This is a genomic window from Metabacillus litoralis (assembly GCF_003667825.1).
Taxonomy (GTDB): Bacteria; Bacillota; Bacilli; order Bacillales; family Bacillaceae; genus Metabacillus; species Metabacillus litoralis_B.
In genome coordinates this window covers 2,970,001-3,085,343 of the sequence record NZ_CP033043.1, presented here as the reverse complement: position 1 = coordinate 3,085,343, position 115,343 = coordinate 2,970,001, and the positions used below count along the sequence as shown (strand labels likewise).

Annotated in this window: 109 protein-coding genes, 1 tRNA gene and 2 riboswitches (2 of these 112 only partly in view); of the genes, 69 read left to right on the top strand and 41 right to left on the bottom strand. The window is 35.1% G+C overall.

Annotated features, from left to right (window positions below; genetic code table 11):
• The 5 genes from D9842_RS15375 to yugI form a co-directional block, all read left to right on the top strand.
• Positions 1-449 carry the 3' portion of an Lrp/AsnC family transcriptional regulator gene (locus D9842_RS15375; protein ID WP_121663263.1) on the top strand. 52 nt of this gene lie to the left of the window's left edge, so the window shows 449 of its 501 coding nt (coding positions 53-501); its start codon lies off the left edge, out of view; its stop codon occupies positions 447-449.
• Positions 446-1,618: an aminotransferase gene (locus D9842_RS15370; protein WP_121663262.1), complete on the top strand. Its 1,173-nt coding sequence runs from the start codon at positions 446-448 to the stop codon at positions 1,616-1,618. The genes D9842_RS15375 and D9842_RS15370 overlap by 4 nt, the downstream gene beginning before the upstream one ends.
• A 232-nt stretch (positions 1,619-1,850) precedes the next feature.
• The gene (locus D9842_RS15365; RefSeq protein ID WP_121663261.1) at positions 1,851-2,411 is read left to right on the top strand and encodes an RNA polymerase sigma factor; all 561 of its coding nucleotides are present in this window, start codon (positions 1,851-1,853) and stop codon (positions 2,409-2,411) included.
• Entirely contained in the window at positions 2,404-4,062 is a 1,659-nt protein-coding gene (locus D9842_RS15360; protein WP_121663260.1) for a hypothetical protein, read from the top strand. Before D9842_RS15365 ends, D9842_RS15360 begins: the two co-directional genes overlap by 8 nt.
• Before the next feature lie 150 nt (positions 4,063-4,212).
• Positions 4,213-4,611, top strand: coding sequence for a S1 domain-containing post-transcriptional regulator GSP13 (yugI, locus tag D9842_RS15355; RefSeq protein ID WP_121663259.1), 399 nt, complete (start codon positions 4,213-4,215; stop codon positions 4,609-4,611).
• A 101-nt stretch (positions 4,612-4,712) separates the two neighbouring features.
• Here the strand turns inward: yugI and D9842_RS15350 are convergent, their stop codons facing one another.
• Positions 4,713-4,943, bottom strand: a complete 231-nt coding sequence (locus tag D9842_RS15350; RefSeq protein WP_121663258.1) for a DUF378 domain-containing protein — start codon at positions 4,941-4,943, stop codon at positions 4,713-4,715.
• Between the two features lie 144 nt (positions 4,944-5,087).
• On the opposite strand from D9842_RS15350, the gene D9842_RS15345 reads away from it, so the two are divergent.
• The 3 genes from D9842_RS15345 (at position 5,088) to D9842_RS15335 (ending at position 8,382) form a co-directional block, all read left to right on the top strand.
• Positions 5,088-6,251, top strand: coding sequence for an iron-containing alcohol dehydrogenase (locus D9842_RS15345; RefSeq protein ID WP_121663257.1), 1,164 nt, complete (start codon positions 5,088-5,090; stop codon positions 6,249-6,251).
• Positions 6,252-6,428: 177 nt separating this feature from the next.
• Positions 6,429-7,781 (top strand): glucose-6-phosphate isomerase, encoded by a 1,353-nt coding sequence (locus D9842_RS15340; protein ID WP_121663256.1) that lies wholly within the window; start codon positions 6,429-6,431, stop codon positions 7,779-7,781.
• A 196-nt stretch (positions 7,782-7,977) separates the two neighbouring features.
• Complete coding sequence (locus tag D9842_RS15335) at positions 7,978-8,382, top strand: YugN-like family protein (protein WP_121663255.1); 405 nt, start codon at positions 7,978-7,980, stop codon at positions 8,380-8,382.
• On the opposite strand, the gene D9842_RS15330 is transcribed toward D9842_RS15335, so the two are convergent.
• Both D9842_RS15330 and D9842_RS15325 read right to left on the bottom strand, forming a co-directional pair.
• The gene (locus tag D9842_RS15330) at positions 8,379-9,374 is read right to left on the bottom strand and encodes a potassium channel family protein (RefSeq protein WP_121663254.1); all 996 of its coding nucleotides are present in this window, start codon (positions 9,372-9,374) and stop codon (positions 8,379-8,381) included. The genes D9842_RS15335 and D9842_RS15330 overlap by 4 nt on opposite strands.
• A gap of 9 nt (positions 9,375-9,383) precedes the next feature.
• Positions 9,384-9,629 (bottom strand): atypical membrane-integrating protein (Mistic protein), encoded by a 246-nt coding sequence (locus D9842_RS15325; protein WP_121663253.1) that lies wholly within the window; start codon positions 9,627-9,629, stop codon positions 9,384-9,386.
• A 218-nt stretch (positions 9,630-9,847) separates the two neighbouring features.
• Between D9842_RS15325 and D9842_RS15320 the strand changes: the two genes are divergently transcribed.
• The 9 genes from D9842_RS15320 (at position 9,848) to D9842_RS15280 (ending at position 22,855) form a co-directional block, all read left to right on the top strand.
• Positions 9,848-10,531, top strand: a complete 684-nt coding sequence (locus tag D9842_RS15320; RefSeq protein ID WP_121663252.1) for a zinc metallopeptidase — start codon at positions 9,848-9,850, stop codon at positions 10,529-10,531.
• Between the two features lie 118 nt (positions 10,532-10,649).
• Entirely contained in the window at positions 10,650-12,263 is a 1,614-nt protein-coding gene (locus D9842_RS15315) for a diguanylate cyclase (protein WP_121663251.1), read from the top strand.
• Between the two features lies 1 nt (position 12,264).
• The gene (locus D9842_RS15310; RefSeq protein ID WP_121663250.1) at positions 12,265-13,311 is read left to right on the top strand and encodes a HEAT repeat domain-containing protein; all 1,047 of its coding nucleotides are present in this window, start codon (positions 12,265-12,267) and stop codon (positions 13,309-13,311) included.
• A 46-nt stretch (positions 13,312-13,357) separates the two neighbouring features.
• The gene (locus tag D9842_RS15305) at positions 13,358-14,710 is read left to right on the top strand and encodes a glycosyltransferase family 2 protein (RefSeq protein WP_251402936.1); all 1,353 of its coding nucleotides are present in this window, start codon (positions 13,358-13,360) and stop codon (positions 14,708-14,710) included.
• A complete protein-coding gene (locus tag D9842_RS15300; RefSeq protein ID WP_121663249.1) occupies positions 14,703-17,963 on the top strand; it encodes a hypothetical protein in 3,261 nt (1,086 codons plus the stop codon). Before D9842_RS15305 ends, D9842_RS15300 begins: the two co-directional genes overlap by 8 nt.
• Positions 17,964-18,044: 81 nt before the next feature.
• Positions 18,045-18,410 (top strand): response regulator transcription factor, encoded by a 366-nt coding sequence (locus D9842_RS15295; RefSeq protein ID WP_121663248.1) that lies wholly within the window; start codon positions 18,045-18,047, stop codon positions 18,408-18,410.
• Complete coding sequence (locus tag D9842_RS15290; RefSeq protein ID WP_121663247.1) at positions 18,397-21,288, top strand: ATP-binding protein; 2,892 nt, start codon at positions 18,397-18,399, stop codon at positions 21,286-21,288. Before D9842_RS15295 ends, D9842_RS15290 begins: the two co-directional genes overlap by 14 nt.
• An 800-nt stretch (positions 21,289-22,088) precedes the next feature.
• On the top strand, positions 22,089-22,487 hold the full coding sequence (locus D9842_RS15285) for a secondary thiamine-phosphate synthase enzyme YjbQ (RefSeq protein WP_121663246.1): 399 nt from the start codon (positions 22,089-22,091) through the stop codon (positions 22,485-22,487).
• Between the two features lie 122 nt (positions 22,488-22,609).
• A complete protein-coding gene (locus D9842_RS15280; protein ID WP_121663245.1) occupies positions 22,610-22,855 on the top strand; it encodes a DUF2651 family protein in 246 nt (81 codons plus the stop codon).
• A 49-nt stretch (positions 22,856-22,904) separates the two neighbouring features.
• On the opposite strand, the gene D9842_RS15275 is transcribed toward D9842_RS15280, so the two are convergent.
• Together D9842_RS15275 and D9842_RS15270 are read right to left on the bottom strand one after the other, a co-directional pair.
• The gene (locus tag D9842_RS15275) at positions 22,905-23,720 is read right to left on the bottom strand and encodes a protein-glutamine gamma-glutamyltransferase (RefSeq protein ID WP_121663244.1); all 816 of its coding nucleotides are present in this window, start codon (positions 23,718-23,720) and stop codon (positions 22,905-22,907) included.
• 137 nt (positions 23,721-23,857) lie between these two features.
• Positions 23,858-24,655, bottom strand: a complete 798-nt coding sequence (locus D9842_RS15270) for an MBL fold metallo-hydrolase (protein WP_121665082.1) — start codon at positions 24,653-24,655, stop codon at positions 23,858-23,860.
• A gap of 182 nt (positions 24,656-24,837) precedes the next feature.
• Between D9842_RS15270 and D9842_RS15265 the strand changes: the two genes are divergently transcribed.
• Both D9842_RS15265 and D9842_RS15260 read left to right on the top strand, forming a co-directional pair.
• Positions 24,838-25,143, top strand: a complete 306-nt coding sequence (locus tag D9842_RS15265; RefSeq protein WP_121663243.1) for an antibiotic biosynthesis monooxygenase family protein — start codon at positions 24,838-24,840, stop codon at positions 25,141-25,143.
• Positions 25,140-25,508 carry a hypothetical protein gene (locus tag D9842_RS15260; RefSeq protein ID WP_121663242.1) on the top strand — a complete coding sequence of 123 codons (369 nt, stop codon included), beginning with the start codon at positions 25,140-25,142 and terminating at the stop codon, positions 25,506-25,508. The genes D9842_RS15265 and D9842_RS15260 overlap by 4 nt, the downstream gene beginning before the upstream one ends.
• Positions 25,509-25,531: 23 nt before the next feature.
• On the opposite strand, the gene D9842_RS15255 is transcribed toward D9842_RS15260, so the two are convergent.
• Complete coding sequence (locus D9842_RS15255) at positions 25,532-25,768, bottom strand: hypothetical protein (RefSeq protein ID WP_121663241.1); 237 nt, start codon at positions 25,766-25,768, stop codon at positions 25,532-25,534.
• Positions 25,769-25,964: 196 nt separating this feature from the next.
• On the opposite strand from D9842_RS15255, the gene D9842_RS15250 reads away from it, so the two are divergent.
• The 3 genes from D9842_RS15250 to D9842_RS15240 all read left to right on the top strand — a co-directional run bounded on the left by D9842_RS15250 (position 25,965) and on the right by D9842_RS15240 (position 31,353).
• Positions 25,965-26,426, top strand: a complete 462-nt coding sequence (locus D9842_RS15250) for a MarR family winged helix-turn-helix transcriptional regulator (protein WP_121663240.1) — start codon at positions 25,965-25,967, stop codon at positions 26,424-26,426.
• A gap of 2 nt (positions 26,427-26,428) precedes the next feature.
• The gene (locus D9842_RS15245; protein ID WP_121663239.1) at positions 26,429-29,551 is read left to right on the top strand and encodes an MMPL family transporter; all 3,123 of its coding nucleotides are present in this window, start codon (positions 26,429-26,431) and stop codon (positions 29,549-29,551) included.
• Positions 29,552-29,712: 161 nt separating this feature from the next.
• The gene (locus tag D9842_RS15240) at positions 29,713-31,353 is read left to right on the top strand and encodes a sensor domain-containing diguanylate cyclase (RefSeq protein WP_121663238.1); all 1,641 of its coding nucleotides are present in this window, start codon (positions 29,713-29,715) and stop codon (positions 31,351-31,353) included.
• Between the two features lie 32 nt (positions 31,354-31,385).
• On the opposite strand, the gene D9842_RS15235 is transcribed toward D9842_RS15240, so the two are convergent.
• The gene (locus tag D9842_RS15235) at positions 31,386-31,949 is read right to left on the bottom strand and encodes a CBO0543 family protein (protein WP_121663237.1); all 564 of its coding nucleotides are present in this window, start codon (positions 31,947-31,949) and stop codon (positions 31,386-31,388) included.
• A 274-nt stretch (positions 31,950-32,223) separates the two neighbouring features.
• Between D9842_RS15235 and D9842_RS15230 the strand changes: the two genes are divergently transcribed.
• The 6 genes from D9842_RS15230 to D9842_RS15205 all read left to right on the top strand — a co-directional run bounded on the left by D9842_RS15230 (position 32,224) and on the right by D9842_RS15205 (position 37,264).
• The gene (locus tag D9842_RS15230) at positions 32,224-32,421 is read left to right on the top strand and encodes a cold-shock protein (RefSeq protein WP_026558957.1); all 198 of its coding nucleotides are present in this window, start codon (positions 32,224-32,226) and stop codon (positions 32,419-32,421) included.
• A 269-nt stretch (positions 32,422-32,690) separates the two neighbouring features.
• Complete coding sequence (locus tag D9842_RS15225) at positions 32,691-33,581, top strand: peptidylprolyl isomerase (RefSeq protein ID WP_121663236.1); 891 nt, start codon at positions 32,691-32,693, stop codon at positions 33,579-33,581.
• A gap of 157 nt (positions 33,582-33,738) precedes the next feature.
• Positions 33,739-34,380: a sensor histidine kinase gene (locus tag D9842_RS15220; protein WP_121663235.1), complete on the top strand. Its 642-nt coding sequence runs from the start codon at positions 33,739-33,741 to the stop codon at positions 34,378-34,380.
• Between the two features lie 6 nt (positions 34,381-34,386).
• The gene (locus D9842_RS15215; protein WP_231308152.1) at positions 34,387-35,046 is read left to right on the top strand and encodes a response regulator transcription factor; all 660 of its coding nucleotides are present in this window, start codon (positions 34,387-34,389) and stop codon (positions 35,044-35,046) included.
• A 28-nt stretch (positions 35,047-35,074) separates the two neighbouring features.
• The gene (locus tag D9842_RS15210) at positions 35,075-36,403 is read left to right on the top strand and encodes a PAS domain-containing sensor histidine kinase (RefSeq protein ID WP_121663234.1); all 1,329 of its coding nucleotides are present in this window, start codon (positions 35,075-35,077) and stop codon (positions 36,401-36,403) included.
• A 141-nt stretch (positions 36,404-36,544) separates the two neighbouring features.
• Positions 36,545-37,264, top strand: coding sequence for a Crp/Fnr family transcriptional regulator (locus D9842_RS15205; RefSeq protein ID WP_162987448.1), 720 nt, complete (start codon positions 36,545-36,547; stop codon positions 37,262-37,264).
• A gap of 470 nt (positions 37,265-37,734) precedes the next feature.
• On the opposite strand, the gene D9842_RS15200 is transcribed toward D9842_RS15205, so the two are convergent.
• From D9842_RS15200 to D9842_RS15185, 4 genes are all read right to left on the bottom strand, one after another.
• A complete protein-coding gene (locus D9842_RS15200) occupies positions 37,735-39,390 on the bottom strand; it encodes a b(o/a)3-type cytochrome-c oxidase subunit 1 (RefSeq protein ID WP_121663232.1) in 1,656 nt (551 codons plus the stop codon).
• Complete coding sequence (locus D9842_RS15195) at positions 39,390-39,860, bottom strand: cytochrome c oxidase subunit II (RefSeq protein ID WP_121663231.1); 471 nt, start codon at positions 39,858-39,860, stop codon at positions 39,390-39,392. Before D9842_RS15195 ends, D9842_RS15200 begins: the two co-directional genes overlap by 1 nt.
• 15 nt (positions 39,861-39,875) lie before the next feature.
• Positions 39,876-39,998 carry a cytochrome c oxidase subunit 2A gene (locus D9842_RS15190; protein WP_306821488.1) on the bottom strand — a complete coding sequence of 41 codons (123 nt, stop codon included), beginning with the start codon at positions 39,996-39,998 and terminating at the stop codon, positions 39,876-39,878.
• Positions 39,999-40,148: 150 nt separating this feature from the next.
• Positions 40,149-40,466 (bottom strand): winged helix-turn-helix transcriptional regulator, encoded by a 318-nt coding sequence (locus D9842_RS15185; protein ID WP_121663229.1) that lies wholly within the window; start codon positions 40,464-40,466, stop codon positions 40,149-40,151.
• Between the two features lie 166 nt (positions 40,467-40,632).
• Here D9842_RS15185 and D9842_RS15180 point away from each other — a divergent pair, with 166 nt between their 5' ends.
• The 3 genes from D9842_RS15180 (at position 40,633) to D9842_RS15170 (ending at position 43,659) form a co-directional block, all read left to right on the top strand.
• Positions 40,633-41,580, top strand: a complete 948-nt coding sequence (locus D9842_RS15180) for an aldo/keto reductase family protein (protein ID WP_121663228.1) — start codon at positions 40,633-40,635, stop codon at positions 41,578-41,580.
• A gap of 13 nt (positions 41,581-41,593) precedes the next feature.
• Positions 41,594-42,445, top strand: a complete 852-nt coding sequence (locus tag D9842_RS15175) for an NAD-dependent epimerase/dehydratase family protein (protein WP_121663227.1) — start codon at positions 41,594-41,596, stop codon at positions 42,443-42,445.
• Positions 42,446-42,768: 323 nt separating this feature from the next.
• A complete protein-coding gene (locus D9842_RS15170) occupies positions 42,769-43,659 on the top strand; it encodes a 50S ribosomal protein L11 methyltransferase (RefSeq protein ID WP_121663226.1) in 891 nt (296 codons plus the stop codon).
• Positions 43,660-43,721: 62 nt separating this feature from the next.
• Here D9842_RS15170 and D9842_RS15165 read toward each other — a convergent pair whose 3' ends face one another.
• Both D9842_RS15165 and D9842_RS15160 read right to left on the bottom strand, forming a co-directional pair.
• Positions 43,722-44,402 (bottom strand): response regulator, encoded by a 681-nt coding sequence (locus D9842_RS15165; protein ID WP_121665081.1) that lies wholly within the window; start codon positions 44,400-44,402, stop codon positions 43,722-43,724.
• Positions 44,403-44,424: 22 nt separating this feature from the next.
• Complete coding sequence (locus D9842_RS15160; protein ID WP_121663225.1) at positions 44,425-46,002, bottom strand: ATP-binding protein; 1,578 nt, start codon at positions 46,000-46,002, stop codon at positions 44,425-44,427.
• 120 nt (positions 46,003-46,122) lie between these two features.
• On the opposite strand from D9842_RS15160, the gene D9842_RS15155 reads away from it, so the two are divergent.
• From D9842_RS15155 to D9842_RS15140, 4 genes are all read left to right on the top strand, one after another.
• On the top strand, positions 46,123-47,184 hold the full coding sequence (locus tag D9842_RS15155; protein ID WP_121663224.1) for a DctP family TRAP transporter solute-binding subunit: 1,062 nt from the start codon (positions 46,123-46,125) through the stop codon (positions 47,182-47,184).
• 175 nt (positions 47,185-47,359) lie between these two features.
• Positions 47,360-48,658 carry a dicarboxylate/amino acid:cation symporter gene (locus tag D9842_RS15150; protein WP_121663223.1) on the top strand — a complete coding sequence of 433 codons (1,299 nt, stop codon included), beginning with the start codon at positions 47,360-47,362 and terminating at the stop codon, positions 48,656-48,658.
• Positions 48,659-48,788: 130 nt separating this feature from the next.
• Entirely contained in the window at positions 48,789-49,865 is a 1,077-nt protein-coding gene (locus D9842_RS15145; protein WP_121663222.1) for an NAD(P)H-dependent flavin oxidoreductase, read from the top strand.
• 101 nt (positions 49,866-49,966) lie between these two features.
• On the top strand, positions 49,967-50,896 hold the full coding sequence (locus D9842_RS15140) for a manganese-dependent inorganic pyrophosphatase (RefSeq protein WP_121663221.1): 930 nt from the start codon (positions 49,967-49,969) through the stop codon (positions 50,894-50,896).
• 46 nt (positions 50,897-50,942) lie between these two features.
• Here the strand turns inward: D9842_RS15140 and D9842_RS15135 are convergent, their stop codons facing one another.
• Positions 50,943-52,130, bottom strand: coding sequence for a YhgE/Pip domain-containing protein (locus tag D9842_RS15135; protein ID WP_121663220.1), 1,188 nt, complete (start codon positions 52,128-52,130; stop codon positions 50,943-50,945).
• Between the two features lie 181 nt (positions 52,131-52,311).
• On the opposite strand from D9842_RS15135, the gene D9842_RS15130 reads away from it, so the two are divergent.
• From D9842_RS15130 to D9842_RS15115, 4 genes are all read left to right on the top strand, one after another.
• On the top strand, positions 52,312-52,944 hold the full coding sequence (locus D9842_RS15130; RefSeq protein ID WP_121663219.1) for a TetR/AcrR family transcriptional regulator: 633 nt from the start codon (positions 52,312-52,314) through the stop codon (positions 52,942-52,944).
• A gap of 147 nt (positions 52,945-53,091) precedes the next feature.
• On the top strand, positions 53,092-54,687 hold the full coding sequence (locus tag D9842_RS15125) for a histidine kinase N-terminal 7TM domain-containing diguanylate cyclase (RefSeq protein ID WP_121663218.1): 1,596 nt from the start codon (positions 53,092-53,094) through the stop codon (positions 54,685-54,687).
• Positions 54,688-54,897: 210 nt separating this feature from the next.
• Positions 54,898-55,470 (top strand): TetR/AcrR family transcriptional regulator, encoded by a 573-nt coding sequence (locus D9842_RS15120; RefSeq protein WP_121663217.1) that lies wholly within the window; start codon positions 54,898-54,900, stop codon positions 55,468-55,470.
• 139 nt (positions 55,471-55,609) lie between these two features.
• On the top strand, positions 55,610-58,684 hold the full coding sequence (locus D9842_RS15115) for an efflux RND transporter permease subunit (RefSeq protein WP_121663216.1): 3,075 nt from the start codon (positions 55,610-55,612) through the stop codon (positions 58,682-58,684).
• 296 nt (positions 58,685-58,980) lie between these two features.
• Here D9842_RS15115 and D9842_RS15110 read toward each other — a convergent pair whose 3' ends face one another.
• From D9842_RS15110 to D9842_RS15095, 4 genes are all read right to left on the bottom strand, one after another.
• Positions 58,981-59,253, bottom strand: a complete 273-nt coding sequence (locus D9842_RS15110; RefSeq protein ID WP_121663215.1) for a YkvA family protein — start codon at positions 59,251-59,253, stop codon at positions 58,981-58,983.
• A 26-nt stretch (positions 59,254-59,279) separates the two neighbouring features.
• Positions 59,280-59,669 carry a sporulation protein gene (locus tag D9842_RS15105; RefSeq protein WP_121663214.1) on the bottom strand — a complete coding sequence of 130 codons (390 nt, stop codon included), beginning with the start codon at positions 59,667-59,669 and terminating at the stop codon, positions 59,280-59,282.
• The gene (locus tag D9842_RS15100) at positions 59,669-59,812 is read right to left on the bottom strand and encodes an FbpB family small basic protein (RefSeq protein WP_121663213.1); all 144 of its coding nucleotides are present in this window, start codon (positions 59,810-59,812) and stop codon (positions 59,669-59,671) included. The genes D9842_RS15105 and D9842_RS15100 overlap by 1 nt, the downstream gene beginning before the upstream one ends.
• Before the next feature lie 309 nt (positions 59,813-60,121).
• Positions 60,122-61,057, bottom strand: a complete 936-nt coding sequence (locus tag D9842_RS15095; RefSeq protein WP_121663212.1) for a LysM peptidoglycan-binding domain-containing protein — start codon at positions 61,055-61,057, stop codon at positions 60,122-60,124.
• A 321-nt stretch (positions 61,058-61,378) separates the two neighbouring features.
• Between D9842_RS15095 and D9842_RS25955 the strand changes: the two genes are divergently transcribed.
• The 3 genes from D9842_RS25955 to D9842_RS15090 all read left to right on the top strand — a co-directional run bounded on the left by D9842_RS25955 (position 61,379) and on the right by D9842_RS15090 (position 63,086).
• The gene (locus D9842_RS25955) at positions 61,379-61,549 is read left to right on the top strand and encodes a hypothetical protein (protein WP_162987447.1); all 171 of its coding nucleotides are present in this window, start codon (positions 61,379-61,381) and stop codon (positions 61,547-61,549) included.
• A gap of 197 nt (positions 61,550-61,746) precedes the next feature.
• On the top strand, positions 61,747-62,205 hold the full coding sequence (locus tag D9842_RS26345; protein ID WP_212136941.1) for an HTH domain-containing protein: 459 nt from the start codon (positions 61,747-61,749) through the stop codon (positions 62,203-62,205).
• Positions 62,148-63,086, top strand: coding sequence for an IS3 family transposase (locus D9842_RS15090; RefSeq protein WP_251406986.1), 939 nt, complete (start codon positions 62,148-62,150; stop codon positions 63,084-63,086). The genes D9842_RS26345 and D9842_RS15090 overlap by 58 nt, the downstream gene beginning before the upstream one ends.
• On the opposite strand, the gene D9842_RS15085 is transcribed toward D9842_RS15090, so the two are convergent.
• The 4 genes from D9842_RS15085 to D9842_RS15070 all read right to left on the bottom strand — a co-directional run bounded on the left by D9842_RS15085 (position 63,076) and on the right by D9842_RS15070 (position 66,540).
• Complete coding sequence (locus D9842_RS15085) at positions 63,076-63,390, bottom strand: hypothetical protein (protein WP_121663211.1); 315 nt, start codon at positions 63,388-63,390, stop codon at positions 63,076-63,078. The two genes, D9842_RS15090 and D9842_RS15085, sit on opposite strands and share 11 nt — an antisense overlap.
• A 282-nt stretch (positions 63,391-63,672) precedes the next feature.
• Positions 63,673-64,272, bottom strand: a complete 600-nt coding sequence (locus tag D9842_RS15080) for a response regulator transcription factor (RefSeq protein WP_121663210.1) — start codon at positions 64,270-64,272, stop codon at positions 63,673-63,675.
• Positions 64,273-64,284: 12 nt separating this feature from the next.
• Positions 64,285-65,403, bottom strand: a complete 1,119-nt coding sequence (locus D9842_RS15075; RefSeq protein WP_121663209.1) for a sensor histidine kinase — start codon at positions 65,401-65,403, stop codon at positions 64,285-64,287.
• Between the two features lie 138 nt (positions 65,404-65,541).
• Positions 65,542-66,540, bottom strand: coding sequence for a Delta(5) desaturase DesA (locus D9842_RS15070; protein ID WP_121663208.1), 999 nt, complete (start codon positions 66,538-66,540; stop codon positions 65,542-65,544).
• A gap of 383 nt (positions 66,541-66,923) precedes the next feature.
• A riboswitch (yybP-ykoY riboswitch) is annotated at positions 66,924-67,021 on the top strand.
• A gap of 107 nt (positions 67,022-67,128) precedes the next feature.
• Between D9842_RS15070 and D9842_RS15060 the strand changes: the two genes are divergently transcribed.
• From D9842_RS15060 to D9842_RS15050, 3 genes are all read left to right on the top strand, one after another.
• Positions 67,129-67,827 carry a TerC family protein gene (locus D9842_RS15060; protein ID WP_121663206.1) on the top strand — a complete coding sequence of 233 codons (699 nt, stop codon included), beginning with the start codon at positions 67,129-67,131 and terminating at the stop codon, positions 67,825-67,827.
• Positions 67,828-68,193: 366 nt separating this feature from the next.
• Positions 68,194-68,718: a hypothetical protein gene (locus D9842_RS15055; protein WP_121663205.1), complete on the top strand. Its 525-nt coding sequence runs from the start codon at positions 68,194-68,196 to the stop codon at positions 68,716-68,718.
• Between the two features lie 150 nt (positions 68,719-68,868).
• Positions 68,869-69,594, top strand: a complete 726-nt coding sequence (locus tag D9842_RS15050) for a YwaF family protein (protein WP_121663204.1) — start codon at positions 68,869-68,871, stop codon at positions 69,592-69,594.
• Between the two features lie 81 nt (positions 69,595-69,675).
• On the opposite strand, the gene D9842_RS15045 is transcribed toward D9842_RS15050, so the two are convergent.
• Positions 69,676-69,861, bottom strand: a complete 186-nt coding sequence (locus tag D9842_RS15045) for a hypothetical protein (protein WP_098798226.1) — start codon at positions 69,859-69,861, stop codon at positions 69,676-69,678.
• Between the two features lie 380 nt (positions 69,862-70,241).
• Here D9842_RS15045 and D9842_RS15040 point away from each other — a divergent pair, with 380 nt between their 5' ends.
• Positions 70,242-71,096: an AraC family transcriptional regulator gene (locus D9842_RS15040; protein WP_121663203.1), complete on the top strand. Its 855-nt coding sequence runs from the start codon at positions 70,242-70,244 to the stop codon at positions 71,094-71,096.
• A gap of 49 nt (positions 71,097-71,145) precedes the next feature.
• Here the strand turns inward: D9842_RS15040 and D9842_RS15035 are convergent, their stop codons facing one another.
• Positions 71,146-71,841, bottom strand: coding sequence for a 3D domain-containing protein (locus D9842_RS15035; protein WP_121663202.1), 696 nt, complete (start codon positions 71,839-71,841; stop codon positions 71,146-71,148).
• Between the two features lie 208 nt (positions 71,842-72,049).
• Positions 72,050-72,379 (bottom strand): hypothetical protein, encoded by a 330-nt coding sequence (locus D9842_RS15030; protein WP_180320393.1) that lies wholly within the window; start codon positions 72,377-72,379, stop codon positions 72,050-72,052.
• Positions 72,380-72,524: 145 nt separating this feature from the next.
• Between D9842_RS15030 and D9842_RS15025 the strand changes: the two genes are divergently transcribed.
• From D9842_RS15025 to htpG, 3 genes are all read left to right on the top strand, one after another.
• Positions 72,525-73,115: a nitroreductase family protein gene (locus D9842_RS15025; protein WP_121663200.1), complete on the top strand. Its 591-nt coding sequence runs from the start codon at positions 72,525-72,527 to the stop codon at positions 73,113-73,115.
• Between the two features lie 837 nt (positions 73,116-73,952).
• Positions 73,953-74,897, top strand: coding sequence for an oxygen-dependent tRNA uridine(34) hydroxylase TrhO (trhO, locus tag D9842_RS15020; RefSeq protein ID WP_121663199.1), 945 nt, complete (start codon positions 73,953-73,955; stop codon positions 74,895-74,897).
• 221 nt (positions 74,898-75,118) lie between these two features.
• The gene (gene htpG, locus D9842_RS15015; protein WP_121663198.1) at positions 75,119-76,999 is read left to right on the top strand and encodes a molecular chaperone HtpG; all 1,881 of its coding nucleotides are present in this window, start codon (positions 75,119-75,121) and stop codon (positions 76,997-76,999) included.
• A 56-nt stretch (positions 77,000-77,055) separates the two neighbouring features.
• Here htpG and D9842_RS15010 read toward each other — a convergent pair whose 3' ends face one another.
• A complete protein-coding gene (locus D9842_RS15010; protein ID WP_121663197.1) occupies positions 77,056-77,616 on the bottom strand; it encodes a TetR/AcrR family transcriptional regulator in 561 nt (186 codons plus the stop codon).
• Positions 77,617-77,930: 314 nt separating this feature from the next.
• On the opposite strand from D9842_RS15010, the gene speB (D9842_RS15005) reads away from it, so the two are divergent.
• The 7 genes from speB (D9842_RS15005) to speE are packed head-to-tail and all read left to right on the top strand — an operon-like array spanning position 77,931 to position 84,826.
• The gene (speB, locus tag D9842_RS15005; RefSeq protein ID WP_121663196.1) at positions 77,931-78,902 is read left to right on the top strand and encodes an agmatinase; all 972 of its coding nucleotides are present in this window, start codon (positions 77,931-77,933) and stop codon (positions 78,900-78,902) included.
• Positions 78,903-78,925: 23 nt separating this feature from the next.
• Positions 78,926-79,948 (top strand): ABC transporter substrate-binding protein, encoded by a 1,023-nt coding sequence (locus D9842_RS15000; RefSeq protein ID WP_162987446.1) that lies wholly within the window; start codon positions 78,926-78,928, stop codon positions 79,946-79,948.
• 21 nt (positions 79,949-79,969) lie between these two features.
• Positions 79,970-80,845 (top strand): ABC transporter permease, encoded by an 876-nt coding sequence (locus D9842_RS14995; RefSeq protein ID WP_232273837.1) that lies wholly within the window; start codon positions 79,970-79,972, stop codon positions 80,843-80,845.
• Between the two features lie 26 nt (positions 80,846-80,871).
• Entirely contained in the window at positions 80,872-81,654 is a 783-nt protein-coding gene (locus D9842_RS14990) for an ABC transporter ATP-binding protein (RefSeq protein ID WP_121663194.1), read from the top strand.
• Positions 81,655-81,675: 21 nt separating this feature from the next.
• Positions 81,676-83,004: an aminotransferase family protein gene (locus tag D9842_RS14985; protein WP_121663193.1), complete on the top strand. Its 1,329-nt coding sequence runs from the start codon at positions 81,676-81,678 to the stop codon at positions 83,002-83,004.
• A gap of 56 nt (positions 83,005-83,060) precedes the next feature.
• On the top strand, positions 83,061-83,957 hold the full coding sequence (gene speB / locus D9842_RS14980; RefSeq protein WP_121663192.1) for an agmatinase: 897 nt from the start codon (positions 83,061-83,063) through the stop codon (positions 83,955-83,957).
• A 20-nt stretch (positions 83,958-83,977) separates the two neighbouring features.
• Positions 83,978-84,826 carry a polyamine aminopropyltransferase gene (gene speE, locus D9842_RS14975; RefSeq protein ID WP_121663191.1) on the top strand — a complete coding sequence of 283 codons (849 nt, stop codon included), beginning with the start codon at positions 83,978-83,980 and terminating at the stop codon, positions 84,824-84,826.
• Between the two features lie 45 nt (positions 84,827-84,871).
• Here speE and D9842_RS14970 read toward each other — a convergent pair whose 3' ends face one another.
• Positions 84,872-85,903 carry an aminotransferase-like domain-containing protein gene (locus tag D9842_RS14970; protein ID WP_306821487.1) on the bottom strand — a complete coding sequence of 344 codons (1,032 nt, stop codon included), beginning with the start codon at positions 85,901-85,903 and terminating at the stop codon, positions 84,872-84,874.
• A gap of 5 nt (positions 85,904-85,908) precedes the next feature.
• Positions 85,909-86,298: a GntR family transcriptional regulator gene (locus D9842_RS26555; RefSeq protein ID WP_306821486.1), complete on the bottom strand. Its 390-nt coding sequence runs from the start codon at positions 86,296-86,298 to the stop codon at positions 85,909-85,911.
• A gap of 113 nt (positions 86,299-86,411) precedes the next feature.
• On the opposite strand from D9842_RS26555, the gene D9842_RS14965 reads away from it, so the two are divergent.
• Positions 86,412-87,329 carry a DMT family transporter gene (locus D9842_RS14965; RefSeq protein ID WP_121663190.1) on the top strand — a complete coding sequence of 306 codons (918 nt, stop codon included), beginning with the start codon at positions 86,412-86,414 and terminating at the stop codon, positions 87,327-87,329.
• 402 nt (positions 87,330-87,731) lie between these two features.
• Here D9842_RS14965 and D9842_RS14960 read toward each other — a convergent pair whose 3' ends face one another.
• A complete protein-coding gene (locus tag D9842_RS14960; protein WP_257535880.1) occupies positions 87,732-88,298 on the bottom strand; it encodes a cysteine hydrolase family protein in 567 nt (188 codons plus the stop codon).
• A gap of 120 nt (positions 88,299-88,418) precedes the next feature.
• Positions 88,419-89,159 (bottom strand): YqcI/YcgG family protein, encoded by a 741-nt coding sequence (locus D9842_RS14955; protein WP_121663189.1) that lies wholly within the window; start codon positions 89,157-89,159, stop codon positions 88,419-88,421.
• Positions 89,160-89,350: 191 nt separating this feature from the next.
• Between D9842_RS14955 and D9842_RS14950 the strand changes: the two genes are divergently transcribed.
• The 6 genes from D9842_RS14950 to D9842_RS14920 all read left to right on the top strand — a co-directional run bounded on the left by D9842_RS14950 (position 89,351) and on the right by D9842_RS14920 (position 96,154).
• Entirely contained in the window at positions 89,351-90,784 is a 1,434-nt protein-coding gene (locus tag D9842_RS14950; protein WP_121663188.1) for a PQQ-dependent sugar dehydrogenase, read from the top strand.
• Positions 90,735-91,352, top strand: a complete 618-nt coding sequence (locus tag D9842_RS14945; RefSeq protein WP_257535879.1) for a hypothetical protein — start codon at positions 90,735-90,737, stop codon at positions 91,350-91,352. The genes D9842_RS14950 and D9842_RS14945 overlap by 50 nt, the downstream gene beginning before the upstream one ends.
• Before the next feature lie 131 nt (positions 91,353-91,483).
• Positions 91,484-92,086, top strand: a complete 603-nt coding sequence (locus D9842_RS14940; protein ID WP_121663187.1) for a YybS family protein — start codon at positions 91,484-91,486, stop codon at positions 92,084-92,086.
• Positions 92,087-92,297: 211 nt separating this feature from the next.
• A complete protein-coding gene (locus D9842_RS14935) occupies positions 92,298-93,314 on the top strand; it encodes an STAS domain-containing protein (protein WP_373995075.1) in 1,017 nt (338 codons plus the stop codon).
• A gap of 289 nt (positions 93,315-93,603) precedes the next feature.
• Positions 93,604-95,649 (top strand): bifunctional diguanylate cyclase/phosphodiesterase, encoded by a 2,046-nt coding sequence (locus tag D9842_RS14925; RefSeq protein WP_162987445.1) that lies wholly within the window; start codon positions 93,604-93,606, stop codon positions 95,647-95,649.
• A gap of 220 nt (positions 95,650-95,869) precedes the next feature.
• Complete coding sequence (locus tag D9842_RS14920; protein ID WP_180320392.1) at positions 95,870-96,154, top strand: hypothetical protein; 285 nt, start codon at positions 95,870-95,872, stop codon at positions 96,152-96,154.
• 122 nt (positions 96,155-96,276) lie between these two features.
• Here D9842_RS14920 and D9842_RS14915 read toward each other — a convergent pair whose 3' ends face one another.
• The 5 genes from D9842_RS14915 to D9842_RS14895 form a co-directional block, all read right to left on the bottom strand.
• The gene (locus D9842_RS14915) at positions 96,277-96,624 is read right to left on the bottom strand and encodes a DUF2642 domain-containing protein (RefSeq protein WP_121663183.1); all 348 of its coding nucleotides are present in this window, start codon (positions 96,622-96,624) and stop codon (positions 96,277-96,279) included.
• A 253-nt stretch (positions 96,625-96,877) separates the two neighbouring features.
• Positions 96,878-100,810: a 5'-nucleotidase C-terminal domain-containing protein gene (locus D9842_RS14910; protein WP_121663182.1), complete on the bottom strand. Its 3,933-nt coding sequence runs from the start codon at positions 100,808-100,810 to the stop codon at positions 96,878-96,880.
• Positions 100,811-101,156: 346 nt separating this feature from the next.
• Positions 101,157-101,229: transfer RNA gene (locus D9842_RS14905), tRNA-Ala, on the bottom strand.
• Between the two features lie 104 nt (positions 101,230-101,333).
• Entirely contained in the window at positions 101,334-101,702 is a 369-nt protein-coding gene (locus D9842_RS14900) for a DUF2188 domain-containing protein (protein WP_121663181.1), read from the bottom strand.
• Between the two features lie 79 nt (positions 101,703-101,781).
• Complete coding sequence (locus tag D9842_RS14895; protein WP_121663180.1) at positions 101,782-102,066, bottom strand: thiamine-binding protein; 285 nt, start codon at positions 102,064-102,066, stop codon at positions 101,782-101,784.
• A gap of 162 nt (positions 102,067-102,228) precedes the next feature.
• Between D9842_RS14895 and D9842_RS14890 the strand changes: the two genes are divergently transcribed.
• The 3 genes from D9842_RS14890 to D9842_RS14880 are packed head-to-tail and all read left to right on the top strand — an operon-like array spanning position 102,229 to position 106,717.
• Complete coding sequence (locus D9842_RS14890) at positions 102,229-103,956, top strand: ABC transporter ATP-binding protein (RefSeq protein WP_121663179.1); 1,728 nt, start codon at positions 102,229-102,231, stop codon at positions 103,954-103,956.
• On the top strand, positions 103,953-105,794 hold the full coding sequence (locus tag D9842_RS14885) for an ABC transporter ATP-binding protein (RefSeq protein ID WP_121663178.1): 1,842 nt from the start codon (positions 103,953-103,955) through the stop codon (positions 105,792-105,794). Before D9842_RS14890 ends, D9842_RS14885 begins: the two co-directional genes overlap by 4 nt.
• Positions 105,795-105,838: 44 nt before the next feature.
• Positions 105,839-106,717: an SMP-30/gluconolactonase/LRE family protein gene (locus D9842_RS14880; RefSeq protein WP_121663177.1), complete on the top strand. Its 879-nt coding sequence runs from the start codon at positions 105,839-105,841 to the stop codon at positions 106,715-106,717.
• A gap of 105 nt (positions 106,718-106,822) precedes the next feature.
• Here D9842_RS14880 and D9842_RS14875 read toward each other — a convergent pair whose 3' ends face one another.
• Positions 106,823-108,235 carry a protoporphyrinogen oxidase gene (locus D9842_RS14875; protein ID WP_121663176.1) on the bottom strand — a complete coding sequence of 471 codons (1,413 nt, stop codon included), beginning with the start codon at positions 108,233-108,235 and terminating at the stop codon, positions 106,823-106,825.
• Positions 108,236-108,455: 220 nt separating this feature from the next.
• On the opposite strand from D9842_RS14875, the gene D9842_RS14870 reads away from it, so the two are divergent.
• The gene (locus D9842_RS14870; RefSeq protein WP_121663175.1) at positions 108,456-109,193 is read left to right on the top strand and encodes a hypothetical protein; all 738 of its coding nucleotides are present in this window, start codon (positions 108,456-108,458) and stop codon (positions 109,191-109,193) included.
• Between the two features lie 35 nt (positions 109,194-109,228).
• On the opposite strand, the gene D9842_RS14865 is transcribed toward D9842_RS14870, so the two are convergent.
• Both D9842_RS14865 and D9842_RS14860 read right to left on the bottom strand, forming a co-directional pair.
• Positions 109,229-110,548, bottom strand: a complete 1,320-nt coding sequence (locus D9842_RS14865) for an SGNH/GDSL hydrolase family protein (RefSeq protein WP_162987444.1) — start codon at positions 110,546-110,548, stop codon at positions 109,229-109,231.
• Between the two features lie 20 nt (positions 110,549-110,568).
• The gene (locus tag D9842_RS14860) at positions 110,569-111,069 is read right to left on the bottom strand and encodes a DinB family protein (RefSeq protein WP_121663173.1); all 501 of its coding nucleotides are present in this window, start codon (positions 111,067-111,069) and stop codon (positions 110,569-110,571) included.
• A gap of 175 nt (positions 111,070-111,244) precedes the next feature.
• Between D9842_RS14860 and D9842_RS14855 the strand changes: the two genes are divergently transcribed.
• Positions 111,245-112,153, top strand: coding sequence for a DMT family transporter (locus D9842_RS14855; protein ID WP_232273842.1), 909 nt, complete (start codon positions 111,245-111,247; stop codon positions 112,151-112,153).
• Here D9842_RS14855 and D9842_RS14850 read toward each other — a convergent pair.
• From D9842_RS14850 to thiT, 3 genes are all read right to left on the bottom strand, one after another.
• Positions 112,150-113,055 carry a peptidase MA family metallohydrolase gene (locus D9842_RS14850; RefSeq protein WP_162987443.1) on the bottom strand — a complete coding sequence of 302 codons (906 nt, stop codon included), beginning with the start codon at positions 113,053-113,055 and terminating at the stop codon, positions 112,150-112,152. The two genes, D9842_RS14855 and D9842_RS14850, sit on opposite strands and share 4 nt — an antisense overlap.
• Positions 113,056-113,421: 366 nt before the next feature.
• Positions 113,422-113,610, bottom strand: coding sequence for a hypothetical protein (locus D9842_RS14845; RefSeq protein WP_121663170.1), 189 nt, complete (start codon positions 113,608-113,610; stop codon positions 113,422-113,424).
• 212 nt (positions 113,611-113,822) lie between these two features.
• On the bottom strand, positions 113,823-114,395 hold the full coding sequence (thiT, locus tag D9842_RS14840) for an energy-coupled thiamine transporter ThiT (protein WP_121663169.1): 573 nt from the start codon (positions 114,393-114,395) through the stop codon (positions 113,823-113,825).
• 102 nt (positions 114,396-114,497) lie between these two features.
• A riboswitch (TPP riboswitch) is annotated at positions 114,498-114,600 on the bottom strand.
• 141 nt (positions 114,601-114,741) lie between these two features.
• On the opposite strand from thiT, the gene D9842_RS14835 reads away from it, so the two are divergent.
• A protein-coding gene (locus tag D9842_RS14835) for a hypothetical protein (RefSeq protein WP_121663168.1) crosses the window boundary here: on the top strand, positions 114,742-115,343 show its 5' portion. 28 nt of this gene lie beyond the right edge of the window; only the first 602 of its 630 coding nucleotides appear in the window; the start codon lies at positions 114,742-114,744; the stop codon falls past the right edge of the window.

Below are 115,343 nucleotides of genomic sequence, written 5' to 3'. Positions count from 1 at the left end.
GCCGCTTGACTGCAGAACAAATCGCCAAAATGATTGACTTATCAGAAGAAGAAACGAGAAAGATAATTAAAAATCTTGAAGATCAACGTATTATTGTTGATTATACAGCACAGGTGAATTGGCGTAAGGTTGATGGGCACGAAGGTGTAAAAGCCATGATTGATGTAAAAGTTCAGCCAAAAAGAGGAGTAGGCTTCGATGATATTGCAAGTCGAATTTATCGTTTTAATGAAGTAAAGTCTGTTTACTTAATGTCAGGTGCTTACGACCTTTCAGTCATAATAGAAGGAAAATCGATGTCAGCTATTGCACAATTTGTTTCTGAAAAGCTTTCAACTTTAGACTCTGTATTGTCTACAACAACTCATTTTATCTTAAAGAAATATAAACATGATGGTACTATATTTGAACAAGATGATGAGGATAAGAGAATTGTGGTATCACCATGATTGAACCAACGCATTACCTTTCAAGTACAGTCAAAGGCTTAAAACCATCAGGAATACGCAAGTTCTTTGACCTAGCAGCAAGTATGGAAGGTGTTATTTCATTAGGTGTTGGTGAACCTGATTTCGTTACACCTTGGAATGTAAGAGAAGCAAGTATCCTTTCCTTAGAGCAAGGATATACCTCCTACACAGCAAATGCAGGCCTTCTTGAGTTAAGAAAAGAAATAAGTCATTATCTTAAAGAAAAAACCAATGTGAGCTATAGTCCTTCAGAGGAATTGTTAGTAACAGTTGGGGCAAGCCAAGCTCTTGACCTTGCACTTAGAGCCATTGTAAACCCTGGTGATGAGGTTATTGTCATTGAGCCTAGCTTCGTATCTTATTCATCGCTAATATCTCTTGCTGGTGGGGTACCAGTATCCGTTCAAACGAGCGGTGAAATGGAGTTCAAGCTTCAGCCTTCAGATTTAGAAAAGGCAATCACGAATAAAACAAAAGCGATTATTTTGTGCTCACCAAATAATCCAACTGGAACACTCCTTAATAAAGAAGACTTGGAAAAAATAGCGAAAATTATTGAAAAGTATGATTTATTGGTTATTTCAGATGAAATCTATGCTGAGCTTACCTATGATGATGTGTATACAAGCTTTGTTTCGATTGATGGAATGGTAGAACGGACAATCCTTGTTTCAGGATTTTCGAAAGGATTTGCCATGACAGGCTGGCGTTTAGGTTATGTAGCTGCACAGCCTGAATTTTTAAGCGCTATGTTAAAAATTCATCAATACACAATGATGTGTGCACCTTCTATGGCTCAATATGCTGCAATCGAAGCAATTAAGAATGGCAAAGAAGATGTTTCGCATATGAAAAAAAGCTACAGGCAACGACGAAACCTTTTTGTTAATGCATTAACAGAAATGGGGCTTACTTGTCATGTACCAGGTGGTGCGTTTTACGCATTTCCTTCTATAAAGGAAACAAACCTTTCGTCAGAAGAATTTGCAGAAAAGCTTCTCATGGAAGAAAGAGTGGCTGTTGTTCCAGGTAGCGTGTTTGGGGAAAGCGGCGAAGGGTATATCCGATGCTCCTATGCCTCTTCATTAGAACAGCTTCAAGAATCATTAAGAAGAATGCAACGTTTTGTTCAAAAACAAAAAGTATGAGTGTAAGTTTAAAACTCAACTAAAAAAAGCTGACCAGTTGATCAGCTCATATAGAAACAAAAGGGGGAATACTAGAAAGCCTTATGCTTGTATTATTCCCTCTTTTTTATGTGGTTTAAACCTATAATTAGATTTTTCCTCTCTCTATAAATCCTCATTAAAGTTAATTCCCAAATGAAACAATGTCGAACATGATGGCGTTAAATAACATGAAAGAGGAGGGCAGGGACACATGACCGAAGAAGAATTAATTAAAAAGGCCAAACAGGGAAATATGTTAGCTTTTCAGCAGCTTGTTGAACTTCATTATCCTGTTGTGGAGAAGTTTGCTTATCAATTAGGGAACAGACAGGATGAGATAGAAGATATTACACAGGAAGTATTTATTCGTGTGTATCGATTTATAGATCAGTTTACTAAGGCGAAATTTTCTACTTGGCTATATAAAATAACACTTAATGTGACGAGGGACTTTGCTAGAAAACGACAATCTAATCTACGGAAGGTTTTTAAAATACAACAAGACTTTCGACAGGAGTATTACCCTGAAACAGAAGCTGAGGTTTTACGTAATGAGGAAGATCGGGTACTTCATTTAGCGATACAAAGGCTAGATGAGAAATATCGGATACCAATCGTTCTTTTTTATTTTCATGAAAAGAAGTATGAGGAAATTGCAGAAATTATGTCTATTTCATTATCTACAGTTAAAACACGAATATTACGAGGGAAAACAATGTTGAAAAAAGTCATTGAAGAACTTGATAAGAAAGAAGGTGACATACATGGATGATAAATTATTTGAAGAACGAATGAGAAACTTAAAAAACTCATACGAACAAGTGCCCTCAGTTTCCTCTGTAGATAAACTAGTGAATGAGGTAAAAAAATCGGAAAAGCCGTATAAAAAGCGCATGAAACTTCAACTACCGTATGTTGCCTCCTTTATTGGTGTACTTTTAATTGGAGGAATCCTTGGTGTACAACTTCTAAAGCAACCGGAAAACACGAATTGGAATCATCCAACAGAGGAGAATATGAACCAACAGCCCGTAACAACTTCAGACATTGAAGCGGCAACATATGAGATAAGAGGATTTTATGAAAGAAAAGTAGATGAGTTAAATGCTTCTCTCCAAACCAAAAATGTAGAACAATATCAGTTTGTCCAGGAAGCTAAAAGTGCAGTTTCAGCCTTTGAAGAGAGAAAGAGTTATAAATCGCAAACAGAGTTAAAAAACTATATGAATAATGTTAAAAAAATTATTGAATATCGAGTATCAATGCCTTTTACAGAATTTACTATGTTAAAAGATCAAAGTGATATAAGTGATGAACAAATTCTTCATTATATTGAGAAATTAGAGCTATTAAAAGAACGATATACAGATCGGTGGGAAATGAACTTTAAGGAACAGAGTATAGATGTTTCTAACGTTAAAGACTATGTTCAACAACTTAATAGTGGTAGCGTAAAAAATGGATCAGAAGACTATTTGAACTTAGTGGATGAAATGAAGGGTAACGGTTACATTTTTGTTGATGATGGTGAAGGAATGATCTCTTTTACCGTTGATTATGGCAAAATTTCAGAGACTTTTTCTGAGAAATTATCAGAAGAACTAAAACTATTTCTGGATATTCAGAAAAACAAAAGATATAAAGTAGACGCTGAATTAGTCATCAGTCGTGATGAACTTGAAACTAGATTGATTCAGCTAGAGTCAATCATAATCAAACACCCTAATTTTTCTAATATAAATGATTTGAAAATATTGTTTCAAGATCTAATGAAAAACTATTTGACAGGAACAGAAAATTCTCAGATTACAACTAATGAGGCAAGAGTTAAAGAGGAGATCATATCAGGTTTTGAGAAGTTTATTTCTGAAAACAATAATACAACGTCTTCACAAATAGTTGATGCTTTTTTAAGTGAACTTAAGGACAGTGATTTTCATCTAACGGAAGAGCTTGAGAATCAAGTAGAGTCTCTCATCCTTTTGAAATTGAAAATTATTCCAAATGGATTAAGCGTGAACCTGTTGCCTCTAACAGATCAAATGGTAGCAACATATGAGGAATACAAAAGAACTAATAACGATAAAGTGTTTGATGGACCGTTTGCGGGAACAAATACAATTGATTTAGTTGTGGCAAGAATCTATATGTATGCAGTGATAACTGGAGATTATGATATGGCTTATAACCTCTTATATAAAGGAGAAGGCACAAACATACCTGATAAAAGTCAATTTATTTCCGAGATAAGTTCTACTGACTTCCAGACTTTATCAAACGAAGTTACGATGGTTGAATTTCAGTATCAAGAAAACGGAGAGGTTATCAATCATATTTATATAAAAGGGGATGGAGAAACGGTTTCACTTGAGCTTCGTCTAGAAAATGGATACCCAAAAATTGTGTATAAGCCAATGCCTTAAAGTAACGAATTCATCGTTGCTTTTTCTTTTTTGGGTATACTAAAAAATGAGATCAAAAATATTTATTTTTGTCAAAGACGCAAAGATATGATATAATTTTTAATTGCGTATAATGGGACATATAATTATAAGGAAAATAGGAGTGTTATTATGACAGCGAAGTACGAAATAGGAAGTGTTCATACAGGAAAAGTAACAGGTATTCAGCCATATGGTGCATTTGTTGCACTAGATGAAGAAACACAAGGACTTGTTCACATCTCAGAAATTACACATGGTTTTGTTAAAGATGTTAATGAGCACTTAAACGTTAATGATGAAGTTCAAGTAAAAGTTCTTTCTATTGACGAAAAATCTGGGAAAATCAGCTTATCAATCCGTGCTACTCAAGAAGCACCTGCTGAAGAAAAGCAAGAAGCTCCAAAAAGACCTAAAAAACGTCAAGCAACTGTAAAAGCTGAAACAGAAACTCCACAAGGTTTCAACACATTAAAAGACAAGCTTGAAGAGTGGATTGAGCAATCAAAACGTGAAGAAATTAAAAAATAATGAACGAAGAAAAGATGAACACAGGGTGTTCGTCTTTTTTTATTCCCTTTAATCAAAAATAAAAAAAGAGCTAACCGAAGTTAACTCTTTTTTCTTCACTCTTATCGAGCTTCTGGGCGAGGTTCTCTTGCTACTTCTTCAGAAGGTTTGAATAACAGACCAAGATTGATTAAACCAGCAATACCAACTAAACCGTAAATGATTCGTGATAATGCTGAATCCTGGCCGCCGAAGATAGCTGCTACTAGATCAAATTGGAAAAAACCAATTAGTCCCCAGTTAATTGCTCCTATTATCGTAAGTACAAGTGCTATACGTTGAATTGCGCTCATTTTTATTTACAACCTCCTTAGTTGTTAACTACACTTATATCTTGCGAAAAAACAAAAAAACTATTCAAAGAAAATTTTAATAAAAGCACATTTCTTTACAATAAAATCAGGAAATTACATAATCTAAATATGGAGGCGATATAAATGGATAATTTTACATACTATAATCCCACTAAATTAATCTTTGGTAAGGGACAGGTAGAACAACTTGAAAATGAAGTTCCAAAGTACGGAAAAAAGGTTCTTGTTGTATATGGTGGAGGAAGTATTAAGCGCAATGGTCTCTATGACAAAGTCATTCAAATTTTAGAGAAAAATAACCTTGAAGTATATGAATTGTCTGGAGTTGAACCAAACCCTAGGTTATCAACGGTTCATCGTGGCGTTGAGATATGTAAAAAAGAGAATATTGATTTTATATTAGCAGTAGGTGGAGGAAGTGTAATCGACTGTACAAAGGCCATTTCTGTTGGGGCGAAATATGATGGTGATGCTTGGGATATTGTGACTAAGAAACATATTCCTACAGAAGCTGTGCCATTTGGTACAGTATTAACATTAGCTGCAACAGGTTCTGAGATGAACTCTGGTTCTGTTATAACGAATTGGGAAACAAAAGAAAAATATGGTTGGGGTAGTCCTTTAACATTTCCTAAATTTTCAATATTAGATCCAGTAAATACGTTCACTGTACCAAAAGATCAAACGGTATATGGCATTGTTGATATGATGTCACATGTATTTGAACAATATTTTCATCATACAAAAAATACACCTTTACAAGACCGCTTCTGTGAGGCAACATTGAAAACAGTTATTGAAGCAGCTCCTAAGCTAATAAATGATCTAGAAAATTACGAGCTTCGTGAAACGATTCTTTACTCCGGTACGATTGCATTAAATGGCCAACTTCAAATGGGGTATCGAGGAGATTGGGCAAGTCATAATATTGAACATGCTGTTTCTGCTGTTTATGATATTCCGCATGCCGGTGGATTAGCGATTCTGTTTCCTAACTGGATGAAGCATAACCTAGATCAAAATGTATCTCGTTTTGTACAAATGGCTGTTAATGTTTTTGATGTCGATCCTTCTGGTAAAGACGACCGAACAGTTGCTCTTGAAGGCATTGATAAACTTCGTGAGTTTTGGAGCAGTATTGGAGCACCTAGTCGTTTAAAAGATTATGATATTAATGATGAAAACATTGATTTAATGGCTGATAAAGCAATGATTAATGGAGAATTCGGTAATTTTAAATCTTTAAATAAAGACGATGTGGTTGCGATCTTAACAGCATCTCTATAAATTAAAAATATTCAAACACGGGGGTTACTCCGTGTTTGCTTTATTATGTAAATGAATTGTCAGAAAAGATTGAATATGTTAGCGGTTACATAAAGATCTATACTTGATTTACACATGTAGTTTAGATAAAGTTGTTATTAGCTATAAACAAATAGTAAACATTGGAGGAAAAATGTTATGACGCATGTAAGCTTTGATTATTCTAGTGCCTTAACTTTTTTTAACGAACATGAACTTACATATTTAAGGGATTTTGTGAAAGTTGCTCATCATTCTATTCATGAGCAAACAGGAGCTGGAAGTGACTACTTAGGTTGGGTGGATCTTCCTAACAATTATGATAAAGAAGAATTTGCTCGAATTCAAAAAAGTGCTGAAAAAATTAAGAACGACTCAGAAGTTCTTCTTGTCATTGGTATTGGTGGTTCTTATTTAGGAGCACGTGCTGCAATTGAAATGCTTAATCATTCTTTTTATAATTCTTTATCAAAAGAACAAAGACAAGCTCCACAAGTTATTTTTGTAGGAAATAACATCAGCTCTACATACATGAAGGATCTTCATGATTTACTTGAAGGAAAAGATTTCTCGATTAATGTTATTTCTAAATCGGGTACAACAACTGAACCAGCATTAGCATTCCGTATTTTTAGAAAGCTTCTTGAAGAAAAGTACGGAAAATCTGAAGCGAAGCAACGTATTTATGCTACAACTGATAAAGCACGTGGTGCTTTGAAAACACTTGCAACTGAGGAAGGTTACGAGTCATTCATCATTCCAGATGATGTTGGAGGTCGTTATTCAATATTAACAGCTGTTGGATTATTACCAATCGCTGTAACGGGTGTAGATATTGAAGCCATGATGAAGGGTGCTCAAGCTGCAAGCGAAGATTTCGGAAAATCCGAGCTTGAGGAAAATCCAGCATATCAATACGCAGCTGTCCGTAATGTTTTATACAACAAAGGAAAAACGATTGAAATGCTAATTAACTATGAGCCAGGACTACAGTATTTTGCTGAATGGTGGAAGCAATTATTTGGCGAAAGTGAAGGGAAAGACCAAAAAGGAATTTATCCTTCTTCAGCTAACTTCTCAACTGACTTACACTCTTTAGGACAATATGTACAGGAAGGACGTCGCGACATTTTTGAAACAGTCATCAATGTTGAGACTCCTCGCCATGAATTAACGATTGAGGCAGAAGAAAGTGATTTAGATGGTTTAAATTATCTTGCTGGTAAATCAGTAGACTTTGTTAACAAAAAGGCATTCCAAGGAACAATGTTAGCTCATACTGATGGTGGGGTACCTAACTTAGTAGTAAATATTCCAAAAATGGATGAATACACACTCGGATATTTAGTGTACTTCTTTGAAAAGGCTTGTGCAATGAGTGGTTATCTTCTAGGAGTAAATCCATTTGATCAACCAGGGGTTGAAGCATATAAAGTAAATATGTTCGCTTTACTTGGAAAGCCTGGCTTTGAAGAAAAGAAAGCAGAACTTGAAAAACGATTAGAAAAATAATTTTGAAAAAGGTCGACATTCATGTCGGCCTTTTTTCGTTTTAATGGTCATGATTTTCTTATATTAGGCAAATCTAAGGAAAAGGCGATGTTAAGCCATTTCCTTTAATAGGGTAGGCTTTGTTTTTTGAAAGAGGTCACTAAACCAGCAAGAAGAAATGTAATATTAACAGACCTAAGATAAAGGAGGATTTGCTTTGATTGAAGTTCGTTCAAGGTTAGAAGGACAAACATTTCAATTATATGACCTAGAGCAGGAGCTTAAACCTTTAGGATATACGATAGGTGGGAATTGGGATTATGATCATGGCTACTTCGATTATAAAATTGATTCTGAGGTTGGTTATCAATTCTTAAGGGTACCATTTACATCCGTTGATGGACAGCTGGATTCAAGAAATACAACAGTAGAATTAGGTACACCTTTTCTTTTATCACATAAATATCAAATTGGATTAGATGACCATGTGCATATTGGGAACTTTAGTGCTTCTTTTGATCAATTCCAGGAGCCGCAGGATAAAGATGCAACCTTCCCTGAAGAATATATTGAGTTAGGGAAGGCGCTTGTTAAGGAATTAGAGGCAGTATTGCTTGATTAATGAGTAAAAACGATTAGAGAATCATGATCTTGTATTTCAAAGGAGAGGGGCGGATTCACTTTCGTATCCTCTCCTCTTTTTATGCCAATTAAAATCGATTCTTTTTCGAGGAGTTGGTGACTTGCATCTTTGAATGTTTTGCCAATCAACTCTTTATTTACCGGAAGAACTTGAAATAAGTTACCACTTGCAGGGTTAAGCTCAGAATAGAAGCTTGATAAACCGTTTTTCGCTAAGTAACTGCTCATAATAAAGTGACTTGTTAATTTATAAGACTTAATTATTTCATTTGCTCCAGCTCTGCTAGCATTGTTCGCTTGCTGTTCTGTTAGCAATTCGATCACACAGTATAAATTTGGATTAAGTCCTTTTAGGGATAAAAGGACAAGAATTGAGTTCATATCTGCATCTTGTTCGTTTTTATGCTGATCAGCAGTAATGATGGCTGCATCAGCTTCTTGGATATTCGCTTTAAGTAAAGTTTGCTCATGGGCTGGATTTCCACGGATGAAATGAACATTTTCAATTAATGGAGATTCTTTTAGCGAGTCATCTATTAAGACAATTTGTTTATATGGCTTAACAGTTTGTAAAGAATCAATCATTTCATTTGCTTTTTCATTCCACCCAATTAAAATAACATGATTTTCACCAGAAAAAGTCACATTTCCTTCAAGGTATGAGTGTTGTCTTTTTATAGCAGCTGAAGAAACGCTAGCAAAATAGGCTGTTACAAAGCTGGCTCCAGCTAAAATCATGATCATTGCAATACCTCTTCCAACATACGTTTGTGGAACATAATCACCAAATCCAACAGTAGAGACAGTTACAAGAGCCCACCAAATTCCATCAAAAGTGGTTGGAAACTCGTTTGGTTCTACGAGAGTAATGATTTCACCAAATACTAAAATGATGAGTAGTACGATAAGGGTAATACGATAATGAATAGGCCAACGCAACCATTGTGTGATGGTTTTATTTGATTTTGCCATGTTGAGAACTCATCCTTTCTTATTTGGTATAAAAGATAAAACTTCTTTAATAATCGTATTAATTTTGGTTGTAACCTCGTCTTTTCCATATGTTTCAATGGCCTTTTCAATCGTCTCGATTGTATCCTCTGAGAATTCAATAAGTGCTTTATCTTCTTCAGAATCATTATAAAAACCAATAAAGGAGTCTAACCCTTCATTCATTTTATCAATTGCTTCACTAAGTAATTTCTTTTCTTCTTCATTTACTTTCAACAGTTTCACTTCCTAACTATTAGCATTTGGGGCTTATACACAAACCTACCAAATAAATTCTTTCACTTTATTTAAGAGTCCATTTTTTTAGTATGTACACCTTCTGTTTATAGTTTGCGGATTAAGCAAAAGAAACCATATGAAATTTTGTATGGTAGAAATCATTGTTTTGCTTAAACTATCGATAATAAAGTATCTGCTGTAGGGAGGATATCAACATGTTTTTTCATCCATTGGATTTTTTAATCATTATTGCATTTGGTCTTTCATTATGGGCGCAGTTTCGAGTTAAGGGGAATTTTGAAAAGTATGCTAAGGTGTCAGCATCTTCTCATATGACTGGGGCTGAGATTGCAAGGCAGTTACTTGACCGAAACGGGTTATCAGACGTACCTGTTGAACATGTGAGGGGTACTTTAACAGATCATTATGATCCCTTAAAAAAAGCTGTTAGATTATCGGATTCAGTCTATGGAAGTCAATCAATTGCAGCGATTTCTGTTGCAGCACACGAGGTTGGTCATGCAATTCAACATCGTGAAGCATACGGTGCACTCGTTTTACGACATAAAATGTTTCCAATTGTGAACTTTACTTCAGGTATTGCGCCATTTTTGTTATTTGGTGGCTTTTTATTAGGAAGTTTAAATTTAATTGGCTTAGGGATCATCTTTTTCTCAGCAGTTGTAGCCTTTCAGCTTATTACGTTGCCAGTAGAATTTAATGCAAGCTCAAGAGCAAAAAGATTAATGCTTTCTGAAGGAATGATTGTTAATAATGAGGAAAGAGGGGTAAGTAAAGTATTAAGTGCTGCTGCTTTAACTTATGTGGCCGCTGCCTTGCTTTCCTTGCTGCAATTAGTAAAGTTTATTGCGATCTTTTCGCAGGGGAACAGAGAATAAGTGTTTCGAAAGTCGAATCTTGTCAAAATATAAACTTTTTTCTAGAATTCCCCCCTAAAATATGGTTATATGGAGAGAAGAGATAAATGTAAATATTCGTTTTGAGTAGGAGAGGCCAATGAGTAAATATTTGCAAACATTAATTAAAAATGTACGAAAACAGCTTGAAGCTTGGTTAAATGAACAACAAGAAATTCAACATAAAGAACTTTATCGTTTCCTACACTCCATATCTGGAACTGCTGCAACCATTGGATTTTCTGAAGCAGGAGATATGGCCCAAGAATTGATGAGCCATTTAAAGGAGCATGAAGAACGAGTTTGGGACAAAGAGGAATTGCAATCTTTTTTGCTACCCCTTATTTCCATTATTTATTATGAAGAATATTCCAATGTTGATGAAATTATTGAGAACAAAAAAGAGTATGAAGATAAAAACCTTATTTTGCTCATAGACGATGATACAGCATTATTAATGTACCTTAAGGATGAATTAGAGAAAGAAGGCTGGGTGGTGATTGCTGTTGCTGACCCAGACCGTGCTATTAATTCCTATTATGACTTGAATCCTGACTGTGTTGTTATTGATGTTCATATGAAAGATAAAAATGGACTAGATGTACTGTTGCAAATAAAGGAAAAAATGAAGCAACAGTTTATTCCGACAATTATGATTAGTGTTGATAAATCAAAGGAAATCAGAATGAAAAGCTATAAGCTGGGCGCAGATGATTTCATACAAAAACCTTTGGAAATGGATGAATTTATTGTAAGAATAAACCGCCAACTTGAGCGAAAACAAGCTGTTGACGATGTAATGTTAATCGATGAGCTAACAAGGGTTTATAACAGGAAATTTTTAGCTCAAACTTATGAACGCTTGGTTAGTAATTTAAATAGAAGATATGAGCCATTTTGCTTAGTGCTTGTTGATTTAGATCATTTTAAACAAGTGAATGACACATACGGTCATATCGTAGGTGATGAGGTTTTAGCAACATTCGCTGATGTTGTTAGAAAGGGCCTAAGAGTTAATGACATCATTATTCGTTATGGTGGTGAGGAATTTATTATCCTTCTGCCTGAAACAGAAGCTAATGAGGCGAAACTTGTTATTGAGCGGATTTTAAAGGAGTTTTCCAACACTGCTTTTCGTTTTGGAGATTCAAAATTCTATAATTCGTTCTCTGCAGGAATTCATGAAGTCCACCCAACTCAGTTAGAGCTAAAAAGAAATATCGATATTGCAGATGGAGCACTTTACGAGGCGAAACAGGCTGGTAGAAATCAGGTGAAAGTGGCTGCTGTAAATAATGTTAAATATACTAAGAAACCAATTCACATTGGAATTATTGATGATGATCCAATAATTCGCACAATGCTTGAGGACTTAATCAGTAAAAGTAAGTTTACAGATGGATTTACACTTGATATTAAAACCTTTAAAGATGGTATGGAGTTTATGGAAGTAGGGTGGCATCTTAACAACAAAGATCCATATTTACTCATACTTGATGGCATGATGCCGAGAATGGATGGATTGGAAGTATTGCAGAAATTAAGAAGTCTTCAATATCAGGAAAGATTTACAGTGATGATGCTAACATCCCGAAAAAGTGAACATGACATCTCTAGAGCCTTACAGCTTGGGGCCGATGATTATATAACAAAGCCGTTTAAATTATTAGAGCTTGAAACCCGATTAGGTCACTTAATTAAGAGGATGAAGTAATATGCTTGAGATAAGTTTAGTAGTGCTTTTTATTTTATTTCTGGCAATGTTTTTTATCTTAATTAGTTTGTTTACGTATTTGGTAATTATAAAGCATTTTCATAATCAAAAAAGGAAAAAAATTGACGATCTTAAAGAAACATATCGCTTAGATATGTTTCATTTTCTACAATCGGGTGAAGAAGGGAGTTTACAACCTGATAAAACAGAAGAGAAATTTATCGCCCTAATTGAATTGCTTAATGAATATTCTAATGTACTTGATAGTGAGGATGTAAAAGGAAAAATAAGCGAATTTGCAAATAAACACTTAACAAATTATATGAAAAGTGAACTAAAGCAGCGGAGATGGAGCCTAAGAATGAACGCTCTATACTCTATTGAGGATTTTTATATGAATCACTTAGTAGGTGAGCTACATAAATTATATGCTAAAAAAAATGTAACACGTACTGAAAAATTTCAGATGTTAAATCTTTTTGCTAAATTTCATGATGATCAGATTGTTTATTATTTAAAGAATGTTGATCCAGCTATTTCAAATTTCACGCTATTATCTATTTTATCTCTCTTGAAAGAAGAGCAATTTAATGAACTAGCAGATGACTTTGGGGCATTATCAAAACAAATGCAATACATGATGATTGAAACGATCGGAAAAAAGCAATATTTACATCATATTAACCTAATTCAAAAATTACTTGAAAATAGTAATGAAGAGTTAAGAATTAGAGCTTTAAAGGCATTTGCTAACACAGGGGCACCAATAGACGAAGCTATATTAAGTAAGTTCTTTGAGTCAACAAGCTGGCTAGTTCGAATGATGGCGGCAAAAGTTGCTGGTGTTAGAAGACTAAGTCCATTTAAAGACCGGCTAGTTTCATTATTATCTGATCGTGAATATGTTGTTCGTTCTGAGGCAGCCAAAGCAATTTTACAGTTTAAGGGTGGGGTAGATCTATTACGAAAAGTCGTATCAGAATCCAATGATGGTTTTGCAAAGGATATGGCCCTTGAATGGCTTGGAAAGGAGGGCGTTGAATATTAATTGGTCTAGTTTTTTGGTAGTTGGTAGTTGGTTTATCTTTATCTACATGATCATCATTATTGTTGTGTATGGAGCAATGCTTGTTATTTCCCTACTCAATATACGTAAAAATTATGAGTTAGATGAGGTCGAACCTTATGAAGAATTGCTACAATCTGAATTTACAAAGCCTGTCTCCATTCTTGTCCCTGCCTACAATGAATCTGCGGGTATTTATGGGAGTATTCGCTCCTTAATAAGTATTGAGTACCCTGAATATGAAATTATTATTATTAACGACGGTTCAAAAGACGATACTCTTGAAAAGCTAATAGATCGTTTTAATATGGTGAAAATCAATCGAGTAATTAGAAAACAGTTGAATACAAAAGAAGTCAAAGGCGTTTACCAATCTACAATTTATCCTTATATGTATGTCATCGATAAGGAAAATGGGGGAAAAGCAGATGCGTTAAACGCAGGAATTAATCTTTCAAAATATCCTTATTTTTGCTCCTTAGATGGCGATTCCATTATTGAAAGAAATGCTTTCTTGAAGGTGTTGAAGCCAATTATTGAATCAGATGACGAGGTCATAGCCTCAGGTGGTAGTGTTAGAATCGCTAATGGTTGTGAAATACAGAATGGTGAGCTTACAAAGATAGATCTTCCAAAAAAACCACTTGTCGTTATGCAAATTGTTGAGTATTTACGAGCGTTTTTAACCGGTAGAGTAGGGTTAAGTGAAAATAATTTATTGCTCATCGTATCAGGTGCATTTGGCGTTTTTTCAAAGAAGTGGGTTATTGAAGCAGGTGGCTATGCTCACACTGTTGGAGAGGATATGGAACTTGTAGTTAGACTTCATCGATTAATTAAAGAAAAGAAAGAAAACAAAAAGATTATCTATGTACCTGACCCGGTTTGTTGGACTGAGGCTCCGGAATCCATAAAATATTTAAGACGTCAAAGAAAAAGATGGCACAAAGGCTTATTCGATAGTTTATGGAAGCATCGAAAATTAATGTTTAATCCAAAGTACGGCTCAATTGGCATGTTTTCTATGCCATATTTCTTTTTTGTTGAGTTTTTAGGTCCGTTCATTGAATTAATAGGATACATAATCCTAATACTTTCTATTTTTGCAGGAAGTATCTATTTAGAATATGCTATTATCTTCTTTCTACTCTCATTAATATACGGTTCTATCTATTCTATGGCTTCAGTTTTATTAGAGGAATGGAGTATGGAAAGATATCCTAAAGTGAAGCATTTTGTGATCTTATTTCTTGTATCTATAACAGAAACGTTTTGGTATCGCCCTTTAACAGTTATTTGGAGAGTAGAGGGAATGCTTGAAATGCTTATAGGGAAAAAAGGCTGGGGAGAAATGGTTAGAAAAGGTGTGTCAAATGAATAAAAAAAATGTACTGATTATCACAGGACCATTTTTACTACTTGTTTTATTCTCGTCTCCTTTTTGGTTATGGCAATTAAAAGCAAGTGAAAATGTTAATGTATTGATTATTGATAAAACGGTACCTGATCAATCTTATCGGGAACATAAAGGGTTAGTTTGGTTACTGAATCACTTGAAATTGATTAAGGATGGCGGTGATGAATACAAGGCACAAAATGATTATGTTGGATTTGTGCCAAGTAATGAGCCACCTAAATTTGATACGAGAGAACTTCCGGACAATTTATCTCCTTACGATGTGTTGTATTTAGCTGATGGATACGGTGTGTATAAAGATGAATATCTTGAGGGGAATCAAGAAGGGAATCGTTCAGAGTTATTGTACGGTGGGATGACAATTGAAGAGGTTAGAGCATTATCTGCGTCTCTTATTGAAAATGAGCAAACACTTATTGCTGAATTTAATACGTTTGGATCCCCAACGGAAGAGAAGGTTCGTCAGGAGTTTTATAACCTGTTAAACATAGATTGGACTGGCTGGATGGGGCGGTATTTTAATGAATTGAGCATTGCTGAAGTGCCTGGTTGGGTGAAAAAGAACTATGAAGCCCAATATGGAAAACCTTTTAAATATACGGGAAACGGTTTTGTTTTTGTAAACGAAGAAGATCAAGTGGTTGTTTTGACGAACAAAGATACATTTGATGACCATGCCTTATTTACACTTACAGATGCAGGTTTGTCTAACTTTGATATCGATAGAACCATTCAATATAACTATTGGTTTGATATAGTAAATGCGCGTAGTGAGGAAGAGGTTCAAGCTACGTTTGATTTACCATTAACACAAAGTGGTCAACAAAAGTTAAACGAATTTAATATACCAACAAAATTCCCAGCTGTTATTCACCATAATAATCAAATGTATGATAGCTATTATTTTGCAGGTGATTTTGTTGATCAGGAGAAAGTACCAAGTATTTATCAAATGAGTGGTTTGTCGATGTGGCAAAAGCTGTTTTCTTTTGAGCAAAAGGGAAGAACAGATACATTCTTTTGGAAAGCTTACGTACCAATGATGACGACCATTTTAACAGAAAAAGAGAAAGCAGCTGTTAGTCAAAATGCAAAAGTTGAACCAGAGGTTTTGACAAAAGAAGGAATGAAACTAACTGGTGCTGCTTCTAACGACTACCTACAAGTTTATCAAAACGGTGCCTGGGAAGATGTCCTAATTAAAGGTGTGAATATGGGGATCGCCAAACCGGGGACCTTCCCTGGAGAAACAGGCATAACAAAACAAGAATATGCAAGATGGTTTGATCAGATAAGTGAAATGAATGCTAATGCTTTACGTGTTTATACAATACATCCACCAGCCTTTTATCAGGCATTATATGAGCATAACATTAGCCGTGAAGATCCTCTTTATCTCTTTCACGGTGTATGGGTAAATGAAGATGTGTTTTTTGATGACGAAGCAGGAAGAACGGCGTATGATCCGGAAGTAATGGAAGATTTTAAGGCGGAAATTCAGCGAACAGTCGATATTATTCATGGAAATGCCGACATTGAAGAAAGAACAGGTCATGCTAGTGGAAAATATGTTCATGATCTATCTCCGTATCTTCTAGGGTGGATTATTGGAGTTGAGTGGGATCCTGATAGTGTAATTAGAACAAATGAAAAATATCCTACTAAATCTAGTTATAACGGAAAGTATATGATGACTGAAAATGCCTCTCCATTTGAAGTGTGGCTCGCTGAAATGATGGATTATACAGCATCATATGAAGCGGAAAACTATCAATGGCAGCATCCAATGAGTTTTGCAAACTGGGTGACAACTGATTTGCTTACACATCCTGCTGAGCCTGATGAGGATGAAGATAAGGTATCCATTAATCCAAATAAAATAAAAGCTAAGGACGAGTTTTATTCGGGTTTGTTTGCCTCTTATCATATTTACCCTTATTATCCTGAATTTCTAAATTATGAGGAGAAATATGTTAACTTTATTGATCATCGTGGGGAAAAGAATAACTATGCTGGATATTTAAATGATATGAGACAATATCATGACATGCCAGTGGTGGTTGCTGAGTATGGAATTCCGGCTTCACGAGGGTTATCTCATGAAAATGTCCATGGCTATGACCAAGGACATCATTCTGAACAAGAACAAGGTCAATTTCTATCGAGTCTATATGAAGATATTGTTGAACAAAATATGGCAGGAGGACTTGTTTTCTCATGGCAGGATGAGTGGTTTAAACGAACATGGAACACGATGGAATATGATAATTCAGATCGTCGACCATATTGGGATAATATTCAAACGAATGAGCAGCATTTTGGACTGTTAAGCTTTGAGCCTGATACGCAAGAAACACAGCTACAAATTGATGGTGACATTTCTGATTGGAAGGCTAGAAATGCAGACCCGGTTGCTCAGAGTAATGAAGAAGAGGCAATTAAAAATGTTTTCATGTCTAGTGATGAACGAGGTTTATTCATAAGAATTGATTATGATCAAACAAAATGGAATCCAGAAGAATATAATACGTCGATTTTGTTAAATACGATAAAAAACCAAGGGCAATCGACCATTCCTAATGTGAAACGTGTTAATGAAGAAGGTATTGATTTTGTTGTAGAGATAAATGGTGAGGATCAATCAAGAGTGCTAGTGGATAGCTACTATGATACATTCTATTATCAATATGGAAAAGTGCTTAATATGATTGAAACAAAAGATTATGCGAATAAAAAAAATAATGGAATCTATCACCCAATACGCTTAACACTTAACAAAGAATTGACGATAAATAAAGAAGAAGGACAAATGACCGTTCCTTTTTCATCATATGAGACAGGAAAATTAACATATGGTGTAGGCAACCCACAAAAGGAGAACTCAACTTCCCTTGCGGATTTTTATATAAAGGATGGAACTTTAGAACTTCGTCTTCCTTGGTTAATGATTAATGTGAAAGATCCAAGTCAAAAAGAAATTATGGGCGATGTATGGTCAGAAAAAGGAATAGCTAGCTCAGAAATAATCCAATCTCTTTTTGCAAAGGTTGTTGTCACAAATAAAGATCAGGAACCTGTACAGATGGTACCTACTTTAGAAGGTGATTGGATCCAATATTCTTGGGATAATTGGGATGAACCAACATATCATGAGCGCTTGAAGAAGTCTTACAATTATCTGCAGGAAACATTTAAAAAAATCAATATTAACGAATAATCAAAAATGAAAATCTCAGACCTGTGAAATTTCTACAGGTCTGAGATTTTTAAAAGAAAGCGATGTAGGGAGTTAAATAATATGTCAAAAATATTACTTGCAGAAGATGAAGAAGTATTGCGAATGCTCGTTGTTGATACTCTTGAAGATGAAGGGTATTCAATTGATGAGGCTTGTGATGGGCAAGAGGCGTACGATCTCATTAAGCAGAATGAGTATGATTTAATTCTGCTTGATTATATGATGCCTGTTTATACCGGTTTAGAATTAATTGAATTGATACGAAAGGAAAACATACAAACAAAAATCATGATGCTAAGTGCAAAGAGTCAGGCAACTGACCAGCAAAAGGTACTTGAAGCGGGAGCTAATTATTTTATGTCAAAGCCTTTTAGCCCAATACAGCTTGTTGAAAGAATTGAGGAGATATTAGGTGAAGCTAGATAAATATTTAAAAACAAGTTTGGCTAGACAATATGGTGTTTTGACTTTCACAATTATTTTTGTCTTTAGCCTTTTAGTAGCGGCTTTGATGATTTATGAAAACTCCATTTTGGATAACTTTGATAATGAAAGTAGAAAATTGGAAGTAAAAGAAACAATTGTATCAGACCTAGATTACTCTTTTAATTTAGCCATTTCAGAAATGAGAGCCTATTTCGCTTATAAAGGTGAACAAACTTATTATAATAAGGTTCAAGAACAAAGGGATATAGTTGATGAAAAAATATCAGAACTAGAAAATGTTGCTGATACAGAAGAAGATGTACTATTTATCCAACAAACAAAGGACTTTTACGACTATTATTTTGAAGATGTAATACCTCGCTCTAAGAGTCTATATGATAATAATCAGCCAGAAGAAGTTTATCAAATAGCTGTAAACCAAAATGGTTCAGATACGATTCGAACCTATCAAAATAATATTAAAAAATATACAGATAATCTTGAAGGTCTCCTTACTATTCTGAAAGATGAGCAAAGAAAAAAAATTACAATTAATCAAATATTGTTTGGTGTATTCCTATTATTATTAGTTATTGGTATGGTTGTTTTTGTTCGAAAAATGCTGAACAATATCGGTGCTCCCTTAAATAAGCTAACCCTTGCTGCAGGTCAGATAACAGATGGGGAACCTATTTTATTTACTGATTCGTCCAATAGACAAGATGAATTAGGGCTTCTCTCTTCTGCATTTGAGAAAATGACAAAGAGTATACAAGATAAGGAACAAGACCTGAGTGCACAAAATGAGGAGTTACTTGCTCAGCAGGATGAATTGCAAGCACAGCAGACAGAGCTTGAAGAAGCTTTAGAGGTTGCTCAGAATAGAGAGATGGATCTTAAGAGACGAAATGATCTTGTAAAAGGTATTGCAAATACGCTAGATAAACAAAGAGTATTGGATAGTATTGTGCAAACAATGTGCGAGGTAATAGGGGCTGATAAAGGAATTGTTGTTGTGATGAATCGCACATATCAACATGCTAGTATTGGTCTCTCATCAAAAGGTGTAGAGAAGTTTATTCATAACATAAATTCTGGTGAGATTGAGAAGTTAAAGGAGCTTAGAAAACCTTATACAATAAAACGAGAGTGTGATGAGGAAGAAACAGGATTCCATCTTGTTAAATCCTATTGTTACGACCTGTATATGCCTGTGCTATCATCTTCAGGTGAGATAGAGGCTATTATGGTCTACTCCAGATATTCTACATCCTACAAAGAGGATGAATTAGTAGAATATGATGGACTTAGCAAACAGATTGCAATTTCTCTAGATAAAATTCATATTTTTGAACAATCTGAGGAAGAACGCTTATTAACACAAGATATTTTAGATACAATTAATGAAGGAATTCAACTTATTGATGTAAAGGGTAAAGTGATACAGGTTAATCAAAAAATATGTGATATTATTGAATGTCACCGAGATACTCTTGTTGAAGATTCATATGAAAAATGGCTTTCTAAGCTAGCAAATTCGGTTGAAAATAAACAAGAATTAAAACAATTTTTTGATTCAATTCTCATAGACGGTAAAACAGATCAGTCTTCTTTTATCTATCATCAACATAGTCCTACTAATCGTGTGGTTCAAGTATATTGTGAACCGCTGACTAGAGCAGGTGAAAAATTTGGAACAGTTATTGTCCACCGTGATATCACTAAGGAATATGAAGTTGATGTGATGAAGTCTGAGTTTGTTAGCACGGTAAGCCATGAACTTAGAACACCTCTAGCAAGTGTTCTTGGCTTTACAGAACTTATGCTGAATAAGGAGTTAAAGCCTGAACGACAAAGAAAATATTTAACAACCATTTACCAAGAAGCGAAGCGATTGACAGCTTTAATTAATGATTTCTTGGATGTTCAACGAATGGAAGCCGGAAAACAAACTTATGACAAAAAGTACGATGATCTCGTTCCACTTATCATGAATATTGTTGAAACCTATCAAGTGAATAATCCTTCTCACATGATACATTGTGATATTCAGACAAGTAATACGATGGTATTAGGAGATAAAGATAAGATTGGCCAAGTGTTTAATAATCTGATAAGCAATGCGATTAAATATTCTCCAGATGGAGGAGACATCTTTATCAATGTATTTGAAGAAGGACCTAATTTAAACGTTTCTGTAAAAGATCAAGGTCTTGGTATTCCAGAAGATGCGATTCATAAATTGTTCACAAAATTTTATCGAGTAGATAATTCTGATAGAAGAAGAATCGGTGGAACAGGACTAGGTTTAGCTATTGTAAAAGAAATCATGAAAGCCCATGAAGGTGATGTTTTCGTACAATCTGTATTAAAAGAAGGTAGTACTTTTACTGTTAGCTTCCCATTAGTTATTGGGGGAAATCTTAAAGTTGATAAGCCTCATGAACCGGAAAACAAAGGCAAAGTGAATGTCATTATTGTTGAAGATGATAACAGTCTTGCAAATCTTCTTCAAACAGAATTAGAGGAAAGTCATTTTTATGTAAAAATCTACAGCAACGGGGAAGAGGCATTAGCAGCAATAAAAGAAGAAAAGCCCGATGCTATTGTCCTTGATATCATGTTAGAGGAAAAAGGGCTTGATGGTTGGGATATTATTAAGGAATTAAAAGCAATAGATGAATTTAAGTCAATTCCAATCTTTATTTCAACGGCTCTAGATGAAAAAGAAAAGGGCTTGGCTCTTGGAGCTAACGAATACCTAATAAAACCTTATCAACCAAGCAAACTGTCAAAGTTGATTCTTCAGACCTTGCTCAAAAAGGACTGGAGTGGTCAAATCCTCATTCCTAGCGAAAATGGAGATTACAATAAATAAATGAAAAAACTAGTCTATAAAATTAACGGATTCGGTTTCCTAATACAAAAACTAAATTAGCACACCAAGAAGCAGTCCTATTCGCAACTGAATAAGACTGCTTCTTTTTTGTTGATTTATATGGGTTTATTAAATGGACGGTAAATATGCTCTTAATTCGAACCACTTTTAACATGGAGACATAAAGTTTTGCCTGCAAGAAATTCTCATTGGTATTCCAATTCAATTGGTGAGCTAAAAAAGATATGTAACTACCAGGGGGGATGTCTGAGTGACGGATTAATTGAGTAACCGATAGTTTCAATAAGCGGAGTTCTTCCGGTTAAACTGAAGAATAGAACTCGGTTGAGGGATATAAGCGGAGTTTTTCCGGTTAAGTAAAGTAAAATGGTCCATTTTCATCTTTTTCGATTAAATAGGCGGAATCTTTCCGTCTATTTAATCTATTTTTTGTGCTATTTCCTCAATAAGAGGAGTTTCTAAGCTTATCTTAGTAGCTTATTTCCTGGCAATTCTTGAAGAGTTGAAAATCACTTTTATGAGTGCTTATCTTGGTATAAAAATGATTGGAGAATTGTAAAGTGTACCTTTACTTATTTACTTGCCAATTGCTTTTTAATCTTAGTGTGAATGACTATATGAAAAGCATAATTCGTATTTTTTACTTCAAAGCCGTAAACCGAACCTGTTACGATAAAATGAACTAGTTTCTTTCTTATCTATTTAAGAAACTAAAATGTTTAAGAGACTGCTTTAAACGGTATATACTAGTGTTAATAGCGATAGAAAGGAGACTTTTTATGTTAAAGAAACACACGCTAGAAACTCATAAACGGGATGAAATGATTGAAGTCACTCATTTAGTTCAATCTTTCATAAATGATCAGAATATGGACGAGGGTGCGGTTTTGGTATATTGTCCACATACAACTGCTGGCATTACGATCAATGAAAATGCCGACCCTGATGTTAAAACTGATATGTTGCGGCGCTTTGATGAAGTTTACCCATGGAAGCTTGTCAAAGATTTACACGGAGAAGGTAACACGGCAGCACATATGAAAGCGAGCACTGTTGGCAGCTCGCAAACAATAATCGTTACAAATGGAAGATTATTACTAGGAACATGGCAAGGAATTTACTTCTGTGAATTTGATGGCCCAAGACAACGTGATGTTTATTTTAAGATCATTAGATAAGTGTGAAAGTTTAATGAAATATGTTGGTAGTGGAAATAATAAGCTCCACCCTAAAATGGTTTCTTTTATTTGTTTTATGGTAAAATGAGAAAACATAAAGCACATACCGTTTGAGGTGAAGTATGGAATTTCAGCTTATCTTTTTGGTTTTCCCAGTCATCGTACTTATCATTTCAATAGTTGGTTACATTGTGACGAAAAAAACCTATGTTACACCAGCCATTTTATTTGTCCTCTTTACCTTTTTAATGCTCCTTCTATTCAATGAATCCTTTTTCATTTGGGTGCTACTATACACACTACTTTCTGTTATTGTGACAATGATTATGTACTTATTCGATAGAATAAAAAGGAAGAGAACTGAATAAATGTAAATAAAAGGCAATCGGTCGTTCCCGATTGCCTTTTATTATTAGATTAATGATAGAAAGTGGCACTGCCTAATTTACTAACGATTGTTTTTGAAGCAAGAAAAGTTGGAATCTGAGCTCTAGTATTAGAGAATTGATAAAGATACCGGTTATCTAATCTGGTAACTTGTGATAGAAGATACGCAGACTCCGTTGCATAAGCTTTTCTTCTCTTATTTAAGGATTCAATGATTCCATCTGCCGTTTTTATTCCGATACCATGACCGAAATAAAGGTCATTACCTAAATCAATTACATTTTCTCCTCGCCATTGTGGCGTTTTGGGATTAAATTGAGGATTATCAAAATACAAGCAATCTCCCGGTAAGTAATCATTTCCCCGTCTCGTATAAATTGGCAAATCATTATCTGATTGCCAGTCGCGAAGGTAAATGCCCTGATAAATACGGTTGAATTGAGCGTTATTAATGGAATCTAAAACAGCTTTATAAAAGATGATCACCATCGCAGTAGCACATTCAAATCCATACTCTACACCATTCTGGAAAATATCGTTAATGGCATCAGCCGGATTAATTCCTTGCTTTAGTTTAAATCCACCTTGCTCTGTTAAATGCCAAAAACGTTCATTACAGTGAGCACGTTCAAACGTCGTAAATTTAGCCTTACTAGCTAATAAGTCGCGAGCAGCCTGGATGGTTGCATATCGTATTTGAAGTGTGAATTGAAAATGTTGCCTATTCATAAAAGAATAGGTTTCTTGATAACGATCCATTTTGTCGATCATTTCAATTTGTTCTGCCTTAAAAGCGGAGGATTTTAATTCGTTTCCATTCACTTCTCTGTTTCCTATGATAATCATGATGTCCCCTCCTTAATTTGTCATCATTTAAGTGTATGGTGAAAATTATGAGGTTAGAAATACATTATCAAGATTTTGTCGTGAAATCTGGCCATAAAAAAACGCAATAGCAGGAAACGCTAATGCGTTATAGACATTTATTTCTTATTTTCAGGTACTTCAGTTTCAGCAAACGTATCAACAAGTTTTTTTAAATTTGTTGTTAATTCATCATCAGCTATTGGAAGACCATGGCCTGATACAGCGATAGAAGGATTAACGGACTGTAGTTTTTTTACCGATTCTTCAGCAGCTTTCCAATCTGTAGTAAAGTATGCAGGTGGACCATGCATTTCTTGTTTTTGGGTCATCACGTCGTATAAGGATTCTTGTTCAACTGTTGTAAAAGCATCTCCGACAATTAGAGCTCGATCGGATTCTCTGAACAAAGAAATGTGACCAGGCGTATGTCCAGGTGTATGGATGAACCGCCAGTCTGCTAAAGAAGGAATAAAACCCTCCTCATTTAGCAGTTCAAGATTTGAGCTAACATCTATACTATGTCTTGGAAACATCGGTGACATTTTAGCAACCAGTCCTTCAGCTTCTTGGTTTGGTGGTGGATAGTCACTTCTTCCAGACAAATAAGGTGCTTCTAAAGGATGGGCATATACCGGAACATCCCATTTATTTAACAATTCTTTTAACGCTCCTACATGGTCAAAATGTCCATGCGTTAAAACGATACTAGTAGGTTTGCAGCCCTCCCCGAATCGCTTTTCAGCTTCAGATATAATGAGCTCGTGTGATCCAGGCATTCCTGCATCAACTAAGACAAATTCATTAGACTTCTTAGGATCTCCAATAAATACGACATTTACGATTTGAACAGATAAACAAAAAACATCTGGTACTACTTCAATTCCCATTCCACTAGTAACCGAAGTCATTGGCATTTTTTTCACTTTCTAACCCCCACTGTTTCAAATTCTATGATAGTATTTCAAAAAAAAGGAGAGAGTATGATATAGAGATACAATTTTCAGTAAAAGGTAGGATAGTTTCCAGGTGAACCTATCTTCATCTATAATAGTGAAGGAAAGCATCATACACTATCTACGCGGGGAGAGAGTTTTACATGTATATTGTTCATTCAACCTTTAATGTCCCAATAGAGAAGGTGGAAGAGGTTATAGGAATATATCAGACACGTTCTAAACTTGTCGATACATATGAGGGGTTTGAATCGTTTCAGTTATTACAAAACGAAGTAAAACCTAATGAATTAACCGTTCAAATTAATTGGAAAACAAAGCAAGATTATCTAAATTGGGTAACAAGTGATGCTTACAAAAAAGTGCATGAACTTGAGAAAAATTACCCTGATCAAGAACTTGCATCTATTAAACCAATTGTTCAAAGATATGAAGTGGTGGCAGAATGAAGCAGGAAGTCATTGCCTCTATGATTGATGAGATTGTTGAAGGAATATATGAAGCCTATCCAATTTTAGAAGAAAAATATGGAGAACTAGGTAGAAAAAAATGTGTTGAAGATAATTATCATCATTTTAAGCATTTAGATACGGCCTTTTCTCTTAATGAGGAAAAGTTGTTTATTGACTATGCACTTTGGCTAAATAATATTTTAACTTCACGTGGAATGAAGGAAGATCATTTGATTGATAATTTTGAAAGAATCATCAAAGTATTACATAATGAACAAACAGAGGAAGCAGAGAAATATAAGATGTATCTAAAGTCTGCAATCGTAACATTAAAGAGTGAGAAACAGAGGAAGGGGCAATAGTTGCTCCTTCTTTTTTTATTGGACTACCTTTTTGGTGTTAAAACAATTTTCCTTTCACCTTCACCTTTACTTTTAAGCTTGTAAACAATTCCGAGAAAAAGCGGAGCAAGAGAGGTGACATATAAAAATGACCAATCCTGAAAAACAAGATAATCTACGAAATAACCAACACAAAGTAAACCAAAAATAATAAAGAAAAGCAACGAAATGTGTTGGTATTCTTTATAAATGAATCGTCTACGTCCTATGAAAGATCTCATCTATACCTCTCCTTTTATTTTACTCCTATGTTTCCCTTTATTGGTAACTATATGCTAAATATAACTTGTTAGATGTTATGAATGATTTTTTTTAGAAAGAATAAGCATTATTTATTGACAGAAGAAGATAAAAAAATTATAGTTAAACACGTTAATAGTTAAATAGTTTAATTACTTTGAAAGGGTGGCTCCTTTTATGAAGGAAAAACAAATAGAAGAATTAATTAATCGGTATCTTGCAGTAAGCTTTTCTGTTACCAAAAAGGGGGAAAGCCTTGTTAAGGATAGTATAGGGGACTTTATAACGAACGATCAGCACTATACGCTCAGATATATACATAAAGTTGGTACGTGTACCTCTACTGAGCTATCTGAGATCTTTGATGTGAAAAAAAGTGCCATTACAGCAATCATTAATCGACTAACAGAAAAGGAGTTAATTAAACGAACAAGGGATGAAAATGACCGTAGGGTTATTTATTTAACCTTAACGGAAAAGGGAACAGAATTGTTTGAAAAAACAGAAGAGAAAATTCATAGGCTAGTTGAGTCGATCATTACCAGCTTTGATGAAGATGAAATAGTCTCATTTATTGAAACATATGAGAAATTAAACACTCTGTTGGATAATTTAAAAGACTGTAAAATGGAGGAGTAGTTGTGAACGCAATTATAAAAGGCAAATGGCTTGTTATCATTGGATGGGTAGCAATCGTTGTAGGACTATTTTTAGTTGCTCCTAACATGGCGGACCTAGTAAAGGAAAAAGGTCAGGTTAGTGTGCCAGATGGTTATTCATCATCGTTAGCCGACGAAATCATGAATGAAGTCCAGGAGAAAGAAAGTGTAGGCGATGAAATTTCAGCAGCACTCGTTTTTCATAATGATAATAAATTAACGAATGAAGAAATAAAGGAAGCTGAAAAAGCGATTCACTTGTTAGAAGAAAATGAAGAATTAGATGTTACGGATATTTTAACTCATTTTAATGAGGAAGCATTAGAAGAGCAGTTAGTTTCGGAAGATGGAAAAACGATTCTTGCTAATGTGACGATTAACAGAAATGATCGTGAAGCAAAAGAGATATCTGCATTACTCTATGAAACAATTGAAGATGTAAATGTTGAACATTATTATACAAGTGGCTGGATGATTGATCAGGATGTAATGACAAGCTCACAGGAAGGTTTAAAGAAAACTGAGGGAATTACAGTTGTCTTTATTTTAGCTGTCTTACTGTTAGTTTTCCGATCAATTATTGCACCAATTATCCCTTTAATAACAGTAGGTCTTACCTATTTAGCATCACAATCAATCGTTTCTGTGCTGGTTGATGTTGTGAATTTTCCAATATCCAACTTTACACAAATTTTCTTAGTGGCTGTGTTATTTGGGATCGGGACAGATTATTGTATTCTTTTATTAAGTCGTTTTAAAGAAGAGTTATCACATAAGGAGAGTGTTACAGAGGCAATAGTTGAGACATATCGTAACGCGGGAAGAACTGTTTTCTTTAGTGGCTTAGCTGTTATGATTGGGTTTGCTGCAATTGGCTTTTCACAATTTAAATTGTATCAATCAGCATCAGCTGTTGCAGTAGGAGTTGCCATTCTTTTAATAGCTTTATTTACTGTTGTTCCATTTTTCATGGCTGTACTAGGGAACAAAATCTTCTGGCCATCAAAAGGTACATTAGAGCACAAAGATAGTAAAATTTGGGGAGTCGTTGGACGTTTTTCTCTTGCAAGACCTCTTATTGCCCTTCTTGTTGTTGCGTGTGTATCTGTGCCGTTTTTAACCTTCTACGATGGAGAATTATCATTTAATTCACTAGAGGAAATAGGTGGAGATTATAATTCGATAAAAGCTTTTAATGCTATTTCAGATAGCTTCGGACCTGGGGATTCAATGCCGACTCAAGTAGTTCTGAAGAATGATGAAGAAATGGGTTCAACTGAATACATCGCGCTCGCTGAGAAAATTACAAAGGAATTAGAAAAGGTTGATTTAGTTGACACTGTGCGATCTGTAACAAGACCGACTGGAGAAAAAATTGAAGATTTTTATGTATCAAAACAAGCAGAAAGTCTTGAAGAAGGCCTTGGAGAAGGCAATGAAGGAATCGAAAAAATCAGTGATGGTTTAGCGGAAGCAGAGAGTGAAATGGCAGGTTCTGCACCAAAGTTAAAAGAAGCGACTGATGGTATCGGTGATTTAATTACTGGAACGACAAAACTTAATTCAGGTGTAACAGAGCTTCAATCAAGCCTGGCTCAAATTGAAGATGGAATCCGTCAAACTTCAACTGGTTCTGGGGATTTAAAAGCCGGATTAGCTGAGGCAAAAGCAGGGGCAGAAGAAATTCTTGCAGGAAGCGAACAATTATTGAAGGGATACCAAGAAGCTGAAACAAATATCGGTAAACTAAATAGTGAATATGTCAAAGTCGGAACAGGTATCTCTGATTTATCAGGTGCACTAAATTCGTTGAATTCAAATTTTGAGGCTTTAGAAAATAATGAGGCATATGTGGGGCTAGCAGAAGATTCAAATTATGCTGCAATAAAGGGAACCGTTCAAAATGTTGCACAAACACAATTACCAGAATTAGCAGGTGGTATGGAGAAGCTAAATGCTGGACTTGCAGCAATACAAGGCGGAATGAACACAGCAAATAGTCAATTCCCAAAATTAATTGAAGGACAGCAGCAAATTGTAAACGGACTCCAACAACTAATTCAAGGAATTGATCAGCAACAAGCTGGCTTAAATCAGCTTGCTGATTACCAAGGTCAAGCCGTTAACGGTATTCCGCAATTTTCAAATGGTCTTTCAGAGGTAACGAAAGGACAGCAGCAACTACTTGATGGATTTGGTGATTTAGACGGTCAAATGAGTCAATTAACAGATGGATTATCACAAAGTGTTGACGGTTTGAACAAAGTGTCTGATGGTCTTGGCTCTGCTCAGGATTATTTAGCTGACTTGTCTCAATCATCTGAATCAGGGTTTTATTTACCAGAAGAAGTGTTAGAGAGTGAGGACTTCGAACAGGCATTAGACACCTATTTGTCTGACGATCGTAAAGTCATGACGCTTGATGTTATCTTCAAAGCAAATCCTTATTCAAACGAAGCAATTAATCAAGTGGATGAGTTAAATGCTGCAATTGAAAGAGCTACGAAAGATACAAAGCTTGAAAATGCAAAGGTGGCTATTGGTGGAATTACAAGTACGAATGCTGACTTAAGTACAATGTCTAACAACGATTATTCACGTACAGTTGTTTTAATGCTTGTTGGTATTTCTATTATTCTTGTTTTCTTGTTCCGCTCAATTATTATGCCAATCTATATAATTGGATCATTAATACTAACTTATTATACAGCTATGGGAATTAATGAAGTGATCTTTGTTAACATCTTGGGTTATTCGGGAATTAGCTGGGCAGTGCCGTTCTTCGGATTTGTCATATTAGTAGCTTTAGGCGTAGATTATAGCATTTTCTTAATGGATCGCTTTAATGAATATAAAGATCTTTCAGTTGGTGAAGCGATGTTGCTTGCGATGAAGAAAATGGGAACAGTTATTATTTCAGCTGTTGTCATTTTAGGTGGGACATTTGCAGCAATGATTCCATCAGGCATGTTATCTCTTATTCAAATAGCATCGATTATTCTAACAGGATTACTGTTATATGCGCTCATTGTATTACCACTATTTATTCCAGTTATGGTAAAAACATTTGGACCAGCAAATTGGTGGCCATTTAAAAGAGCTTAATAGTAAGAGGAAGGCAGTTGACATCGTGTCAACTGCCTTTTTAAATAGATATTTTTTCTGAAATAGTTTAGATTTTTTTAAAGTTTACCGATATAACAAATAGGCTATAAGATAGATGAGTCTTGTGGTTAAATTTATGGTTGAAATAAGGAGAATCTCCTATGTCACATGTTAGTTTGCGGACATTTTTTTCATTAACATTTTTAATCTTTATTATATTGTTAACAGCTGTTTTAACTATTTCTGTAGGATCTAAATCAAGTGAGGAAATGGAAGAAGAAATTGGAAACTCATTATCAAATGTTTCCTATCAGATGGCTGATAAATTAGACTTTTTTATGTGGTCCCGATATAACGAATTAAAACTGCTTAGTGAACTAAACACGATAAAAGATGAGGGGAATCTTGATGAAAAGAGAGTCCTTTTAAACGAGTTACAAAAGAACATCTCTTCTTTTTCCTGGGTCGGAATAACCGATAAAGAAGGGGAAGTAATTGTAGCAACAAATAATATGTTAGTTGGAAATAGCATTAAAGAGCGACCTGTTTATCTTGAGGCAATTAAAAAGCCATTTGTTGGTGATGTCCATGAAGCGGTATTGCTTGCAAAATTAATACCTAGTCCCAATGGAGAACCTGTGGAGTTTGTTGATATTAGCTTTCCAATCCGAAATCAGAAGGGAGAGTTTTCGGGGGTACTAGCCTCTCACCTTAGCTGGGATTGGTCAAAAGAAATACATAGATCGATTATTGAGCCGTATAAAGCACACTTAAAAAGTGCAAAACGAGTTGAAGTTTTTATCATTCGTTCAGACGATAATCGTATTCTGTTAGGTCCAGGTGATATGATTGGTACAGCTTTGCCGACATCGATTACAAATGACGATTCGGTATCTGATGAGAACTGGAATATTAGGAAATGGCCTGATGGAAAGGACTATGTAACAAGTTATTCATACAGTGATGGATATTTAAATTATCCTGGTCTAAACTGGAAGATTATTGTACGAGAGCCTGTTGACTATGCCTTTGCCTCGGTTGAAAAGCTAAAAAGCTATACATTAACAGTAGGAATGATAGCTGCGATTTTGTTTGCAGTGATTGGTTGGTTTATTGCGGGTAGAGTTGCGAATCCACTTAAGGAAATTGCTATTGCAGCCAATCAATTAAAAAGGGGAGAACGTACAGAAATGCCTTATTTCACACGAATTAAGGACTTGAATGATCTTTCCTTATCCTTAAGAGAAATGGTTGAAACCATTATGGAAACAAAATCTGAGCTTGGCAGAATGAAAAAACTTGCTCTAAAAGACAGCCTTACAGGGCTACCAAACAGAGTAGCATTATACTCTTATATTGATAAAAAGTTAGAAAACGAAGCTAATGATGAAAATTATCTCTTTTTATTTATGGATTTGGATGGCTTTAAAGATATAAATGATACTTACGGCCATCAGGCGGGTGACGATTTATTAGTGAAAGTTGCGGAAAGACTGAAGACGTTTGTTAAGGAAGGGGATTTTGCTGCTCGACTCGGTGGAGATGAATTCATTTTAATTATTCGTTGTGAAACAAATTCCAGAATTGATGAAGGTATCAAATTAGGAGAAAGCATAATTAGTTCCATCAATTCACCGATCTTGTTAGGAGATGGAGTTGAGGTTGTTATTAGATGTAGTATTGGTGGAGCTATTTGGCCTGAATGTGGCATAGAACCTGATGAGGTTATTGATTTAGCAGATCAAGCCCTTTATCAATCTAAAGATAAGGGGAAGAACCAGGTAACCTTTTATCAAGCATAAACAGGCCATTTTTGAAATGAAGATGTAACATTTTAAAATGAATGATCAGTTTTTTGAAAATGTATTAAAATAACACGAATGAAATAATGAATAATCATTCCATATAGGATTAATCCAATAAATGAGCAGGTATGTGTCCACCACTTGTGATTGGCATACATCTCAAACTTTACAAAAGCAGGTTCAATAATAAATGCGAGTACACCAGCAAAAATAATATACTTCCACATATAAGAAGTAAGTGTTGGTGAATATTGATAGATTAGCATTGAAAAAACAGGGATAACGGCAAGATCAGCCGGTAAAAGTGGTGGAATAATTGGAATAAGCTTGTCAGGATATCCCCACAATCCAAGATAAACTCCTACTTCATCTAAAAATGAAGCAAGCAAAGAACTAATAAGTCCGAATATAATAAGCTCGAGTGATCTACTCCGATCTCTTAATTTATTCCATACTATAAAAGGTCCAATTGTTGATAATAATAGAAACCACCATGTTGCAGTAAACAAATCATCGTGATACCAATGGGAAAAGCTTGTGTTATTTAGGTTTTCATTTATTTTTAAAATATCCTGGTAGGTAGGGGTATTCATTTTACCACCTCATGTAAATCAGAATCTTTATTCACTATAATGGGCATTAGTGGTAAGAAATATGTAGGTTTTTATCGAACATTTGTGGATAAAAGCTTGTTTAGTTTCTTGATTTACACAAAAATAAGTGTTAAGATTGACTTAATTATTTTTGTTCGGATAAGACTGAGAGATGGAAGTTGCTTTAAAAAGTTTTTTCCTCTTGAAGAATCGTTGTCTAGCAAGAATAGTAATACAATGTGGACTTTTTAGATACCACACAGGAGGAAAAACAATGCTACAAGGTAAAGTAAAATGGTTTAATTCAGAAAAAGGTTTCGGTTTCATCGAAGTAGAAGGACAAGACGATGTATTCGTACACTTCTCTGCAATCCAAGGTGATGGCTTCAAAACTTTAGAAGAAGGCCAAACAGTTACTTTTGAAGTAGAGCAAGGAGCTCGTGGACCACAAGCTGCTAACGTTCAAAAATAATAATGACGCTGCAACAGCAGCTCTATAAAAGACTCCAAATTGGGGTCTTTTTTTCTTGGACTTAGTAAGCGTTTTATACTATTCCAAGAATAGATTCTCAGTAGAAACCATCCGACCATTCTTTAAGGATACAGAATGAACCACTGAAATGAAAATCATTTTCATAATTTCCCACAATTCGTACATATTTATCCCACACTTTCTCTTTATAGTAAAAGCTAGTCAGTATTAACAATCGAAAGACTATAAACATAATAGGGAGTTTTACAATGGTTCAGAGGTTATTAACAAGCAAAAAAACAATAGGCATCCTTGCAGTCCTCGTCGTTGCAGCAATTGCCATTTTTATTTTTCTTTCTACAAGAAGTGAAGTTGTCGCAAAGATAGGAAATGAATCAGTAACAAAGGACGACCTATATACGTATTTTGTTAAGCAAAATGGGACAACGGCAGTAGACACATTAATCACAAAAAGCATCATTGAGCAAGAAACTGCAAAAGAAAATATCACTATAACTGATGAAGAAGTAGATGCAGAGCTTGATGAGTTAATCAGCACATATGGTGGAGAAGAAACGTTTAAACAAACATTAGCTTCTAGCGGCTTAACGATGGAAGACGTAGAAGAAGACGTAAAAGTTAACCTTCAAATTGAAAAATTACTAGAATCAAAGATTGAAATTACTGAGGAAGAAATGCGAACATACTTTGATGAAAACAAAGATACTTTTGCTCAAACTAAACAGGTAAAGGCAAGTCATATTTTAGTTGAGGATGAAGAAACTGCGAAAGAAGTGAAAGAAAAGATCGATGCTGGTGAAGACTTTACAGAGCTAGCCAAAGAATATTCAACAGATCCATCAACAGCTGAAGCTGGTGGAGACTTAGGATTCTTTGGAGAAGGAAGCATGGTAGCAGAATTCGAAGAAGCGGCATTTTCTATGAAGGTCGATCAAATAAGTGAGCCTGTAAAAACGGAATACGGCTATCATATTATTAAAGTAACCGAAATTCAAGAAGCGGCTGAAGCAAACTTTGATAACAGTAAAGAAGAAATTAAAGATATCTTATTTGATGAAAAGCTGTCAACTGAATATCCAACTTGGTTAGAAGATAAGCAAAAAGAGTATGGTGTGAAAAACTATCTTTCAGAAGAATAAACGATAAAAAGAGCCCAAAGTGGCTCTTTTTTTGATTAATAATAAGCCAAGTTATCTACTCGTGATGAATATCACAGTTTCATAACGTGGCATTCATTAAAATAAGAGATAAGAGTAGCCTACATACTCTTAGATGCTTACGGATAAAGGTGAAAGTATGAACAGTGAAATTCACGATTTACTTGATACACATATGCTTCGGCATTATGAAAAGGAGCTAGAGGAAATTTCCTCTCTTTTACATGAAGATATTGCGCAAAAGATGTATGCATTATTTAACCATTTACAATATGTACAGCAATATATTGATGACCGACAAGATAGAACTCGAAATGAAGAAATGATAAAATTAACGAAGTGTACGATCGAGGATTTAAGGTTTATCTCTCAAGATGTGCTACCTTTTTGTCATAAAGGAATAAACGGGGCAATAGAAGCTTTTTTATTAAACTATAGCAAAAAGAATGGAGTAACAGTTCAAATTCATAGTTATGGAGAAAAGAAACGACTGCCGCAAATAGTCGAAGTGTTTTTTTATCGACTACTGAAAGATATGCTAAAGGAACTAGCAGACCTTTTTACCGTTAGCCACCTAGAAGTCACTTTCTTTTGGGAAGAGCTCGTTCAAATTAAAATAGACTATAAAATTGAACTACAATCAAAGAATAAACATGAGCAGTTTTTACATCATATTCAAGAATACAATGAAAAGATGGAGTTAGTTAAAGGAACAATCTGTTTAGTAAGAATTGATGAACATCATTGTCAACTAACCATATCCATTCAGAATGAGAGGTGATATTTTTTGACAACATCCATTTTATTAGTTGATGACCATGCTGTGGTTCGCTCAGGGTTAAAATTGTTAATAAATGATATCGAAAACATGGAGGTTGTAGGGGAAGCATCTGAGGGTGACGAGGCTATCAGAATGGTGGAACAGCTTAAACCAACAGTTGTATTAATGGATTTAAGTATGCCACATGGAAAAGATGGATTATCTGCAACCGTTGAAATTAAGAAAAGGTGGCCTGAAGTTCAAATTCTTATTTTAACTATGCATGATGATGAAGAATATTTATTCCGTGTTATCCAGGCAGGTGCATCTGGCTGCATATTAAAAAGTGCACTTCATAACGAATTAATTCATGCCATCTCAGTTGTTGCTGAAGGATCAGCTTATTTGTATCCAACGGCAACAAAGAAATTAATGGAGGATTATCTAGATAAATTACAAAGTGGCGCAAACGTTGATACGTATTCCCTCTTATCAGAACGAGAAAAAGAGGTTCTAACATTAATTGCCAAAGGGTTTTCGAATAAAGAAATTGCAGAAAAGCTCATCATCAGTGTTAAAACGGTTGAAAATCATAAGGCGAGGATTATGGAAAAATTAAAGTTAAAAACAAGACCTGAGCTTGTAGAATATGCTTTAAAAAAGGGATTGTTAGGTTATGGTATTTAATGGCCATTTGGAAAGGAATTTCACATAAATGATTCAAAATGATTCTCAAGTATACATCATCATTAATGAACAAGGTACAATAGAATCTTTTAACCTCTCATCAGAAAAACTATTTGGCCATAAGCAAGAGGATGTAAAAGGTAAAAAAATAAACATGTTATTTCCATATTTCGATGTTCAATGGTTGCATGAAAACGATTGTTCTGCGTTTGAAATGTTAGGGATTTTAAAAGATCAATCTATCACAAAATTTCAGGTTAATGGTAATAAGCTTTCACTATTAGATCAAGTATATTTTGTTTTACATGTTGAAACCGCAAAGGAGCAAGAATCATCCTTCAAAAAAATGAAAGCTGAACTAAAAGCATCTCTTTCGGAATTGATGGACTTTAAATTTGCTCTTGACGAGTCATCTATTGTAGCGATAACTGATCAAAAAGGGATTATTACTTATGTGAATGAAACATTTTGTAAAATTTCAAAATATAGTACTGAAGAATTGATTGGGAAAAGTCACAAAATCATTAATTCTGGTTACCACTCTCCTGACTTTTTTCGCAACCTTTGGAAGACAATCGGAACCGGAAAGGTATGGAAGGGAGAAATTAAGAATCGAGCAAAGGATGGCACGTATTACTGGGTTGATACAACAATTGTTCCTTTTTTAAATGGAAAAGGTAAGCCTTATCAATACTTGGCGATCCGTAATGAAATTACCGGTAGAAAGCGTGCAGAAAAAGAATTACAGAGAATGATGAGTAAGCTGATCGGCATACAAGAAGAGGAGCGGAAAAAAATCTCCCGGGAGCTTCATGATGGTATTGGTCAGAACCTATATAGTCTTCTTATCATGATTAACCGATTAAGAACCGACTCGAATCAACAATTCATTGAACAAATGGAAACCGAAATATCCAACATCATTGATGAAATACGTCAAATATCATGGCAATTACGACCGTCAATTTTAGATGACCTTGGACTTATTCCGGCTATTCGATCTTTTATAAATAAGTTTAATGAGCATTACGGTCTAAAAACAAACTTTACATATAAGCTTGAAAGACGACTTGATTCTGAGGTTGAAACTAGCATCTATCGCATTGTGCAGGAGGCAATGACAAATGCAAGAAAATACGCTAAAACAAATGAGATTTCCCTGTCAATAATAGAAGGCGAAAATGAGTTAGAGGTTGTCATTGATGATCATGGAGTAGGATTTGATCAACAAGCAAAAAGGAATGGTGTTGGATTATTTAGTATGGAGGAAAGAGCCCGGTCCATTGAAGCAGATTTCCAAGTTCAATCCCAAATAAATGAGGGAACAAGAATAAAGGTAAAGGTACCTTTTAAATAAAAGAAGGAGCATAAAATTAAATGCTCCTTCTTTTTGCATATTGGGGGAATCCCGGAATGAAAATAAGGGAATTCCCTGATAACTTTCTCTACATCATTGCTTTACAATAAGGGTATAAGAAACGATGCAGGGGCGATGATGATGACAACATGTGTAAAAAAGAGAAATGAAGATATCAAAAATACAACTTTCTTTTCAAGTAACAGTTTAAATTTAGTAAAAAAGAACATGAAGATGATGACGTTTAAAAGTGGAGACCACATCTTTTTTGAGGGAGATCCTGTGAATGCTCTCTATTTTGTAGTAGAGGGAACAATTAATTTATATAAAGCAACAGAAGATGGAAAAATTCTGACATTAAATTATTTTGAAGAGGATGATCTTTTTGGTGATTATCCTCCAAATGCTAAAAATAAAGCAAGAGAGAACGCAAAAGCATTAGAAGATTCTGTTGTAGGTATGATTAATCTGCAGGATGTTGAACGGCTTCTTTGGGAACACCGTGATTTTTCAATTGAATTTACAAAATGGGTTAGTCATTCTCAACAGCTAACACAAACAAAGCTACGTGATTTAATGTTTTTTGGTAAAAACGGGGCTATGGCTTCAGTAATCATTCGAATAACAAACACATATGGCAAACAGCAGGGTGATAAATGGGAAATTACAAAAAAATTCACCCATGATGAAATGTCATGTTTAATAGGTACACCTAGAGAAACAGTGACACGTATGCTAAGTCAACTGAAAAAAGATGGATTAATAGATTATGATAAGGGCTATATCACGGTTTTTGATTTAAATGGTCTTAAGAACATTTGCCGCTGTGAGGATTGTCCTTTACAGATATGCCGCTTATAAAAAACAAAAGCTAATGTTGCTTTTGTTTTTTACTTTTAATAATTACTATGTTGCTAGATAACAAGATTAGGAATGGTTGTTTTCTCCAATATTGTACTTGAGTCATACTATAAAAACGATAGTGGAATGGAGCGGAAGACACTCGACTCCTGCGGGAGGTAGAGGAAAGGCTGAGACCCCGCAGGCGAAGGCGAGGAAACTCAGCTTCCTCCCCGCGGAAAGCGAGTGTCTGGAGCGCAATGGAACGATCCTGTTTTGTGTTTAACACATTATAAACAACAAATTATGTTAAAACATCCTTAATAATATATCATTTTTTCTCTTACAATAGAAAAGGACTCTCAAATAGTTTAGGAGAGTCCTTTTCATTATTCATTTTCTTCTTTTGTTGTAAAATCTACTAAAAGAGCCGTTAAGATCGTTGTTACAATAAGCATTGAAAAGGTAACTGTAAACATAGTATCAACCTCCTACCACGTTTTAAATCCTGAGGAGCCAGGTGGTGCATGGTGGATCATCTCAGCTAAAGGAATGGTATAAGCAAATGCAATTAAAGCGAAGGCAATACCGATCCAAATCCACCAATTCTCCAAATATTTAGGAGTTTGTTCAAGGTCGCTCTCTGCCATAGGAAATTCAACACGTTCATTCTCGGTTGCTTTAGGCGCAAAGAACAATGTTTGAAACACAATATAGATTAAGATCATAGCAGATAAAAAGAGGATCGTTCCACCAATGGCCATTGTTACATGGTTAGATAATAGTCCATTGAACCACTCTAAAGCAGACGGATCATCCATATAGCCTGCAAAAGCTGTACGTCTCGGTGCCCCTAGTAAACCTAAAATATGCTGTGAGGTACTCATGAGCAGCATACCGATTGACCAAGTAATAATCTGAATGAAAGCTAGTTTTTGAATTGACTTTGTTAGTTTTCTACCTGTTAAGTAAGGTATTAACCAAAAAGTTAGCCCCATAAATGTCATAGCAACAGGTGTTCCAACGGTAATGTGAAAATGTCCGACAACCCATAGTGTATTATGAACAACCTCGTTCAGCTGGAAACTTGCATTGATTATTCCACCAGCACCACCCGGGATAAAGAAGAACATAGCAATGAATAAAGATGTAAATCGAATATCTTTCCAAGGAAGTTTAAATAACCAACCAAATAATCCTGAAGCTCCTTTTAATCTTCCTGTTCTTTCGAATGTTCCAAACATAGAGAAGGCGGTCATTAATGAAGGGATAATGACCATAAATGTTAAAACTGTCTGTAAAAACTTCCAAAAGCTTGAGATACCTGGTTCTGTAAGCTGATGGTGAAAGCCAACAGGTATAGAAAATAAAATAAATAACACGAATGACAAACGAGCAAGTGAATCACTAAAAACCTTTCCGCCAATAATTTTTGGAACAACTACATACCATGCCATATAAGCAGGTAACAACCAGAAGTATACGAGCGGGTGCCCGAAATACCAGAAAAGTGATCGGCTTAATTCAACATTAATAGTATCAACCCAACCGAACGCCCAAGGAATAAATTGAAATAATACAGTTGCTACTACACCTAGGCAAGCAATGATCCAAAGAATAAGAGTAGATATCGTCATATAGGCAAACAAAGGGCTTAGTTTCTTTTTATGTTCTTTTTTCCATTTTACATAATGACCAATAAGGGCAAAGCTGTATATCCAGGTTCCTACTACGAATAGGGCCAAACCTACATAATACCATCCACTTGCTTGAAGTGGTGCGTAAAATGTGTAAAGAACAGAAGCTCTGCCAGCAATGATCTCCACTGTCGCAAGAATGGTTCCTGCTGTTGTTACAATAAAACCAAGCCATGAAAATGAACGGACTTTTGGTCCAAAAGCACCAAGGGAATAGCTCATTCCAGAAATAAGAAAAGCAAAGATAAAATAGGTTGTAAAAATAAGTGCTAATAAAACGCCATGTGCTGTTAATATTTGATAATAGTCAAGCCATGGTGGAAGTGTAAGTGCATCATTTCTAATAAACACCTGCATTAAACCACAAAATGTTCCTATTAAAAAAGCAATATAAGCGACAACAATATTTGTAATAGCGAGCTTTCTATCGCCTAAACTGATCTGTTTCATTACTCAACCACCTCAATTGTTGTTTTCATAAAATGATGTCCTGTGCCACAGTACTCGTTACAAATCACTAAATACTGTCCAGCCTTATCAAACGTATATTCCTTTGTATTAATTTGACCAGGCACAACCATCATGTTTACATTTGTTTTTGCAATCGAGAAGCTATGAGTAACATCAGTACTAGCTACCTTAAAAACTACTTTTTTTCCAACTGGTACTTTTATTTCCGCTGGATCGTACCCAAATGCTTTGGCAACAATAATAACTTCATATGTGTTGTCATCAATTTGATGAACACCAGGGTTGTCAAAAGGAGCTGTTTGCTCTACTTTATCAGGATCAATTGTATCCATGCCCCCTGAAGGATGATGATTGAAAGCAAACGCTGTTACACCAATAATACTTAGAAATACAACTAAAGAAATAATACCGAATCCTAACCAGATTTTTTCAAATTTATGAAAATGCATTGAAAACCCCCCTAACTATCGTGATAAATAAAAGAAATAAACACCAAACCACATGACTATAATGAAAATACCAATGGCAAAAACACTAATTAAAGTACCTTTAAGTTCATGATCTTCGTGCTTTATTTTTTTGCTCATCATAATCCCCCTTACGTTTTGCTCTTCTTAAGGTAAGGTTAAGGGATTCCAAATATAATTGATGTGATAAATCTCACTTAAAAAAAGAAAAAAGTGAACTCAAATTGAAGTTCACTTTGCTTAATAATCCTTATTGTTATGAAAGCTCAGTTATCCCCACTGTGCTCCCCATTTTTTCATTTCTTTTAACATACTATTTAGAGCATGACCTTTTTCTGTTAAAGTATATTGAACTGTCACAGGTACAGTTGCAAAGGTTTCACGAGTTAGTACTTCATGGGTTTCTAAATGACGTAGTGTATCTGTTAGTGCTTTTGGACTTATATTCGGGATTGCGCGCTGTAGTTCACCGAATCTTCTTGTTCCATCAAAGAGTTGTTTAATAACAAGAAATGACCATTTTCCACCTATAATATTTAGTGCTTTTTCAATGGAACATTCAATATGTAACTCGTTTACTTTCTCCATAGTATCCCCCTTATAGCTACTATAAAAAGTATAGTAGATAACTTGTTTTTAATTATATCAAGAATATTTCAGTACTTGTATACCATTTTGCAACTATATATAATTTACAAATGTAAACGATACCACAAATAACATGTTCATTCATTTTGTTAAAGGAGATGTTGAAATGAAATATAGACGCTTAGGCAGATCAGGATTAAAGGTGAGTGAAGTAAGCTTAGGAAGCTGGCTTACATATGGTGCTTCAACTGAAAAAGATAAAGCTGTTAAAACCATTGAAACAGCATACGATCTAGGGATTAATTCATTCGATACAGCAAATGTATATGCAACAGGGGAATCTGAAAAAGTTGTCGGAGAAGCACTTGGTGGGTACAGTCGTGATTCATATGTGCTAGCAACCAAAGTGTTTTGGCCAATGGGGGAAGGACCTAATGACCGTGGACTTTCTAGAAAGCATGTATTTGAACAGCTTCATGCTAGCTTGAAACGATTAAATACTGATTATGTGGATATTTATTATTGTCACCGTTATGATCCAGAAACACCTGTTGATGAAACATTAAGAACCATTGATGATTTAGTTCGCCAAGGAAAAATTTTATATGCAGGTGTAAGCGAATGGACAGCTCAACAAATTCAAGAAGCGGTAGGGACAGCCGAAAAATATTTATTAGATCGCATTGTGGTAAATCAACCGAACTATAACATGTTTCACCGTTACATAGAAAAAGAAGTGATCCCGGTTAGTGAACAGCATGGAATTGGTCAAATCGTATTTTCGCCATTAGCACAAGGTGTTTTAACTGGTAAATATAGTTTAAATAATCGAGCTCCAAAAGGAAGTCGTGCAACAGATCCTAATTCGAACATGTTTATGGATCAATTTTTAAATGATGAAACTCTTACTAAGGTTGAACAACTAGGAAATATAGCTAAAGAGCTAGATATTAGTTTATCTCAATTAGCGATTGCATGGATTTTACGTTTACCTAATATTGCGAGTACACTAGTTGGTGCAACTAAGCCAGAGCAAATTATTGAAAATGCAAAAGGATCTGATGTTACATTAACAGCTGATGTGATTGCGAAAATTGAAGACATTTTAAAATAAGGTGTGTGACTTTATGAAGAAAGTTGTTGTAACAGGAGGGAGCGGCCTTCTTGGATATTCTGTTATAAAAGAATTTCTTGATCATGGATATGAAGTTGTAAATGCAGATATTAAACACCCCGAGAATCCAATTTGTAAAACAGTGATAACAGATTTGCAAAACTTAGGTGAAGTTTATGGAGTATTGGCCGGTGCGGATGCTGTTGTTCATTTAGCAGCAATTCCAGTTGCCTATTCTCATCCAAATGAAGTGACATTCCAAAACAATGTGATGTCGACCTATAATATATTAGAAGCTGCTGGAACTCTAGGAATTAAAAAAGCAGTGATTTCATCTAGTGAATCATCATATGGATTAGTTTTCCCATTAAAAGAGCTGCTACCGCAATATGCGCCACTTGATGAAAATCATCCACAATTACCTGAAGATAGTTATGGGTTATCAAAAATTGTGAATGAACAAACAGCCGATATGATTCACAGGCGGACTGGTATACAGGTTGTATCAATGAGATTAGGGAACATCATTGCTCCACATATGTACGAGAACTTCCCTAGTTTTATCAATGATCCAGAACAAAGAAAAGTGATTATGTGGAGCTATATTGATGCAAGAGATGCAGCAGTTGCCTATCGCTTGGCTGTAGAAGCAGATGGCTTAGGCTCAGTTGCGTTAAATATCGCTGCGGATGAAACAAGCATGAACATTGAAAGTCAAAAGCTTATGGATACCATTTATCCGGGTGTTGAAATTCGTAAATCATTAGAAGGCTATGAAACATTATTTTCTAATGAAAAAGCTAAGAAGCTATTAAATTGGCAGCCACAGCATAAATGGCGTGACTATGTGAAGAGTGAAGAATAGTTAATGTAGGACCTAGTACAATGCTAGGTTCTTTTTTTGGGTGTTCAAGAAATGATAATTTCATTAATTATGGATAATGCTTCGACATCCAGCTCCAACAGTCTGACTTTTTGCTAAAAAAGTCAGATGCCTAGCCCCTCGAGGTCATAAGCCACAAATAAATTAAAGACAAAGAACGTCTTTTATTCATTTGCGCCTTATGCTTGTCGGGGCTGAACGAGGCGCTTGCGCTTTTGTTCAAACAATTTGCTATCTTAATACGATCTATATTAAACTGTGAATGGACGTTTTGAGCGTATTACATATAAAGAGAGGAATCAATCATGTTACACGAATTTTCAATAAATATACCTTATAAAAATGTTGAGGAAGTTACGGACTTGCTTAATGCAGCAGGCATCTACAATTTATATTATGAATCACCAATTGAAATCATTAAGGTTCAAAACGGATATGGATATGAGGAAAAAGAAGATCAGTATATAGACTTAAAAATCTATGCAAGTGATCTGGAGGTAGAAAGCCTACCAGAATCTTATTATCCACTAATTGAATCAACGCTTTCTATTTCAAGAGAAGCCATCCATTATAAAACCTATGATGAAACAAATTGGGAGCAAACCTATGAATTTGAGGATATTGATTTAGAGAATGGTTGGGTTATTCAATATCCAAACTCCAAAGAACAGTATGAAGATAAACATGTCTTAAAATTTGATCCTTTGGCAGCGTTTGGAACTGGGCTACACGAAACAACTCAAGGCTGCTTACGAATGATACTGGATAAAGATCTTACTGGGAAAAGTGTTCTTGACCTAGGTACAGGGTCTGGTATGCTTGCGATTGCAGCATCTTTAAAAGGGGCTGACAAAGTTGTGGCAGTCGATTATGAGGATGTGGCACGTGAATTTCATCATAACGCAGAATTAAACAGCCTAACAAACGATCTTCAAGTTGTTCAGGCGGATCTTATCACTGGAGATTATCAAATAAATGATCATTATGATTTTATTATCATTAATATCGGGGCAAATGAAACAATGAGTATTATTGAAAAGCATGATCTATTAAAAAATAGTAACACTTTCTTTATTTCAGGATTAGTTGAATGGCATATTGATCAATTAATTGACGTATTTGCCAAAGGTGGTTTTGCTATAGAAGAAAAAGCTCAGACAAATGAATGGGTATCAATTCATTTTAGTAGAGCATGAAATAAGGCCTGTTGAGAATTGGTTGATTCTCTACAGGCTTTTATGTTTAAGTTCGTTTCCTATCATTTTATCATATAGCGATTAATTGGCCGACCAATCCCACCGTATTCAACATGAATCGTAACAACACCTGTTTTCTCCATGTATTCTAAATAGCGTCTTGCTGTTACTCTTGCGATCCCAATTCCTTCTGCCACTTCTTCAGCTGAAACAGGCTCCTGATTATCTTTTAAAAAGTGTAGGATTTTTTGTAAAGTCACAACATTAAGTCCTTTTGGAAGCTCGGTAGGATCTTGCTTACTTTCTTGAAACAGCAGTCGATCTAATTCTTGTTGTGTAATTGATTCTTTTTCATTCACTTTTAAAAAATATGATCGATAATTCGTTAACGCCTGTTTTATTCGCTCAAACTTAAAAGGTTTCATAATATAGTCTTTTGCACCAAGCTGAAAGCAATAACGAACGGTTTCGACATCACTTGCTGCCGTAATGGCAATCACATCTGTATCAAGACCTTCAGAGCGAATTTGTTTAATTGTTGTTACTCCATCTTGATTTGGCATATAAATGTCTACTAAAACTAAATCAGGTTTGTCTTTTTTTATAAGCTCAATTCCTTCTTTTCCATTGGATGCACATCCAATAACAACAAAGCCTTCTACACGTTCAACAAATTGTTTATTAATTTCTTGTACCATCGGGTCATCTTCAATAAGAAGAACACGAGTTGCTGGATGATTCATTTGCACTCCTCCAAAATATCTATCATGACGTAAAGGAAATAATAAAGGAAGTACCATGGACAGGTGATGATTCAATTTCAATTGTACCTCCTGCCTTCTTCACAATTTCTTTTACTAAAAACAAACCAATCCCATGATTGGAACGATCTTTTGTCGAAAAACCTTCTTGAAAAATATAGGGTTTTATTTGTTCGGGAATACCTTTTCCGTTATCTTCTATTAAAATGGAAAGAAACTCTTCCTCTTGTTCAATGCTTACATGAATTTCCTTATTCTCCTCAGGAGAATCGTTAAAAGAATCAAATGCATTTTCAATTAAATTCCCAAAAATAACTACAAAATCATGTTCATCCAATGGTGGTGGAAACGAGTATAATCGACTGTGTCGATCAATGGTAACAGTAATTCCAAGTTCTTTTCCTCGACTTACTTTACTTAAAAGAAGTCCTGAGATACTTTCGTATTTTATATTTTTTGTTAAAAATTGAGAAAGCTCTTCATGCTCTTCTGTAATTTGAAAAACATACTCCAAAGCCCTTTCTTTATGTCCGAGCTGGAGCAATCCTGCAATCGTATGAAGCTTATTCATATGCTCATGATTGTGCACACGTAGGGCACTAACAAATGCCTTAACACCTGTAAGCTCTTCAGCAAGTTTCTTTACCTCCGTCCGATCTCGGAAAATTGCTACGGCTCCTACTGTTTTTCCTTTTACTTTGATAGGTATACGATTGCTGACAATATTTAAGTTTCTTACTGTTAATTCTTTATTAAAGGAAGGTTGTTGTGATGTTAGAATTTCAGGCAATCGGGTATCTGGAATAACAGATTGAATAGATTCCCCAATTACTTCTCCGTTAATTCCCATCATTACTTTAGCTTGATCATTGAAAACGGTGATTTTTTGGTCATTATCAATAGCAATAATTCCTTCATGTATGGCATTAAATGTTTCTGTTCGTTCAACAAAAAGTCTTGCAATTTCATGAGGTTCAAGGTTAAACATTTCTTTTTTTATCCGTGATGCTAAAATCCATGCCCCCCAACCACCAAATAATAAAGAAATAGCAGCAGTAAAAATAATTTCCATGCGGAGATTTTTAATTATTTCTATAAAAGTTGGCATTCGATACCCAACAACAACAACACCCACTTGATGATGTTCTTGATTGATCATAGGATAAAATCCACGAATAATCGTACCGATCTCTCCTTTTGCTTTTGTTGTGTAAGAGAGCTCAGCAAAAGCAGGTCCCTCATCAGCACCCTCCGATTTTTGTCCAATTAGTTTTGGAACGGGATGAGACAAACGGATATGATTCATATCCATCACAACAATGTAGTCGGCATGGTGAATAATACGAATCGTTTCGACTCTGTTATTAATCTCGTTTCTTTCCTCCACACTACCAGTTATGTTGGTAGTAATATCTGATGCCTCAGCAACCGTTTGTGCTGTTAATAAAGCACGTTGTTTTAATTGTTCTTCTTGTGAGTTTATAAAATTATGGATTATGACAATCCCGGCTAGAAATAAAGAGAAGCTAACAATAAAAAAGATTAACCCCATAATCTTTGTTTGAATTGTTACACGATTCATATAGTGTCCTTTCTAGATCAAAGAGTTATAATGAGTTTGAAGCAAAGAGTTGCTTTCATTTTACCATGGAATTTTATAGCATGTTACAATGTGTGAGAGATAGGGGGGAAAGAATAGGATATGAAATATTTGATTGGATCTTGTTTAGTTGTACTTGGTCTTATTTTTTCGCTTTTTTTCTATCCCTTCCAGAATGCAGATCATGATGTAAGCTATGATGATGAACAAGAAGGTCTTTCTGAGCAAATCGTCATAAAATTTAGTCATGTTGTTGCTGAAAATACACCAAAAGGGCTGGCGGCTCAAAGGTTTGCACAACTGGCAGCAGAAAAAACGAATGGGATTGTAAAAGTAGAAGTCGTACCTAATGGGGCTTTATATACAGACGAACAAGAATTAGAGGCACTAAAAAACAACGATGTTCAAATGATTGCTCCGTCATTATCGAAAATGACAAAATTGGCACCAGAATGGGGGCTATTTGACTTACCGTTTCTCTTTGAAAACGATGAAGATATAGAAGAGATTCTTTCAGGAAAGATTAGTGAACGTTTCCTCACTTTACATACGAAAGAAAATATAAAAGGGATGGCATTATGGAGCAATGGTTTTAAGCAAATGACAAGTAATGTACATGCTCTACAAGTACCTGATGATTTTCAGGGACAACGCTTTAGAACAATGCCTAGTTCAATTATCGAAGAACAATTTCAGCAATTAGGAGCACGGCCAATTTCTATACCTTTCGACCAATTATATACGTCACTTGAGCAGGACAAGTTTGACGGTCAGGAGAATACAATTTCTAACATTTATTCACGACGTTTATATGAATTTCAAACAAATATGACGATAAGTAATCATGGATTTTTAGGCTATGTTGTTTTGATGAATCAAAATTTCTGGAATAGCTTACCAAAGGATATACAAGAAAGCTTAATATCAGCTATGAAAGAAACAACAGAATGGATGTTAGATGAATCAGTTAAAATGAACAAAGAGCAGCTAAAACTAATGAAGGATGAATCGACCATTGATATACACGTCCTTACTAGTGAGGAGAGAGCTGAATGGGTAGAAAAACTACTGCCAGTCTATAAAACCTATCAACAAGGTATAACTGACGAGTTAATAAAGAATCATATAAGTGCGAGAATTGAGGAATTAGAGACACCTTTGTAGTGTCTTTTTTTTATGTTCCAAGAGTAACTAAGATTTACCGGCTATGATTTTCAAAACTTAAAAAAAGACCAAAAAGACCAAAAAGATCATTATCACCTTAAATATTAAAATTCTTAATTATCCGATAATATGGAGTCAGGTATTGAAAGCGTTAACAAGAAAGGGTGAATGATCGATGAAAATAAATTTTAAAAATCTTACAGTCCAAGTTATTATTGGTATTATTTTTGGTATTACGATAGGATTTATCTTTCCAGAATTTGGAGCGCAATTAAAGGTCTTAGCTGATATTTTTATTAAGCTGATTAAAATGGTGATTGCTCCCATTATCTTCTTTACGATTGTTATCGGAATCGGTAGTATGGGGGATTTAAAGAAGGTTGGTAGAATTGGTGGAAAAGCATTACTATATTTTGAAATTGTTACAACATTTGCATTAGCAATTGGTATTTTAGTTGTTACATTGATTCAACCTGGTAGTGGCTTTAATACAGATGGAGCAAAAGGAGCAGATGTTTCTCAATATACAGATCAAGCTGCGGAAGCTAGTCATGGATTTATGGATTTCGTGATGGGAATTGTACCGGATAATGCTGTTGCTGCTTTAGCTGGTGGAGAATTACTCCCAATCTTATTCTTTGCCGTTTTGTTTGGAATTGCGACAGCATCTTTAGGGGAAAAAGTAAAACCTGTCATTTCCTTATTTGAAAAACTAACAGATATTTTCTTCGCTATTGTAAATATGATTATGAAAATGTCACCTATTGCAGCATTTGGTGCAATGGCGTATACAATTGGTAACTTTGGAATTGGCTCTCTTGTATCTTTAGGGAAACTAATGGGATCTGTTTATATCACAATGTTTTTCTTTATTATTCTAGTTTTAGGTGGTATAGCAAAATTCTACAAGTTTAATATTTTTAGCTTTATTAAATATATTAAAGAAGAAATTTTACTTGTATTAGGAACATCTTCATCAGAATCTGCTTTACCAAAAATGATGCAAAAGCTTGAGAAATATGGTTGTTCAAAGTCAGTTGTTGGTCTTGTTGTTCCAACTGGCTATTCGTTTAACTTAGATGGTACCTCTATTTACCTATCAATGGCTGCCATTTTTATTGCTCAAGCATATGGCATTGATTTATCTTTCTGGCAGCTTGCCACTTTATTAGGTGTATTAATGCTAACATCTAAAGGAGCAGCCGGAGTAACTGGTTCAGGATTTATTACTTTAGCTGCTACATTAGCTGCGTTCCCTATGATTCCTGTTGAAGGAATGGCATTATTATTAGGTGTTGATCGCTTCATGTCAGAAGCACGTGCTATTACAAACTTAATTGGTAACGGGGTAGCAACAGTTGTTGTATCAAAATCTGAAAACGAATTCGATCCTAATGGATATGTTGAAACAGAAGAAGAAGCTGATATGGCATCAAGTCACATTAATCCTACTATTGAAGCAACTGTTAAATAAGGTTCAAAAGAGATTGACTGATTCTGGTCAGTCTCTTTTATTGTTTATAGGAATAAATTAACAAGGAAAAAAGAAAGAAAACTAGAAGATAGAAGTTAGTACAGTTCGTACATATTTAGGAGGGAAGACAATGAGCAAACGCCTTTGTGAACTAATAGGTATTGAGTTTCCACTTATACAGGCAGGTATGGCAGGTGGTGCTACAACAGTGGAATTAGTAGCAAATGTTTCAGAAGCAGGTGCACTTGGTACATTAGGGGCTGCTTATATGAAGCCTGAGGATATAAGAAAAAGTATTAGAAAGATAAAAGAAGAAACAAACAAACCATTTGCTGTTAATCTATTTTGTACTTCAATGAGAGATGACTTTACTAATTTAAAAGAAGTAGATTCTATTTTGGAGGTGTTTCGAGAAAAGCTAGGGGTCATACAAAACGTTGAGGAGTTAAGAACAGTTGATCTTTTTGAGGAACAATTTCAAGTCTTGCTTGAAGAAGAAGTACCGATTATTAGTACCGCTTTTGGTTTACTTTCTCCGGATAAAGTTGAAAAATTAAAAAGTAAGCATATAAAAATTATTTCAATGGTGACAACGGTTAATGAGGCCATTCTTGCAGAAGAAAATGGAGTGGATATTATCGTTGCTCAAGGCAGCGATGCAGGAGGGCATAGAAGTACGTTTAATATAGAGGAACACCCAAACGGAGCAAATATAGGAACATTCTCACTTATCCCTCAGGTAGTGGATTCTGTGAACATACCAGTAATAGCAGCAGGTGGAATCATGGATGGGCGTGGAATGCTTGCTGCTATGGTGCTAGGGGCACAAGGAATTCAAATGGGCACTCAATTTTTATCTTGTAAAGAATCAGGGATTCATCCTGCTTATAAAAATGCATTACATGCTAGCACCGAAGAGAGCACAGTGATCACAAAAAGCTTTTCTGGAAGGCCGGCAAGAGGAATAAAAAATGAATATATAATGGCATTTGAAAATTCAGGTGTTTCTCCTCTACCATTTCCAAGTCAAAATACAATAACATCAGGTATCCGTAAAGTGGCAGCAGAGCAGAATAATCCAGACTTTATGTCATTATGGTCCGGTCAAGCCACAAGACTTCTTAAAAACGATCAAACTGCTAGAGAAATAGTGGGAGAAGTAATAAGAGAATGGAAGGAAGCTTTGACAAAGATTGGAATGCTGTAACATTTTTGATGAAATCAATATTTTTTTCATAATTCATGGTTAAATAATCCATAGTAATTATGATATGATAGAGTATATTTTAATGTGTAAAGGAGTTCATTATGGAAAAAGTACTTGTTTTTGGTCACAAAAATCCAGATACAGATACAATCTGTTCTGCCATTGCGTATGCTGAATTAAAAAATAAAATTGGTCAAAATGCTGAGCCTATTCGTTTAGGTGAAGTAAGCGGGGAAACTCAATATGCACTTGACTACTTTAAAAAAGAAGCTCCACGTCTTGTTGAAAAAGTAGCAGGTGAAGCAAGTGGAGTTATTTTAGTTGACCACAATGAGCGTCAACAAAGTGCTGATGATATTGATTCAGTTCGCGTACTTGAGGTTATCGACCATCACCGTATTGCAAATTTTGAAACAAGTGATCCTTTGTACTATCGTGCTGAGCCGGTAGGGTGTACGGCAACAATTCTTAACAAGCTTTACAAAGAGAATGGTGTTGCAATTGAAAAAGAAACAGCAGGATTAATGCTTTCAGCGATTATTTCTGACTCTTTATTATTTAAATCACCAACTTGCACTCAAGAGGATATTGATGCTGCTAAAGAATTAGCTGAGATTGCAGGTGTTGATGCAAACACTTACGGATTAGACATGTTAAAAGCTGGAGCAGATTTAAGTGATAAATCTGTTGAGCAATTAATTTCACTTGATGCAAAAGAATTCCAAATGGGTTCTAGCAAAGTAGAAATCGCACAAGTTAATGCTGTTGATACAAATGATGTTCTTGTTCATAAAGCTGAAATTGAAGCAGCTCTTTCAAGCGTTGTTTCTGAAAAAGGCTTAGATTTATTCCTATTCGTTGTTACAGACATTTTAACAAATGATTCTGTAGCAGTTGCAATCGGTAATGAAACAAGCAAAGTTGAACAAGCATTTAACGTTACATTGGACAACAACCAAGCTACTCTTAAAGGTGTTGTTTCTCGTAAAAAGCAAATTGTTCCTGTATTAACAGAAGCATTTACAAAATAATAAATGGATAAAGCCACATTCTTAATTAGAATGTGGCTTTTAAAAATTAGACAACAACAGTCTTCCGTTTCTTTTCAGTTATACCTTTTGTTTTCTTAGGCTTTAAGATAGCTAATACCATTACAAGTAATGAGCTTAAACCAATGATTCCAAGCATACCTATCCCTTCTTCAAAAATCTCCTTCTTGAAAAATAAGAAATCCCTAAATGCTTCTACACTAAAGCGGAATGGAACCCAAGAATATAACCAATCGCGTGTTATACTTGGAAGCATTTCCGGTGCCATTGTTAGTACAGGCATTGAAAAGAAAAATAACAAAATAATAAGTGGAGCAGCTAGATAACCTACCCAATTTAGTAAAGCATTTTGTATGAAGAAAAAGCATAAACCAGTAAAGATCATTAAAAGTAACATATCGTTACTATTAGGTATTGATACATTTAACAATTTTTCAGTTAGAAGCAATATAATAATTGAGATACTAGTAACAAATAAAGCCCCCGAAAGCAATTGACTACTGATCGAAGTAAGACTCCATTTTCCTCCCGTAACTTTATTAACAATTGTAAAGAGAATCATTGAACTGAAAAAAGTTGTTAACCAGAGTAATTGAGTAAATAATGCAGGTGTATTTCCATTTGCTGAATTTTCCCCTATAGGATTAATCTTCTCTGTCGTAACTGATATTGGGTTTGCAAGTGATTTGGCAAGATCAGAACTTATAGGTGCTTTTATTTCATCAATTGTATTGAACAATTGATCCTGAACTTGCTGACTAAACTGACTAATCACGCCAGTTGTAATTTGAGATGCCACATTTGCTCCGGTCATGTTCATACCTTCATTTATATAAATATTGATATCCGGCTTTGTAGGTGTATTTGTTAACAATGAATAAACATTTTTAGACAAATCCTTTGGTAGGATTAACATTCCATATACTTCTTTGTTCTTCATTCCCTCTAGTGCATCTTTTTCTGTTTCAAATGAGATCCATTCAACAGAAGATGTTTCATTATTTTTAATTTGTTCACCAAATTTCTTACCTAAATTAAGTTCTTCTCCATTTGGTAGTTGTACACCATTATCCTCTAACACAATTCCAATTGGCAGTTCTTTTGGAATAGGGTTTACTGTAGAACCCATAAAAGCAAAGGTGAAGATACACGCTAAAAGGGATATAAGTCCTAAACCAATCCAAAGTAATTTGTTTGTAAAGTAAGTTCGAAACATCGGGAATTGTCCTCCTTTATAGACATACTGTTAATTAATTGACAAAATGTCGAGTATAATGCAATTATAAAAAATATCCTGATTAATTCAATGATCAATAAAAGTGTATTTGTTTTTTATACAACATACTTAAGGAAATAGTTAATTAAATTACAAAGTTTATATATAAGGAGAGAGGAAGATGGGGAAGAAAACGGACCTTCGTGTTTTACGAACAAAAAAGTTAATAAAAGAAGCTTTATTAAAACTCATTCAGGAAAAAGGTTTTGAAAGCATTACTATTCAAGACATTGCGGATGAAGCACTTATAAATAGAGCCACATTTTATTTACACTATCAAGACAAATACGATTTGCTAGAGCAGGTAAGCAATACCTATTTACAGGAATTAATGGATGAAATAAACCCAGATTATCATATTCAAAATGGAAGAGTGGATCTGGACAGATTTCAAATTACATTAAAAAGAGTGTTTGATAACATAGAGAAAAATCGAGATTTTTATCAGGTTATGTTTGGTCCTAATGGAGTACAAGAATTTACTGTAAAAATTGAAAAACATATTTACCATAAATTCCAACAGAAATTTCATGATATTGTTGAGAATGTAGAATCATTGGAGATTCCATCTGATTTTCTATTAAATTTCATAAGCTCTGCCTATATTGGTGTCACAAAATGGTGGGTGAAAGAAAATATGCATTACTCCACGGACTACATGGCTACGCATCTAGCAGAAGTCATTTCAAAAGGGCCTATGTATTCAATCTGGAAGAATGTAAAAGACAATCAAAAGCCTAGTTCTTCTAATTAACTGTTATTTTGCTTTAAAAGTGGATAGTGAAGAAAAGGTCCTATCCTATTGATAATTGAAAGGAAATTTAAAGATATTATTATCCATTTTTAAGCATTATATGGTAACATTTAACTAGTAAACAGCATATGGTGGAGTGTAAATCACATGAATTCTCAAATCTTTATCTATATTGTGTTTTTGGCAGTATCTGGAGTGTTAAGTTTATTCATAGGAGTATTTGCTTTTATTCGAAGAAAAAACTTTCTTGGAAGTACGATGTTTATTCTGATCTCTTTGTTCTCTTCTATTTATACATTTGGACATGCTTTTGAGCTATCTAGTCAAAGCCTGTCAATGATTGTTTTCTGGACCTACTTTCAGTATTTAGGACTTCCATATATTGCACCTCTAAGCTTGCTTTTAGTTACTCAGTATATTGGTGCAGAAAAATATATGACCAAAAAGAATGTAATAACTGCTTTTAGTATTCCAGTCTTAACAACACTAATTGTTCTGACAAATCAATTTCATCACCTTTTTTATCAAACCATTTATCTCAAACAAGGGATTGCACCATTATTGGGGTTTGTTTTAGGACCTTGGTATATCGTGCATGGTAGTTACACATTTGCTTGTTTACTAGTCGGAGGTATTTTATTACTTCATTATTGGAAGCAAACTAAGTCTACATATTGGAAACAAACATTAGTCATGCTCCTTGGCTTATATCTACCTATGATCGCTTCATTTCTTTACCTAATTGGACTTGTTCCTTTTAGTATTGACCCAGTACCGGTTGTGTTAAGTGTTACAGCAGCGTTATATATTTGGGCATTTTCATCTACTAATTTATTTGATTTAGCACCCATTGCAAGAGGTCTTATTTTTGATAGTATGCGAGATGGTGTAGTTGTATTGGATCAATCTAAGCGAATTATTGATTTTAATTATGCAGCTACGAGTTTGATAAATAAGCTAGATGATTCTATGGTAGGAAAGAAAATGGATTTATTATGGGAAGGCAACCATGATTCTTCAGCATTTCCGTTTCATTTATTAGATTCGAAGGACTACGAGTCAGAATTTGAACTAGAATGGCATGAGAGAAATCAGTATTATCAATTACGTTCTTCTCCGATTAAAAAAAGAAGTGGAGATGTTGTAGGAAATACAATCGTTATTCTAGATGTTACAGAGCAACGACGATTACAGAAAAGGTTGGAGCGTCTGGCATATATTGATCAATTAACAAACATATTAAATCGATCTGCGTTTCTTGAAGAAAGCATAAAATTAGTAAAAGAAATGAGAAACAAGGACCAAACAGTTGTTTTAATTCTGTTTGATATTGACCATTTCAAACAAATTAACGACACTTATGGACATCATATAGGAGACGAAGCAATTCGTCACGTTGTACGTATTTGTAAGCAATTGTTGCAGCCTAATGATTTATTTGGACGTTATGGTGGAGAAGAATTTGTGTTATGTTTACCTTCTATGACATTGGAAGAAGCTGGAGAGTATGCAGACATGATGAGAAAAAGCATTGAAAATGAACCACTTGTTATAAAAAATGAAACCATACATATTACAGCAAGCTTTGGGGTCACGAAGGTGATTGAAGAAAATATGATAACCGATGCACTGAACTTAGCTGATAAAGCACTTTATGCCTCCAAGCGCACTGGCAGAAATAGCGTCTATATTGAAAATGGAAAACTTATTGACTATAAAACAAGAAATGCAGCACATGTATAATATGCAAAAAAGGAAATTTTTGATTTTTAGCATGATGGTATAGGTGAGAGGGAGATAATAATATCTGAAAAGGTAAGCACTAGTGGGCTTATCTTTTTGATTTTTTAGTTGAAAAAATTGACGGAAATAAAAAGCACATTCAAAATTGACGATTTTCAAAAGACCTTATATATTAATAATGACCAACCGGTTCTGAATGGAGGGTAAGTTTTGACACGTGGGCAAGATCAGAAAGATAAAATAGTAGATGCTGCTATGCAAATATTCGGTAAAAAGGGATTTTATGATACAAAGATGCTGGATATTGCTGAGAAAGCAGGAGTGTCAAAAGGTACAATTTATTTGTATTTTTCATCAAAGGATGAATTATATATAGAAACACATGAAAGAAATTTTCAGAGGTATTTGGATATGCTTGAAGCAAAGGTAAATGCTTTTTCTTCTTTTAAAGAAAAACTGATTTGCATTGCAGAGGAACAACTTGCTGTATTTTATAGAGATAAGCATACTCCAAATAAATATTTGCAGGCATATACTAATAATCCTAAGATGATTCAATCTTTACATGATTTCTTAGATAATTATCATCAGTATGTTACATCAGTTATGGCAAAAGAAAACATTACTAATGCAAGCGACCATGCAAAAGCGTTTATTGGTATGCTTGAAAACTATAAAAGAGATATCTTTTTTAACAAAGAATTTGATTATTCAATGTTACTTAAGACTGTCTTATTTGTAGTAGATCTTTTTTTAAAAGGATGTCAAAGGAACAATTCATAATCGTTCCTTACTCTGTCTTTTCAGTACCCGTTGGTCAGTAGGGATTAGTATAAATATTTATTTAAAAGGACTTATTGTAATATTTAAGTACCCATGGGTCATAAAATGGTTGATATTTTAAAAAAGAAGGAGATTACGAATGTTCAATTCATTAATTAAGAGACCAAAAGTTACCCTTACTTTTATCGTGCTTTTTATACTAGTAGGAGCACTAACAGCCTTGCAGCTGCCAAAGCGCGAAATTCCTGAAATATCAGTAAATGTGGCTACAATCACAACAATCTATCCTGGTGCTGAGCCAGAACTTGTTGAAAGAATGGTTACGAATCCTTTAGAAGAGGAACTCGAAGGTATGAAAGGGATAGCAGAACTTTCATCTGTTTCCGGAGCGGGAGTATCCAATATTGTTCTTGAATTATCAGATAATAAAGATCGTAATCAGGTATTATCACAAGTAAGGCAGGCTGTATCAGACACTAGTCAAACATTCCCTGAAAATGTGTTGAAGTCAGAAGTTAATTCGGATATTCAAACAGGTACTCTTTCTTCTTATCATTTACTAAGTGAGGACAGAGAACTACTACAGAACCAAAGAGAATTACTACTTGGATGGCAGAAAGAATTGGAAAAAATAGAAGGAGTTCGAAAGGTATCATTTAAAGGGATTGTCGAAGATGAATATATGTTAACCCTAGATCAAGATAAGCTGAGTGATTATTCCCTTAACTTCCCTGATGTCATCAACTCCATAAATAATGAACTTGAGATTACGCCATTAGGCAGTAAAGAAATAAATGGTGAAAACAAGCAATTGTTGTTGGAGCATATGAAGACGGTTGAAGAGGTAGAAAAGATCTTTTTAAAGGTAGATGAAAAAGGTAACGACATTTTGATAGGTGATATAGGTGAACTTAAATTAGTTCCTTCAGAAAAACCTAAAATCGTTAACTATAATGACACACCAGCTGTTTCAATGACGATTCTACAGGGAGAGGGAGTGGACATTCCTTCTCTTCACGAAACGGTTGATGAAAAGGTAAAAAAACTTGCGAGTGATTTGCCAGAAAATATTACTTTGGACACTTATTACACTCAAAATACGATTGTCGGGAAAATTTTCAAGGATTTAGGTCTTTCTTTTCTCATTTCGATTGCAGTGGTTGTGCTAGTAACTCTTTTAGGGTTAAATGTTAGTTCGGCTTTTCTTGTTGCCATTGCAATCCCTGCTTCAATTGCACTTGGATTAATACCATTGCCATATATGAATGTTGATTTAAATCAAATATCGATTATTGGAATGATTATTGCACTAGGAATTCTTGTTGATGATGCCATTGTTGTTAACGACAACATAAGAAGAAGATATAAACTAGGTGATGGTCCTTTACAAGGAGCTCTACAGGGAACGAAAGAGGTGAGAGTTTCTGTTATCACTTCTACCTTAGCGATCGTTTTCACTTTCATGCCATTAACCTTTATTGGGGGATCAAATGGAGCATTTATACGCGCGTTACCTTCTGTTTTAATTACAACGATCATTGGATCAACGATTATCGCTTTAACACTCGTGCCGATCTTTTTAATGTGGAATCAGAAGCGCTTAGTTAAGAAAGCAACTGTTAAAAAGCAAAAAGATGGTTTATTAGGAAAACCACTAGAAGGTCTTGCAGCTTTTTATAGCAACAAAATCTTAAAGAAGGTTGTCAAATATCCGATGAGAATTGGATTAACCGTATTAGTGTTTTGTACATTCGTTTATGGATTAGTTCCATTTATTCCGGTTGTGTTTTTCCCTAGTGCAGATCGTGAAGAAGTAACAGTTACTGTTACATTGCCACCGGAAAAAACGATAGAACAAACAGAAGATTTTCTAAAAGAAATGCAAGAGTATATGAAAGAAGAAGATTCAGCGATTTATGAAAGTACAATATTTGCCGGTACTGGTGAACCAGGGATGTTTGGAAGTGTTATTTCTAATCCAGGTGAAAATAATGGGCAAATTGTCCTTAGAGTCGATAAAGAATCACAATCAGCAGCCGAAACGATCGATAGATGGCAGGATTCTTTAAGAAAGAGGTACCCAGAAGCAATCATTTCAATGGCGACAATTGAGGCAGGTCCACCTGTTGGCGCACCAATTGCTATTACTGTATCGGGTAGTGATATCAAAGAACTTACAGATACTGTTACAGAAATGAAAGCGGAAATCTCAAAGATTGATGGAAGTGGAGCAGTCATTGATGATGTTGGTCAACCACGTCCATCTATTATTTACGAACCAATCCGGACTAAAATGCAAGACCATGGAATTACATCTAATGAGATTAGCCAACAGATTAGATTAATAACAGACGGAGTTCCAATGGGTAGTTATGATGATGGGACAACAAGCCGTGATTTCACTATAAAGATTTCAGGTGATGGTGATGAAGGTGATATAAACCTAGAGGAAATAAAATTACCTTCCAAAACGACTTCACAGCAAGGACCACCTGATTTTGTAGCATTATCTGAGCTTTTAACGGTAGAGGAAGGTCAAGAAATTCAATCTGTTCCACATAGTAACGGAGAAAGAACCATCACCATTCGAACATATCCAGCTGACGACAAAAAATCAGATGTAGAATCTGAAATTAAGACGTTAGCGGAACAATATACGTCAGATTCAATTAATGTTTCTGTAGGTGGAGAGTCTTCGGCTCGTTCAGATTTTTTTGTGGAAGTAGGAAAGCTATTTATTATCGTTGTGTTTCTTATTTATATTTTAATGGTTGTTCAATTCAACTCACTTAGAATTCCGTTGCTGATTATGAGTTCTGTTTATCTAGCAATTTCAGGAGCTGTCATAGGTTTATTCCTTACTCAAACAGGCTTAGGCTTTATGGCGATGATGGGAATTGTCTCCTTAGCAGGAATAGTTGTTAGAAATGCAACGGTGTTTATTGAGTTTATGGAGCAAAGACTTCAAGAAGGTGCTACTTTACTGGAGGCTGTTGTTGAATCAGGTGAAGCGAGATTAAGACCTGTAGTTTTAACAGCAGTAACATCTATGGGTGCTTTATTACCAATTGCATTTAGTGGAGATGTATTATTTACTCCACTAGCCATTTCAATTATTTCTGGTATTTTCTTTTCAACCATTTTCACATTGCTTTTTGTTCCGGCTTTTTATACTGTGATTAAAAGGAAGAAAGTAAAGCAAATACAGGAATAAAAATGAAGCCTACACAGTAGTTGTGTAGGCTTTAATTTTTTATAAGGATTTAAGATGCCTGAGAAATAGTTCGTTCCATTACGCTGCAGTCACTTGCTTTCCGCGGGGAGGAAGCCAAGCCTCCTCGGCTTTGCCTGCGGGGTCTTGGCCTTTCCTCTACCTCCCGCAGGAGTCAAGTGTCTTCCGCTCCATTGCACTATTGTTATAAAATTTGTTCATACAAACAATCTTAGAATAAGCAATAATCATCCAGTAACGCTTAGTTTTAGATTCTATCCGAACAAGTGGGTAAATATTTACAAATTGTATTTCTCCTTAAGTGATTCAGGTGCCATCTTAATTAATCGTTCTAAAACGAATGTTGCGATCACAACATCGTCAACAATTCCTAAAACAGAGAGGAAGTCAGGAATTAGGTCGAATGGAAATAGTGCGTAGGCTGCGATGAATAACAGACCGGTTACTTTTTTAGTCGTTTCAACCTGTTTAGATAAAAAGAACTCTTTTAAAAAAGGGAGAAATCTCCAAAAAGTAAAGATGAATTTTATTCGTTTTATAATTTTGAACATTTAAGCTTCCTTTCTGCTTATCAATCTTATGATATTATCTGTATTATATCTTGATCTTTACTTTCTACACCTTCATTAAAAGTAAGTCTTGTTTTAAATCGATAAGAAATATGCTCACTAGATACAGGAATATTTTCTGGCAACTTAAATGTAAATGAAATTTTGTTAGCTTCTTCTGATCGGAGAAGCTTTGTTGATAAGATAGTCGCAGTATCAATCACTTTTTCAGTTTTTGTCGTAGAATCAATTAATACTAGATCACTATCAATTCTTCTTAATTGCTGTTCAATAGTTCCACCTTTAACATGAAAGTAACCATTGATAAGTTCTCCACGTTTATACGTTTCCTTAGGTAAGATAAGATCAATTATCGCAGACCCTACACCTAAAAGTGACATATATTTCCTCAATAACATTATTTATCTCCTCCTATTTGTTTGCTTTGTGATAAATACTTTTGATCAATGCGTTTCTCAATTCTATCCATTTGCGTTTTATCTTTAAGAAGTTCTTCTTTGTTTTTTCTAATCAAATCTTCCATTGATACTTTTTTTACCATTATGGTAATCTCCTTTTTTACGTTTCCTATAGGTAGTCAAATAAAAAGACCTTTACCGTAGATGGTAAAGGTCTTTAAAAAACACATAAAGACCTTTACTTAACAGTAAAGGTCTTGCTAACAACGAAAAGGTTGCCAACGAAGCCGAGAGTTCGAAACTCTGTAATGACGACTTTGTTGTAAAAGCTACTCCCCTTTAGGAGAACGTTTTTATTTACTTGATATAATAGTAAAATATTTTTTTATTATAGTCAATAGATGGTTCATAAATTTATAGGAAATTTATTTGCTAAGAGAAACAGGGGATCATTATTTAACTGATGTGGTTTGTAGGATCTTGATCATTTTAGGCATAATTGCTTCAGATTCTTCTTTATTTAGGTAGTGAATGGTGAATCTTATGAATACCCCGTCAATCTCTTTTACAACAATTGTTGTTTGGATATTCTTGTTATATCCATGTAAATAAAGCAAAGCGTCATGATAAAAAGGATGTGAAGTGGCTTTTGGATCATACTCAGTTACTTCATTTCCGTTTAAGTACATCATTGAATTAGCCTTAATTTCTTCTAAGTTTACTTTGCTATCTAAAACCTCTAATCTAGAAAAATATTCTTCTTCACTAGTAGATTGTAAGATGAATTTCCGTGGCTCTTCTTCGTCAAATGTAAATCCTTTTGTTAGTGAGACATTCACTTCCTTCTTAGACGCATCATAACTTTTTGATGAGTCTGCAGTCTTTTTAGCATATGCAACATTAAGTGTTTGACCAACTCTAATCCAGTTAGAAGTTAAGTAATTAATGGACTTCAACTCACTAACAGTTAAACCGTAATTCTTAGCAATGCTATAAAGCGTATCACCTGCTTTTACAGTAATATTTGTAGGGATAACAAGTTTTTTTCCGACAATAATGGTGTTTGATGTAAGGTGGTTAATGAATTTCAATTGTGAAACAGAGGTGTTATATTTTTTGGAGAGGCTATATAAGGTATCACCTTTTTTTATTGTAATGGTTGTGGGAATTGTTAGTTTGTCTCCCAGGTAGATCGTTGAAGAAGAAAGGTTGTTTAGTTGTTTTAATTGTGCAACTGTTAGTTCATGTTTTTTGGCAAGGCTATATAAAGTATCACCTTTTTGTATTTCATATGTTGTTGAAGCACCAGCTGAACTAGCTCCAAACACTCCGCTTATTCCTAAAGTTAATATAGCTACTTTAATGAGATTATGCTTATGTTTTTTCATGATGTTTTCCTCCCAGTAATGATATCTAACACGAAAAACGTTTCCGTATTACTACATATGACGGAATGAAAACAGAATAGTTGCGTATGGAAAAGCCTAATTTTAATTTATAAAAAAATGTACTAAGAGCCCAAGAGTTCCTATAAGACTTTTTTGTTCTAAAGGGTTATAATTGTGAATATAATAAATCTCACTATTAGAGATGGTATTATATTTTGTTTTACTTATTATTTCACTTTGTTGAAACACATGTAAAATTCGTTTCACACAAACCTATCCAATATTAAAAAACTAATATTATAGTAGAAAGGTGTGTAATAAATGGAAGCAAATATGAAAAATCCAATTTCTGTTGATTCAACAATATCTCTAAAAGGAATTGTGAAAGCTATTTTTCAAGATACAGTTCATGTTCAAATAGGTGGAAAAATTATTACAATGCCTATTAAAGATTTTCACCTTTTAAAAGGTGAAACGAATAAAAGCGAATAAATAGATGCTTTGGTTCAAGCGTACTCATTATGTGCGCCTGAGTATTAGCCGAAAAAGAGGTCACCTTTATCCTAAAATGGACCCTGTAAAATAGACAGTTTTAAAAAAGAGGCTTGCCCTTTAATTTTGAACTGACTCTGTTTTACAGGGTCTTTTTTTTGTTATATTTTAAGTATTCAAACAGGTGAGGTTGCAAAATGGGGAAAAATAAATTTTCAGAAGAACAACAAAAACAGCTAAGGTCCAATCCTTTCATCGAGAAAGTTAGTGAAACAAGTATTACTTACACAAAAGAATTTAAAGAACGTTTTTATAAGGAATATCATCTTGGAAAGGGACCATCGGCTATTCTGCGTGATATGGGAATTGATCCGACTCTTTTAGGTAAAAGGAGAAAGGACAGTTTAGTTCGAAGAGTTAATGTTTATGAAGAACGAATAGATGGCTATCAAGACATGAGAGGTAAAAATTCTGGTCGTCATTCCATTAAGGAATTATCAGATACAGATCGAATAAAACGTTTGGAACATCAAATAAGGTACCTAAAACAAGAGAATGAATTTCTAAAAAAAACAGAATTTCTAGACAGACAGGCAGAATGGAAGGTAAATCAGAAGCAACGCCAGAAGAAAAATTCAGGCTCATCGAAGAAATGACTCTGCGAGATAATAATGAGCTTAATATCAATTGGCTTTGTGAAATGGCAGGTGTGTCTAGAAGTGGTTATTACAACTGGCTTAAATCCGCAGATAAACGCAGAAATAAAGATGAGCAGGATAAAAAGGACTTTGAATTAATTTTGGAAGCTTATCAATTTCGTGGATATGACAAAGGTAGACGCGGTATATATATGCGCCTTCTGCATATGGGCATAAGGATGAATCAAAAGAAAATCAGCCGCATAATGAAAAGGTTCAATTTGTTTTGTCCAATCAGAAAAGCGAACCCCTATAGAAGAATGGCTAAAGCTTTGAAGACAGATACCATATCAGAAAATATAGTAAATCGGGAATTTGAAAAGCATGGTCCCGGGAAAATACTCCTTACAGATATAACATATCTTTATTACAATAATGGCCGTAAGGCTTATCTCTCCGTCATAAAGGATGGCTTCACAAAACAGGTGCTGGCATATGTTCCAAGTGAGTCACTTGAAGTCGATTTTGTATTAGAAACAATCAAAATCCTACTAGAAACCCACGGTGATAGCTTAAAAACCGATGCCATCGTCCATTCTGACCAAGGATGTCATTATACAAGCATCTCTTTCCGGCAACTGTTAAAAGATAAAGAACTTAGACAATCCATGTCCCGACGTGGTAACTGCTGGGACAACGCACCGCAGGAATCATTTTTCGGACATATGAAGGATGAAATCAATTTGAAAAACTGTGGTAGTTATACGGAGCTCTGTCAGGAGGTTGATAACTACATAGATTACTATAATAATGACCGGTACCAATGGAAACTAGCAAAGCTCTCCCCTAATCAATATGCAGAATATTTGAAAACAGGCGAATACCCACTTAAAATATAACAGTTTCATCATCAATGACATCAGTGGACAATTCATCTTTCAAGCTAAAATGGATTTCGAATAATTCTTTTTTCAAACGCTGTCCGTAGCGATTCCAAAGTACGGGCAACCACTCATCTTTAATTAGTGACTGCGGAATACATTCGGGATCCATAATATCTTGAAAATAAACAGCATAGGATAAATCATCAAAATCATACTTTAGGATCCATTTTAATACATAGAAAAGGTAAGTGCTGTCCGTAACAAAAGTGACAGGTTCCAACATCTGTTCATAAAACCACTGCCATTGTGAATCATCCAATTGTTTACAATACCTCTGAACGTAACACGGAACATCTTCCCCCAGCATAAATACTTTAAAGCTATCAAATGACTTTATAAAATTCTTATTCATATATACGTATAAGACACGGATAAAAATTAAGAACCAGTAACTTTCTGAGGCAGAAGAGTTACTGGTTCTTATGTCGTATCTCCTCCTTAACGGAAGAATACAATATTAATTAACATAATTTAAGGCCTCTTTTTCAAAGTGTCCTTGACATAGGGACCACTTTATCCAAAAGGAGACCTCTTTTTTATATTATTTGAACCAACCCTTTTCCTTTGATTGAGTAATGGCTTCAATTCTATTTTTCACATCAAGCTTTTCTAGTATAGTGGAAATATAGTTTCGTACCGTCCCGGTTTTAATACTAAGTTGATCGGCAATTTCTTTTGTATTCATGCCATCTGCGACTAAGCCTAGTACTTCCTTTTCGCGCTCAGTTAAGGGATTTTCTTCACTATATACGTCGTCCATTAGTTCAGGTGCATATATTCGTCTGCCTGACATTATGCTTCTTATTGAATTCGCTAACTCATCACTGGGACTATCCTTTAGAAGGTATCCTTTGACACCAGCTTTAATGGCTCTTTGAAAATAACCTGAACGGGCAAACGTTGTAAGGATGATTACTTTACAATCGCTGCTCACAAGCTTTTCTGCAGCTTCAAGACCAGTCATTTTAGGCATTTCTATATCCATTATACATATATCAGGACTGTGTTTTTGAACAAGTGCAAGGGCTTCCTCTCCATTATTAGCCTTGCCAACAACTTCCATATCGTCCTCCAAGTTAAGAAGTGAACCTAAGGCACCTAAAAGCATTTGTTGATCTTCAGCAATGACAATTCGTATCATAGCAAGCCCCTCCTAATCTATCTGTTTTACAACATTAGGTACTCTTATCGTTAAAGATGTACCTTTTTCAGTTTTTATTTCAAGATTTCCATTAACAAAATCCAGGCGTTCCCTCATCCCGGACAGGCCGTTTCCTTTTTCGAATGTAATGTCTTCACAACCGATTCCATCATCCTTAATGGTCATGATTAATTCGGTCGAATTTTGTTCGAGAGAAAGATAACAAGTAGAGGCCTTACTATGTCTCACAACATTTGTCACAGCTTCTTTTAAACACATACTTAAAATGTTTTCGGTTAACAATGGGACGTTTGATAAGACCATTTCTTGGTCACAAACTAAATTGATTTGAGCTGCTTTTAATATTTGCTTAACATGAATCATTTCCTCTTTTATTCGAATACCTCTCATTTGCGACACCATTTTTCTAACTTCGTTTAATGCTGTTCTAGCTGTTTGTTGAATTTCTTTCATTTCATTTTTTGCCTGCTCTGGATCTTTATAAATAATTTTTCGCGCTAAGTCACTTTTCAGACCAATCATGGATAACTTTTGACCTAATGTGTCATGAAGGTCCCGGGCTATTCGTTGACGTTCTTCAAGTATAACTAGTTCAGATATTCGTTTATTTGCATCTTTCAGCTTTTCTTGGAGTTGATCACGTTGTTTACGATTATAAATACTAAATGGAAGAAAAATGACACTAAGTGAGCTTATAATCACGAAGGGAGCCTGACGTAATAGCAACTGCTCATGTAAAACGATACTAAAGTTTATGGCAACAGCTGTACTGACTAAATGGATAATATATAGTGTTAAAAAGGCAGCACGGTCCTTTATATTTCCAATGAAATAAGCAATATAAAAGGAAAAATAAAAATAATTAAATAGATAAGTTGAAGTAAATGATATCCCAATCAGGATCAGTGTTAGCACATAGATTCTCCAGCTTTTAGCAAGAAAGGCGTAACGAAGTGTAATGAAAAACGATATAGTTAGGATTATGCCTGTAATAATTTCTGCTGTAGAGGATGATTGAAAAATAAAATAAAAAGGTAAAATGCTTAAAAAAGCCCAAATATAAGGGGAGATCCCATTGCTTTTTTGAAAAATGTTAACTCTTTTTTTCATGATAGAACCTACTTTAATTAAGATGAAATTACATCATATTTTAACATATATTTACTTAAAACTTTAAGAGGATGACAAAAATTAGTACGCTTCATTCCCGACAGTTTGTACTAATACGTCATCCTCTAAAGAAGAATATTACTTTTGTAGTTTTGACAAATAATTAAAGCCAACAAACCTTTTATTCTGTGCGTCCCAAAGACGGAACTTTAACGACTTCAAGCTTGTTGCTAGTGTAATTGTTGGAACGTTTTGTAATGGTTCTGTATTATTGTGTACCGCTTCTAATTTATAGTTTGGTACTCTCGGACTTAAATGGTGAACATGATGATAACCAATGTTACCGGAAAGCCATTGTAACAGTTTTGGTAGCTTATAATACGAGCTGCCTTCTACAGCTGCCATAACGTATTCCCACTCTTCATTCTTTTCAAAGTAAGAATCCTCAAACGTATGCTGTACATAAAATAGCCAGATTCCTAATGAGCCTGAAATTAAAAAGATAGGTAACTGTACTAATAAAAACGGGATCACTCCAAGCATCCAGCACAACAGTCCTGCAAATACAACAATTGCTATGTTAGTAAGGTACGTATTGTATCTTTCGTTACGTCTAGCTCCTTTTTTGTTAAAACGATTTTTAATAAGAAAAACATAGATTGGACCAAGTCCAAACATAACGATTGGATTTCGATATAAACGATATTTAATTCTTTCAAATAATGAAGAGGAAAGGTATTCATCAACTGTAAGTACCCATATATCTCCAGTTCCTCGTTTGTCTAAATTCCCGCTAGTAGCATGGTGGATGGAATGGTCATGCTGCCATTGACTGTAAGGGAATAAAGTAAGGATTCCTGTTATTGTTCCAAGTATTTTATTTGCATTTCTATTCTTAAAGAATGAGTAATGACAGCAATCATGGAAGATGATAAAAATTCGTACAAGAAAGCCACCAGCAATAATGGTAAAAGCTAATGTAAGAAGATAGGAAATCGCTAAGCTTTGATAGGCAAGAATCCATAGAATAATGAATGGACCGATTGTTGTGATAAGTTGAATGATACTATCCTTCGAGCTTGACTGTTCATAAGGAGCGACTTGCTTCCTTAAATTACGTTGTAATTGTTTACTCATTTTTTAATTCCCTTCTTTAAAAACGTTAAAAAGACAAAGTAGTCTGTAGTTAAAAAAATTGAGTGGAATGAATAGGAAGGAACGTTTTATGTTGTCTCCCATTTCAATCAAGGGTTTTCTATCCTTAACTAAATTATAAAAATAGTCTCTTGAAATTTGTAGACATAGGTGTCATAGAATGAGTATGACAAGTGTCATATAGGAGAAAGGGCAAGTGGTAATATATGGAATTTATAGATTGTAATTTGGATGTTTTTCATATTAAATAGGAGAAAAAAATTGATTCGACAAAATCCGGGTGGTGCCTGTCACTTAAACAAAATCATAGACACACGCCCATAAAATAAAGTATAATGACAAATAGACAAATCGATAGTAAAATTTCCCACCGTAAAGGGGAGTAGCGTCAGGTTTAACCTGAAATAAAGTCGTCATTACATGAACGAGGTTCATCGGCTTTATTGGCATAATGTTTGTGCTTAGCGAGACCTTTGCCACTATGGCAAAGGTCTCTTTATTTTTGTAAAAAGCAATCTTTCAATCTTTTAACTTTCAGATTGAAAACAATATCAGAAGGAGGTAATCAAGATGGAAATGGAATTTCTCACTGCACTTTTATCTATTATTGTGATTGATTTGGTTTTAGCTGGAGACAATGCCATTTTAATTGGGCTTGCGGCAAGAAATTTGCCTAAACATCAACAGAAAAAAGTTATTTTATGGGGATCTATAGGAGCAATAGCGATTCGAATTGTTGCGACTTTAGCAGTTGTTTGGTTATTAGCTATCCCTGGTCTTCATTTAGTTGGTGGACTTCTATTAGTTTTCATAGCTTATAAACTGCTTGTGGATGATAATGATCATGGTGATGTTAAAGCCGGAGATAGTTTTTGGGCAGCGATTCGTACCGTTATTATTGCGGATGCGTTAATGGGACTTGATAATGTATTAGCTGTAGCAGGTGCATCACATGGTAACATGCTACTAGTTGTTATCGGATTACTTATTTCTGTACCAGTTGTTATGTGGGGGAGTACGTTAATTCTTAAATGGATTGACAGATATCCAATCATCGTTACAATCGGCGCCGGTGTTCTTGCTTGGACAGCTTCAAAAATGATTGTTGGTGAACATTTCTTAAGTGGATTATTTGAAAATGGCTTTGTTAAGTATGGTTTTGAAATTCTTGTTGTTGCAGCAGTGATTTTAACAGCAAAATATGTTAAATCAAAATCTGTAAAACTTGAAGATGAACAAGAAGTTCTATTGAAGACAGGATCTAATTAATGTTGGAAAGAGGCAGCCCTTGTAAGAATGGGGGTTGCCTCTTTTTTTTATGTTTTGAGAATTTTAAAAATTTTTCAAAAATAATGTAAATTTTTTCTATTAAAGGGTATTTTTAATATGAATATTTTCTTGTAACCTTTTATAATATAAGTACGACTAATGTTTATTAGGCTAAAAAAAATTAAGTGTTTACTCGATAAAATAGGAAATATATGATTATATATTTTCGTAAAATAACAGTTGATATTCTTTTATTAGAATCCTATAATACATAGGTGGAAGATCATTCAGAATATGGAAAATATTATTAGGTTGAGTGATCAGGTTATCTATACATATGCTAGTAATTAATTGGAGGGGAAATCGATGAAAAAGTTTTGGTTTTTAATTTCAGTGTTAATGTTGTCTATTGGATTAGCGGCATGTTCTGAAGAATCAGAGGGAACAACGAAAGAGCAAGATAAAGCAGCAGGTGAGGAAGCAACTGAAGGTGCTGACAAAGAACAAAACGCAAAAAGTGCAATGATGCAATTTTACATGACCGTTTCAAAAGCAATTAATGAAAATGATGCAGATTTAAATGCGTATGAAGCAGAAGAAGAGCCAACTGCAGAAATGAAAACAGCAGCTGAAGCTTCTGCAGCAGCAGTCGTAGAAGGACTTAATGGTGTAGAGGTACCGGAGGAATTGGCAGATCATAAAGCTGACTTAGAAGCAGCGATTAAAGATTTATCTGATTCTTATCAAGCAAAAGCAGATGAGTTGAAGAAGGATGCACCTTCATTAGATGCTGCGAATGAAACATTCACACAAGGTGATGAAAAATTCGGTAAAGTATTTGAAGCAGTTGGATTAAATCCGTCTAGCTTAGGTACAGAGGTAAATGGGTAATGAATATAGTAGCCAGTCTCAGATTGAGGCTGGTTTTTTCGTTCAAGAAGACAAAAAACATGACTGTTTTTGCTTTTGAAAAGTGATAACCTTCCTTTTAAAGAGATACACTAAATTAAAACATCATTTCTAAGAAAGAGGTGACATGTAATGGAAGGGATTTTTTTTCCACAAACAGATCATGCCTTTACATTATTTTCACCTGTTCATTTAGGAACTCTCTTTATCTTTATTCTACTTATTGTTTTCATTTATTTAGTAAGAGATGTTCTAAGACAAGAACCTTATAATAAAATTGCGCGTATGACTTTATTTTTTATTATGTTATTTTCAGAAATCAGCCTACATATATGGCTATACTGGTTTGATTCTTGGACATATACTCATTCTTTGCCTTTGCACCTTAGTAGCATTACGATTCTATTATCTGCTGTTATGTTGTTGACCAAATCATATTCATTATTTGAGTTCACATTCTTCGCTGGTGTTGGTAGTGCGATACAAGCTATGATTACACCTGATATTAGTCATTACACATTTCCTCATTTTCGATATGTCCATTTTTTTGTATCACACGGAAGTACTGTTCTTGCAAATTTATTTATGGTGTTTGTTAGTGGATTCCGTCCTGAATTTAAATCAATTTGGAAGGCCTTTATATGGTTAAATGTTTATGCAGCGTTCATCTTTGTCTTGAATCTAATTCTTGGTGGTAATTATATGTACATTTCTAGAAAGCCTGTTAATCCATCTATGATTGATTATTTTGGACAATGGCCGTGGTATATCATTCCTTTAGAGTTTGTGGCACTAGGAACATTTTTTCTGTTATTTCTCCCTTTTTGGCTTGTAAAATTGACTTCTAAAATCAAGTGATTTTTTATGCATTATGGAATAATTCCATAGAAAAAGAGCCTGGGTAATGGCTCTCTTAATAAGTATGACTCAAAAGTTAATTTACGAACGTTGGATACCTGATGTTGAGAAGCTTTTAATTAGTTTTTGAAGATTTCGGTGTCCTTCACGTAATTTAATTGTTTCTTCAATAATATGCTGGAAGCCTTCTAAATCTTTATCTGATGCATTAAGAAGTGATTTTGGAATTCCTTCTGCTAGTTGTTGTAAGGTCAAATCGTCTCTCACGAAAAATGACCACCTTTCCTTTAGTTTCTTTATCCGCTATGTTAAAACTCATTATTCATTTTGCTCCTTCCTTTGAATAAAGGAGGATGAAAATGAACAGATAAGAGTAACAAAGCTCTTTTATAAATAAGTTTTAGAAAAGTGGAAGATTTCCTGCAAATATTTATCTACATTTCTCTGCACAATCTATTAAAATATGGCGGATAAACTAGATTTCTTTCAATTAACGACAGTAAAAGCTAAAATTTGGTATAAGACACTATAAAAAAAGGTTATTGAATAGATTTTAAGAACAAGTGAATTTAATCTGTCATTATTGTGCAAGCAATGACAGGTAAATTAGGTTACTTCTTTGTTATTGTATGGATGAGGGGGAGCATATGGAGAGCTTACAGAAAATAAATGATTCTATTGCATTTATTGAAAACAATTTAGCTTCACATTTGACTATTGAAGAAGCAGCAAAAATTGCCTGTATGTCTAGGTTTCATTTTCAAAGAATGTTTCAAATACTTACCGGATTTACTGTGGCCGAGTATATTCGAAAAAGAAGGTTAACATTAGCAGCACAAGAACTAATTCATTCAAATGTAAGAGTATTGGACATTGCTTTAAAGTATGGCTATGAAAGTCCTGAATCCTTTTCGAAAGCATTTCGAAAAGCACATGGAATTAGTCCAATTGAAGTGAGGCACTCAGGCAAAACCGTCAAAGCCTTTCCTAAGCTTTCCTTTCAAATCCAACTAAAAGGAGAAGAAGAAATGAATTATAAGATCATTCAAAAAGAAGCATTTCATGTTGTTGGTAAAGGGATCCGGGTCTCAATGGAGAATAATAATGAAAAAATTCCATTATTTTGGAAAGAATCAAATGAGAATGGGTTTACTGAGAAGCTTGCACAACAAGCTGGAGAAATGGGAATATTAGGAGTCTGTGCGGAAGGTAATCAGCAAAAAAATGAATTTACCTATTATATTGCGGTTGAAAAAACGACTGATAAGATATCCCCAGATTTAGAGGTCAAAGAAATACCTGCTTCTACGTGGGCTGTTTTTGAGTCTGTTGGTCCTATGCCTCACGCTATTCAGCATGTTTGGAAACGAATTTTTTCTGAGTGGTTTCCTGCGACAGGGTACGAGCATGCTCCTGCACCGGAAATAGAGGTTTACCCTGAAGGAGATGCTTATTCAGAAGATTATCGAGCAGAGATATGGATTCCGGTTATTAAAAAATAGTAAAACTACACCCCCTTGGTACTCTTACTCACCAAAGGGGTGTAATTGTTTATTCTTCTATAATTTTCACTTCTACTTGCTGTTTTCCCCATTGTAGAGCATCTGATTCTGAGGGGATAAAAACATCAATCTTATTTCCCTTAATAGCTCCACCGGTATCTGCCGCAATCGCTGTCCCATAACCTTCAACCTCTACAGTTGATCCTAATGGAATCACATCAGGGTCGACAGCTATTACCTTTTTATCAGGATTGGCATGGAGATCAATTCCCATCTTAGTTGTACCAGAGCAGCCTTCACAATTTGCTGTATAGGCTGTAGCAGTAACAGTTAATTCTTTACTATATTCCTTATTTGATTCGGTTTCTTTATCTTCAGAAGACGTTTGTGCCTTTTCGGTTTCTTTAATGATTAACTCGCCTCCTGGTTTAATGATGTGTGAATCAATTTCGTTCCAGGCTTCAATTTCTTCAACCTCAACATCATATTCTTCAGCAATATCCCATAATGTTTCTCCTGTTGATACTTCATGTGATTCATGGAGTTTTAATTGATCTTCTGGTTGAATCATATCACCAGGAAGCTTATTCCAATCTATTATATTCTCTACTTCTACTTCATTTAACTTTGCGATTTCCCATAAAGTGTCACCTTCTTTTACAGTCACCTCTTCTGCAGCTGCATGTGCTGAAAATCCAGCTGTTAGTGATACGAAGGTAATTAACGATAGAATCTTATTTTTCATGTTGTATAACCTCCTTGTTAGCACCTGAGCTAATCAATGAGTTCATCTTACCACGAAAAAAAGAGTTTAAAAGAACAAGCACTTAACAGTTTGTTTACGTTATTACAATAAGATGATAGGAACGTTACAAACCTTCCATATCATTCTAGTCTATCTAATAATTTCCTAGTAAGGAAAAATCAAAAAAACGAGGGTCATGTTTGCTCTCTTAAACATGACTCTCGTTTACTTCTGTTTCACTTACTTTTTGAATTTTATCAACAAACATTTGATATACTTTTCGTTTTTCTTCCAAAACTCGTATGTATTGCTTCAATTGTTCGTATTTTTCAACAAAGGGTACTTGATAAGTTGATTTGATCGTTTCAATAATTTCATCATTTATTGTTGATTGAATAACTTGTTTTGTAATACCTGACTTATAAGAATAGATTTGTAATTCACTTTTGATTTTTTCGTATTCTTCATCTAAATCAAGCTTTTGTTTTAACATTTCCTCTTTCCACTCATCTAGTGCATCTTTAACATAAGATTCCACTCTAACCCCTCCTATGTTTATACTATTCATTCTCGCTATTTATTTAATGGGGGGAGTAGGTGTGATTTAGAGAAGGTTATTCTAAAGAGTCATTTCTCATGTTTTTGAATAAGATGAAATAACTTAAAAAATGGGAGTGAAAATAATGGACGTCCTTTCAGCTATTGCAACTAGAAGGAGTATTGGAAAAGTAAAAGAAGATCCTGTCCCTAGTGAGTTGATTCATCAAATTGTTCAAGCAGGAACCTGGGCACCTTCACATTTCCGAACAGAGCCATGGAGATTTTTTGTATTAACAGGTGATGCGAGAAAAGCACTTGGTAAAACACTCGCATCTCTTGTGGAGAAAACACTAGAAGATCCAAATAGTGAAGAAAGTCAAAAGCGATTAGAAAGAGAAGAAAATAAACCTTTGCGAGCACCCGTTATAATTGCCGTTGCTGTAGAATCAACAAAAGCAAATAAACGTGTCATGATGAAGGAGGAAGCGGCAGCTGTCTGTGCTTCTGTTCAAAATATGCTGCTCGCAGCCCATGCCCTTGGATTGGGTGCCATTTGGAGAACAGGTGAAAGCTGTTATTCAAACGAGGTAAAGAAATTGTTTAAGTTATCTTCTGAATCTGAGATGGTTGGATTATTATACATTGGTTACCCTGATATGAAAGAAATAAAGGGGAAAAGAAAGGCAATCTCAGATGTAACAACTTGGTTTAAAAATGAAGAGGATTTTGCTTGATTTTTAATATTGAATGCTGTCCAATAAATTGAAATTGGGCTATTTTTGAATGGAGTTACAATTGTCGTTCATCGCGGGAATGAACGACAAAACGATCGAGAAAAACAAGGGAAGTGTCGTTCATTGCGGGGATGAACGACAAAACGATGGAGAAAAGCAAGGGAAGTGTCGTTCATCGCGGGAATGAACGACAAAACGATGGAGAAAAACAAGAGAAGTGTCGTTCATCGCGGGAATGAACGACAAAACGATGGAGAAAAGCAAGGGAAGTGTCGTTCATCGCGAGTATGAACGACAAAACGATCGAGAAAAACAAGGGAAGTGTCGTTCATCGCGGGAATGAACGACAAAACGATGGAGAAAAGCAAGGGAAGTGTCGTTCATCGCGGGAATGAACGACAAAACGATGGAGAAAAGCAAGGGAAGTGTCGTTCATCGCGGGAATGAACGACAAAACGATCGAGAAAAACAAGGGAAGTGTCGTTCATCGCGGGAATGAACGACAAAACGATCGAGAAAAGCAAGAGAAGTGTCGTTCATCGCGGGAATGAACGACAAAACGATGGAGAAAAGCAAGGGAAGTGTCGTTCATCACGGGAATGAACGACAAAACGATGGAGAAAAGCAAGGGAAGTGTCATTCATCGCGGGAATGAATAAAAATCGGAGAGAACACAAATAAAATTGGTATTTCTCACCTTTGTAAACTATCAATTTGCATTTTCATAGAAAATTTGTTTAAATAAGATGTTACATTTTATAAACAAGTAAAATGTAAAAGCAAGTAACCATCTCTGTATGTATATCTTGCAAATATAATATAGAAGGTGAAAAATATATGTCAAAAGAATATCGCGTTTTACTATACTATCACTATGTTCATATTGATAACCCTGAAGAGTATGCTCAAGAGCATTTAGAGTTTTGTAAAAACCTTGGGCTAAAAGGTAGAATTTTAATAGCTTCTGAAGGAATTAATGGAACGGTTTCAGGAACTGTTGAGCAAACGGATCAATACATGGCTCACATGAAAGAAGATCCACGCTTTGCTGAAATGGTTTATAAAATAGATGAAGAAGATGAGCATGCCTTCAAAAAAATGAAGGTTCGTCATCGTCCAGAGCTTGTGACGCTTCGTTTAGAAGAGGATGTTAACCCGTTAGAGCTAACAGGTAAATATTACAGCCCTAAAGAATTTATGGAAGCAATGAAACAAGAAGATACAGTTATTATTGATGCTAGAAATGACTATGAGTATGCTGTTGGTCATTTCAAAAATGCTATTTTACCTGATATTAATACGTTTAAAGAGTTACCAGATTGGATTCGTCAAAACAAAGAAAAGTTTGAAGGGAAAAAGATCTTAACGTATTGCACAGGTGGTATTCGTTGTGAAAAATTCTCAGGTTGGCTTCGTCAAGAGGGATTTGAGGATGTGGCACAGCTTCACGGCGGGATTGTTACTTATGGTAAAGATCCTGAAGTACAAGGGAAGGATTGGGACGGTCAGTGTTATGTATTTGATGAGCGTCTAATCGTACCTGTTAACCAAGTAGAACCAACTGTTATTGGAAAAGATCATTTTACTGGTGAACCTTGTGAACGCTTTGTTAACTGTGGTAATCCTGAATGTAATAAAAAAATTCTTTGCTCTGAGGAAAATGAGCATAAATACTTGCGCGCATGTAGTCATGAGTGCCGAGTACATGAACGTAATCGCTATGTTTCGGAAAATGGATTAACAGAAGAGCAGGTAACAGAAAGATTAGCTGCTTTAGTATAAAAAGTTGAAGTGCAATGACTGCTAATTCTTAGCTTTCATTGCACTTTTTTATTTGCCACCAGTTGACATTGATAAGAGAAATATGATATTTAAATAATAGTTTAGCACTCTAGAGCATAGAGTGCTAAACTAAAAGAAGGAGTGTCCATAGAACACCTAATCATTTTCTATTTTACTACATAATAAAGTAGGATAAATTTTTGAAGAGGAGAGGTTGTAAATTGGAAAAAAAGCAATTTAAAGCAGAATCCAAAAGATTGTTGGAAATGATGATTAACTCTATTTACTCACAACGAGAGGTGTTTTTAAGAGAGTTAATTTCAAATGCTAGTGATGCGATTGATAAAATCTACTACAAAGCTCTAACAGATGATTCATTAAGCTTTGAAAAGGACAGTTATTTTATCAAACTTACACCAAATAAAGAGAATAGAACACTTACTATTTTAGATACAGGAATTGGCATGACAAAGGAAGAGCTTGAAAACAACCTTGGTGTTATTGCCAAAAGTGGTTCCTTAGCATTCAAAAAGGAAAATGAATCAAAGGATGGCCATGATATTATTGGTCAGTTTGGAGTTGGGTTTTACGCTGCATTTATGGTAGCTGATGTTGTTACTGTTATCAGTAAAGCGCTTGGAAGTGATGAAGCTTACAAATGGGAATCACAAGGTGCTGAAGGCTACTCTATTGAACCATATGAAAAAGAAACAGTTGGTACAGAAATTATTTTAAAGATAAAAGAAAATGAAGAAGAAGAAAACTATGATGAGTTTTTAGAAGAATATAAATTAAAATCAATCATTAAAAAATACTCTGATTTTATTCGCTATCCAATCAAAATGGATGTTAAAGGCCAACGAGCTAAAGAAGGCAGCGATAATGAGTTAGAAGAATACGAAGAAGAACAAATTATTAACAGCATGGTACCAATCTGGAGAAAAAACAAAAATGAATTAACAGATGATGACTATGTAGCCTTTTACAATGAAAAGCATTACGGATTTGATAAGCCAATTAAGCATATCCATATTAATGTTGACGGTACAGTAAGATACAATGCAATTCTTTATATCCCTGAAAACATGCCATTTGATTACTATTCAAAGGAATATGAAAAGGGCTTAGAGCTATATTCAAACGGCGTACTAATCATGAATAAATGTCCGGAACTCCTTCCAGATTATTTTAGCTTTGTTAAAGGAATGGTTGATTCTGAGGATTTATCACTTAATATTTCAAGGGAAATTTTACAGCAAGATCGTCAGTTAAAGTTCATTTCAAAAAACATTAGCAAAAAGATTAAAAATGAATTGAAAAGTCTCATGAAAAATGATCGTGAAAATTATGAGAAGTTTTACAAATCCTTTGGTAGACAGCTAAAATATGGAGTGTACAGTGACTTTGGAAGCAACAAAGAAGTGTTACAGGACTTATTAATGTTTTATTCTTCAAAAGAGAAAAAGCTTGTTTCACTTGATGAGTATGTTTCAAGAATGGCTGAAGATCAAAAGTATATTTACTATGCTTCTGGTGAGTCGATCGAGAGAATTGAAAAATTACCACAAACAGAATTAGTTTCTGAAAAAGGCTATGAAATTCTTTTCTTTACAGAAGATATTGATGAGTTTGCGATCAAAATGCTCATGAACTATAACGAAAAAGAATTCAAATCGGTTTCTAGCGGTGACTTAGGAATTGAGTCAGAAGAAGATCAAAAGCAAACAGAATCCGAGCAAACTGAAAATAAAGAGCTCTTTGAGTTCATGAAAAATATTCTATCAAATAAAGTGAAGGATGTTAGATTATCTAAGCGTCTAAAATCTCATCCTGTTTGTTTAACAACAGAAGGTGAAGTAACAATTGAAATGGAAAAAATTCTAAGTGCTATGCCTGATAATCAAAATGTAAAGGCAGAAAAAATCTTAGAAATCAACAGCAACCACGAAGTGTTTCAATCTCTAAAAAATGCATTTGATAGTGACAAAGAAAAAGTAACACTCTATACAAACCTTCTTTACAACCAAGCATTGTTAATTGAAGGCTTACCAATTCAAGATCCTGTTGAGTTTACAAATGATATGTGTAAGGTAATGGTATAATGAGAAATCCACCAGTTTTGAAAGCTGGTGGATTTTTTTATAAGATGTTTATGGGGTTAATCGGCTTCTTTTACCAATCCAAATAACAATATTTCTCCTACCGTTGTAAATGCTTCTGTTAGGTTAATATTATGCTTAATTAAATAGTTTTGATCAAAGAACCAATGTGTACCATTAGAGATTAACTTCATGACAATATTAAAATTAAATTCTTTAATAACTCCTTCTTCTACACCCTTTTCTAAAAGGGATCTTAAGTTATTCCACGTGTTATTTAAACCGAACATGACTTTTTCCCATTGTTCCGGATAATATTTTTTCATTTGATCAAGGATTTGCTGATCATATAGATCAAAAAAAGTAGGGACAATAATTAGTACTTCTTTTATTTTCTGTATAGTGGAAATGTCTTGTTTATCAAGAATAATTTTCTCCTTTTCTTCTATATCATGAAAGGATTTAATGATAATTTCATCTAAAATATCTTTCTTAGATGAATAATGCTCATAAATTGTTCTTTTACTAACACCTAAATTTTCTGCTAACTCATCCATTGTGAATTTTATTCCTTTTCTTTGAACTTCTTCTATAAATGCCACCATAATTCTTTCTTTCATTTTATCCACCCTTTTCAATTTTCAGTGTAGTGGAAGCAAAAACTATATAAACAAAAAATGTTTATATAGTTTCCATCGTAAAAAAAGGTAAGGTGAAAGTCAATGAAAATTCAGGAATCTAACTTATATTTTCAGATTATTCAAAAAATACGTCATAGAATCTTCCAAGCTTATAGTCAGTGCATGATACCTGTGATTTAATGGGACTAAGTTAAAAATTAGAAAAGAAAATATTCTCCTAGAAGATAGCGAAGTAACCTCAATTATTGAGGTTTAAGTTTTAAGAAAACTGAAAAAACGAAAGGAGTTTTATTATGTACAGACCAGAAACTAGTAGAGAGATGCCAATTTTTTCGGGGATTAGAACTTTCATGCACTTACCACATTCCAAAACAAAGGAGAACATTGATTTTGCTATTTTAGGTCATCCCTTTGATACAGGGGTCACGTTTGCCACTGGAACGAGATTTGGTCCTGAGGCCATTCGTTCCCGATCAACTCGATTACATACGTATAATCCGGGGTTGGATATTGATGTGTTTGATTATCTTTCTGGTGTAGATAGTGGGGATATGCAGACGGTACCAGGATATACAGAAGAAACTTATGACATGATTCAAAAACAACTTGTTCCATATTTTCAGAGAGGAATTGTTCCAATCATTTTAGGTGGTGATCATGGAATTTCACTCCCACATTTACGTGCAGCTGCAGAAGTATTTGGTCCTGTTAGTTTACTTCATTTTGATGCACATAGTGATACATGGGACACATCTTATGGAGGAAAAAAATATACACATGCAACCATGTTTAGAAGAGCGGTTGAAGAAGGAATTGTAGATACGTCAAAATCGATACAAATTGGGATGAGATTGTATTCTAAGCAAGATCTAGAAGAACAAAAAGGTCTAGGCTACGAAGTAATAACTGGGCTAGAGCTACACGAAATTGGTACGAAGGAAGTGATAAAAAGAGCACGCCAGCGTATTGGAAACAGTCCAACTTTCTTAACGTTTGATATTGATTTCTTAGATCCTGCATATGCACCTGGAACCGGTACACCTGAGGTTGGAGGGTTTACAATTGCACAAGCATTGGAACTTTTAAGGGGTGTGGCTGGTTCGAATTTTATTGGCTTTGATTTAGTTGAGGTGTTACCTGATCGTGATCCGACAGGGGTTACTGCTTTAAATGCCGCGCATATTGCCTTTGAATTTTTATCATTACTTGCATATAAGAAAAGAGCAAACGAACTAGTGACTGTACATGAAGAATCGTTGAAATGAATGGAAGAGAGGATGGAGTAAATATGAATCACTTAAAGAAACGAGTGTTATCTATCTTTTTGTTAATCTCTTTATTAGTCCTTACAGCCTGCGGTAATTCTGAAAGCACATCATCCGCTTCTGAGTCAGAGAAGGAGACAACGAAGATCCGAATAGGAACAGTGACATGGATCGGTTATTCCGGACTATGGCTTGCACAAGACTTAGGATATTTTGAGGAAGAAGGTTTGGAAGTTGATTATTCAACCATAGAAGATACTGCTCAAATTAAAAGCTCACTTGCATCAAATAAAATTGACGCAATGGCAACGACAATTGATAGCCTTCCAAGAAGCTTAACAGAAGGATTAGCTCTAAAAGCAGTCTTTGGTCTTGATCAATCACAAGGAGCAGATGGAATTATTGCAAAGAAGGAGATAGAAGACGTTAGTGATTTAAAAGGGAAAGAAGTTGCAGTAGAAGTTGGATCTGTTAGTGAATGGTTTCTTGCTAATGTTCTATCAGATCATGGATTATCGTTAGATGATGTGAAGGTGAAAGAAATGACATCTTCTGAAGCTGGTGCAGCCTTTTCTTCTGGGAAAGTTGATGCTGCTGTTACATGGGAGCCATGGTTAAGTAATGCGGAGGCATCAGATTTTGGAAAGGTTCTTGTTAGTTCTGCTGATTATCCTGATCTAATCGTTGATGTATTTGCTTTTGGTGAAAAGTTTATCGAAGACAATCCGGAAGCAGTGAAGGCTTTCGCAAAAGCTTACGATCGGGCTGTTACTTATTTAAACGAAAATCCGGAAGAAGCTTATAAAGTACTTGGAAAGAGAATTAATGGATCAGCAGATGATGCAAAGGCTCAGCTTGAGGGCTTGCATATCATGACAATTGATGATTCAAAAGAATTCTTTGGTACAACATCAGATCCAGGAAGTGCGCTTGAATTAGCAGAAACAGCGGCAGGCTTATGGTTTGAGAAGGGTGTTATGAAAGAAGAAGCTGACCCCGAAAAAGTAAAAGGGGCGATAGATCCTTCGTTTATTTCAGAAAATTAATCTTTCAGGGAGGTATGTTCAATGGAGAAAAGCACCTCACATACGAATGAATTAAAAACCATACCAATTTCAGAACATGAAATGGAAAAGGAAGGTAGGTTTAAGGAGATTCTTTCTCGGTACTTTACACCAAAAGAATCAATTTCAAAAACGGAATCAAAGATTTTGGCTACCTTACCATTTGTGTTGCTTCTCATTTTTTGGTCAGCACTAACATATTCTGGAATTCTCCCAACTGTTTTCTTACCAACTCCAACTGCAGTGCTAGCCACAGTCTGGGAACTATTTGCAGAGCAACAATTTATTGTGGATATAGGTACTAGTTTCTTTAGGATTCTTGTTGGATATGTATTAGCTGCTGTTTTAGCTGTCCCACTTGGAATTTTAATGGGGTCTTACAGTGGACCGAGAAGTTTTTTTGAACCTATCATTGGAATAGCTAGGTATCTCCCGGTTACTGCTCTCATTCCATTGTTTATTCTTTGGATGGGAATCGGAGAAACTGAAAAAATTGCGGTCATCTTCTTTGGTACATTTTTCCCTTTAGTTTTCTTAATAATGGATGTGTCTTCAAATGTTTCGAAAGATTTATTAAATGTTTCTTATACATTAGGAGCAAATAGAAGGAAGCTCTTTACAAGTGTATTAGTTCCAGCTTGTATGCCTGGAGTAGTGGATAATCTTCGTTCTGTACTAGGTTGGACCTGGACCTATTTAATCGTTGCTGAGTTAGTTGCAGCAGAAACAGGAATTGGTCATGTGATCATGACGGCTCAACGCTACTTAAATACAGGGCAAATAATTGGTGGAGTTATTATTATTGGGCTGTTGGGCTTTTTTAGTGATTTTCTATTCGCAAAACTTTATCGTAAACTATTTCCTTATGTAAAAAGGTAAGAAACTTAAATAAAGGGTGTGAAGGCATGATAACGATTAGATCTCTTAGTAAACAGTTTCCAGCAGAGCCTAAACCAGTAACAGCACTTGAAGAAGTAAACATGGATATTCAAGATGGTCAATTTACTTGTATTGTAGGTGCATCTGGTTGCGGAAAATCAACCTTATTAAAAATAGTGGGAGGACTAGAGAAACCATCAACAGGATTTGTAAAGGTTAATGAAAAAACAAACCCAAAACCTGATAAAAGCAGAGGGATGATGTTTCAAAGTTACACTCTTTATCCGTGGTTAACAGTTCGGCAAAATATTGAGTTTGGTCTTAAAATTCAAAATGTCCCACAAGCTGAAAGAGAGAAAGTCTCAGAAATGCTCATTGATCAAATAAAGCTAAGGGGATTTGAACATCTATATCCATCTTCGTTATCCGGAGGAATGCAACAAAGGGTTGCAATAGCAAGAATGTTAGCCAATGATCCAGAAATCCTTTTAATGGATGAACCATTTGGGGCTTTAGATGCCCAAACAAGGACACTTATGCAAAGTCTATTAATTGATTTATGGGAAAAAAATCATAAAACAGTTTTATTTGTTACACATGATATCGATGAAGCCATTATTTTAGGAGATGTTGTCTATGTTATGTCCTCTCATCCGGGAAAGGTGAAAAAGAGAATTGAAATTCCACTCGAACGTCCAAGAAGTCATGATAGTTTCTTAGAACCGGAATACAGGGAAATAAAGCAGGAAATTACTGAATTACTATATGATGAAAATCAAAAAAGCTTAAGAGCTCCAGTATTAAATTAACTATTTATGGGAGGATGAAAAATGCTAGAGGTAAAACAACAAAATCATATTGATGAGTTAATAGAACATGATAAGAAGTATTTCCTCCATCCATCATCATCAATTAAGTCTCAGCAGGAAAAAGGGCCGGAGTTTATTTTCACTAAAGGGGAAGGAGTGTATTTAGAAGATATTGAAGGGAAGAAAGTGATAGATGGCTTATCTTCTCTATGGAATGTGAATGTTGGGCATGGAAGAACTGAATTAGCCACTGTTGCGATGGAACAAATGAGTAAGCTTGGATACAGCACTGCGTTTGGAACGGTCAGTCATGAACCAGCCATTCAGCTGGCAAAAAAACTATCAGAAATTTCACCTGGTAATCTGAGAGCCACCTTTTTTACTTCAGGTGGTTCTGAAGCAACAGACACGGCCTTCAAGCTGGTTCGCCATTATTGGAAGGTAAAAGGAAAACCTGATAAAACAAAGATCATTGCAAGAAAAAATGCTTACCACGGGCTCACAATCGGTTCTACAAGTGCCACGGGTATCGAACATTTTCAAAGGTTTATAGGTTCTAAAGCACCGGATTTTCTACATGTTGAAGCATTTTCACATCATGCACTTCGTGAAGCCATATTAGCACAAGGTCCGGAAACAGTAGCTGCATTCATTGCTGAGCCTGTTCAAGGCGCTGGTGGGGTGCATGTTCCTCCCCCTGAATATTTTATTGAAATTAGAAAGATATGTGATGAATTTGATATCTTATTCATTGCAGATGAAGTTATTACTGGATTTGGAAGGACAGGAAAGATGTTTGCGATGGAGCATTGGAATGTTACCCCAGATATGATGTGCTTTGCTAAAGGGGTTACAAGTGGTTATTTTCCTTTAGGAGGAGTTATGCTTTCAGAGAGGATGCATCAAGAATTAATCATGTATTCCAATGATGCTCTTTTTCATGGGTTTACTTATAGTGGTCATCCGGTTGCATGTGCTGTTGCTTTAAAAAATATTGATATTCTAGAAAAAGAAGGTATTTTAACCAATGTTAGCAATATGGGCGAGAAACTATATATTGGTTTGAAGAAATTAGTCCAAACAACAAATAGTGTTAGTGATGTAAGAGGACTTGGATTAATGGCCGCCATTGAGTTTGAAAATGAGAAAACAACTGAAAAGTTATCTATAAAAGTAAGCAAGGAAGCTATTAAAAGAGGTTTAATTTGTAGGAACATCGAGCATGCAGGACAAGATTCATTAGTATTTGCTCCCCCATTAATTATTTCCAATGATGAAGTAGATAAACTGCTCAACATTGTGTATGACGCTATCATGGAGGTTGAAAATACAATTCACAAGTGTGTGTAAACTTAAAAAACTAATTTAGTTTTATGTGAAATTATATCATAAAAGAGGTGTAGGAAATGAGTAAAAAACACGATTTTTTGGCTTATGCTGGTGCGGTAACTTTTTGTAGATGCAAACAAACAACAGATTTAGAAGGGGTGGATGTTGCAGTAATGGGTGTTCCATTTGATTGTGGTGTGTCTAACCGCTCAGGTACAAGATTGGGTCCCCGTTCTATTAGGGAAACATCAATGTTTGTTGGAACCTTTCATTATCCATGGGATTATGAAGTAACAGAAAAATATAACATCATTGATTATGGTGATGTTGGATATTCAATAGGAAATGATACAACACATTTCATGATTGAAGATTCTTATGAACATGCAAAAAAAATCTTAGACTCAGGTGCAAAACTTCTCACTCTTGGTGGAGATCACACAATTCCATATGGATTAATTAGAGCTGCAAGTGAAAAGTACGGAAAATTGGCTTTATTACATTTTGATAGCCATGAAGATACATTTCCTGGAGTAAGCACGGGCGAGATTTTCCATGGCTCCTTTGCCTATGATTTACAAGAAGAAGGATGTATTGATCCAGGTAAATCGGCTCAAGTTTATATTCGAACAAATATGAATGAGTGTGGATACAACATCATTTATGCAAATGAAGCTCTGGCGATGGGTCCAGAAGCTCTTGCTAGTAGAATTAAAGAAATTATTGGTGATACGCCAGTCTATTTAACATTTGATATCGATTCATTAGACCCTTCGTATGCTCCTGGAACGGGAACCCCGGTGGTTGGGGGGCCGTCGACGCAAGAGATGCGTTCAGTTTTGCAACAACTTAAAGGATTAAATATCGTAGCAGCGGACCTTGTAGAGGTAGCACCAATCTATGACCCTACTGAAGCAACAAGACTAGCAGCTGCAACAATTGCAAGAGACTTACTATATTTATTGGTAGATTAATATAATAAAAGGAGAATAGTATGGGACTTTGGTTTACTGAAAAACAAACTGACCATTTTGGAATAACTGTAAAAGTAAAAGAAACATTGCATTCTGAACAAACAAATTTCCAAAAGCTTGAGGTTGTTAAAACAGAAGAATTTGGTAATATGCTGTTGCTTGATGGTTTAGTCATGACGACAGAAAGAGATGAATTTACGTACCATGAAATGATCACTCACCCTGCATTATTTACTCATCCTAATCCTAGACATGTTTTAGTGGTTGGTGGAGGAGATGGGGGGACTGTTCGTGAAGTATTAAAGCATCCGTTAGTAGAAAAAGTGACTCAAGTCGAAATTGATCAAAAAGTCATTGAGTATTCAAAGAAATTTCTTCCCTCTATCTCTATTGGATATGAAGACCCTTTAGTTGATGTCATTGTGGGTGATGGATTTTTGCATATACATGAAAATAAAGCTAAATATGATGTTATATTAGTGGATTCTACTGAACCAATCGGTCCTTCTGCAAAGCTGTTTGAGCTAGGGTTTTTTCAAGGAATTTACGAATCATTAAAAGAAGATGGAATCTTTGTTGCCCAATCTGATAATCCTTGGTTTAAGCCTGATTTAATCAAAACGGTTTTTCAAGACGTTTTTGAAATATTTCCAATAACACGTTTGTATACGGCCAATATTCCAACATATCCAAGCGGACTGTGGTCCTTTACATTAGGGTCAAAGGAATACGATCCGTTACAGGTTGAAGTTGAAATACCTCAAGATATGGAGTTATTCTATTATACTGCAAACATACATTATGCAGCTTTTCAATTGCCGAGGTTTATGCAAGAACTGATTAAAATCAGGACTCTGAAAAGAGTGTGAAAAAATCTTACTAGAAACCACCTATTTTTTTCTAATAGGTGGTTTCTATTTTTGTATGTGCTCCTCCTCCAACCTCTGTGCAACCTCTACAAACTGCTTCATTCCATCCTTTAACTTTTTTTCATTTTCGTACGAAAAGCTTAGACGTATCCGACGAGATTCCTGTTTTAATGGATCACATACTACACCTGGTACAAATGAGATAGAGTGTTGAAGGCTTTTTGACAGCAATGATTCAATTGATAAATTATCGGGCAGTTGTACCCATAAACTTAAACCGCCTTGTGGACTGCTCCATTTCCAGTTTGTTTTCGCTAATTCCTCTTCCATCATTTCCTTCCTAATCTGTAAGGCGATTCTTAGCTTTTCTAAATGTTGATGTAATCGTAAGGACGAAAAATAATGGAGAAAAATCTTCTGATTAAGAAGAGGTGATCCATTATCAATTAACGATTTTGACGTGAGTAACATCGGCATAATAGAAGGCTGACAAACAATCACAGCAACCCTTAATCCTGGCGAGATATATTTGCAAAAGCTTCGAACATAAATGACGGTCCCAGCTGTATCGTACGTATAAATCGGTAGAGGTGGGGGCTGTTTATAGTAAATATCATGATAAGCATCATCTTCTATAATTAAACAACGATACTGTTCTGCTAATTCTACTACTCTTTTTCTTTGTTCTACTGAAATGGTATAGCCAGTTGGATTGTGAAAGGTTGGATTTGTGTAAAATAGTCGTGGCTTGTATTGCTTTAGCATGCTTTCTAGCTTTTCTAAGTCATATCCATTTTCGGATATATCAACAGTCAGAATTCGTGCTCCTTGCGCTTGAAATATATCAATTGCAGCACTATAACTTGGTCTCTCAAAAAGGACAATATCTCCGGGTTTAATAAAAGCTTCTGAGATCAAATGAATGGCCTGTTGTGATCCAGAAGTAATCAATAGGTGATCTTTCGTGAGATGTGTTTTAAATTGTTTTACAAAGTATTCAGCAAGAACCTCCCGCAGTTCTTCATCTCCTTGAACAGTTGAATAGGTAGCAAGGACTTTAGGATACAGATCGAACACTTTTTTCACATAGTCTGAAAAAAATGATTTGGTAAAAGATTCGGGTCGATTAATGCTTGAGAAAAATTATAGGTAACAGGTGCTCTATGAATTTCTGATAGGTGATTTTTTTGTGTATAAGCAGCAATGATAGGATTTTCACTATATTCATAGTCTTTAGTTATTTGTGGTTGCACATAATAACCTGACTTATCCTTAACATATATTTTCGCTTCATTTTTTAGTAATTGATAGGCTTTTAATACTGTGAGTCTGTGAACGTTGAATTCAGTGGCTAGGCTGCGGACGGAGGGAAGTTTGTCGTGCGTTTTCCATTCTTTCCGCTCTATTTGATTCACTACATAGTGATAGATCTGTTTATATAATAATTGTTCATTTTGCACAGCTTTTGCCAACTCCATTTCCTCTTTATGTAATGATTTTATCATGTTTCCTTTCTAACTGTTCTATTGTGTTTAATCTGTTCTATAGTGCTAATCGTATGATCAACATAAAGGAGGAGTATAGAATGGTTATTATTAATTATGTTTTTATGTGTATGATTTTTGGAACGACTTTTTTAGCGATAAAAATAGGAGTAGATTCAGGGTTACCCCCTTTTTTATCGGGGGGAATTCGCTTTTTTATTGCAGGCTTCCTATTGTTTTTGATTATGGCTGTTAAAGAGAAGAACATCATGCGTTTATTAGTCAGAAAGGAACTTTTTTTATCAGGGGTAGGTTTGACATTTGGGACATTTGCAACATTATATTGGGCAGAACAGTATGTAACATCCGGAATAGCGGCGGTTTTATCAGCGACCGGTCCGATGTTGATCATTGTGATTCAAAGCATCATCTTAAGACACAAAGTTAGAAGAACATCGATTGTTGGATGTGTGATCGGTGTAATAGGAGTTTTTTTTCTTATATTGCCAAGTTTTTCACTTGAGGTGAATTCCTATTGGATCATTGGTTGTTTTGCCATTATTCTTGGAGAGGTTTTTTATGCTTCAGGTACAATCTATACAAAGAGTGTGTCGAAAAACTTTGAAGGAATTCATCCAGTTGTTTTGAATGCGGTTCAGATGATGTATGGGGGAATTTTATTATTTATTTTGGGATTATTAACAGAGGAAATTTCTGTGCAAACAATCATACAACCAGCCTCACTTTTTTCTCTTTTTTATTTAATTGTAATCGGCTCAATGGTTGGTCATAGTTTATTTTATTGGCTGGTAGTTAAGACAGATCCGGTTTTCCCGTCAACCTGGCTTTATATTTCACCTTTTATTGCGGTTGTTGTAGGAGTTCTTTTTTATGATGAGTTTTTTTCTTGGTTAACAGGAGTAGGGGCTGTCACTATTTGTATAGGGATGATTCTTATCAATTATGAAACTTTAAAAGAGCGAGTGATTGCACAAAGGAACAAATATATTAAGGTTTAGTATGATTTGAGAGGGAAGAGAGAATACTAACGGGTTCAGTTTTACGAATTAACGTTGCTTTTTCTTATGGTTATTCGCACTAGGATTAAAATGCATTTTTTAAACCATGATTAGCACCCGATTAAGCGAATTCCCAATCTTGATGAATCGCCAGGAAATAAGCTACTAAAAAATAAGCGGAGAAATTCCTCCTAATGAGGAAATAGCACGAAAAATTGATTAAATAGACGGAAAGATTCCGCCTATTTAATCGAAAAAGATGAAAATGGAGGATTTTCCTATGCTTAACCGGAAAAATTCCGCTTATATCACCAAACCGAGTTCCATTCTTCAATCTAACCGGAAAAACTCCGCTTATTTATACATTTTTCCAGAATCCGTTAAGAGAATTGACTTTGCCTTTTACTTTAGCTGATTTAATACATCGCTCGTTTTAACAATAGTTGCAAATTCCTTATGTAAGGTTGCCAGTTCTGTTTGATGAATATCTTCGGGAGTATAATATGTACCATTATGATCGGTAACTTCATATGCTGCCGTAGCATCTGAAACAAGAAAGGTTGTAAATCCGAGGTTTCCGCTCATACGTGTTGTTGTTGAAACGCAATGTTGTGTAGATAAACCGGTGATCACAACCGTTTTGATTTGATTTGTCTTTAAATAGGTTTCTAACTGTGTACCAATAAAGGCACTGTTAACATTTTTTTGCATAATTACTTCACCTGATAAAGGCTTAGTGCTGTCTTTAAACTCTGTTCCCTCGGGATTTTTATAATGAAAAGGAGATTGTGGCTCCAATGATAAGTGTTGCGAATAGATGACTGTCCAGTTACGTTTTCTCCACTCTGTTAACAGCGTTAAAATATTGTTTTCAGCTTCTAGGTTGTTTCGTTTACCCCAATAAGGATCATCAAATCCTTTTTGTACATCTAGTACAAGAAGTGCTGGTTGATTTTCAATGATGTTCATTCCTTCGCCTACCTTCTTCTTTAATGTAAGAACACCTATAGTGTAGGTAAGAAAAGAAAGATCCATTCTAAAAGAAAAAATTAGCCCCCATTTTTTAGGAATGGGAGCATAGGAATCCAGCTATTTTTCCCTCTTCTTAAGTATTCGGTGAAAGGGGCATTTGGATAAAGCTGAATCATCATCATGGAGATAATACTGCTTCCATTCAAAATTATCTTCTTTACCATAGCTGTTTAAGTCAGGGTGGATTGAAATAGAATCGTAATTTGTCATTCTTTCTCTAATATTATTTTTTATTTTTTGTGCCAGCTTAGGGGAAGAATTAAATTTCTCAAGTACCCACCTTGGCGTAATAGCAAGCATAAAATACGGAAAATATCGACTTTGGCGATTTTGATGGGCTGGAGTAGCGCAATACATAAAGTACTTTTCACCATGAAAACAAAATTCCCATGCTGAATCATGTGGATCAACAGGAATAGTTTCCGGCCATTCAATGGAATCAAACTCACTTGCCCAACTTAATTGCTTCCAAAATATTTGCTCAAATTGTTCAACACTAGTTTCGGATAAATCGGCTGGCGTTTCATAAAAGATAATGAGAGATGTATATTTACCATAATTTTTTGATTGATTGGTATAAGCTGATAGCAAGCTAGCGAGTTCTTCAGAAGATGAAACGTCTCTAGGATCTCCTACAAAGCCGTATCGTAAATGATTTAATGAATGACCTTGAGTTGCCGGTATACACGGGAACTTTTTTTCTTTATCCACCATTTTTGCCTCAAACTTTTCCAACGCGTCTTTCTTCCAAGGCTGTAGATCATCTATATTCAATGATTTCTTTTCAATTAGTTCCATGTAATCATTAACCTCCTATCACATGTACCATATTCAAAACATTGGGTGTAGGTGAATGACTTAACAGTAAAAAGTTGCGTAGGGGCAAAAAAAGGCACGTAATAATGAGGAATAGTTATTTTCTTCCAAGATCATACTGAAAGAGAGAAATGATAACTTCTTATCATATAAAGTCAAAGGAGCTATGATGAATGATACATACTAAGCAAATTCGGGAGAAGGTTGTCGAGCTGCCGACAACTGCCAGACCGTTGTTGAATCCAGATGATGTCTGGGTACCTGAGGGTTATAAAGTTGAGGTCGTGGCAGCGGGCTTATCTTTTCCGACTGGGATGGGATTTGCAGATGATGGAACACTTTATATTTTAGAAGGTGGAAGTACATGGCCAACACGTCCAGCGTTACCACCTAGAATTCTTAGTTTAACACCCTCTGGAGAGCTAGATGTATTTGCTGTAGAAACATTAGGTGGACCAAGAGGAGTTACCTATCACGAAGGTTATATCTATGTAACATGTAAAGGTGGATACCTTGCAAGAGTAGTCCGTTATGATGTGAAAACAAAGAAAAGAGAAGTGTTAATTGAAAAGATACCTAGTGGTGGTTGGCACGAACCAGGCGGACCCGTATTTAGTCCTAAGGACGGTTTAATGTACTTTGCCAATGGCTCTGTTTCACAAAATGGCGTATGTTTGCCGGCTGGATTTACAGTGGACCTAGCAAAGCATCCAGAGGCTCATGATATACCTGGGGATGACATTACTCTTACTGGTCATAACGTAACGTCTAGAAACCCACTCATGCCATTTCCTTTTTTAACAGAAACGGGAGCATTTAAACCGTTTGGAACACCTGCAAAAAAGGGTGAAAAAATTAAGGGAGAACTTTGGTGTTCAACCGGACTTTGGCGATCAAAGCCGGATGGAAGCGAGCCTGAACTATTAGCATGGGGATTAAGGAATCCTTATGGTTTAGCATTTAATGAAGAGGGTGAGCTGTACGCATCTGATAACTGTTTAGAGGAAAAAGGAGAAAGAGCTATTGCAGGTGATCCTGATCGAATTTGGCATATTCGCAATGCTATGACTTCCCATGGATCTGTAAAAAAACCGGATTGGTATGGATTCCCTGATATGAGAGCAGATGGAGTTCCTGTATGGGATGAAAAATGTAAACCTACGAAGGGGAAAGCGGCAGAGCAATTAATTGAAAATTCGCCTGAATGGGCTGGTCCTCCTGTTTATCTTGAGAAACCCCATTCTGCAATGACGAAGATGGATTTTAGCCGTTCAGACGATTTTGGGTATCGCGGAGAACTATTTGTAACCGAATGGGGTACATATGCACCGTTAAATTCACCTCACGAGAAAGATCTTAACAACGGTTTTCAAGTTGTAAGGGTTGATGTTAAAACGGGAACATCAGAAGTCTTTATGAAAAATAAGCAACTTGGTGCAGCATCAGCACATCAATCAGGTGGAATAGAGCGACCTGTTGATTGTAAATTTCATCCAGACGGAAAGAGTTTATATATTTTAGATTTTGGTCACTCTCCTGTTACAGAAGGATATATCCATGCCTATGGTCATACAGGTGCGTTGTGGAAAATTACAAAAGAAGAATAAGAAAGGAAAAAAGATGAAAACAGAAAATCCCGTATTATTAATTGAGCTAGATGAAGAGATAAGGAATCAGCAATTAAACGAAGTAGAGAAATGGTTTGAACATGTACTAACTGCTCAAATGGCATTTGAAGTTGTGATACAAAAAACAATCCCAAAAATTCAAGAGCCTCACATAAAGGAAGCCATTGAAAAGATAGAGGGTGCTACAAAGGAACATCAGAAAATAGCAAAACAACTATTTCATTTAATTAATCGTAATCCAGATATTGTGATGGACCGCATACTTGGAACAACGATTTCTAAGCTAGAGGAAGGACTGCTCACATTTCAAGATTTGATGGCGGGAGCAGTAGGGTCATGGCAAGGAATGCACCAACTACTTCTTCTCAATCAACAGGCAATGGGTGCCTTTGCGGTTGCTGAACAACTAGGTTTGTCTTTAGGAATAAAAGAAATTGTAAAAGCTACCTTTAAAGTTGTTCATGAAAAAACAATGCACCAACTTTTAATACAAGAATACATGTTGGAAATGGCACCAATTTCTATCCTTTATAAACAAAATGTTTAATTGAAGAATAGTGAAAGATTTCAGTTGGTCTTGCCCGTGGAGTCTTTCACTGCTAAAAAAGGACAGGTATTACGGAACGAAACTGGTCTAAATAGGCTTTCAGCAGCATTTAACTAATAGGGGGTGTGAAAATGAGAACATTTATAAGTAGGGGAATACGAGCACTATTTCACAATAAAATGAATGATGTACCAACAATGGATCATTATTCACAACTTAGCAAAATAGCAATGGGAGCTATAATGGCAGCTTTGGCAGTCATATTTCAATCTGCGGGTATATTTATTGGATTTGGATATGTGTTGAGTATGTTAGCTACATGGCCAATGATTATTGCCGCATCGATCTCATTCCAAATAGGGATCTTGGCCTATGTAACAACAATTTTCTTACTGGCGATTGTTCAACCGAGTGAGGTATTAGTGTTCGCATTTACAACGGGTCTGCTAGGAATAAGTATAGGATACGGATTAAGAAAAATGAAAAATGTATTTAAAGTCATGCTTTTTGCTGGTGCAACAATGTTACTTGGAATTATTGTCTTAATTACTTTATTTCAATTTCCCATCTTGGGTCCATCGGCAAACTCATTAGGATTTGGAATGCTAGGCAGCATATTCTTATTTTCATTATTGTACAGTTGGATTTGGATTAAAGTTAGTCTGATTGGAATGAAGGTTTTACAGAAAGCAATACCTGAAAGAAAACCATCTTTATATGACCGCGAAGGTTGAGAACATAAGAGAGCCTCTATAAAAGAAGCTCCTTTTTTTACGATTTAAATAGAGTTTTTTACATAATGAAGTAGTAAGCTCCAATATAGATAAGACAAAAGGTAAAAGGATCTCTTATACTTGAAGAATTTTTTAGTTTGTTGGACTTCTTATTTAGGAGTATCTATAATTAATAGAATAATAGCTATGCTTTACAAAAGGTGGGTTTATAGTGGGAAATGAAAACATAAATATAAACGGACTTCAGTTTGAGTGGGATGTACAAAAAGGGACTTTTCAATTTGAAGGTCAGGAAGCCGTTCTTTTTTGGATATCTACAGCTATGAAGTCTTTTTTTGATACAATCGAAGAAATTTCCGGTGCGGAAGCATCTAGCTTAGTTTTTGAAACTTCTGGATTTAGGCAAGGGTTGGTCGTTGGTGAGTACTTTGAAAAAATGAAAGATTTAAGTGTAGAAGAGGCAGCAAAATCCATCACATCTACGTATGCTTCAGCAGGGTGGGGGCAAATAGAGGTCAAAAATCTTTGCTACGAAACCAAGACATTAACTGCTTATCTGAAAAATACGTGGGAATATAAAATTAATGTCGCTCAGGATAAACAGCAGGAAGGTAAGTTTCTTCCTGCACATTTTGCAGGTATCTTTTCTGGGTTGTTCGGAACAAATATTTGGTATGAAGTTGTTCAACAACAGCTTGAAGGCCATGAATACAGTATTATTAACTATTATCCATCAGAAATAAGTATTACACAAAATATTCATCAATTAGCCCGGAAAAAAGAGTCGGAACAAATACAGCAACTAGAAAAACTGGTTGAAGAAAAGACAAAAGAACTAAAAGATCTCGTCAAGCAGCTTTCTTCACCAATTATTCCTGTACTTGAAGGAATTGTGGTCGTTCCGTTAATTGGAAAATATGAGGTGGATCGCGCTGAAGAACTGATTACAAATACTTTAAATAATCTACCTTCACACAAAGCTAGTTACCTTATTTTAGATTTAACTGGTCTTGATAAAGATATTAGCGAGCATACAGCAAGCTTAATAGAAAAGATCGGCTCTGCTTCGTCGTTAATTGGTTCTAAAACAATATTAGTTGGAATTAATCCAGAATTAAGTTTGATCATCTCTCAGTCAGGAATGAATTTCTCACAGTTTGATTGCTTTCAATCATTACAACATGGGATACATTTTGCGCTAGGGCAAATGGGGAGAAGGATTCTATAAAGGTTCTAAGGGGGCATGCTGCTGCATGCTTCTTTTTAATGATTTTAAAAATGGATCTTAATGTATATAACGACAAAACTCAGAGTGGCGGAGTCGAAATATCGTTCATCGGGAGTATGAACGACAAAACACAGAGTGGCCGGGATCAAAATGTCGTTCATCCACTTATGAACAGAAATTCCATAGCTAAACTGTTCCGACCTAATCTTTATTTAAAAAAGAGTGGAAAAAAAATAAAAATTAGCCGATATAACAAATAGACTACTAAATCTTATTAAGAGGTATGAATATGTTCTATTTACCTAACTCAGACAACGTGTATTTACTTGAAGGGGAATATTCATCATTAATTGTTCTTTTATCTATTGTCATTGCATGTCTAGCAGCTTATACTGCACTTTCGATGAATGAGAGAATTCAACAAACTAGTTTTTTTAACCGAAATGTGTGGCTTACTTTGGCATCTATTGCTATGGGGTTAGGTATTTGGTCTATGCATTTTATAGGAATGAGTGCACTAAAACTTCCTGTTTCAATGGAATATGACCTTGTCACAACAATTATTTCTATTTTTCCTGCTGGCTTTGCATCATACCTTGCGTTTTACATTGCTAATAAGAAAAAAATAAAGAGTCAATGGTCTTATATCATTTCAGGTATTATTATGGGGCTCGGTATTTCCTCCATGCATTATGTGGGGATGTCTGCAATGAAAATGGAAGCTCAATACATTTACAGACCATGGGTTTTTACTGCGTCAATAGTAGTAGCTATCGTAGTATCTTACGTGGCACTTTATATTTTCTCAACGATGCAAAGATTAATTAAGAATCAGATAGTTAAGATTCTAACGTCTATTATTATGGGATTAGCAGTGGCAAGTATGCATTATACTGGTATGGCGGCAGTAATCTTTTATACAGATGTGCCAATACATTCTTCTCATATGCACCAGATGGATTTTACGCTCCTAATTGTTTGTATAACTGCTGGAATTGTAATCACTCTTGCCTTTTCTGGACTATCAAGTCTATTAGATCGATATGTTGAATATCGACTAAATTACTTTGACGCATTAACCATATTACCAAATAGACGACAATTTGAAAAAAAACTAAATACCTCCATTTCAAACGGGAGTTTAGCTATTATCCATCTTCATGGACTTGAAAAATGGAATAGTGGTTATGGGTATTCCTTTGGAGACCGAATTATCAGAGATGTTAGTGAGACAATTATTGGATTAAAGCCTGAAATGGCGGAGTTATATCGAATTGAAGGGAATCGCTTTGCAATTTTAACCCTAACGCAAAGCTATAAAGATTTTGCGGCAAGTATTGAAAAATTAACTTCTGCTTTAATGAATCCAGTTGTTATTGAAAATCAACAGCTTGTTGTTGAGGTAGTTTGCTCGCTTTCAACATGTTCTGATGAAAAAGAAGCAAAACAATTATTTGCAAATGCAATGGCAGTATTGCAACACTCTTCAATAGAGTATAAACATCAGGTAATTGAATATGATCCTTCCATTCATAAATATTCTTTTGAAAAAGGTATCATCCAAGATATTGAAAAAGCAATGGAACAGGATGAACTTTATATTGTTTATCAACCAAAGGTAGAATCAGATAAGGAAAGATTAGGTGCTGAGGCATTGTTACGTTGGAATCATCCTGTTCATGGATTTATATCTCCTGGATTGTTCATACCATTACTTGAAGAGAATGGGAAAATTATAGATGTAACAGATTGGATTATTGAAAAAGTCTGCGAGCAAATGTCTCATTGGATTTCAGAAGGCCATCCTATTAAGGAAGTTTCAATTAATATTCCAGGACAATATATTACATCTCAACGATTAATGGATGTATTAAAAGAAAGTGTTGCTAAGTATGGAATAGACAGTCACCAACTTGAGTTAGAAATTACAGAAACGAGTGTGATCAATAATATTGAAAATGCGATCATTTCGATAGGAGAATTTCGGAAGTTCGGTTTTAATATTGCCCTTGATGACTTTGGGACAGGTTTATCTTCATTGTCTTATTTAAAAAGACTACCCATTACAACAGTGAAAATTGACAAATCGTTTGTAGATGGAGTACCAGAATCTGAGAAGGATTCTGCGATTATAAAAGCGATTATTGTTTTATGTCATAGTTTAAATATGAAAGTGGTTATTGAAGGTGTTGAAACGGAAGAACAAATTACCTTTTTAACATGTATGCCGGAGAAACCGGGAATTCAAGGATATTATTATTCACCCCCATTAAAAAAAGATGACCTTGTTAAATGGATGCAAGAATTTTATCAGAGAAAGAAAGCTGTGAATTGAATTTTATTAATGTATAAGCCCCTAAATTTAGGGGTTTTTTCTATTACATTTAGAAAAATAATAAATAAAACTAGTAAAATGCGTGTCCTTTATCCAAACTTTTCGATCTTTAAGAGAATAGATTAATAGCAAAGAGAGAAAGACAAACAAAACAATGCTAGCATGAAGGATAAAACATCAGTTTTTCTCTCTTTACTATACGAAAAGGGAGATGATTCTTTTGGGTAAGAAGAAAAACATGGAATATGGTAAATGCTACTGCTGGGGTTACAAAAAATACGATGTGGAATTAGACTTTAAAAAAGATGTTAAGAAAGATTACGATTATAAGAAGTACGATAAGAAAGATTATGATGATAAAAAGTATCATAAGTATGACAAAAAGAAACATCATCATGATCGAAAATGTGATTATGGTTATAAGCATGATAAAAAGGATCACAAAAAGCACTGGGATTATAAAAAGTATGACAAGAGATGTAAATGCTGTAGCGGATGGTATTAAAGGATAAGTAGGAATTAGTAAATATAAATAAAATGTAAGCGTGTTATATAAGAGAGAGAAAGAAAAGTTCAACAGATATGCTTTTTAATCTGTTGAACTTTTTTATTTCTATTCAAAATTATTCATCTCTCTCTATAAGAAGCTAAAGGCCCTTCAAACCAAATCACCTGTGAAAGGCGTATATGTAATGAGCGATCATCTAAATTAATTTGAACATGATCAACTGCCACACCGGCTACTTCACCTTCAACTCGTCCAGCTGTAGTTACTAATGCAACTTTTTGACCTTGATGTCTACTAATGTGCTGAACAAAAACTGGATCTAAGTTCGTGGAATAATTAGTTGGTTGAGGTATACCTGTTATCGGATAAATCGGCGAATGGGATGCTGGTTGATGATGAACATAGCCAGGTTGATCAATAGGGTTTTGAATATATGGGACTTTATCGTGTGAATGATTTACGGACATAAAAACACTCCTTAAGGGGGATTTGTCCTTAATTAATATGAAATGATTCGGAAATCTATTCCGGGTTGTTTCATTACAGATATAGTTTGAAAATACTTTCTGATATACTTTCCTTTTATAAATGACGTTTACAAGGGTATGACCCTACCTGATATTTATAACAAAATAGGGTTCTTTACAATGTAAACAACTTGTATACAAAAAAAGCAGACCATTATGATCTGCTTTTCTATAAAATATTGTGTGGGAACGTTTATTCTACCTTATGCTCAACAATGTAAGTAAGCATTGTTGTAATATCAGTTCGATCATCTTCGCTCATTAATTTATCTGGATAGTTCTCAATTCGATCATTTAAACGTTTTAGAGCATCATAGGCTTGATAATCAAATAACCAAGACAAGAAACTAAATTTGTTTTCTCTTTTTCTTTCTAAGTTACGTTCTGCAATTTCTAATTGTGCTAGAATTGAAACTTTGATACCTTTCTTAGCATCAGAATCCTGAACTAGCTTTTTCGTATGATCAATTGTTGCAGCTTGAACTAGTATTTCTGCTACTTTGGTTTCTTCAATGTTTCCTGCATTGTCTGTTGAACGGTATGAAAGCTTATGTTCACCAGCTTGAAGAGTAACAGCTTCAACATATGGAACCCACTCAGTATCATTTAGGTTATATTCAATTGATACAACCTCAGATTCCGCATCAGTAGCAGATAATTCGATTGTAACCTCTTCTAAGTAAGAACCATTTGTAAAGTCTGCCTCTGGTATTTGCATTTCTGTTACTGGAGCTGTTGTATCTGTTGGTGCAACAACTTCAGAAATACGACCTTCTGCAGCATAGGAAATAGGCTGGTCATCAAAGCTTTTTACAAAGTTAACTGTTGCTTGGAGATCTTCTGGACCTTGTACTGGATTTTCACCTAACTTAGCTAACAAATATTTGTCACTGCTGTGTGGGTACATATAGTTGTTTACTGTGACAGTGTAAGTTTCATTAGGATTAATTTTTTCACCACTAGGTAAGAATAAATCAACAACTTGTCCATATTTTCCTAATGAGCTGTCCCATGTATAGCGGAACCCACTGATACTTACATCTGGACCATAACTGCTAAATTGCGAATTGATAATTTGTCTTAAATCATCTCCTGTTATTTCAAGTTTTACTAGTGTGTTTCCGAAAGGTTGAATATTAAATAACTCATTCCATGTGATATCACCTGAATTAAGGTCATCACGTATACCGCCGCCGTTCATTAAAGCGAAATCACTATCCATTGCATATGCCATACCATCCGCAATTAAATTTCCAAGAGCATTATCACCAATTTCACCTTTTGTTGCATAGCCACCTGTTAATTCAGTACCAGCTTGTCCAATAACTTCATTTAGCTTTGGCCCTATTTGATCAAGATATTTTTCTATAATGGCACTTACTTCTGCATCGGGCTTAATGTTATCTTGAATAACCTCAACAATTTCCGCTGATTTTTTTATAATATCTCCTGTAGTTGGATCAATTTCTAAATCAACATCTACAAAGGCTTTCCCATATTCCCATGCTTGGACAATCAATTTGTTATCAACAACTGCATTTAGCTTTACATGGTTATGAGCTGCGAAGATAACATCGACCGCATCATTTACATTGTTTGCTATGTTTGCGATATCACCTGTTGCACTATCGCCAGATTGATTTCCAGGAACATGAGAAAGGATGACTATTGCCTCAACACCTTGCTCTTGTAGTTCAGGAACATATTTATTAATTGCTTCAACTTCATCTGTAAATTCAATATTTTCGTTTCCGTTTGCAATAATCATATTTGGTGTATCGGTTGTTGCAACACCAATAAATCCAATCTTTACTCCTTCAACTTCTTCGATTGCGTATGGAGGGAGAACTAGTTCGTGTGTATCCTTATATGATACGTTAGCAGCAACCATAGGGAAATCAATTCCATCATAGTTTGCCGTACCATTCGGATGTTGCCCGCCGTTAGTGAGGCGAAGCATCTCACTTACACCCTCGTCAAATTCATGATTTCCGACAGTTCCAACATCAAAGCCAATAGATTCCATAATTTCAACTGTAGGCTCGTCCTGTAATAAAGCCGATACTGGAGAACTTCCTCCAACCATATCACCTGGGTGTACGATTAACGTATTAGGATTTGTTGCTTCACGCTGGCGCAAATAGGCAGCAAGGTAATCTGCTCTTCCGTAATTCACTCCATTAACAGTACCAGTTACATCAATTTTTCCGTGTAAATCATTTACACCTAATAATTGAATTTTAACATTTTCGTTCGGTTCACTATCAGTACTGGCTGTATAACCGTTTGCTTCTGCTTCTTCTGGGCTAGCAAAGAAAATCCTTTTTTCTACAGGTACGTCTGCCCAGTTCTCAGGAGAAACGTATTCTTTGTTATCAGAATTTCCAACATAGCGTAACAAGCCTTTTCCTTGTTCTCTTGCACGGAACACGAATGGTAGTTCCATTAATGGATTCTCGGGATTCCAGATTCCTAGTCCTTCATCTTTTGCTGCTTTTACAGCTGCTTGGAAAGCATTGTAATCTTCTTCAGAACCAATCGGCCAAATAAAGTAAGATGAAGCATAGCCTTTACGCACCATTTCTAAGTTGGTGTTCATGTTATCACTTTTACGAATAACTTGAGCGAGAAGACGACCATATGCGTCAGTTGGTTCGTCACCAATTTTTAATACAATTTCATCACCAGCTTTTAATAACGTGTTCATGTATGCTTTAGCAGTATTTCCGAAGTCTAATTGATTTTGATCTGCCTCAGTTACAACTTTTTGGTAAGTCTCAGGTGTATCCATATTCACATAACGTACTTTTGTCGAACCTAATACAGGATTTGTAATATGAATCGTATCTCCATCTACAACACTTTCTACAACTGCTGAATATTCGCCAGCTGCAGTTGGTGGTTCAGGTTGCGTAGCTGATAATGTGAAATCTCCTTGCTTTCTCGGTATTAGCTGATAAGAATCATACTGACTTAAAATAGCCGTGATTTCATACCATTTACCTTCTTCTATATTCTCAATTCCAACCTCTTCCATTACACGAAGAGTAGTAGAATGATAGTTTTCGTCCACTAGCGATATATTATAACCACCGCCAGCAGGAGATGAAGGGATCGATTGAACATAACCACTTACTTTTACTAACTGCCCTTCAAGTGGTTCTGCTATTGTTGCGTCTTGTAAGTCTGCTAGAGTAATAGATTGTGCTGCAGGAACTGAACTGCTTTCTTCAATTAATTCAATAGAGGTTGGTGCAATTTCCGTTAAGCCTCTATATTGAGTAATTGACCCTGTTACACGGACTTTTTTACCTTCTGTAAGCTCAAAAAAGCTAGCTGCATTTGATGCATAGATATTAATACCTGCTGTTTCATCTTGAATAAAGGTAGATAATTTTCCGCCACCAATAGCAGAGTTATCAGCTGTAACTATTCCTTCAATTGTTACAGCTTGGTTTGTTTTTTGCTTTGCAGCAGCGATAGATAATACTCCTGTTTCAGGTTGTCCTGGGTCAGAAGTATCTCCATCACCTGGATCTGTAGGTGCTATACCGTCCATTGTGTGAGAGCCTAAGTATGTGAATGTGTCTTTAGGGTATGTTGACCATTGGTCTGGTGCGTATGTTGTTGTCCCAGAGTGGATATTAGGATTTCTGATAATTGTTTTATCAGTAGAAAAATCTTCTCGAACTCCAATTGTTCCTATTACATCTATTAATTGATCAGCCTTTTTCAAAGCAAAAGCATCATCACCATTAAAATTTATAACAGCATCTTGAATATCTGCTTTAGACAAAATATCATTATTAGCACTACTATGAGCTAAAACATAAACTTCACCATTTTCGAGTGTTCCTGTTAAAGATAGGCTTTGACTAACAGTAGCAGAACCATTCGAATAAAGCTCAACCTTATACTGTGACAAATCAACTGTCTGGCCTGTCCCATTATAAATTTCTATTGCTTTGTTAAAGGAACTCCCTTCTATATACTCCGAAATAAATAAATCTGTTGCTAAAGAAGTCTCTGCTTTAACACTTTTTGAAAACACTGGTAAAAACGTTGAAAGAATTAATGCTAAAACTAACAAACTACTAAACATCTTTTTAACCAATTGCCGCTTCATACTATTCCTCCTTATTATTTGTTAACAACGCTTCTACTATAAGGAGGAAATATGAATACAGTGTTAAGTAATTGTTAAGGTATAAAAATGAGTCATACTACCTGTTAGGATATTCATGAGAAAAGCTGGTTTATGTCGAAAATTTATAGAAAATATCATATTATTGGACTATTTACTGTCGGGATAATCAATTTTATGGGTGAAAATGTAAAAGGGGTTTCTACAAATGTTAGATAGGTTTAAAGGGATTTTAAAAGTTACATATTATTAAAGAGGATAAATCAAACTCCACCGTGTCATTAGAAGCAATAAGAAAAAACCCTTGAATACAAGGGTTAATAAATGATGGAGCATAGGGGGCTCGAACCCCTGACCTCTACGCTGCCAGCGTAGCGCTCTCCCAGCTGAGCTAATGCCCCGTTATGAAATTGTGTTTATAGCAGATATTGTACACGGCTTCATGAAATTTGACAAGAAAAAAATAACGGCTTTAATGAGAGGAAAGCCGTTATTGATTGTAGGGTTAACTCCCTGTATTTTTCATTTTCTCAATCGTTCCATCCTGCCTATGAATGACCAATTGAGCGTCTTTCTTTTTCATATAATCTTGTCCTCTATCAAGTGCTTTCGCTTTTGTTGGGAAAACCTCAGTCACTTTTTCGGCATGTTCTTTTTTTATTGCCCACTCACCATCGTGAGGGACAATATGATATTTGAGGTCACTTGAATTTGTATTCATCATTTTCTCGGCCTGAGATATTCCGATAGAGATTGCTCTTCCTTCTTCGTAACCATCATCAACTAATGCATTGGCTATTTCGATCGCTTTAATTCTAGTAGATTTCTTTAAGTTTTTCATTGATTCAGGATAATCATTTTTTGTCCAAACCATTAAGAATGACACACCTTTCTAATTGGGTTGAATTTCTCATTTACTAGTTTTACAGATTCTATTCCCAGAGTGATTTCCACTAAACATGAGTCATTTTATTTTCAATTGAAATGCCATCGGGTTTGTAGTGTAGCTTCATATTTGTTAGTACTTCTGTTGCGCCCATGTGAATTCCTACTTGTTGTAGTGTTTTAATTAAGAGCATTATTTCATCAAAGTTTCCTTCTACAACTGTCTCCATTGGTCCGATTTCGTATTTTAGACCTGATTCTTTTACGACTTCGACCATCTTTGGGATAACCCCGTCAGTGTTCATATCTTTACCATTAGGAAGAACTTGAAATCCTGCAGTTACTGTTGACATCATCATTCTCCTTTCTAGCTTTATTATTTCTATACCTTATTCATAGTTGATATAAACATCGGACCTGAATTAGTAAAAGTTTATATCTAAACATTTCATTAAGTTAACTATAATCGCTATAATAGTATGAAGAATAAAAAATAAAAGAAATGAGGTGAGGAAATGATTGAAATGCTAAAATACCTCAAACCTTATCGAGTGAAGCTAGCTTTTGTTATTTTGTTTTCAATGGCTGCGATATTATTTGAGTTATATTTGCCAACCTTAATGGCTGAAATAGTAGACGTTGGGATTGTTAATCGTGATGTAACGTTTATCCTGCAAACAGGTGCTTTGATGCTGGGATGTTCGCTAATGGCTATTTTATTAATGGTTGGAGTTAGTTACTTTGCTTCTAAAGTTTCGCTCGGTTTTGGAAGGGATATGCGTAGAACGATGTTTGTGCATACTGAGCACTTTTCTCTTGATGAATATGAAAAGTTTGGCTCAGCTTCTTTAATTACAAGAACGACAAATGATGTAAAGGTTGTTCAAGATGTAATTAATATGATGCAGAGAATGATGACCAGAGCACCACTAATGTTGATTGGTGGAGTTATTCTTGCCGTGTCCCGGGATAAGTATTTGTCACTCGTTTTTCTAGCTGCTCTACCAGTTTTAGCTTTGATTATTTTTCTGGTGGCGAGAAGGGCCATACCGTTGTTTTCAGCTTTACAGAATAAAACAGATCGGCTAACACTTATTTTAAGGGAGGCTTTAACAGGGGTAAGAGTTGTTAGAGCGTTTAATCGAGGAGCTCATGAACGAAAACGCTTTAATATTGCCAATGAAGATTTTCAAGACACAGGAATAAAGGTTGGCAAGTTAATGGCTTTTATGTTTCCGATTATGTTAATTATTATGAATTTTACCAATATCGCCATCGTTTGGTTTGGTGCTATTCGAATAGATAACGGAGATATGCAGGTTGGTAATCTATTAGCGTTCATTCAATACGCTGCGATGATTTTAATGTCGTTGATTATGCTTTCGATGGCTTTTATTATGATTCCGCGCGCTCAAGTATCAGCTAAACGTTTAACCGAGGTATTATCAACTAAACCAACGATAAAAGATCCTTTACGAGAAGAAAAAAGCTTTCCAACCAAAGGAATCGTTGAATTTAAGAATGTAACATTTCGTTATGAAGGAGCGGAAAGGCCTGTTCTTGAAGGAATCACTTTTACAGCAAAACCTGGAGAAACAACTGCAATTATTGGAAGCACAGGTGCAGGTAAAACAACGTTGCTGCAGCTAATCCCTCGTTTTTATGATGTGGAAAGTGGAGAAATTCTCATAGATGGAGAAAATATTCAATTATTAAAGCAAAGTACACTTCGTAAACAGATTGGCTATGTTCCACAAAAAGCTACGCTGTTTAGTGGGACGATTGCGGAAAATTTATCGTTTGGTAAAGAAGATGCATCAGAAGAAGAGATGTACGCTGCTTTAAAAACAGCTCAAGCGATTGATTTTGTTGAAAAAAGAGATCAAGGGATACATAGTAAATTAGAACAAGCAGGTGTAAACCTTTCTGGAGGACAAAAACAGCGACTATCTATTGCTAGGTCACTAGTGAGGAAGCCTAAAATTTATTTATTTGATGACAGCTTCTCGGCATTAGATTATAAAACAGATCGTTTGCTTCGACATGAATTAAAGAAGGAAACAGGGGATGCAACGATGATAATTGTGGCTCAACGTGTTAACACAGTAAAGGATGCTGAAAAAATCATCGTTCTAAATGATGGGAAGATTGTCGGAGTTGGCACTCATCAAGAGTTACTACAAGAAAATAAAATTTATCAAGAAATTGTAGCTTCTCAAGAGGATGGGGAGGTGAGTGCATGAGTGATAATAAGCGAAGAGGCGGACCTGTAGGTGGAGGTATGAGACACGGCCACGGAATGGTTGTCGAGAAACCAAAGAACTTCAAGAAAACGTTTAAAAGACTAGTGGGTTATTTAAAGCCTTGGAAGAATCGAATGATTCTTGTTGCGATTGCTGCTATTTTTTCTACATTGTTTAATGTAATTAGTCCAAAATTATTGGGAGATGCCACTTCTTCTATTTTTGATAGTTTTACATCAGGTTCTGCTGTGGACTTTGATTTTATTTCAAGGATTTTATTACTTTTAATTGGTTTATACCTTTTATCTTCTATTTTTTCTTATGCACAACAATATATTATGGCTTCTGTTTCACAGCGAACGGTGGCTCAGCTTCGAAGGGAAGTAAATGAGAAATTATCACGGTTGCCCCTTAAGTATTTTGACAAGCACTCTCATGGTGATTTGTTAAGCAGAGCGGTAAATGATATTGATAACATTAATACATCCCTACAACAGGCACTAACACAAGTAATCAACTCTTTTATCTCCATTATTGGGATTATTATCATGATGCTTGTTATTAGTCCTCTTTTGACATTAGTAGTAGTAGTTACCATTCCACTTAGTTTAACGGTTGCGCGTATTGTGACGAAGTTTTCACAAAAACACTTTGTTAAGCAGCAGGAAGAGCTTGGCAACATCAACGGTCATATTGAAGAAATGTTTACCGGACATCAGGTGGTGAAGGCTTTTGGTCATGAAAATAAGTCGATTGCAACCTTTGATTCAATCAATGATCGGCTGTATGAATCAAGCTGGAGAGCCCAGTTTATTTCTGGATTAATGATGCCGTTAATGAGTTTTGTTGGGAACATAGGGTTTATTATTGTAGCGATATCAGGTGGCTTGCTTGTTATTAATGGAAGTATTCGTGTTGGGGATGTTCAAGCTTTTATTCAGTATACACAGCAAATTTCTCAACCATTAGCTCAGGCTGCGGGAATTGCTAATATGATTCAAGTTGCCATTGCTTCAGCTGAACGTGTATTTCAACTGTTGGACGAAGAAGAGGAAGAACAGGAAGAGGATGCTGCTGTTAAAGTATCTGAGCTTAAAGGACATGTTGTTTTCGATTCCGTACGGTTCGGGTATGAGAAAAATCAGCCAATTATCAATGATGTAAGTCTTGAGGTAAAAGAAGGACAAACTGTTGCCATCGTAGGTCCCACTGGTGCGGGCAAAACGACAATTGTAAATCTTTTAATGAGATTTTATGAATTGGATGGAGGGTCTATTAAAATTGACGGTGTTTGTTTGACTGATATGAGTAAAGAGCAGGTTCGAAGTTTGTTTGCTATGGTGCTGCAGGACACCTGGTTATTTAGTGGAACCATTCGAGAAAATATTGCTTACGGACATGAACACGCAACAAATGAGGAGATTGAGGCAGCTGCAAGAAATGCCTATGCAGATGATTTTATCCGAACATTACCTGACGGGTATGAGACAATGCTAGGAGAAGATGCCACAAATCTATCACAAGGACAACGACAGCTACTCACAATAGCGCGTGCCATTTTGGCAAAGCCGAAGATTCTTTTACTTGATGAAGCAACAAGCAGTGTTGATACTAGAACCGAAATGAAAATACAACAGGCAATGACAAAGCTTTTAGAAGGAAGAACAAGCTTTGTTATTGCCCATCGATTATCTACTATTCGTGATGCTGATCTTATTCTTGTCATGAATCAAGGAGATATTATAGAAAAAGGAACGCATGAGGAGCTTCTTGAAAAAGGAGGTTTTTATGCGGAGCTACATCAGAGTCAGTTTACTGAAAATGAATCAGCATCATAAAAGATAGGCTTTGAAATAGGTAATGGGGAGAGGGAGGAAGAATAGTGGGTTATATTGCCGATTTAGTAGTGGATCAAAAGGCTACTCTAGGGGAAGGACCTCATTGGAATGGGGAAGAGCAAGCATTATATTGGGTTGATATTATCGGGAAAAGGCTTCATCGTTATGATCCTTTAACGAAAGAGAATAAGACATTCACATTCAATCAGTATGTAGGAGCAGCAGTACCCGCGCAGCTAGGAAAAATGCTTTTAGCCATGCATGATGGAATTTATCGTTTGGATTTAGAGACCGAAGATTTAATATTGGTTGCAAATCCGGAAACAAATCAGCCTCATATACGTTTCAATGATGGTAAATGTGACAGCTCTGGTCGTTTCTACATAGGAACAATGGCATTAAATATTGAGAAGGGTAAGGGAGCATTATATCGTTTAGATCCGTCTGGACATATTCATAAAATTCTTTCTTCAGTGACAATATCAAATGGTTTAGCCTGGAGCCCTGATGAAAAGTTTATGTATTATATTGATACTCCTACTGGGGAAGTAACAGTCTTTTCTTATGATAAACAAACTGGAAGTATTAGTAGTAAGAAGACATCTGTTGTCATTCCTAATGAAATGGGTTCACCTGATGGCATGACAATTGATTCAGATGGGATGATTTGGGTAGCACATTGGGATGGTTCAAGGGTTACACAATGGAATCCTTATACAGGAAAACAGTTAGATGAAGTTGTAGTTCCTGTTAAACATGTTACATCATGTACATTTGGTGGGGAACATTTAGATGAGTTGTATATCACAACAGCCAGACAAGGATTAAGTGAAGAAGAGCTGGAGAAATATCCATTGTCCGGAGGGCTTTTTAAAGTGAAAACAAAAGCAAAGGGCATGAAGGGTAATGGCTACAAAGGATAATTCATTTTGATGTATTAGCCTATGGCGTTAGTAAGTGATTGAGGAGCTATGAGTATAAAAATGCAAAAGCAGGGGAGCTTCCCCTGCTTTTCATCGTTTATAAAATTATAACGAGGCACTTGCGCTTTTGTTCTTAAGTTGATGAACAATCTTCTCGGCGGTTTCTTTACCATTTTTGATACAGGCACCTATTCCAACTCCAAAATAAGAGGCACCAGCTATAAATACATTGGGTGTATGTTCCGCTAATTTCTCTCCAAGTGATGTGATCGCCTGGTTATGTTTAAGATGATAATTTGGCATAAGCTCATCCCAGTTAGTCACTTCCACAACTTCTGGTTTTGCCGTTAAGTTAAGACTTTTTTGAATATCACCCAAGGCAGTCTCGATGATCTCTTCTTTATTCATTTTCTTCATTTTTTCATAAGCAGGATTCGAGCTTTTATAGAATAGACGAACAAGCAATCTTTGTTTTTCTGAAGTATGAGCCCATTTTCTACTCGTCCAAGTACATGCATCACAAAGTAAATCACTATTTTTCGTTACGATAAAACCAGTACCGTTTGCGGGAAGCTGTTGATCAGGAACATCAAACCCAAGATAAACACTGATGAGTGAAGAGTTTTTCAATTTATTAAATTCTTGGTCTAGCTCTTTAGTCGCTAATAATTTCTGTGCTGCATCATGTGGAGTAGCTAAAATAACATAGTCAGCTTTAATTGGATTATGCTGGTCAAAGGATATGTCATAGCTATCTTGTACCTGTTTAATAGATTCTGTTTTTATTCCCTTTAAAATTTGAGTATCTGATAACTGATCTTCAAGTCGGTCAATTATTGTTGATAATCCACCTTTAAATGATAGGAATTTTTTATTATTTGCTGAAAGGAATTTTTCTTTATTTTTGGACATTCCTCGTATAATACTTCCGTATTGATTTTTATATTCTAATAGATATGGAAGAGTGGAAGCCATTGTGAGTTCATCTAGTTTCCCGGAATAAACACCTGAAAGAACAGGGGAAATTTGATCTTCAACTAATTCTTTGCCCAAAAAAGCTTCTAAGAAAGCTCCAATCGAACTATCACTAGTAAATGTCTCGTTTTTCTTCACAAAATCTTTTAGAGCGATTATTTTACCCTTTGGTGAGATTAATGTGCTGTTAAATAATGATCTAACACTTGTTGGAATCCCAAAAACCGAGTCTGCTGGTATAGGTTTCAATGTGTTTTTAGAATAAATATACGAAATACCTGTTTCGTTATAAACTACCTTATCTTCTAGTTGTAAATCATGTATAAGAGGTATTACTCCTTCATTTCTTGCAACAATAGAGTCAGCCCCTGTTTCCATAATAAAATCCTCATTTTTAACAGATTTTATCTTTCCTCCTAAGTATTTGTTTTGTTCTACAAGGATACAATTTATATTTAAATTTTGTTCTTTCTTAAGCTTTTGTAAATAATACATGGCGGTAAGACCTGTTATTCCACCACCTATGACAACAACTGTTTTCATCGATCCCTTTCACTCCTAACTCTAAAAGCACACAAATTATATAAATACGCCTAATCAATATCATTATATATGTTATTACCTTACGTCACATAATTCTTTCATACTCGTTCAAAAAGATGAAACATAATAGTAACAATTTATTCAAGATTTTTGGACACTCTATGAAGGAAGCGAAAAATGGTGAATACATTTTTCCAACTATACTTAATGGAGGTAGAAAATGAAAAGAAAAGTGGTTACATACGTATTAACTGGAGCACTTGCTATAGGAATAATTGGGGCAAGTCCTGCTTTAGCTGAAAAGGGACCAGGTGAAGGGCACGCTCACCACAAAATGAATCGAGATTTTTTAGAAAAAAGAGCAGAGGAATTAGGAATTGAGGCAGAAGGAAAAGAAACTGAACAATTAGCTAAAGAAGTACATGAAGCAAAAATTATCGAAATGGCAAAGGAATTGGGAATAGAAACGGAAGGAAAAGAAGTAGAAGAAGTCGCGAAGGAATTAAGAGAAACTCACATTATGAACAAAGCAAAAGAATTGGGAATTAAGACAGATGGAAAAGACATGGAGGATATTGCGAAAGAAATTAGAGAAACTCTCATTATGAATAAAGCTAAAGAGCTGAATATTGATACAGAGGGGAAATCTCTAGATGAGCTAGGAAAAGAAGTTTTTGAGGTTGGCATAAAGAATGAAGCAAAAAAATTAGGGATTGAAACAGAAGGAAAAGAAATGAAGCAGCTTGCAAGAGAGGTTATTGATAAGAAAACGTTACAAACTGCTAAGAAATTAGGAATTGATGCAAAAGATAAAACAACTCAACAACTTATGGAGGAAATCTTTACAAATTACAAGGATGAAGCGAAAAAACAAAAGCTTTTTCCTTTTGATGAAGAAAGAGACTTTCATTTTATGAGACATAAAGAGGAACATCATAAACAGAAAGGTTCAGAGTAAAAATAAGTACCCCGCTAGTGGGGTACTTATTTCATTTATTGCTTTACCTTTGATTTTCTTAGCCTTTGATTAAATAAGACTCCGCCACCAATGCCTATGAAACAAAGGCCAGTTAGTAAAATGTTGTACATAGAAGTGGCTGTATCTGGTAGAGCATGTCCACTTTTCACCATTGTTTGCTTTGGTTTTTCCACCTTTGGAGCTTCATCTTGAGTTTCTTTTTCAGGTCGCTCTGCGGGGGCTTCATCTTCATCTGTTGTGTCACTTGGAGGTTCTTCTTCCTCTGGTTGTTCAACGTCAACTGGAGGCTCCTCCTCTTCTACAGGTTCCTCAGCTTTTGGAGTGATAGTAGAGATTTCAAACGTATAAACGCTTTCTCCTAAGGCTGTTTTTACATAAATGGTATAAACACCATTCTCAGAAACAGTAAAGGAGTTGTTTTCTACGAGATTTCCCTCGTTTACAAAATCAGCTATCGTTTTTTCTCCAGTAAGCCATTTGATTTCTATCGTATGTTCAATTTCTTCAAGTGAAATTGAAACAGGCTCTGTTGTTTCTTCCACAGTAGATAGAATTGGGTTTATCGTGATAGGAATTAATTCATTAAGCAGATTTGTTGCAAGCTGAGCTAATGCTTGTTGACCGGAAATCGTTGGATGTATATCACCTGGTATGATGTAGTCCTGTTGCTTACCATTAAAAGCTGAATATGCATCAAGATAATGTACCCCTTGTTGGGCTGCTATTGTTGAATATACCTTGCTGTTTACACTGTTTGTAATCATTTCACCTAACGTATGTATACTTCCGTAGATTGGATCATTGATACCGAATGGGTTATATAACGAATATAATAAAATTGGTGCATCTGTTTCCTCTTTTATTAGAGTAATGATTTCTGTTATATTGTTATACACTTGAGCAGTCGCAGCTGTAACCTTTTGTTGAAGCGCCTCTGGATCTACCGGCTGCTGATTCTCAATTATTTTACTTAGTTCAATTGCTTGTAACAGGTCATTTGCTCCAATACTTAATGTGACAGTTTCAGCTTGTTGAAGCATTTGTTTGGCTTTTACAGTTTTTATGGCTTCAAGGAGTTGAGTTGAAGTCCATCCAGGATAACTGACATTTAAAACCTCTGTATTTCCGTTACCAATCAGAAAAGGGAAAGCATTTTCCGATTGAACTGGAGGAGTTTGGGGTTGTTCTAAATTCCACCCAAATGTAATGGAATCACCAAGAGAAACAACCGTTAATGATTCTTCCTGCTCGGTAGCTGTTACAGTTGTTGAAAATAATAAAGTTAAGGCAGTAAAAATAACAAGAAATAGTAATTTATTTTTATCTTTATTCAATTGTTGTGTCCCCCTAGTCACTAAACGCTTTCATTTGTGATAAACTGTTTTATTTCGAAAATTTGTGCTAGATGTCTTTGTTCATGATAACCAACAAATTCAATCCATTGTTTAATCGATAAAATAGGGAAAACAGGGTGTTTAAATCCTCGTGTTGTAAGATCTTGCTCTGGAGGTATAGAATCAATAAGCTGTAGGAGTTGATTTCGAGATTGAGACAGAGCATGTAAAATGTCGTTTTTATTTACTACAATTGCTGGAGTAATCGCTGCTGGTGCTATTCTTTTTGTGGAACGATCTAATGTTAGCTTAAGTGGTTGATCTGGAAGAGGTTCTTGCTCTGGTAAGGTTAACATATACTTTATAGCTTTCGTAATCTCCACCTCAGTTTTATGTAGGTGTTCAAGTACTTGTCCAACACTCCATGTTTGTTCATTTTCTCTTTCATTAAATAAATGTTCTGGAATGTCTCCAACAGTAAGTAGAATTTCTTGACGTGTATTTTCAAGTTGAATGATCATTATATTCCCCCTTGATTTAGTATTTTTTCATACAAAAAAAGTAAAGATGAAACTAATACAATTATACTACAAAGATTTTCCAACTCTATTATGAATTCTTCTACAAATTTCGCAACCATTCTATTACGTTTCATGGTAGAATATTGTAGGTTTTTGAATGATAGGAGGAACGACTTTGAACTCTCCACGCTTTTTTCCTTATGCAGCTCTTGTTGTTGGTGTACTCTCTGTTTCAACTTCAGCTATTTTTGTAAAAGTAACATCAGCTCCTGCTCCTGTTATTGCTTTTTATCGATTGTTTTTTGCGACGATTCTTATTGCACCTGTTTTTCTCATTAAACATCGTTCAGAATTGAAGACTTTATCAAAGGTAGATTGGTTGTATTCTACGATAGCAGGTGTATTTTTAGCTTTTCATTTTATCCTTTGGTTTGAATCGTTGAACTACACATCAGTGGCTAGTTCTGTCGTGTTAGTGACGCTTCAACCATTGTTTGCGTTTGTGGGAACTTATTTGTTTTTTAAAGAAAAAGTTTCAAAGATGGCTTTGTGTAGTGGAATTCTCGCTATCACTGGGAGTATGATCATTAGTTGGGGCGATTTTAAAATAAGTGGTCTTGCTTTGTTTGGGGATATTCTCTCTTTAGTAGCATGTGCAATGATTACCGCATACTTGCTCTTTGGACAGGGAATTAGAAAAAGACACTCGCTAACTTTATATACGTTTATTGTGTATGGAATTAGTTCAATAACACTGTTACTCTATTGCTTACTCTTACAATATCCATTAGGTCCTTATCCGACAACAGACTGGTATTATTTTATTTTATTAGCCATCATTCCAACCTTGCTAGGACACTCATTATTCAATTGGTCTTTAAAATGGGTTAGCACGAATACAATATCTGTGATGATTTTGTTCGAGCCTATTGGTTCTATTATTCTTGCATATTTCTTTTTAGGAGAAAAAATGATTCCGTCTCAAGTAGCGGGAGGAAGTATCATTATGGTTGGAATCTTGCTTTTTGTATTAGAAAAACAAATAAAAAAATACATGCGCAAAGAACTAAAGCCTGCCAGCTAATGCTGCAGGCTTTTATTTTTTGTTTGTAATGATTGATTTTCTTCTTTAATATACTGTGACTGTAAATCTTCTATGGTCATACCTGTTGCTTTAGTAAATCCCTCATTAAAATCATTGGCTTTTGCTGTTTCTATAATGATGGATTTAAGAATTGATTCTCCGAATTGATCAACGAGATACTTAATTGCATAATAACTTTGTAAATAAACATCATAATCTTCTAGACGATATTTTTCCCAGTCTTTATGTGTCACAAGATGGGAAAATGAGGTTTCTTGAAAAGGATAATAGTGATGTGCAACGTTATACATACCTACATATTCTGCAACTCCCTCATGAAACCAAAGGGGAATTCTATAGACGTAGAGTTCCTGCTCTTTGATAAAAGCTTGTAATCGATAGTGAGTATATTCGTGTAAGATGGTGCTTTGGAAATAAAATGATTGTGGCATTTGATTTGAGATGATATCTGATAAGTCCGTTATGGCAATCCCGACAATATCATTAGGATCGTCAAAGTAGCCCATAGTCTGAACTAAGGAGGTTTTTTCATAAAGATCTTCTATAGAAGAATGAAGAATTAGATCAATCTCGTTATCGTGGACATCACCCAAGAGATTTGTTGTAAGTTCATCAGCCCGATTAAGAACATCCTCTATAATTGGGACTAACTCTTTCTCATGTGTTTCATAATAGATCATGACATTTTTGTATGAGCTCACCATTTTATCCTTCTTCATTGCTTGATAATCTGCAATTGTTACCTTATTTGATTGAAAAGGTATCAAATAAAGCTGGTACTTCTCCTCAAGTGTTAAATTACCTCCCAGCTCACTAGATATCATGAGATTGATGGATAAAAAGTAGATGGATAAAAAGAAAGTGCATGTTGCAATGATCATAAAAGAAACAATGCCACTCCGACCTCTAAAAAACCAAAAGGTAAAAGTCCTTTTCAAAGTCATTAAAATATAGACAAAGAAACAGAATAAAGTAAAGGATGTTAATGTCATAATTATGCTGAAAACAAGACTGGCTTTTATGTGAGAAAATAAATGGAAACAAACAAAACATACAAATACTAAAATGAGAGTGAAACTGGAGTATATAAGGTTTTTACATACCAATTTAAATGTCTCCAAAGCAACCTCCTGCAAAGGTAAATCTTTATTGATATTTATGAAGCAGGAGTGGTAAAAATGACGTTTGAAGGTAAGGACGTGCTTAAGATTTTTTAAAAAAACTCGCCGATTGACGAGTTTGTAAAATTAAGATGAAGTATAGAAGATCGAACATAAGTAAGCAAAGGTAAAACCGAGAGGAATGCTAACGATTAAAGACAAGCCTTGAACAGGACCCTCTTCGTTACTAATTCGAATTGCCTCTTTATAGCCATAAGAGAAATGAAATAGTGATAGAAATAATGTTAATAATATAATTCCATAAGAAATAGTCATCTCTTTTTCCTCCGTTTATAAATCTATTATTTCTATTAATACATGCTGAAGGAATAGAAAATATGATAACTTTTTCTATAAAGTAGAATTTAGTCATTTAGAGAGAGAAGGTTATAAGGGTTTTCATAGAGTTAATAGTATCTACGATCATGATTTTCATTAGAATAATGAAAATAGAAAAACCTTGGCGGAGTGCCAAGGTTTTATTAGAGTTATTTTCTTATTATTAATCTAGGAGAAGTTACTAATAGTAAACTAACAACAATTGCAGAAACGATCATTGTTGGAATCATATAAGAAGCATTATAAACAATAGAGTATGTTAGTACAGGAGTACCTTCAGGTGCAAACGACGCAAAAAATGCAACACCCGCAACAACATGTGCGACCATTCTTAGTAAGCTTCCGAGTAAAGCCCCAAGTGATATATAAAGAATCGCTAACTTTTTACTTTTATTTTGAAAAGCGTGTTGAATCTGCTTGAAGAAGACTCCACTAAACCCGACAACCGTAAATGCTAGGTAGTAGTCAAGAAACCCTTGAACAGGATGGACAATATAAGGGTTACCAAGAACAGCTTGTAAAAGGCCTAGTAACAAACCAGTTAGAAGTCCTCCTTTTATACCCCAACGATAAGCGATGATGAAAATTGGGATCATGCCAAGTGAAACGGAACCGCCCTGTGGTAACTTTCCAATAACACTTGATAATAAATCAAGCAAAAATGCCAGTGAAGCTAACATTGCAACTTCGATTAAAAATAATAAACGTTGATTTCCTCGCAAACTAATTACCTCTCTTTTACATCAAACCAGAAGGTAACCTTATTTTAGCCTCAAAATAAAAAAGCAATGGTTGGAATGATCATATAATCCAAGCATTACTTTTAACATGATCTTCCACATCCCTACACTAGTACTAACTAACAGGTTCGAAGGGTTAGAATGGTAAACATTCAATCTCAGCTTAAAGGCTCCCCTTGTGGTTTAAGTATTTATTTTAGTCATTACTATACAGGATCTTTGTGCTTACTACAACTATAAATATAGATGAATAAGAGTTTAGTCTACAGTGTAATGAAAGGTGAGAATAAAACATATAATTCATCAGAATTGTCCAAGAGGTGAATGTATGGGTATTAAAAAACTATTCAACTTTAAAAATCCAGCGCTAATAAAACAAATGAAAGTAGCAAAAATAGAAAGACAATACGGTGGTATTATTCATCAATTAGAACTTGATGATTTTTGGGACAGTCTTCAAAGTTATGAAAGAGCATTTATTAGAAATTGTATAAAGTGGTCCTTTGGAGGAAGGATTCAGCCTAAGGATTTAGATCACCCTGACAGTCATGCCAAAACAAAAAGAAGTGATTGTGGTTTTTTGTTAGGAAATGTTTCTTGGGCTTTTGAATCAAAGGAATATCTTCTTGCTGAAAAATTGCTAATTGAAATTATTAATCGTACGAAGCGTCCTTTTATTTTACATCGTGCCCACCAGGAATTAGTTAAAATGTATTATGCTCTAAGTGAAGAAGATGATAAAACACTATATAGATGTAAAGAATTCTGTGAATATCATATTGAGTTAGCACCTTTAATACTCATAGAAGCATTAAAGAAAGATATAAATCCCCCTGAAATTTTAGCATTTAAACTATTAAAGGATATTTTAGTTAAAGAAGGTAAATTAACAGAGCGTGAGAATATATCGTTGCTTGAAGAACAATATTA

Excerpts from the sequence above, each read along its gene's own strand:
- D9842_RS15370 (WP_121663262.1), top strand. The coding sequence starts at position 446 with ATGATTGAACCAACGCATTACCTTTCAAGTACAGTCAAAGGCTTAAAA.
- D9842_RS15365 (WP_121663261.1), top strand. The coding sequence starts at position 1,851 with ATGACCGAAGAAGAATTAATTAAAAAGGCCAAACAGGGAAATATGTTA.
- D9842_RS15360 (WP_121663260.1), top strand. The coding sequence starts at position 2,404 with ATGGATGATAAATTATTTGAAGAACGAATGAGAAACTTAAAAAACTCA.
- yugI (WP_121663259.1), top strand. The coding sequence starts at position 4,213 with ATGACAGCGAAGTACGAAATAGGAAGTGTTCATACAGGAAAAGTAACA.
- D9842_RS15350 (WP_121663258.1), bottom strand. The coding sequence starts at position 4,943 with ATGAGCGCAATTCAACGTATAGCACTTGTACTTACGATAATAGGAGCA.
- D9842_RS15345 (WP_121663257.1), top strand. The coding sequence starts at position 5,088 with ATGGATAATTTTACATACTATAATCCCACTAAATTAATCTTTGGTAAG.
- D9842_RS15340 (WP_121663256.1), top strand. The coding sequence starts at position 6,429 with ATGACGCATGTAAGCTTTGATTATTCTAGTGCCTTAACTTTTTTTAAC.
- D9842_RS15330 (WP_121663254.1), bottom strand. The coding sequence starts at position 9,374 with ATGGCAAAATCAAATAAAACCATCACACAATGGTTGCGTTGGCCTATT.
- D9842_RS15320 (WP_121663252.1), top strand. The coding sequence starts at position 9,848 with ATGTTTTTTCATCCATTGGATTTTTTAATCATTATTGCATTTGGTCTT.
- D9842_RS15315 (WP_121663251.1), top strand. The coding sequence starts at position 10,650 with ATGAGTAAATATTTGCAAACATTAATTAAAAATGTACGAAAACAGCTT.
- D9842_RS15310 (WP_121663250.1), top strand. The coding sequence starts at position 12,265 with ATGCTTGAGATAAGTTTAGTAGTGCTTTTTATTTTATTTCTGGCAATG.
- D9842_RS15305 (WP_251402936.1), top strand. The coding sequence starts at position 13,358 with ATGATCATCATTATTGTTGTGTATGGAGCAATGCTTGTTATTTCCCTA.
- D9842_RS15300 (WP_121663249.1), top strand. The coding sequence starts at position 14,703 with ATGAATAAAAAAAATGTACTGATTATCACAGGACCATTTTTACTACTT.
- D9842_RS15295 (WP_121663248.1), top strand. The coding sequence starts at position 18,045 with ATGTCAAAAATATTACTTGCAGAAGATGAAGAAGTATTGCGAATGCTC.
- D9842_RS15285 (WP_121663246.1), top strand. The coding sequence starts at position 22,089 with ATGTTAAAGAAACACACGCTAGAAACTCATAAACGGGATGAAATGATT.
- D9842_RS15280 (WP_121663245.1), top strand. The coding sequence starts at position 22,610 with ATGGAATTTCAGCTTATCTTTTTGGTTTTCCCAGTCATCGTACTTATC.
- D9842_RS15275 (WP_121663244.1), bottom strand. The coding sequence starts at position 23,720 with ATGATTATCATAGGAAACAGAGAAGTGAATGGAAACGAATTAAAATCC.
- D9842_RS15270 (WP_121665082.1), bottom strand. The coding sequence starts at position 24,655 with ATGCCAATGACTTCGGTTACTAGTGGAATGGGAATTGAAGTAGTACCA.
- D9842_RS15265 (WP_121663243.1), top strand. The coding sequence starts at position 24,838 with ATGTATATTGTTCATTCAACCTTTAATGTCCCAATAGAGAAGGTGGAA.
- D9842_RS15260 (WP_121663242.1), top strand. The coding sequence starts at position 25,140 with ATGAAGCAGGAAGTCATTGCCTCTATGATTGATGAGATTGTTGAAGGA.
- D9842_RS15255 (WP_121663241.1), bottom strand. The coding sequence starts at position 25,768 with ATGAGATCTTTCATAGGACGTAGACGATTCATTTATAAAGAATACCAA.
- D9842_RS15250 (WP_121663240.1), top strand. The coding sequence starts at position 25,965 with ATGAAGGAAAAACAAATAGAAGAATTAATTAATCGGTATCTTGCAGTA.
- D9842_RS15240 (WP_121663238.1), top strand. The coding sequence starts at position 29,713 with ATGTCACATGTTAGTTTGCGGACATTTTTTTCATTAACATTTTTAATC.
- D9842_RS15235 (WP_121663237.1), bottom strand. The coding sequence starts at position 31,949 with ATGAATACCCCTACCTACCAGGATATTTTAAAAATAAATGAAAACCTA.
- D9842_RS15230 (WP_026558957.1), top strand. The coding sequence starts at position 32,224 with ATGCTACAAGGTAAAGTAAAATGGTTTAATTCAGAAAAAGGTTTCGGT.
- D9842_RS15225 (WP_121663236.1), top strand. The coding sequence starts at position 32,691 with ATGGTTCAGAGGTTATTAACAAGCAAAAAAACAATAGGCATCCTTGCA.
- D9842_RS15220 (WP_121663235.1), top strand. The coding sequence starts at position 33,739 with ATGAACAGTGAAATTCACGATTTACTTGATACACATATGCTTCGGCAT.
- D9842_RS15210 (WP_121663234.1), top strand. The coding sequence starts at position 35,075 with ATGATTCAAAATGATTCTCAAGTATACATCATCATTAATGAACAAGGT.
- D9842_RS15205 (WP_162987448.1), top strand. The coding sequence starts at position 36,545 with ATGACAACATGTGTAAAAAAGAGAAATGAAGATATCAAAAATACAACT.
- D9842_RS15200 (WP_121663232.1), bottom strand. The coding sequence starts at position 39,390 with ATGAAACAGATCAGTTTAGGCGATAGAAAGCTCGCTATTACAAATATT.
- D9842_RS15195 (WP_121663231.1), bottom strand. The coding sequence starts at position 39,860 with ATGCATTTTCATAAATTTGAAAAAATCTGGTTAGGATTCGGTATTATT.
- D9842_RS15190 (WP_306821488.1), bottom strand. The coding sequence starts at position 39,998 with ATGAGCAAAAAAATAAAGCACGAAGATCATGAACTTAAAGGTACTTTA.
- D9842_RS15185 (WP_121663229.1), bottom strand. The coding sequence starts at position 40,466 with ATGGAGAAAGTAAACGAGTTACATATTGAATGTTCCATTGAAAAAGCA.
- D9842_RS15180 (WP_121663228.1), top strand. The coding sequence starts at position 40,633 with ATGAAATATAGACGCTTAGGCAGATCAGGATTAAAGGTGAGTGAAGTA.
- D9842_RS15175 (WP_121663227.1), top strand. The coding sequence starts at position 41,594 with ATGAAGAAAGTTGTTGTAACAGGAGGGAGCGGCCTTCTTGGATATTCT.
- D9842_RS15170 (WP_121663226.1), top strand. The coding sequence starts at position 42,769 with ATGTTACACGAATTTTCAATAAATATACCTTATAAAAATGTTGAGGAA.
- D9842_RS15165 (WP_121665081.1), bottom strand. The coding sequence starts at position 44,402 with ATGAATCATCCAGCAACTCGTGTTCTTCTTATTGAAGATGACCCGATG.
- D9842_RS15160 (WP_121663225.1), bottom strand. The coding sequence starts at position 46,002 with ATGAATCGTGTAACAATTCAAACAAAGATTATGGGGTTAATCTTTTTT.
- D9842_RS15155 (WP_121663224.1), top strand. The coding sequence starts at position 46,123 with ATGAAATATTTGATTGGATCTTGTTTAGTTGTACTTGGTCTTATTTTT.
- D9842_RS15150 (WP_121663223.1), top strand. The coding sequence starts at position 47,360 with ATGAAAATAAATTTTAAAAATCTTACAGTCCAAGTTATTATTGGTATT.
- D9842_RS15145 (WP_121663222.1), top strand. The coding sequence starts at position 48,789 with ATGAGCAAACGCCTTTGTGAACTAATAGGTATTGAGTTTCCACTTATA.
- D9842_RS15140 (WP_121663221.1), top strand. The coding sequence starts at position 49,967 with ATGGAAAAAGTACTTGTTTTTGGTCACAAAAATCCAGATACAGATACA.
- D9842_RS15135 (WP_121663220.1), bottom strand. The coding sequence starts at position 52,130 with ATGTTTCGAACTTACTTTACAAACAAATTACTTTGGATTGGTTTAGGA.
- D9842_RS15130 (WP_121663219.1), top strand. The coding sequence starts at position 52,312 with ATGGGGAAGAAAACGGACCTTCGTGTTTTACGAACAAAAAAGTTAATA.
- D9842_RS15125 (WP_121663218.1), top strand. The coding sequence starts at position 53,092 with ATGAATTCTCAAATCTTTATCTATATTGTGTTTTTGGCAGTATCTGGA.
- D9842_RS15115 (WP_121663216.1), top strand. The coding sequence starts at position 55,610 with ATGTTCAATTCATTAATTAAGAGACCAAAAGTTACCCTTACTTTTATC.
- D9842_RS15110 (WP_121663215.1), bottom strand. The coding sequence starts at position 59,253 with ATGTTCAAAATTATAAAACGAATAAAATTCATCTTTACTTTTTGGAGA.
- D9842_RS15105 (WP_121663214.1), bottom strand. The coding sequence starts at position 59,669 with ATGTTATTGAGGAAATATATGTCACTTTTAGGTGTAGGGTCTGCGATA.
- D9842_RS15100 (WP_121663213.1), bottom strand. The coding sequence starts at position 59,812 with ATGGTAAAAAAAGTATCAATGGAAGATTTGATTAGAAAAAACAAAGAA.
- D9842_RS15095 (WP_121663212.1), bottom strand. The coding sequence starts at position 61,057 with ATGAAAAAACATAAGCATAATCTCATTAAAGTAGCTATATTAACTTTA.
- D9842_RS25955 (WP_162987447.1), top strand. The coding sequence starts at position 61,379 with ATGGAAGCAAATATGAAAAATCCAATTTCTGTTGATTCAACAATATCT.
- D9842_RS26345 (WP_212136941.1), top strand. The coding sequence starts at position 61,747 with ATGGGGAAAAATAAATTTTCAGAAGAACAACAAAAACAGCTAAGGTCC.
- D9842_RS15090 (WP_251406986.1), top strand. The coding sequence starts at position 62,148 with ATGGAAGGTAAATCAGAAGCAACGCCAGAAGAAAAATTCAGGCTCATC.
- D9842_RS15080 (WP_121663210.1), bottom strand. The coding sequence starts at position 64,272 with ATGATACGAATTGTCATTGCTGAAGATCAACAAATGCTTTTAGGTGCC.
- D9842_RS15075 (WP_121663209.1), bottom strand. The coding sequence starts at position 65,403 with ATGAAAAAAAGAGTTAACATTTTTCAAAAAAGCAATGGGATCTCCCCT.
- D9842_RS15070 (WP_121663208.1), bottom strand. The coding sequence starts at position 66,540 with ATGAGTAAACAATTACAACGTAATTTAAGGAAGCAAGTCGCTCCTTAT.
- D9842_RS15060 (WP_121663206.1), top strand. The coding sequence starts at position 67,129 with ATGGAAATGGAATTTCTCACTGCACTTTTATCTATTATTGTGATTGAT.
- D9842_RS15055 (WP_121663205.1), top strand. The coding sequence starts at position 68,194 with ATGAAAAAGTTTTGGTTTTTAATTTCAGTGTTAATGTTGTCTATTGGA.
- D9842_RS15050 (WP_121663204.1), top strand. The coding sequence starts at position 68,869 with ATGGAAGGGATTTTTTTTCCACAAACAGATCATGCCTTTACATTATTT.
- D9842_RS15040 (WP_121663203.1), top strand. The coding sequence starts at position 70,242 with ATGGAGAGCTTACAGAAAATAAATGATTCTATTGCATTTATTGAAAAC.
- D9842_RS15035 (WP_121663202.1), bottom strand. The coding sequence starts at position 71,841 with ATGAAAAATAAGATTCTATCGTTAATTACCTTCGTATCACTAACAGCT.
- D9842_RS15025 (WP_121663200.1), top strand. The coding sequence starts at position 72,525 with ATGGACGTCCTTTCAGCTATTGCAACTAGAAGGAGTATTGGAAAAGTA.
- trhO (WP_121663199.1), top strand. The coding sequence starts at position 73,953 with ATGTCAAAAGAATATCGCGTTTTACTATACTATCACTATGTTCATATT.
- D9842_RS15010 (WP_121663197.1), bottom strand. The coding sequence starts at position 77,616 with ATGAAAGAAAGAATTATGGTGGCATTTATAGAAGAAGTTCAAAGAAAA.
- speB (WP_121663196.1), top strand. The coding sequence starts at position 77,931 with ATGTACAGACCAGAAACTAGTAGAGAGATGCCAATTTTTTCGGGGATT.
- D9842_RS15000 (WP_162987446.1), top strand. The coding sequence starts at position 78,926 with ATGAATCACTTAAAGAAACGAGTGTTATCTATCTTTTTGTTAATCTCT.
- D9842_RS14995 (WP_232273837.1), top strand. The coding sequence starts at position 79,970 with ATGGAGAAAAGCACCTCACATACGAATGAATTAAAAACCATACCAATT.
- D9842_RS14990 (WP_121663194.1), top strand. The coding sequence starts at position 80,872 with ATGATAACGATTAGATCTCTTAGTAAACAGTTTCCAGCAGAGCCTAAA.
- D9842_RS14985 (WP_121663193.1), top strand. The coding sequence starts at position 81,676 with ATGCTAGAGGTAAAACAACAAAATCATATTGATGAGTTAATAGAACAT.
- speB (WP_121663192.1), top strand. The coding sequence starts at position 83,061 with ATGAGTAAAAAACACGATTTTTTGGCTTATGCTGGTGCGGTAACTTTT.
- speE (WP_121663191.1), top strand. The coding sequence starts at position 83,978 with ATGGGACTTTGGTTTACTGAAAAACAAACTGACCATTTTGGAATAACT.
- D9842_RS14965 (WP_121663190.1), top strand. The coding sequence starts at position 86,412 with ATGGTTATTATTAATTATGTTTTTATGTGTATGATTTTTGGAACGACT.
- D9842_RS14960 (WP_257535880.1), bottom strand. The coding sequence starts at position 88,298 with ATGAACATCATTGAAAATCAACCAGCACTTCTTGTACTAGATGTACAA.
- D9842_RS14955 (WP_121663189.1), bottom strand. The coding sequence starts at position 89,159 with ATGGAACTAATTGAAAAGAAATCATTGAATATAGATGATCTACAGCCT.
- D9842_RS14950 (WP_121663188.1), top strand. The coding sequence starts at position 89,351 with ATGATACATACTAAGCAAATTCGGGAGAAGGTTGTCGAGCTGCCGACA.
- D9842_RS14945 (WP_257535879.1), top strand. The coding sequence starts at position 90,735 with ATGCCTATGGTCATACAGGTGCGTTGTGGAAAATTACAAAAGAAGAAT.
- D9842_RS14940 (WP_121663187.1), top strand. The coding sequence starts at position 91,484 with ATGAGAACATTTATAAGTAGGGGAATACGAGCACTATTTCACAATAAA.
- D9842_RS14925 (WP_162987445.1), top strand. The coding sequence starts at position 93,604 with ATGTTCTATTTACCTAACTCAGACAACGTGTATTTACTTGAAGGGGAA.
- D9842_RS14915 (WP_121663183.1), bottom strand. The coding sequence starts at position 96,624 with ATGTCCGTAAATCATTCACACGATAAAGTCCCATATATTCAAAACCCT.
- D9842_RS14910 (WP_121663182.1), bottom strand. The coding sequence starts at position 100,810 with ATGAAGCGGCAATTGGTTAAAAAGATGTTTAGTAGTTTGTTAGTTTTA.
- D9842_RS14900 (WP_121663181.1), bottom strand. The coding sequence starts at position 101,702 with ATGGTTTGGACAAAAAATGATTATCCTGAATCAATGAAAAACTTAAAG.
- D9842_RS14895 (WP_121663180.1), bottom strand. The coding sequence starts at position 102,066 with ATGTCAACAGTAACTGCAGGATTTCAAGTTCTTCCTAATGGTAAAGAT.
- D9842_RS14890 (WP_121663179.1), top strand. The coding sequence starts at position 102,229 with ATGATTGAAATGCTAAAATACCTCAAACCTTATCGAGTGAAGCTAGCT.
- D9842_RS14885 (WP_121663178.1), top strand. The coding sequence starts at position 103,953 with ATGAGTGATAATAAGCGAAGAGGCGGACCTGTAGGTGGAGGTATGAGA.
- D9842_RS14875 (WP_121663176.1), bottom strand. The coding sequence starts at position 108,235 with ATGAAAACAGTTGTTGTCATAGGTGGTGGAATAACAGGTCTTACCGCC.
- D9842_RS14870 (WP_121663175.1), top strand. The coding sequence starts at position 108,456 with ATGAAAAGAAAAGTGGTTACATACGTATTAACTGGAGCACTTGCTATA.
- D9842_RS14860 (WP_121663173.1), bottom strand. The coding sequence starts at position 111,069 with ATGATCATTCAACTTGAAAATACACGTCAAGAAATTCTACTTACTGTT.
- D9842_RS14850 (WP_162987443.1), bottom strand. The coding sequence starts at position 113,055 with ATGATCATTGCAACATGCACTTTCTTTTTATCCATCTACTTTTTATCC.
- D9842_RS14845 (WP_121663170.1), bottom strand. The coding sequence starts at position 113,610 with ATGACTATTTCTTATGGAATTATATTATTAACATTATTTCTATCACTA.